The sequence below is a fragment of the Blautia sp. Marseille-P3087 genome (assembly GCF_900120195.1).
GTDB lineage: Bacteria > Bacillota > Clostridia > Lachnospirales > Lachnospiraceae > Blautia_A.
Window position 1 is genome coordinate 1,911,854 of the sequence record NZ_LT635539.1, and the last position, 115,343, is coordinate 2,027,196.

General features: G+C 42.2%; 97 protein-coding genes, 4 pseudogenes, 1 riboswitch and 1 other annotated feature (1 of these 103 cut by a window edge). Of the genes and pseudogenes, 21 read left to right on the forward strand and 80 right to left on the reverse strand.

All coding sequences use genetic code 11. From position 1 onward, the window contains the following. Positions 1–78: 78 nt before the first annotated feature. From BQ7344_RS09080 to BQ7344_RS09100, 5 genes are all read right to left on the reverse strand, one after another. Positions 79–405, reverse strand: a complete 327-nt coding sequence (locus tag BQ7344_RS09080; protein WP_159431367.1) for an LPXTG cell wall anchor domain-containing protein — start codon at positions 403–405, stop codon at positions 79–81. Positions 406–431: 26 nt separating this feature from the next. Continuing rightward, positions 432–1,805 (reverse strand): sodium-dependent transporter, encoded by a 1,374-nt coding sequence (locus tag BQ7344_RS09085; RefSeq protein WP_072522331.1) that lies wholly within the window; start codon positions 1,803–1,805, stop codon positions 432–434. 20 nt (positions 1,806–1,825) lie between these two features. Then, positions 1,826–2,950 (reverse strand): DUF362 domain-containing protein, encoded by a 1,125-nt coding sequence (locus BQ7344_RS09090; RefSeq protein ID WP_072522332.1) that lies wholly within the window; start codon positions 2,948–2,950, stop codon positions 1,826–1,828. Between the two features lie 75 nt (positions 2,951–3,025). Continuing rightward, on the reverse strand, positions 3,026–3,898 hold the full coding sequence (locus BQ7344_RS09095) for a DegV family protein (protein ID WP_072522333.1): 873 nt from the start codon (positions 3,896–3,898) through the stop codon (positions 3,026–3,028). 39 nt (positions 3,899–3,937) lie between these two features. Further along, positions 3,938–4,471 carry a TetR/AcrR family transcriptional regulator gene (locus BQ7344_RS09100; protein WP_072522334.1) on the reverse strand — a complete coding sequence of 178 codons (534 nt, stop codon included), beginning with the start codon at positions 4,469–4,471 and terminating at the stop codon, positions 3,938–3,940. Positions 4,472–4,685: 214 nt separating this feature from the next. On the opposite strand from BQ7344_RS09100, the gene BQ7344_RS09105 reads away from it, so the two are divergent. After that, positions 4,686–5,705, forward strand: coding sequence for a J domain-containing protein (locus BQ7344_RS09105; protein WP_072522335.1), 1,020 nt, complete (start codon positions 4,686–4,688; stop codon positions 5,703–5,705). Here the strand turns inward: BQ7344_RS09105 and BQ7344_RS09110 are convergent. The 6 genes from BQ7344_RS09110 to BQ7344_RS09135 form a co-directional block, all read right to left on the reverse strand. Continuing rightward, positions 5,702–6,538, reverse strand: coding sequence for a carbon-nitrogen hydrolase family protein (locus tag BQ7344_RS09110; RefSeq protein ID WP_072522336.1), 837 nt, complete (start codon positions 6,536–6,538; stop codon positions 5,702–5,704). The two genes, BQ7344_RS09105 and BQ7344_RS09110, sit on opposite strands and share 4 nt — an antisense overlap. A 32-nt stretch (positions 6,539–6,570) precedes the next feature. Then, positions 6,571–7,569, reverse strand: a complete 999-nt coding sequence (locus BQ7344_RS09115) for an asparaginase (RefSeq protein WP_072522337.1) — start codon at positions 7,567–7,569, stop codon at positions 6,571–6,573. 40 nt (positions 7,570–7,609) lie between these two features. After that, positions 7,610–7,981, reverse strand: a complete 372-nt coding sequence (locus tag BQ7344_RS09120; RefSeq protein ID WP_015541628.1) for a VOC family protein — start codon at positions 7,979–7,981, stop codon at positions 7,610–7,612. 284 nt (positions 7,982–8,265) lie between these two features. Next, a complete protein-coding gene (locus BQ7344_RS09125; protein ID WP_072522338.1) occupies positions 8,266–11,433 on the reverse strand; it encodes a right-handed parallel beta-helix repeat-containing protein in 3,168 nt (1,055 codons plus the stop codon). 127 nt (positions 11,434–11,560) lie between these two features. Beyond that, positions 11,561–11,887 (reverse strand): branched-chain amino acid transporter permease, encoded by a 327-nt coding sequence (locus BQ7344_RS09130; protein ID WP_083585588.1) that lies wholly within the window; start codon positions 11,885–11,887, stop codon positions 11,561–11,563. A 2-nt stretch (positions 11,888–11,889) separates the two neighbouring features. Then, positions 11,890–12,591 carry an AzlC family ABC transporter permease gene (locus BQ7344_RS09135; RefSeq protein WP_072522340.1) on the reverse strand — a complete coding sequence of 234 codons (702 nt, stop codon included), beginning with the start codon at positions 12,589–12,591 and terminating at the stop codon, positions 11,890–11,892. 101 nt (positions 12,592–12,692) lie between these two features. Here BQ7344_RS09135 and BQ7344_RS09140 point away from each other — a divergent pair, with 101 nt between their 5' ends. From BQ7344_RS09140 to BQ7344_RS09150, 3 genes are read left to right on the forward strand one after another with little or no spacing between them, the layout of a single operon-like run. Further along, the gene (locus BQ7344_RS09140; protein WP_072522341.1) at positions 12,693–13,010 is read left to right on the forward strand and encodes a PadR family transcriptional regulator; all 318 of its coding nucleotides are present in this window, start codon (positions 12,693–12,695) and stop codon (positions 13,008–13,010) included. A gap of 14 nt (positions 13,011–13,024) precedes the next feature. Further along, positions 13,025–13,624 carry a DUF1700 domain-containing protein gene (locus BQ7344_RS09145; protein ID WP_072523404.1) on the forward strand — a complete coding sequence of 200 codons (600 nt, stop codon included), beginning with the start codon at positions 13,025–13,027 and terminating at the stop codon, positions 13,622–13,624. Beyond that, positions 13,608–14,552, forward strand: a complete 945-nt coding sequence (locus tag BQ7344_RS09150) for a DUF4097 family beta strand repeat-containing protein (RefSeq protein ID WP_072522342.1) — start codon at positions 13,608–13,610, stop codon at positions 14,550–14,552. The genes BQ7344_RS09145 and BQ7344_RS09150 overlap by 17 nt, the downstream gene beginning before the upstream one ends. A gap of 82 nt (positions 14,553–14,634) precedes the next feature. On the opposite strand, the gene BQ7344_RS09155 is transcribed toward BQ7344_RS09150, so the two are convergent. Together BQ7344_RS09155 and BQ7344_RS09160 are read right to left on the reverse strand one after the other, a co-directional pair. After that, positions 14,635–14,982 (reverse strand): Hpt domain-containing protein, encoded by a 348-nt coding sequence (locus tag BQ7344_RS09155; protein ID WP_072522343.1) that lies wholly within the window; start codon positions 14,980–14,982, stop codon positions 14,635–14,637. Between the two features lie 35 nt (positions 14,983–15,017). Further along, a complete protein-coding gene (locus tag BQ7344_RS09160) occupies positions 15,018–17,153 on the reverse strand; it encodes a diguanylate cyclase (RefSeq protein ID WP_072522344.1) in 2,136 nt (711 codons plus the stop codon). Positions 17,154–17,530: 377 nt separating this feature from the next. On the opposite strand from BQ7344_RS09160, the gene BQ7344_RS09165 reads away from it, so the two are divergent. The 3 genes from BQ7344_RS09165 to BQ7344_RS09175 are packed head-to-tail and all read left to right on the forward strand — an operon-like array spanning position 17,531 to position 20,419. After that, the gene (locus BQ7344_RS09165; RefSeq protein ID WP_072522345.1) at positions 17,531–18,577 is read left to right on the forward strand and encodes a rhamnose ABC transporter substrate-binding protein; all 1,047 of its coding nucleotides are present in this window, start codon (positions 17,531–17,533) and stop codon (positions 18,575–18,577) included. Between the two features lie 33 nt (positions 18,578–18,610). Continuing rightward, positions 18,611–19,486: a polysaccharide deacetylase family protein gene (locus BQ7344_RS09170; RefSeq protein ID WP_072522346.1), complete on the forward strand. Its 876-nt coding sequence runs from the start codon at positions 18,611–18,613 to the stop codon at positions 19,484–19,486. 15 nt (positions 19,487–19,501) lie between these two features. Then, the gene (locus BQ7344_RS09175; protein WP_072522347.1) at positions 19,502–20,419 is read left to right on the forward strand and encodes an alpha/beta hydrolase fold domain-containing protein; all 918 of its coding nucleotides are present in this window, start codon (positions 19,502–19,504) and stop codon (positions 20,417–20,419) included. Here the strand turns inward: BQ7344_RS09175 and BQ7344_RS09180 are convergent. Continuing rightward, positions 20,406–21,422: a LacI family DNA-binding transcriptional regulator gene (locus BQ7344_RS09180; RefSeq protein ID WP_072522348.1), complete on the reverse strand. Its 1,017-nt coding sequence runs from the start codon at positions 21,420–21,422 to the stop codon at positions 20,406–20,408. The two genes, BQ7344_RS09175 and BQ7344_RS09180, sit on opposite strands and share 14 nt — an antisense overlap. A 231-nt stretch (positions 21,423–21,653) precedes the next feature. On the opposite strand from BQ7344_RS09180, the gene BQ7344_RS09185 reads away from it, so the two are divergent. Together BQ7344_RS09185 and BQ7344_RS09190 are read left to right on the forward strand one after the other, a co-directional pair. After that, entirely contained in the window at positions 21,654–22,040 is a 387-nt protein-coding gene (locus tag BQ7344_RS09185) for a DUF6483 family protein (protein WP_072522349.1), read from the forward strand. 17 nt (positions 22,041–22,057) lie between these two features. Next, the gene (locus BQ7344_RS09190; RefSeq protein ID WP_072522350.1) at positions 22,058–23,218 is read left to right on the forward strand and encodes a DUF4317 domain-containing protein; all 1,161 of its coding nucleotides are present in this window, start codon (positions 22,058–22,060) and stop codon (positions 23,216–23,218) included. A 61-nt stretch (positions 23,219–23,279) separates the two neighbouring features. Here BQ7344_RS09190 and BQ7344_RS09195 read toward each other — a convergent pair whose 3' ends face one another. The 12 genes from BQ7344_RS09195 to BQ7344_RS09250 all read right to left on the reverse strand — a co-directional run bounded on the left by BQ7344_RS09195 (position 23,280) and on the right by BQ7344_RS09250 (position 40,395). Next, the gene (locus BQ7344_RS09195; protein WP_072522351.1) at positions 23,280–24,809 is read right to left on the reverse strand and encodes an FKBP-type peptidyl-prolyl cis-trans isomerase; all 1,530 of its coding nucleotides are present in this window, start codon (positions 24,807–24,809) and stop codon (positions 23,280–23,282) included. A gap of 132 nt (positions 24,810–24,941) precedes the next feature. After that, the gene (mfd, locus tag BQ7344_RS09200; protein ID WP_072522352.1) at positions 24,942–28,268 is read right to left on the reverse strand and encodes a transcription-repair coupling factor; all 3,327 of its coding nucleotides are present in this window, start codon (positions 28,266–28,268) and stop codon (positions 24,942–24,944) included. Continuing rightward, entirely contained in the window at positions 28,265–28,843 is a 579-nt protein-coding gene (gene pth / locus BQ7344_RS09205; RefSeq protein WP_072522353.1) for an aminoacyl-tRNA hydrolase, read from the reverse strand. The genes mfd and pth overlap by 4 nt, the downstream gene beginning before the upstream one ends. A gap of 18 nt (positions 28,844–28,861) precedes the next feature. Further along, positions 28,862–29,815 carry a TIGR03943 family putative permease subunit gene (locus BQ7344_RS09210; RefSeq protein WP_072522354.1) on the reverse strand — a complete coding sequence of 318 codons (954 nt, stop codon included), beginning with the start codon at positions 29,813–29,815 and terminating at the stop codon, positions 28,862–28,864. A gap of 21 nt (positions 29,816–29,836) precedes the next feature. After that, a complete protein-coding gene (locus BQ7344_RS09215; protein ID WP_072522355.1) occupies positions 29,837–31,015 on the reverse strand; it encodes a CobW family GTP-binding protein in 1,179 nt (392 codons plus the stop codon). Positions 31,016–31,159: 144 nt separating this feature from the next. Next, entirely contained in the window at positions 31,160–31,393 is a 234-nt protein-coding gene (locus tag BQ7344_RS09220; RefSeq protein WP_072522356.1) for a polya polymerase, read from the reverse strand. Between the two features lie 155 nt (positions 31,394–31,548). Beyond that, positions 31,549–33,435, reverse strand: a complete 1,887-nt coding sequence (gene glgB, locus BQ7344_RS09225; RefSeq protein ID WP_072522357.1) for a 1,4-alpha-glucan branching protein GlgB — start codon at positions 33,433–33,435, stop codon at positions 31,549–31,551. 254 nt (positions 33,436–33,689) lie between these two features. Further along, positions 33,690–35,033, reverse strand: coding sequence for a polysaccharide deacetylase family protein (locus BQ7344_RS09230; protein ID WP_072522358.1), 1,344 nt, complete (start codon positions 35,031–35,033; stop codon positions 33,690–33,692). A gap of 83 nt (positions 35,034–35,116) precedes the next feature. After that, positions 35,117–36,217: an N-acetylglucosamine-6-phosphate deacetylase gene (gene nagA, locus BQ7344_RS09235; protein ID WP_072522359.1), complete on the reverse strand. Its 1,101-nt coding sequence runs from the start codon at positions 36,215–36,217 to the stop codon at positions 35,117–35,119. Next, positions 36,214–37,512 carry a trigger factor gene (tig, locus tag BQ7344_RS09240; protein ID WP_083585522.1) on the reverse strand — a complete coding sequence of 433 codons (1,299 nt, stop codon included), beginning with the start codon at positions 37,510–37,512 and terminating at the stop codon, positions 36,214–36,216. Before tig ends, nagA begins: the two co-directional genes overlap by 4 nt. A 27-nt stretch (positions 37,513–37,539) precedes the next feature. Beyond that, the gene (locus BQ7344_RS09245) at positions 37,540–38,880 is read right to left on the reverse strand and encodes a polysaccharide deacetylase family protein (protein ID WP_072522360.1); all 1,341 of its coding nucleotides are present in this window, start codon (positions 38,878–38,880) and stop codon (positions 37,540–37,542) included. A gap of 24 nt (positions 38,881–38,904) precedes the next feature. Beyond that, positions 38,905–40,395, reverse strand: coding sequence for a polysaccharide deacetylase family protein (locus BQ7344_RS09250; protein ID WP_072522361.1), 1,491 nt, complete (start codon positions 40,393–40,395; stop codon positions 38,905–38,907). Positions 40,396–40,652: 257 nt separating this feature from the next. Here BQ7344_RS09250 and BQ7344_RS09255 point away from each other — a divergent pair, with 257 nt between their 5' ends. Further along, positions 40,653–41,096, forward strand: coding sequence for a hypothetical protein (locus BQ7344_RS09255; RefSeq protein ID WP_015541590.1), 444 nt, complete (start codon positions 40,653–40,655; stop codon positions 41,094–41,096). Positions 41,097–41,173: 77 nt separating this feature from the next. Here BQ7344_RS09255 and BQ7344_RS09260 read toward each other — a convergent pair whose 3' ends face one another. From BQ7344_RS09260 to BQ7344_RS09300, 9 genes are all read right to left on the reverse strand, one after another. Then, on the reverse strand, positions 41,174–41,629 hold the full coding sequence (locus BQ7344_RS09260; RefSeq protein ID WP_072522362.1) for a YwiB family protein: 456 nt from the start codon (positions 41,627–41,629) through the stop codon (positions 41,174–41,176). A gap of 9 nt (positions 41,630–41,638) precedes the next feature. Beyond that, positions 41,639–42,457 (reverse strand): glutamate racemase, encoded by an 819-nt coding sequence (murI, locus tag BQ7344_RS09265; protein WP_072522363.1) that lies wholly within the window; start codon positions 42,455–42,457, stop codon positions 41,639–41,641. 68 nt (positions 42,458–42,525) lie between these two features. Beyond that, the gene (locus tag BQ7344_RS09270; RefSeq protein ID WP_072522364.1) at positions 42,526–42,801 is read right to left on the reverse strand and encodes a hypothetical protein; all 276 of its coding nucleotides are present in this window, start codon (positions 42,799–42,801) and stop codon (positions 42,526–42,528) included. Between the two features lie 68 nt (positions 42,802–42,869). Beyond that, entirely contained in the window at positions 42,870–44,543 is a 1,674-nt protein-coding gene (locus tag BQ7344_RS09275; protein WP_072522365.1) for a GerAB/ArcD/ProY family transporter, read from the reverse strand. Continuing rightward, positions 44,524–46,068: a spore germination protein gene (locus BQ7344_RS09280; protein ID WP_072522366.1), complete on the reverse strand. Its 1,545-nt coding sequence runs from the start codon at positions 46,066–46,068 to the stop codon at positions 44,524–44,526. Before BQ7344_RS09280 ends, BQ7344_RS09275 begins: the two co-directional genes overlap by 20 nt. A 106-nt stretch (positions 46,069–46,174) precedes the next feature. Beyond that, entirely contained in the window at positions 46,175–46,870 is a 696-nt protein-coding gene (locus BQ7344_RS09285; RefSeq protein WP_072522367.1) for a GntR family transcriptional regulator, read from the reverse strand. Between the two features lie 30 nt (positions 46,871–46,900). Continuing rightward, a complete protein-coding gene (ispE, locus tag BQ7344_RS09290) occupies positions 46,901–47,770 on the reverse strand; it encodes a 4-(cytidine 5'-diphospho)-2-C-methyl-D-erythritol kinase (protein ID WP_072522368.1) in 870 nt (289 codons plus the stop codon). Positions 47,771–47,866: 96 nt separating this feature from the next. Beyond that, on the reverse strand, positions 47,867–49,423 hold the full coding sequence (locus BQ7344_RS09295) for a DUF3794 and LysM peptidoglycan-binding domain-containing protein (RefSeq protein WP_072522369.1): 1,557 nt from the start codon (positions 49,421–49,423) through the stop codon (positions 47,867–47,869). A gap of 17 nt (positions 49,424–49,440) precedes the next feature. Further along, positions 49,441–49,845, reverse strand: a complete 405-nt coding sequence (locus BQ7344_RS09300; protein ID WP_072523406.1) for a protease complex subunit PrcB family protein — start codon at positions 49,843–49,845, stop codon at positions 49,441–49,443. A gap of 171 nt (positions 49,846–50,016) precedes the next feature. Here BQ7344_RS09300 and BQ7344_RS09305 point away from each other — a divergent pair, with 171 nt between their 5' ends. After that, complete coding sequence (locus tag BQ7344_RS09305; protein WP_072522370.1) at positions 50,017–50,757, forward strand: lysophospholipid acyltransferase family protein; 741 nt, start codon at positions 50,017–50,019, stop codon at positions 50,755–50,757. Here the strand turns inward: BQ7344_RS09305 and BQ7344_RS09310 are convergent. Both BQ7344_RS09310 and BQ7344_RS09315 read right to left on the reverse strand, forming a co-directional pair. Beyond that, positions 50,754–51,278 (reverse strand): spore maturation protein, encoded by a 525-nt coding sequence (locus tag BQ7344_RS09310; protein ID WP_072522371.1) that lies wholly within the window; start codon positions 51,276–51,278, stop codon positions 50,754–50,756. The genes BQ7344_RS09305 and BQ7344_RS09310 overlap by 4 nt on opposite strands. Positions 51,279–51,416: 138 nt before the next feature. After that, on the reverse strand, positions 51,417–52,652 hold the full coding sequence (locus tag BQ7344_RS09315; protein ID WP_072522372.1) for a galactokinase: 1,236 nt from the start codon (positions 52,650–52,652) through the stop codon (positions 51,417–51,419). A gap of 219 nt (positions 52,653–52,871) precedes the next feature. Here BQ7344_RS09315 and BQ7344_RS09320 point away from each other — a divergent pair, with 219 nt between their 5' ends. After that, complete coding sequence (locus tag BQ7344_RS09320; protein ID WP_072522373.1) at positions 52,872–53,756, forward strand: helix-turn-helix transcriptional regulator; 885 nt, start codon at positions 52,872–52,874, stop codon at positions 53,754–53,756. Positions 53,757–54,209: 453 nt separating this feature from the next. Next, positions 54,210–54,983, forward strand: a complete 774-nt coding sequence (locus BQ7344_RS09325) for an HD domain-containing protein (protein ID WP_072522374.1) — start codon at positions 54,210–54,212, stop codon at positions 54,981–54,983. Here BQ7344_RS09325 and BQ7344_RS09330 read toward each other — a convergent pair. The 3 genes from BQ7344_RS09330 to ileS all read right to left on the reverse strand — a co-directional run bounded on the left by BQ7344_RS09330 (position 54,955) and on the right by ileS (position 61,501). Then, positions 54,955–55,599, reverse strand: a complete 645-nt coding sequence (locus tag BQ7344_RS09330; protein WP_072522375.1) for a nucleoside recognition protein — start codon at positions 55,597–55,599, stop codon at positions 54,955–54,957. The genes BQ7344_RS09325 and BQ7344_RS09330 overlap by 29 nt on opposite strands. A 194-nt stretch (positions 55,600–55,793) precedes the next feature. Further along, positions 55,794–58,250 carry a glycogen/starch/alpha-glucan phosphorylase gene (locus tag BQ7344_RS09335; RefSeq protein WP_072522376.1) on the reverse strand — a complete coding sequence of 819 codons (2,457 nt, stop codon included), beginning with the start codon at positions 58,248–58,250 and terminating at the stop codon, positions 55,794–55,796. A 98-nt stretch (positions 58,251–58,348) separates the two neighbouring features. Beyond that, positions 58,349–61,501 (reverse strand): isoleucine--tRNA ligase, encoded by a 3,153-nt coding sequence (gene ileS / locus BQ7344_RS09340; RefSeq protein ID WP_072522377.1) that lies wholly within the window; start codon positions 61,499–61,501, stop codon positions 58,349–58,351. An 82-nt stretch (positions 61,502–61,583) separates the two neighbouring features. Continuing rightward, positions 61,584–61,818, reverse strand: a binding site (T-box leader). Between the two features lie 801 nt (positions 61,819–62,619). On the opposite strand from ileS, the gene BQ7344_RS09345 reads away from it, so the two are divergent. Then, a complete protein-coding gene (locus BQ7344_RS09345; RefSeq protein ID WP_072522378.1) occupies positions 62,620–63,858 on the forward strand; it encodes a D-alanyl-D-alanine carboxypeptidase family protein in 1,239 nt (412 codons plus the stop codon). Here the strand turns inward: BQ7344_RS09345 and BQ7344_RS09350 are convergent. The 4 genes from BQ7344_RS09350 to BQ7344_RS09365 form a co-directional block, all read right to left on the reverse strand. Further along, complete coding sequence (locus BQ7344_RS09350; RefSeq protein WP_072522379.1) at positions 63,841–64,800, reverse strand: 3'-5' exonuclease; 960 nt, start codon at positions 64,798–64,800, stop codon at positions 63,841–63,843. The genes BQ7344_RS09345 and BQ7344_RS09350 overlap by 18 nt on opposite strands. A gap of 198 nt (positions 64,801–64,998) precedes the next feature. Further along, the gene (locus BQ7344_RS09355; RefSeq protein WP_072522380.1) at positions 64,999–66,507 is read right to left on the reverse strand and encodes a S1C family serine protease; all 1,509 of its coding nucleotides are present in this window, start codon (positions 66,505–66,507) and stop codon (positions 64,999–65,001) included. A 141-nt stretch (positions 66,508–66,648) separates the two neighbouring features. Continuing rightward, positions 66,649–67,296, reverse strand: coding sequence for an L-rhamnose mutarotase (locus tag BQ7344_RS09360; protein ID WP_072522381.1), 648 nt, complete (start codon positions 67,294–67,296; stop codon positions 66,649–66,651). 95 nt (positions 67,297–67,391) lie between these two features. After that, positions 67,392–67,868 (reverse strand): DUF2284 domain-containing protein, encoded by a 477-nt coding sequence (locus BQ7344_RS09365; protein WP_072522382.1) that lies wholly within the window; start codon positions 67,866–67,868, stop codon positions 67,392–67,394. A 150-nt stretch (positions 67,869–68,018) separates the two neighbouring features. Between BQ7344_RS09365 and BQ7344_RS09370 the strand changes: the two genes are divergently transcribed. The 4 genes from BQ7344_RS09370 to BQ7344_RS09385 all read left to right on the forward strand — a co-directional run bounded on the left by BQ7344_RS09370 (position 68,019) and on the right by BQ7344_RS09385 (position 72,855). Further along, positions 68,019–68,687, forward strand: a complete 669-nt coding sequence (locus BQ7344_RS09370; protein WP_015541543.1) for a response regulator transcription factor — start codon at positions 68,019–68,021, stop codon at positions 68,685–68,687. Positions 68,688–68,733: 46 nt separating this feature from the next. Beyond that, entirely contained in the window at positions 68,734–69,762 is a 1,029-nt protein-coding gene (locus BQ7344_RS09375) for a sensor histidine kinase (protein WP_072522383.1), read from the forward strand. 308 nt (positions 69,763–70,070) lie between these two features. Continuing rightward, positions 70,071–70,838, forward strand: coding sequence for an ABC transporter ATP-binding protein (locus tag BQ7344_RS09380; RefSeq protein ID WP_072522384.1), 768 nt, complete (start codon positions 70,071–70,073; stop codon positions 70,836–70,838). Then, entirely contained in the window at positions 70,831–72,855 is a 2,025-nt protein-coding gene (locus BQ7344_RS09385) for an FtsX-like permease family protein (RefSeq protein ID WP_072522385.1), read from the forward strand. Before BQ7344_RS09380 ends, BQ7344_RS09385 begins: the two co-directional genes overlap by 8 nt. Positions 72,856–72,945: 90 nt before the next feature. Here BQ7344_RS09385 and BQ7344_RS09390 read toward each other — a convergent pair whose 3' ends face one another. Both BQ7344_RS09390 and BQ7344_RS09395 read right to left on the reverse strand, forming a co-directional pair. Continuing rightward, the gene (locus BQ7344_RS09390; protein ID WP_072522386.1) at positions 72,946–74,526 is read right to left on the reverse strand and encodes a glucose-6-phosphate isomerase; all 1,581 of its coding nucleotides are present in this window, start codon (positions 74,524–74,526) and stop codon (positions 72,946–72,948) included. 88 nt (positions 74,527–74,614) lie between these two features. Beyond that, entirely contained in the window at positions 74,615–75,148 is a 534-nt protein-coding gene (locus BQ7344_RS09395) for a GNAT family N-acetyltransferase (protein WP_072522387.1), read from the reverse strand. Between the two features lie 234 nt (positions 75,149–75,382). On the opposite strand from BQ7344_RS09395, the gene BQ7344_RS09400 reads away from it, so the two are divergent. Beyond that, positions 75,383–76,663: an O-acetylhomoserine aminocarboxypropyltransferase/cysteine synthase family protein gene (locus tag BQ7344_RS09400; RefSeq protein ID WP_072522388.1), complete on the forward strand. Its 1,281-nt coding sequence runs from the start codon at positions 75,383–75,385 to the stop codon at positions 76,661–76,663. 104 nt (positions 76,664–76,767) lie between these two features. Here BQ7344_RS09400 and BQ7344_RS09405 read toward each other — a convergent pair whose 3' ends face one another. The 23 genes and pseudogenes from BQ7344_RS09405 to BQ7344_RS09515 all read right to left on the reverse strand — a co-directional run bounded on the left by BQ7344_RS09405 (position 76,768) and on the right by BQ7344_RS09515 (position 104,218). Beyond that, on the reverse strand, positions 76,768–83,634 hold the full coding sequence (locus BQ7344_RS09405) for a leucine-rich repeat protein (protein WP_072522389.1): 6,867 nt from the start codon (positions 83,632–83,634) through the stop codon (positions 76,768–76,770). A 227-nt stretch (positions 83,635–83,861) separates the two neighbouring features. Continuing rightward, the gene (locus BQ7344_RS09410) at positions 83,862–84,323 is read right to left on the reverse strand and encodes a hypothetical protein (RefSeq protein ID WP_143143553.1); all 462 of its coding nucleotides are present in this window, start codon (positions 84,321–84,323) and stop codon (positions 83,862–83,864) included. 499 nt (positions 84,324–84,822) lie between these two features. Then, complete coding sequence (locus BQ7344_RS09415; protein ID WP_200793040.1) at positions 84,823–86,196, reverse strand: GGDEF domain-containing protein; 1,374 nt, start codon at positions 86,194–86,196, stop codon at positions 84,823–84,825. 1 nt (position 86,197) lies between these two features. Next, positions 86,198–86,722 (reverse strand): flavodoxin family protein, encoded by a 525-nt coding sequence (locus BQ7344_RS09420; RefSeq protein ID WP_072522391.1) that lies wholly within the window; start codon positions 86,720–86,722, stop codon positions 86,198–86,200. A 113-nt stretch (positions 86,723–86,835) separates the two neighbouring features. Next, on the reverse strand, positions 86,836–87,825 hold the full coding sequence (locus BQ7344_RS09425; protein WP_072522392.1) for a helix-turn-helix transcriptional regulator: 990 nt from the start codon (positions 87,823–87,825) through the stop codon (positions 86,836–86,838). Between the two features lie 73 nt (positions 87,826–87,898). Continuing rightward, the gene (locus BQ7344_RS09430) at positions 87,899–88,312 is read right to left on the reverse strand and encodes a hypothetical protein (RefSeq protein ID WP_072522393.1); all 414 of its coding nucleotides are present in this window, start codon (positions 88,310–88,312) and stop codon (positions 87,899–87,901) included. Positions 88,313–88,327: 15 nt separating this feature from the next. Next, a complete protein-coding gene (locus tag BQ7344_RS09435) occupies positions 88,328–89,854 on the reverse strand; it encodes a Y-family DNA polymerase (protein ID WP_072523408.1) in 1,527 nt (508 codons plus the stop codon). Between the two features lie 110 nt (positions 89,855–89,964). Next, positions 89,965–90,463, reverse strand: a pseudogene (locus tag BQ7344_RS16820) (DUF188 domain-containing protein). A gap of 10 nt (positions 90,464–90,473) precedes the next feature. Continuing rightward, positions 90,474–90,611 (reverse strand): annotated as a pseudogene (locus BQ7344_RS09445) (VOC family protein); the annotation flags it as partial. A 137-nt stretch (positions 90,612–90,748) separates the two neighbouring features. Further along, complete coding sequence (locus BQ7344_RS09450) at positions 90,749–90,892, reverse strand: hypothetical protein (RefSeq protein ID WP_182448569.1); 144 nt, start codon at positions 90,890–90,892, stop codon at positions 90,749–90,751. 323 nt (positions 90,893–91,215) lie between these two features. After that, positions 91,216–92,025: pseudogene (locus BQ7344_RS09455) on the reverse strand (transposase); the annotation flags it as partial. A 40-nt stretch (positions 92,026–92,065) separates the two neighbouring features. Beyond that, positions 92,066–93,418, reverse strand: a complete 1,353-nt coding sequence (locus BQ7344_RS09460) for an MATE family efflux transporter (protein WP_072522395.1) — start codon at positions 93,416–93,418, stop codon at positions 92,066–92,068. An 8-nt stretch (positions 93,419–93,426) separates the two neighbouring features. Then, positions 93,427–94,383 carry a substrate-binding domain-containing protein gene (locus BQ7344_RS09465; protein ID WP_072522396.1) on the reverse strand — a complete coding sequence of 319 codons (957 nt, stop codon included), beginning with the start codon at positions 94,381–94,383 and terminating at the stop codon, positions 93,427–93,429. 2 nt (positions 94,384–94,385) lie between these two features. After that, entirely contained in the window at positions 94,386–95,603 is a 1,218-nt protein-coding gene (locus tag BQ7344_RS09470) for a response regulator transcription factor (RefSeq protein WP_072522397.1), read from the reverse strand. Beyond that, complete coding sequence (locus BQ7344_RS09475) at positions 95,588–97,393, reverse strand: cache domain-containing sensor histidine kinase (RefSeq protein ID WP_072522398.1); 1,806 nt, start codon at positions 97,391–97,393, stop codon at positions 95,588–95,590. Before BQ7344_RS09475 ends, BQ7344_RS09470 begins: the two co-directional genes overlap by 16 nt. A gap of 145 nt (positions 97,394–97,538) precedes the next feature. Next, entirely contained in the window at positions 97,539–98,513 is a 975-nt protein-coding gene (locus BQ7344_RS09480; RefSeq protein WP_072522399.1) for a substrate-binding domain-containing protein, read from the reverse strand. A 92-nt stretch (positions 98,514–98,605) separates the two neighbouring features. Continuing rightward, the gene (locus tag BQ7344_RS09485; RefSeq protein ID WP_072522400.1) at positions 98,606–99,589 is read right to left on the reverse strand and encodes an ABC transporter permease; all 984 of its coding nucleotides are present in this window, start codon (positions 99,587–99,589) and stop codon (positions 98,606–98,608) included. A gap of 13 nt (positions 99,590–99,602) precedes the next feature. Then, positions 99,603–101,111, reverse strand: coding sequence for a sugar ABC transporter ATP-binding protein (locus BQ7344_RS09490; protein ID WP_072522401.1), 1,509 nt, complete (start codon positions 101,109–101,111; stop codon positions 99,603–99,605). Positions 101,112–101,309: 198 nt separating this feature from the next. Then, complete coding sequence (locus tag BQ7344_RS09495) at positions 101,310–101,756, reverse strand: ATP-binding cassette domain-containing protein (protein ID WP_072522402.1); 447 nt, start codon at positions 101,754–101,756, stop codon at positions 101,310–101,312. After that, positions 101,753–102,193, reverse strand: a complete 441-nt coding sequence (locus BQ7344_RS16525) for a helix-turn-helix domain-containing protein (protein WP_235816087.1) — start codon at positions 102,191–102,193, stop codon at positions 101,753–101,755. The genes BQ7344_RS09495 and BQ7344_RS16525 overlap by 4 nt, the downstream gene beginning before the upstream one ends. 137 nt (positions 102,194–102,330) lie before the next feature. After that, entirely contained in the window at positions 102,331–102,582 is a 252-nt protein-coding gene (locus tag BQ7344_RS09505) for a hypothetical protein (protein ID WP_072522404.1), read from the reverse strand. A 23-nt stretch (positions 102,583–102,605) separates the two neighbouring features. Next, positions 102,606–102,905, reverse strand: a complete 300-nt coding sequence (locus BQ7344_RS09510) for an HIRAN domain-containing protein (RefSeq protein ID WP_235816088.1) — start codon at positions 102,903–102,905, stop codon at positions 102,606–102,608. Between the two features lie 380 nt (positions 102,906–103,285). Then, positions 103,286–104,218 carry an AEC family transporter gene (locus tag BQ7344_RS09515; protein ID WP_072522406.1) on the reverse strand — a complete coding sequence of 311 codons (933 nt, stop codon included), beginning with the start codon at positions 104,216–104,218 and terminating at the stop codon, positions 103,286–103,288. Positions 104,219–104,519: 301 nt separating this feature from the next. Between BQ7344_RS09515 and BQ7344_RS09520 the strand changes: the two genes are divergently transcribed. Then, a complete protein-coding gene (locus tag BQ7344_RS09520) occupies positions 104,520–105,035 on the forward strand; it encodes a helix-turn-helix domain-containing protein (protein ID WP_072522407.1) in 516 nt (171 codons plus the stop codon). Between the two features lie 134 nt (positions 105,036–105,169). Here the strand turns inward: BQ7344_RS09520 and BQ7344_RS09525 are convergent, their stop codons facing one another. The 4 genes from BQ7344_RS09525 to BQ7344_RS09540 form a co-directional block, all read right to left on the reverse strand. Next, positions 105,170–105,787: a sugar O-acetyltransferase gene (locus BQ7344_RS09525; protein ID WP_072522408.1), complete on the reverse strand. Its 618-nt coding sequence runs from the start codon at positions 105,785–105,787 to the stop codon at positions 105,170–105,172. Between the two features lie 180 nt (positions 105,788–105,967). Further along, positions 105,968–106,654 carry an MBL fold metallo-hydrolase gene (locus BQ7344_RS09530; RefSeq protein ID WP_072522409.1) on the reverse strand — a complete coding sequence of 229 codons (687 nt, stop codon included), beginning with the start codon at positions 106,652–106,654 and terminating at the stop codon, positions 105,968–105,970. A gap of 9 nt (positions 106,655–106,663) precedes the next feature. After that, positions 106,664–107,140, reverse strand: a complete 477-nt coding sequence (locus BQ7344_RS09535) for a pyridoxamine 5'-phosphate oxidase family protein (protein WP_072522410.1) — start codon at positions 107,138–107,140, stop codon at positions 106,664–106,666. A 76-nt stretch (positions 107,141–107,216) separates the two neighbouring features. Then, a complete protein-coding gene (locus BQ7344_RS09540; RefSeq protein ID WP_072522411.1) occupies positions 107,217–107,396 on the reverse strand; it encodes a hypothetical protein in 180 nt (59 codons plus the stop codon). Between the two features lie 346 nt (positions 107,397–107,742). On the opposite strand from BQ7344_RS09540, the pseudogene BQ7344_RS16945 reads away from it, so the two are divergent. After that, positions 107,743–107,964 (forward strand): annotated as a pseudogene (locus tag BQ7344_RS16945) (IS1634 family transposase); the annotation flags it as partial. Positions 107,965–108,100: 136 nt separating this feature from the next. Here BQ7344_RS16945 and BQ7344_RS09550 read toward each other — a convergent pair. From BQ7344_RS09550 to BQ7344_RS09580, 7 genes are all read right to left on the reverse strand, one after another. After that, positions 108,101–109,441 carry an MATE family efflux transporter gene (locus BQ7344_RS09550; RefSeq protein ID WP_072522412.1) on the reverse strand — a complete coding sequence of 447 codons (1,341 nt, stop codon included), beginning with the start codon at positions 109,439–109,441 and terminating at the stop codon, positions 108,101–108,103. Between the two features lie 157 nt (positions 109,442–109,598). Then, the gene (locus BQ7344_RS09555; protein ID WP_072522413.1) at positions 109,599–112,805 is read right to left on the reverse strand and encodes a hybrid sensor histidine kinase/response regulator; all 3,207 of its coding nucleotides are present in this window, start codon (positions 112,803–112,805) and stop codon (positions 109,599–109,601) included. 233 nt (positions 112,806–113,038) lie between these two features. Then, a riboswitch (cyclic di-GMP riboswitch) is annotated at positions 113,039–113,129 on the reverse strand. A 285-nt stretch (positions 113,130–113,414) separates the two neighbouring features. After that, complete coding sequence (locus BQ7344_RS09560) at positions 113,415–113,852, reverse strand: hypothetical protein (protein ID WP_072522414.1); 438 nt, start codon at positions 113,850–113,852, stop codon at positions 113,415–113,417. Between the two features lie 165 nt (positions 113,853–114,017). Beyond that, positions 114,018–114,224, reverse strand: a complete 207-nt coding sequence (locus tag BQ7344_RS09565) for a DUF1653 domain-containing protein (RefSeq protein ID WP_083585524.1) — start codon at positions 114,222–114,224, stop codon at positions 114,018–114,020. 6 nt (positions 114,225–114,230) lie between these two features. Next, positions 114,231–114,686, reverse strand: a complete 456-nt coding sequence (locus tag BQ7344_RS09570; RefSeq protein ID WP_072522415.1) for a YaiI/YqxD family protein — start codon at positions 114,684–114,686, stop codon at positions 114,231–114,233. 10 nt (positions 114,687–114,696) lie between these two features. Beyond that, positions 114,697–115,065: a VOC family protein gene (locus tag BQ7344_RS09575; protein WP_072522416.1), complete on the reverse strand. Its 369-nt coding sequence runs from the start codon at positions 115,063–115,065 to the stop codon at positions 114,697–114,699. Between the two features lie 56 nt (positions 115,066–115,121). Beyond that, positions 115,122–115,343: the 3' portion of a peptide deformylase gene (locus tag BQ7344_RS09580; RefSeq protein WP_072522417.1), read on the reverse strand. The gene runs 189 nt beyond the window's last position; only the last 222 of its 411 coding nucleotides appear in the window; the start codon falls outside the window, past its right edge — the gene reads right to left on this strand; its stop codon occupies positions 115,122–115,124.

A 115,343-nucleotide genomic window follows, 5' to 3' on the forward strand; every position in this document is an offset into this window, starting at 1 on the left:
TTTTTTACATATTTACAGAAAAATCCGCCAGAATGGTTTCCCATCCTGACGGACTTTGTAGTTACTTATTGTTTCTTATTATTTTTTGCGACGTTTGAGGTAAATTCCTCCACCAATCACTACAATTGCAGCAATAAGAAGAATTACGAAAATTCCAATCGGTGTGTTATCACCTGTTTTTACTGCTTTTGTGGATGTTGCGTTAGATGAGGTTGTGGTTGTTTTATCTTTGTCCTTGTCTTTATCCTTATCTTTGTCTTCATCCTGTTCCTGATTGGTAATGGTTACTTCTGCGGAAGTATTGCTCTCATCAAATGTAACTTCCTCATTCTCCAGCGATACATCATAAAAGAACACCTTGTGTGAAAGAATAAACGAAAAATCTACGAAACTCTCTTTCAACAAGATGTTCTTCTATATTTATATCTGTTTTACATGGAAATCCATCCAAATGCGTTCGCCACGGAACTCAAAAGAATGATTGCCGCAAAGATCGGGCAGAGATACCGGATCATGAAGTTAAAAATTCTTTTTCTCTTGAATGTGCCTTCACCACGCAGAACTTCTTCCTCAATCTTCTTCACACCGATCACTCTGGAGATCAGAAGACAGGTCGCAAATGCCGCGATCGGCATCATCACAGAGTTGGTCAGGAAGTCAAAGAAATCAAGGAACTGCATTCCGATGATCTTTACACAGGCAAGCGGTCCGTATCCCAGAGAAGAAAGACTTCCGAGAACAAGCATGATCGCACCGACTACCAGTGTAGACTTCTGTCTGCACCATTTCAACTCATCCTGAAAGGTTGATACTGCACTTTCTGTCAGGGCAATCGAACTTGTCAGTGCCGCACAGAGTACCAGCACAAAGAATAAAATTCCGATCGGGGTTCCCAGTCCCATGCTTGCAAAGACTTTCGGAATCGTGATAAACATCAGGGACGGTCCTGCCTGCAACGTATCCGGATCTCCGCCTGAGAATGCAAATACTGCCGGAATAATCATCAGACCTGCCATAATTGCGATTGCTGTATCAAAGATTTCTACGTTTATTGTGGAACCTTCGATGGATACGTCTTTTTTCATATAGGAACCAAATGTTACCAGAATACCCATTGCGATTGAAAGTGAATAGAACATCTGTCCCATTGCTGCCACAACGGTCATCCATGAGAAATTCTCAATATTCGGTATCAGGAAATATTTTACACCTTTCAGTGCTCCCGGTCTTGTCACAGAATAAACTGCGATCAGAATGGACAGAAATACCAGAATCGGCATCATAAATTTCGAAACACGCTCAACACCGTTACGTACTCCTGCGTAAATGATTGCTACTGTGAATAATGCAAAAAGCAAAAAACAGATTTCCGTAGATACTCCGTTGGAAATAAATTCTGAGAAATATCCGTCTGTCGCAAGCTTCTGGCTGTTGCCCTTTATGTATTCAATCAGGTATTTGATTACCCAGCCGCCGATTACTGAGTAATACGGCACGATCAGAATCGGAATGATCGCGTTGATCCAGCCGCCGAATGACAGCCATTTAGATTTACCGAATTTGGCAAAAGCACCGACCGGACTTTTCTTCGTCATTCGTCCAAGCGCTGTCTCCGCCACGATCATTGAATAACCAAATGTCAGTGCCAGAATAATGTAGATCAGTAAAAAAATACCGCCTCCGTATTTTGCCGCCAGATACGGGAATCTCCAGATATTTCCCAGACCGACGGAAGCTCCGGCTGCGGATAGTACAAATCCAAGTTTGCCGGAAAACGTGCTTCTCTCATGATGATGTTTTTCCATAAATCAACCCTCTCCTGTGATTATTTGATTCTCTTTAATTCGTATTCTCTGGTTCCAAGTCCGACTTTTTCTGCCTGGTCAAGAGTTGCTTTCCATTCGATGTTTGGATTGGAATCTTTGAAATGGTCATGGTGACAATGCCATCCAGGCTCTGCCAGATGTTCTCCGAGCTGACTGTCTGCAATCGGTGTTGCTTTCAAGCAGGCATCTGCACATGCCTGATCCAGTGCAACCGGGTCAAAACTTGCAAACATTCCAATATCCGGAAGAATCGGTGCATCATTCTCTCCATGACAGTCGCAGTTCGGGCTGATATCCTGAACCAACGCAATATGGAAATGCGGACGGCCATGACAGACAGCCTGCGCATATTCTGCCATCTTACGGTCAAGAAGTTCGTTTGCACTGCTATTCGGATTGTATACAGCATCAAAACTGCAGGCTCCGATGCAACGGCCGCAGCCTTTGCATTTATCATAATCGATCACTGCTTTTTTGTTTACATATGTAATCGCATCACTGCCACATTCTTTTGCACAGCGACGGCAGCCACGACAGACTTCTTCGTTTATCGCCGGTTTTCCGCTTGCATGCTGCTGCATCTTTCCTGCACGGCTTCCGCAGCCCATACCGATGTTTTTCAGTGCACCGCCGAATCCGGTAGCCTCATGACCTTTGAAATGAGTCAGACTTATAAAAATGTCTGCATCCATGATCGCATGTCCGATAAATGCGGTCTTGCAGTATTCTCCATTTACAACAGGAACTTCTACTTCATCAGTTCCGCGAAGTCCGTCTCCGATGATAATCTGACAGCCTGTCGTAATTGTATTAAATCCATTCAGATTTGCACAGTCCAGATGTTCCAGTGCGTTTTTTCTGCTTCCCGGATACAGTGTATTGCAGTCTGTCAGAAACGGCATACCCCCCTGCTCTTTACACAGATCTGCTACTGCTTTGGCATAGTTCGGACGTAGGAATGCCAGATTTCCAAGCTCACCAAAATGCATTTTGATTGCTACAAATTTACCGTCCATATCAATATCTTTGATACCGGCTGCAATACAGAGTTTTTTCAGCTTATCAAGCTGGCTGGTTCCGACCGGGCAGCGGAAATCCGTAAAATAAACTGTAGGTTTTTCCATTTTAAACCCTCCTGAAATTTTCATATGTATATAAAAGATTATCTCTTTTATACTTCATAAAGTCAAGAGGCGCTTTTACACTGGCTTGCAGGTACATCCAATTCCCAGACCATCCGGACCGATATGACAGGACAGGCCGAAGGAAAGCTTATCACACATAACTTCCATTCCCGGAAAGCTTTCTCGGATCTGATTTACCCATTCTTCTGTCACTTCATCGTTACTGCTGGATGCCGCCATCAGGTATACTTCTCCTGCTGCATATTCTTTCGCAAAATTTGTCTCCAGTTCTTCCTTCATTGCATCGATCATGACTTTACGTGACTTTTTCAGTCCGCGGCATTTCTGGTAGGTATCAAGTTTTCCTGTACTGAAATGCATGACAGGTTTGATATTCAGGACATTTGCCGCCAGTGCGGTTACGGAACTGATTCTTCCGCCTTTTTTCAGGTATTCCAGTGTGCTGAGACCGATGTAGATGGTCATTTTTTCTCTGGTTTCCTCCAAAATCTTCTTGATCTCGGCTGCGCTGTATCCTTTTTCCACCATCTCTACTGCGTCAAGGACAGAACGGTGCATTGGTGTCGCCACACGGCCATTATCAACGACAAATACCTTTCCGGCAAATGCATCATCATTTGCCATTGCCGCTGCTGCCATACAGGAACCGCTCAATGCGCTGCTGAGAGGAATATAGACGATTTCCTCGTATTCTTTCAGCATTTCTTTCCACATATCGATAACTTCCGCCGGAGACGGCTGTGAAGTAGACACATCCACGCCCTTTCGAAGCATATCATAAAATTCATCCCGGGATAAATCTACTCCTTCACGATAAAGTTTCTCTCCGATATAAAAAGGCATCGGAAGAACTCTGATACCGAGTCGCTCTGCTTCTTCCGGCAAGATTCCGCTGTGACTGTCTGTCATGATTCCTGTTTTTTTCATATTGTTTCTGCTCCTTTGTATTTCCACTGTTCAAACTTCTTATAATGACTTGATGATCGGCATTACATAATCGATCATTTCTTCCGGTGTTTCTTTCATTTCATCCATGATCCAGCGTCTGGAAACACCATCCAGTACGCAGAGTTTTACAACCCATCCATATTTCTCTGCCATATTCGGGTCTGCGGACTCGACGGCTTTACGTTTTTCATGGATTTTTTCTCCGAGGCGTTTCGTAAAAAGATCCATATTCAGTCCGCGGATTGCCCACATTTCTTTATAATTCAATGATATCTGGTAGAAATAATTAAACAGATACTCCCGTATTTTACGCTCATCTGTCGTATCCAGCATCGGCAGAAATTCAATATTCAACTTCTCTGCAGTCGCATCTGCGATACTGTCCAATACCTCTGAAATGGATGCGAAATTTCTGTAAAAAGAAACCCTCGCCACTTTCGCTTCCTGCACAATATCTGTCACAGTGATATCCAGATAGGATTTCTGTGTCATGAGACGGAGCAAAGCCTGCTCTATCTCACTTTTTGCGGAATGATTTTCCTTTTTGTTCATGATTTGTCTTCTCCTGATCTTTTTAATGGATCATTTATGTGGTTATAAGTGTTATATTGTTTGTATTTTGATTCATATATGTTGCACTTTGTTTCATCAAAGAATTGTATTGTATCACCAAGTAAAGGGACTGTCAATAAATTGGCATTCCGATCTGGAACTCTCCTGTTCCTCATGCTATGATGTCTGTATTCGTAAATCACGGAGAAATTTTATGACCAGATCACAGGCCTGCCGGATTCTTGGAGTCAGTATTGACGCAGACATGCAGGAAATCAAGAAAAGCTACCGGCAATTGATGCACAAAGTCCATCCTGATATGGATGCTTTCCACAAAACTGAATACGATTACAGCGTACAGGAAATCAATGAAGCTTACACGTTTATGTGCAAATCCGGTAACGGACTAAATGGACTTACATCTCGCACTTCCTCGTCCGGCGATTCCGCCAGATCTGCTTCACGCGCTTCTGCATTCAATTCTTCTGCCAGATTTTCTTCTCATGCATTCTCTGATGCTTCGAAGAAAAAACGCTGGAATGCCCCGGTCAATACACACGCTTATGCCGAACGCAACATCTACCACTACGTAGAAGATTACGACTGCAGCATTATCGGAAGCTTTATTCTGGATACCGGCAAATTTATCTGGAAACCAGAAGAAGACTTTCCGCTATTCCTGAAAAGCATCTTTGAATGCAGCAAAAAAATCCTGGAGCAGACAGAACAGACCGGTGATGGCAGACCCAGTCTCTCTCGCCGCGGCGAAGTGCAGGCAGAACTCACTTATCTTCTGACCCAGCAGTTCATCGATGCCTCCGAAACATTAAAGCTTCTGATCAAACCATCTGTCGGAAAAGAGGCGGATATTTATCGTATTCCTGCCATGTTGGAGCTGTCTTTATCTGCTCCGAAACTTACCGCCGGATCCACCTTATATCCGGCATCTATCATCAGGCACCGCCTCTTCCTGAAATCCGTTGCCGGGCAAAATGTCGGTTATCTTTCTTTCCACGATGACCGTCTGTATTATATCGTTATCCCCCTTCTCGAACAACGACGGGCACAGGTCAAAATCTGTGTTTCCGAAAAGCAGGACAGCAAAAAAGCCAGAAATTCCAGTCGCTACAGACACCTGGATTTCTGGCTCAAGGTTCCCCATACCGCCACCGGAACCTTCCCGGAAAATATCTCATTGCAGATTAAAAACCTGCTGAATGATTATATGCATTAATCATTCAGCAGGTTTTTAATCTGATATACATCGTTCCTCCGTGCTTTCAGAAGTGGAAGCTGTTCGCGGATTTCATTCTCATAATCAAGATCGACTTCACCGATCAAAATCCCTTCTTTTTCATCGAGCATGTCCACGACTCTTCCCCATGGATCTGTAAATATGGAATGTCCCCATGAAATGTAGGAATCCGCCGGATTGCGTGCCGGTGCACATCCCAGCATATAAATCTGGTTGTCCAGTGCACGGGCGCGGAAAGAAAGCTCCCAGTGTGCCGGGCCGGTCGTCATATTGAAGGCTGCCGGTACGAAGATCATTCTTGCTCCGTCATTTACCATCATGCGTGCAAACTCCGGAAAACGGATGTCAAAACAGATCATCACACCCATCCTGCCAAATTCCGTATCAAATACCGTCCCACTGTTTCCCGCAGTAAGCGTATCGGATTCTTTAAAGCTCTGACCACCTTTTACATCAATATCAAACAGATGTGTCTTTCGGTGCTTACCAATCTGTATTCCATTCCGGTCAAAAATGTAACAGGTATTGTACACGTGGCCTTCGTCGTCTTTTTCCGGAACGGAGCCTGCTACCAGATAAATGTTGTATTCTTTCGCATATGCAGAAAGAGCTTTCCACACAGAACCGCCCTCTTCTTCTGCGTATTCTGGGAATTTTTCCGTCTGATAAGGACAGCAGAACATCTCGGGTAACACGACAAAGTCAACGTTCTGTGCTTTAATCTGTTCCAGATAATGTCTGACTGCCTTTATATTTTCCATCTTATCTTCTACTGTCGGCATCTGAATCGCCGCTGCACAAAATTTATTCATCCTACATATCCACTTTCAATACTTTACACACGCTATCCAATACATACCTCTCCGACAATGTCCATGGAAAAATATTCTTTCATCTCACGAAGATTGTCGGTCTGCCCAAGTACCCACATAAGCTTCGTCATGGCGGCCTCCGTAGTCATATCATATGCCTGAATCACGCCCTTTTCCAGCGCAACCCGTCCTGTTTCATATACGGACAGATTACTGCCCTCATAACGACACTGACTTCCGGCAAGCACCAGCATTCCTTTCTCAATAACTTCGCCGACCTTTCCTGTGAAATCATTTTTCAGGAAAGGCATTCCTCCCAGTCCGAATCCCTCAATATAGACAGCTTTATAACCTTTTTCATAGTACATATCCAGTATCTCCGGACTGATTCCCGGATAAAGCTTCAGCAGTGCAACCTTGTCTGAATACGCTGTCTGTGGTTTGAAGATTCCTTTTTTCTCTACAAGATTTTTCTCAAAAACGCGCAGTCCCAGTGAACTGATTTCTCCGACATATGGATAATTAATGCTTTCAAACGCATCAAAGCTCATTGTACGGACTTTGGACGCACGGCATCCGAGCATCACCTTACGGTTAAATGCAACAAAAACTCCCGGATATCCGCTGGCTGCCATATGGATTCCACACCGACAGTTTTCCAGCGCATCTGCAACCGGATTGGCGATAGAAAGCTGGCTTCCTGTCACAACTACCGGAATCGAAATATTCTGCAGCATAAAAGACAGCATCGCAGACGTATAGGCCAGCGTATCGGTACCATGAATCACCACAATCCCATAATAATCATAACTTCTTCTTGCGATGAGTGTTGCAAGTCTGGTCCAGTCTTCCGGTCCGATATTGGAACTGTCAAGTGAGCAGAAATCCTCTGTTTCCAGCTCCAGATTTTTGGAAACCATACGCAGTTCCTCCAGCATATCGCCACTGCTCATTCCCGGAACAAGCCCCTTGGAGCTCTTTACAGAAGAAAGCGTCCCTCCTGTATTTATAATCAGGATTCTCTTTGGCATACCTGAACCTCCATCATTTGTCATATTTTAACCAACTGTATTATTTCTCCGGCACGATTTCCAGCCAGTATCCGTCCGGATCTGTGATAAAGTAAATGCCCATTGCCGGATTTTCGAAGCAGATGCATCCCATTTCTTCATGTTTCTTATGAGCTGCTTCCATGTCATCTGTCGTAAATGCAAGATGGATCTCGTTATCACCGAGATCATAATGATCCTTTTCCCAGTCTCTCAGCCAGGTCAGTTCAAGTTCAAATCCGGTCTTGCCATCTCCAAGATATGCAAGAATGAAGCTTCCGTCTTCGGCTTCTTTGCGGCGCACTTCTTTAAGTCCAAGTGCTTCTTCATAAAATCTGATTGATTTATCCAAATCCATAACATTGTAGTTATAATGTGCAAACTGAAAACTCATATCATAATTCTCCTGTATAATACTTTTTATTTATCTTCTTTTAATAATGTTTCAAATCTCCTTATCTTTTCTCATTATAACAGATTTTGAATTATTTCTGAAACAAAATTATCCTAAGAATCACAGTTATCTGTCGACTGTTTTCGACAGCATCACAGAACTTTATGTACTATGCTTACATAAAAAATAGCCGTCCTAATCTCTGGTAAAGTTCAGGAACGGCTATCTCTATATTAGGCTAAAACTTTATATTTTTTCAATAACAATTTGGAGAAATATTTGTCCTATCTTACGGTTACTCTTACATTCTTACGTACACCATTCGGAGCGTAACAATAAATAATGCAGGTACCTTTGTTTCTCGCAGAAATTATTCCTCTGCTGTTTACAGTAGCAACTCTGGAATTGGAACTACTGAAGCGGACTGCTGCGATATGGTTCTGAATTTTTCCGGATGAATAAATAACCTTTGTTCTGAGTGCTGTTCTCTTTCCCCGATTCAGAACAACATTTGTTCTGTTCACCTGAAGATTTCTTGCATAAGCATGTTTCTTACCTGTCGTAGCAATGTGCATACTGTAGGTCTGCGCAATTGTCACTTTCTTTTTGTTTATATTTCTGTAAGCAACTACAGAATATCTATAGTAGGTTGCCTTTTTCAGACCAGTATGTGTCCAGCTGTTTACATTTCCTCTGACAGTTCTGAGCAGTCTGTATTTGCTGTTATTACCACATTCTGCACCATAAATCATATATCCGTCAGCGTCTTTGACTGTATTCCACCTTAATGTGACAGATTTTTCTTTACTGGTAACACCCAGGAACGGTGTTTTCTGTACCGGAAGAGCTGCTACCGCTGCTTTTTCTTTATGACCACAGGTTTTACATGTTCTTACTTTTTCTCCGGCAATTGCAATCTGTGCTGCTTTTGTAACTTTCCAGCCACTGTAATTATGCGCCGCTGTCTTTACCTTGCCATTACAGATACTGCAAACCTGCCAGTGATTCTTTTTGTCAGATTTCCAGGAATACTTGTGTGCAAATGCAGGAAGTTTGACGGAAGTTTCTGCGATTGACTTTGCATTGCTTCCTGCTCCGATGGCAGTTACGACTACTTTGTATTCTCCACCTTCTTTTGCTACATAAGTTGCTTCTGTCTGTCCATCCAGCACTTCATCATTTTTATACCACTGATAGGTATATGTCGTTGTATCAAGATCATGTGCTGCCTTTGCTGTCAGAGTAATTGCAGAAGACGGGCAGCCATTCTTCTTATCCTGTACTATGCTAACCACAGATTTCTTAAGTGTCCATACTTCATTCACAGATAACTGTTTCATAACTGGAGATGTTGGATCCCAGTCCTTGCCATTCATACGCCATCCGGTTTTTACATATCCTTTAATCTCTGCTGTCTCCGGAAAATCTGCCGGATCTATGCTTTCGCCTTCATTAACATATATTTCTTTAATATTCTGTTCTAATGGATTAAAAGATGTAAAAGTTATAATCTTTACTTTATAATGCTTCGTCCATATTAAAGTATCACCACTCTGTTTGATACCTCGATTGAAACTGTTACCCGTTGTAAAATCATTTTTATACTGTTTCGCCTGTTCCGCACTTCCATAGGTAACAGCTATATTTCCCGGAGTTCCATAATCTGGTGCCAAAAGAATCGGGACAACTGGTTGAAATGTATCGTCAGTTACAACAATTTTAGGACCATATTCAGATTCACCTCTGTCCATAATTGTAACCTCACCTCTAATTTCAGGCGAACCACTAAGATACAGATCTGCATATCCTGTATTTTCATCTGGCTCATCTTCTACTACAGGATATCCCATTAACATTATTGCATTTTCAGTAGCTTCAGCACCTGTCTGATTTCCTGTAATCTTACCACCGGAAATTATGATTTTTGTACTGTCCGGACTCTGCTGATAACAGTCTGCAAATATACCACCGCCACTGCTGTCTGCTGTATTTCCACAAATCTCGCCAGCTTCCATCTTAAGTTCACAGTTCACATTACTAAATACCTCGAAAAAAATTCCACCACCTCTGAAGCCAGCATCATTGTTTGATATCACAGCTTCATTTTTTAATGTAATATCTGAATCAAATGCAGCGATACCCGCACCACTTCCGTTTGTTGCTTTATTTTCCTCAATAGTCGTATTGCTGATTATAACAGGACTCCTATCGTACACAAAGATACCACCACCGGATATTTCTGCTGTATTTCCTTTTATAGTACCGGCTTCAATTGTAGCAGTACAGTTCTGAATCATATAGATTCCACCGCCCTGACCATACATATCCTTAATATTGTCATCGCATTTTGCAGTATTATTTATAATCTTACAATCACCATTTATTGTCAGTTTGCAATCATTCAGCAGGTAAATACCCCCACCGGCTCCACTAATATTATTTGAAATTGTTCCACCGGATAAGTTAACCTCTGACCCGTCGTATGCAGCAATAGCGCCGCCAAAATACGCTGCACATCCAGTAATCGTTCCACCGGTCATATTAATTACTGATTTACCTGTCGCATGAATTCCACACGTTGAATAGTACATTTTATCCTTTGTTCCGGTGATTGTTCCACCATTCATGTTCAACACAGATCCCTGCTCCAGATTTATCGCTGCCTCGCCTGCAAACGGTCCAATATCCGCGCCATCTTCAATATTCAAAGTTGCTCCCTTACGTACAGAAATCGGATATTGAACATATGAGCACAAGTTACCCTCTGGTGTTGTATTTTTAATCTTTATATTCCTTAATGTAACTTCTGCTGTATCTCTATAGAGATCTATCAAATATCTTAAGTTCGTCGTACCCGGACATATTGTCATGTTTTCCAGCGTAGCTGTCTCATTCGTACCATACTCCAATGGAGAAAGCAGATAAACGATTCCATCCTCCGCCAGCAGTTCTTTCGCCTTATCCAGTGTCTTTACTGCCTGTCCTGCCTCTGCACCGGTTCTGGTATCGTCACCTGCTGCCGGATCAAGGTAAACCGCTGCCAGTGTTCCCTGCTGTGTCATCCCATCATCAAAAACAGCAATTCCATCCTCGCCCGCACATTCTGCGATTCCAAAGTCTTCTACATCCATTTCTTCTGTAGCGATATCCAGTTCCTCTTCGTCCTGTGCATCGTCTACAATGTCAATCTGTTCTGAGTCACCATCTCCCACATCAAAAGCAACATCTTCTTCGCCTGATGCTTCTTCCGGGACTGCTTCTGCCTCTGAGGATTCTTCAATACCTGGTTCCGTCTCAGCCGGATTCTCAAAGTTTTCTGCATCATCACTGAATGCTATCTCATAATAATCCCCCCCCAGGTCCTCTGCCAGTGCCGGAACGCTGCCCATCGTCACGGTCATTGCAGCGCACAACATCAAAGAAACGGATTTTGCCAACCTTTTTTTCCTCATACATTTACCCTCACTTTCTTTTGTTGGATTATATTATACTGGAAAACTATGTGATTTCAGTTTAGCAAAATCCGTTTCTATATGCAACTATCCGAAAGGATAGTTATCCTTATTCTCTCATGCTTTTTCAGCGAAAAACAGTCTGTACAAGTATCATGTACAGCACCGTTCCCCCACCGATACTGAGAAGTGTGTTCTCTTTCCATTTATGGATCAATACGATAAATAAAATTGCAATTGCTTCCGGCAGCCCGTGAGTACTGCTCGCCGGCACATCCTTGAGACAGTAGATCACAAGAAGACCGATCGCCGCATAGGGAAGAACCGTCCCCAGATATTTGACAAACTCCGGTGGATTTTTTCCTTCCGGAAAGATAATAAACGGTATAAAGCGTGTTGCCATTGTTCCGAGAACAACTGCTGCGATCGTAATGATTGCCTGTGTTGTTGTCATTGTCATTTCGCCTCTGCCTCCATCGTTTTCTTGCTGATTTTGCGTTCCGCGGTAAAACAGATGATGATAAATGCCATCGCCGGAACAATGAAGTTACTGCTTCCGAAAACCAGAAGACAGATTACCGAACAGATCAGCCCCACCAGCGCCGGGCGGTGATCCTTCGTCTCTTCCCACTGATTCAGAAACATGACGACAAACAGTGCAGTCATGACAAATTCAATTCCGGTCATATCAAAATGGATCACATATCCAAGTAGTGCGCCTGCAGTAGCCGCAGCTACCCAGTATATCTGATTCAGCAGATTGACAAAAAACATAAACCAGCCACGATCCACATCATCCGGCAGCGTCACCGTGCAGTTAACAGTAAAAGATTCATCGCACATACCGAAGATCAGATAGAATTTCTTCCAACCAGTGTTCTTATATTTGTCCAGCATGGAAAGACCATAAAATAAATGTCTGGCATTAACCATCAGTGCCAGAAAGAATGCTGCGACCGGACTGAAGACCGACAGCAACAGATTCGATGTTACAAATTCCATAGAACCCGCAAAGATAAACATACTCATAAAAAACGGATACCATACGGAGAAACCTTTACTTTGCATCATAAATCCATAGGACATACCCAGAAAAAGAAATCCTATACCTATAGGAATCGTATATGGAAATGCGGCTTTGAATGCTTTTTTCTTCATTTGCAAAATTACTCCTTGACATTTCATATGTATATGTATATATTTTATATATAAAATTTTTATATATAATTATTTTATATATTATTTATGGAGGTGATCGGATGTATTATCCCGTCTCAGCATTACTTATCGAGTTTTTGATTCTGTCTGTGGTCGACACGCAGGACTCCTACGGATACGAAATCAGCCAGACCGTCAAAATCGTCGCCGACATCAAAGAATCAACACTCTATCCCATTTTGAAAAAGCTTGAGAAGAACGCTTATCTGACAACCTACTCTCAGGAATTTCAGGGACGTAAACGCAAGTATTATTCTATCACCGATTCCGGCAGACAACAACTGTTGTATCTGCACGAAGAATGGATTTCTTACAGAGATACCATTGACGGAATTATTGAAGGGAGGATTCGAAATTGACCCGAGAAAAATATATGGCAAAATTGAAAAAATATCTTCGCAAACTTCCCAAACAGGATTACGAAGATGCAATTGAATATTTTAATGAATATTTCAGTGATACAGATGAATCCGGCCAGCAGAAACTGATGGAAGAACTCGGTACTCCGAAACAGGCGGCCGCGGATCTTATGTACAATCTGCTTGACCGGAAAATTCAAGAGCAGGATGCTGCCGATGAAGACAGCAAGAAAAAGCAGGATAAAAAAGGAATCACTTTACTCGCTGTACTTGCGATCCTGTCCACACCTGTGACTGTCCCACTTTTTATTGCAATGCTTGCAGTCCTGCTGGCTGTTGCAATCTGCGTAGTCTGCGTGATCATCTCTGATTTCATCGCTGCCCTCAGTGTGTTACTGATTGGCGGAAAATTATTACTGCGTGGATTAGTTTCTTTCCCATATTCCCTCTCAGGAGCTTTAATGATAACAGGATGCGGCTTACTTGGAATCGGCTGTGCACTCCTTCTGTATATTCTCGGCATCTGTCTCTGCAAATGGATGGGTATGCTTCTGGTCAAACTGGCGCAGTGCCTGGCAAGAAAGAGAGGTAAAAATCATGAAAAAAACAAATAAACGTTTACTGGCTGCCGCTGGTATCTTCTGTGCTGTCGGAATCCTTTTCTTTGGTGTCGGTATCGCATCCGGCGGCAGAAACTACGTAAAAACTGCTGATCTTAATCGCATCAGCGGCACCGCAATGATGGATTCCAGTGACAGTCATGCCATCTTAAGTAAGACAAAAATCGATGCTTTTTCTTCTCTGAATATTGACCTTAAAAATATTGATCTGGACATTAAGGCATCGGATGACGACACTTTCTATATCTCTTATAATATTGAAACAAATGATGGAATGCTTCCGCTTTCTTATCAGGTGCAGAATAACGCATTGAATATTGTAGAGAAAAAAGGTCATGAGTCATATTCCTATATTCACATTGACATTAATTTTCTTCAGGAAATGCTCGGACAGAGTCATGTAATTGAAAACTCCAACAAGGTAACTGTTTATATCCCAAAGAAAACCGACTTGAGTGGTTTTTCCTGCAAAATGGGATATGGTGATATAAGTGTAGAATCTCTGAATGCCCAAAAAGCAGTAATTCAGAATGAAGACGGTGATATTAACATTTCAGACAGCAACTTCAAAAATCTTGAACTCAGTGCCGACCTTGGTGATCTGAAAATCAATGATACTATACTTACTGATGGTCAGATTGAGATGATGGATGGAGACGTAAAAGCAGAAAATATTTCTTTCAGTGGAGAAAATGAATTTACAAGTGACCTTGGTGATATTACACTCAGCATTCCCAAAAAAACTCTTTCCACACTTTCTATAGAGGCAGAAGCAAGTGAAATCAATATCCCGGAAGAACTCGGAAATGTCATGACTGATGAAGATGACAATCAGCTCGTCAGTTCTGAAAATAAGACACAGAATTCCCTGCAAATTAAAAACAAAGACGGCGATATCAAAATCACCGCGTATAAGAAATAATGTCTTCATATATTCAGGCATAAAAACTCCCTGTACTCTGTCTCATCACAGAATACAGGGAGTTATAATTTCCAAATTTCTCTCAGGCAACTTTACGAAGTGCCTCACAGGTTCTGTTATATTCTTTTTCTACTTCCACAAAAAGATCTTCATAGCCATCCATGCTTCCGGCACGGAGCAGTTCGGTCAGATCCTTACTTGACGGATACAGATTGTCAAATCCAAGATTCAGGCAGACACCTTTTAAGGTATGTGCCGCACGGAAAGCGGTCTCTACATCTTTTGAATCTAAAGCATCTTTCAGATTCTGAAAACTTGGATCATCCAGAAATTTCAGTGCAAATTTCTGTACAAGTTTCTCATTTACCAGTCTGCTCAACACAGCATCAAAATCTAATCCTAATTCATCATAGCATTCTCTGATTGTCATAATCCTTCTCCTACTCTAAATATTTTCTCCGCATTTCACTCAGAATCTGGGTTTTGCCCCCCCCTTGAAAAATCGACAAGTTCATCATTTTCAAAATTGGAATATTCTTTTTCCATGTTTTTTGATACTACATCCATAAAATCTTCTTTTACATTCTCAAACTCTTTGAGTTCTGCCTTCTTTTCCCGTTTCTTAAACGGATTATCTTCCGCTGTGCCGGTCTTCATCTTACGTTTGATTCGATCCTGAATATCAAGCAGACACTCCAGAAGAATCGGGTTAAAACATCCACATTCTCCATTCGTGATCATTTCTATCGCTTTTTCATGTGAATATGCTTTCTTATATACACGTTCACTGACAAGCGCATCATATACATCTGCCAGAGAAACTACCTGTGCAGAGATCGGGATCTCATCACCTTTCAGTCCATCCGGATAGCCCTTACCATCATATCGCTCATGATGCCATCTGCAGATCTGGTAAGCGACTTTCATCAGTTCTTCATCCTGATAACTTCCCATGTTTTCAAGAATTGATGCGCCAATAATCGTATGATTCTGCATGATCTTGAACTCTTCATCAGTCAGCCTGCCAGGCTTATTGAGGATCTTGTCATCAATACCGATCTTACCGATATCGTGCAATGCCGAAGCTGTCGTGATCAGAAGACGTTCTGACCAGCTGAGATCATATTTATCTGTATGCTGTACCAGACTTTCAAGAAGCATTCCTGTAAATATATTGATATTTAAAACATGACTGCCACTCTCTCCATTACGGAACTCAACTATCTGACTCAGAATACCGACCATCATACGGTTATTCTTTTCTTTCTCATATACCTGATTGGTGATCAGTGCGATCAGTCGTCTTTGTTTCGCATAAAGCTTGATTGTATTATATACTCTCCGGTGTACAACACCTGCATCAAATGGACGGTTGATATAATCTGAAACACCCATTTCATAAGCTCTTCGAACAGTCTCTGTCGAATCTTCACTGGAAATCATAATAACCGGGATATCTTCCAGATAATGGTGACGATTCATATAATTCAGGACACCAAATCCATCCATGCCCGGCATAACAATATCCAGAAGCACAAGTGAAATACCTGTTTCATACTTACGAAGCATATCAATACATGTGTCTCCGCTGTCAGCCTCTATAATATCGTATTCCTCATTTAAAATCTCCGACAGGATCTCCCGGTTCATCTCGGAATCATCCACGACCAGAATCCGGTATTTGTACGCTTTTGATCCGTTATTATTTACACTTTCCTGTTGCTCCTTCAGTTGTTCATCATGTTCGGTGACAACCATGTTTTTACAGGTTTTGGCCTGATACATAAACTGATCTGCCTTACGGATTGCCCTCTCAACCGTGCTTCCGCTGCCGGACAGTACGCCTCCGATACTTACCGATAAACGAAGCTGTGAATATCCCGGTACTTTGGAGGAATGGATCTTTCCCTGTATCTGATTCAGTTTGTCTGCAAATGCCTGTTCCGCGATATCCGGCATAACGAGCAAAAACTCATCGCCACCCATACGGATCAGCATATCTGTCCTTCGGATATTATCCTTAATAATGCCAACTACCGTTGTAAGCGCCAGGTCTCCTGCATCATGTCCAAATGTATCATTATAGATCTTGAAATCATCAAGATCGATCATTGCCACACCGGCGGACATATTAGAATTACGAATCCGTTCTTCATAATAACGTCTGTTGTAAATACCTGTCAGTGCATCAGTGTACAGCTCCCGGTTATAACCGGAAAGCTGCTTGATAAGTTCATTCCTTCCATCCTCATCCATGACTGCATCTGCATTCATCTGATTGATGAGTTCCATGACATAAGGTTTCCCGTCAATCTCTACATACTTCGAAATAACCTGATATATATTGGCATCCAGATATTCAAGTTTCAGCTGCTCATTTTTTTTACGAAAAGCTTCTCTGGAAGTACAGTTCTTACAGTTATTTCTCTTCTTCCAAAAAGAATAGCATTTACACGGAAATCCTTCTATATCTGTTTTATCCTTTATATTTCCTGTTTCAAGGGTTTCTTCATCGAGCAAACGTACCACGTCAAATACCTTACTCAATTCCTTTATCATCACTTCTGATTCCTGCCGTGTCATCGCAGTACCTTTGTTCATTATTCATATCCTTCCTGTAGCAGACATCTGTCTGCCTATTACAAACTTGCTTCCGTCCATTATGTAATAATATGTATTATAGCATTCTGTGATTTCCGCGTAAAGTTTTATCTTCACAGCAGTGACCGAAAAAGTACATTCTTTTATATATTACATATGCACAAAATATTGAAAGAGATTTTATTATTTTTATACAAATTTTCTTTTTTATTCAAATATACTTGCTTTTTTCTGTAAATAAGCGTATAAATGAATTAAGATGTTTTTGGGAATGTTCCCAATTAGTATTTTCTTTATTTCTAAACCACAATTATTAAAGAAAATATTTTTTTACCATATTTTGGGAATGTTCCCATTCAAAAGAAAGGAGAACTTTTATGAAGAAAAAATTACTCTCTATCCTCCTCACTGCTGCCATGGCAACAACAGTTGTAAGCGGCACTGCTCTCATTGTCAATGCGGACTCTGAGGGCGATCTTTCCGGAAAAACATTTGCGATCGTAATCCGAAATTCCGGAAACCCATATGCAGAAAAAGAAGCTGACGGTTTCAAACAGGTCATTGAAGCAGCCGGCGGCGAATGCATCATCAAATCACCTGAAAAAGCAACTGCTGATGCTCAGATTCCGCTGATTCAGTCCCTGATCTCTCAGGAAGTTGATGCTATCGCTATTGCAAGTAATGACGTAAACGCACTGACAGCATGCCTCCAGGATGCCATGGACGAAGGTATCAAAGTATTATCTCTTGATTCCAACGTTGTTCCGGAAGCACGTCAGACTTTTGTAAACCAGGCTGGTGTTACAGAAATCGGCCAGGCTCTCGCAGATGCAGTATATGATATTTCCGGTGGCTCCGGCGAATTTGCGATTCTTTCTGCAAGCAGCCAGTCAGCAAACCAGAATTCATGGATTGATGCTATGAAAGCTGTTATGGAAGATGACAAATACAAAGATCTGGATCTCGTTGAAGTTGCTTACGGCGATGACGAACCACAGAAATCTACAGACCAGACACAGGCTCTTCTGTCCAAATACCCTGATCTGAAAGTTATCTGCTCCCCGACTACTGTTGGTATCAACGCAGCAGCCAAAGTTATTCAGGACAGCGAATCTTCTGTTAAACTTACAGGCCTTGGACTTCCATCTGAGATGTCTGCATATATCGGCGATGATGACAGTTCACCGTGTCCGTATATGTTCCTCTGGAATCCGGAAGATGTAGGAAAACTTTCCGCATACACAGCTATCGCACTTGTTGACGGAACGATCACTGGTGCTGTTGGTGATACATTTGACGCAGGTGATATGGAAAACAGCCCATACACCATTCAGGAATGCTCCGACGGTGGTTCTGAAATCATCTTAGGACCTCCATACAGATTTGATCCTTCTAATATTGACGAATGGAAAGATGTTTATTAAAATCAGATTATACTCAAACAGGCGGCGGTAAATATGTTGAGATTAAGACAGGACATTCCGCTTTTTCCGGGCGGACGCAAAAAAGCATTTACATTAAGTTCAGATGATGGAGTCACACAGGACACACGTCTTACTGAGCTGATGCGCAAATATGGAATCAAGGGAACTTTTCATCTGAATTCCGGTCTGATGGGTGATCGTGACTGGCTGATACAGCCGGGTATCGATGTCAGCCATTACAAACTTCGAAGAGATGAAATAAAGGAAGTCTATGATGGATTTGAAATTGCAGTCCATACAATGACACATCCCGACCTGACTACCGTTCCTTCTTCCATGGCAGCCTGGGAAATATCCGAAAATAAGAGAGATCTGGAAGCTTTGACCGGACATCCCATTTCAGGTATGTCATATCCGTTCGGAACTTATAACGATTCCGTTTTGGAAACGGTGCGAATTTGTGGAATACTTTACTCCCGAACAGTCATTACTACTGATGATTTCCGTTTGCCTGAGAATTTTCTCACATGGCATCCGACGTGTCACTACTGTGCTGACAATCGTATGGAACTTGCAGAGAAATTTCTGGAGGACAACGCAGACGAAGAATATCTTTCACCTTCCCTCTTTTATGTGTGGGGACATGCTTACCAGTTGGACGCCTACCAGGACTGGGAGGGAATCGAAAACTTCTTCGCCAGACTCGGAAATAAAGAAGATATCTGGTATGCTTCAAACATAGAAATCTGTCAGTACATCCTTGCAGTCAGAAGTCTTGTATATTCTTCTACCGGAGATTACATTTTTAATCCGACCTGCACAGATGTATGGCTCATGATCGATGGCAGACCATATCAGATTCCTTCCGGAAAAACAGTTTCTATCCCTTGGAAACACACAAATGACTGATAAGGAGAATCTATTTTGAAAAAACAGTTTCATACTGAAGAAGTTATCAAAAGAGAGCAGGCCCGTATGCAAAAACGGGCCTGCCGTCCGCATTTATACGGAAAAAAAATAGCCGTTCCGACAAGAAACGGTTCCATGCATGCATTTGTTTATAACAGCAAAAATCTTCATCCGGGATATCTGATCATAGAAGTTCACGGTGGCGGGTTCATGTACAATACAGCTGCCGATGATGACGACTTCTGCCACTTTATTCACCAGACTCTCGGAATTCCTGTGATCTCATGCGACTACAGCCTTACACCGGAACATCCATTCCCGACAGGTCTTGAAGATGTCTATGACTGTGTGCTTCATGCCCTTTCTATGAAAGAGCTCAAAGCCCAGCCGGACAAAATCATCCTCTGGGGACACAGTGCCGGAGCTAACCTGGCTGCCGGAACCGTCTATATGGCAGGAGAAAAGCAGCAGTTCACACCCTGTATGCAGATTCTGGATTATCCGTACATGGATCCATATCGCAGTTCCACAGAGCGTAAACCAATCAAAAACTCTGTCTCCGGCAAGCTGATGGATACTTTTGCCCACTATTACACAGAGTCTTCGGAAGAACTTCGAAATGTACTTATCTCACCGATTCTTTTTCCTGCTGAGACATTTACAGATATGCCACGTACTTTCATTCTCCTGTGCGGTCGCGATAATCTGAATGAAGGAGGCAAAAAATACGGCCTTCTTCTCCGCAAAGCAAAAGTTCCCGTAACATTTTATTATGTACGGGAAGCTCTCCATGGTTTTATTGAAAATCATTTTAATTATGAATATATTCCGGTAATCACAAAAATACAGATCACACGCAGACAGCATGAACTTGCTGAAAAATCTGTGAAGCACATCTGCCGCTGGATTACCGAGCAGATCAAAGATCTGTAGTCGCCCGCAAAATAAGATTTCCCGGGAAGACTACTTTATCTTCGATTTCCCGACCATCCAGTTTTGCAATAATGATCTCTGCTGCCTTCTGTCCGATCAGCCGAATTGGCTGGCTGATCGTCGTCAGCGGCGGCTGGATCAGCGAACTGAGTGAAATATTATCAAATCCTATCACATTTACCTGTTCCGGTATACCAATTCCATCTTTTTGAAACTGCTGTACACATCCAATTGCCAGCGCATCGATTGCCGCGATCACTGCTTTCGGCGTTGCATCCAGTCCTTCATAGTACTTTGCGGCGTCCGCTCCAAGCGCGATATAATCCGGTTCTGTGCTTTGTTTTGCCCGATAAACATACTCTTCCCTGAAAGGGATCCCACAGTCCCTGAGTCCCTGCAGATAGCCCTCATAACGGTCTTCTATGACGCTGATATCTGTAGTATTACGAATATATCCGATCGTGGTACGGCCCTTTTCATAAAGAAAATGCACTGCCTCGCGATTGCTCTCAAATCCATCTGTATAAACGTAAGAAACCGGCTCGTCTTCCTGAAACAGATGGTTTGTATAAACGACCGGAAGCTTCTGCGAAAGTGAGCGCAGAAAGTTCAGCATTTCCTCACTGTTTGAATAGGTATTGTAAATAATACCATCAACGTTTCTCTTTAAGATTTCTTCTATATATTCAATCTCAGAGCGGCGGCTTCTCTCCGTGTTGCAGACAAACACCATATAACCGTACTTCAGTGCCATATCTTCTACGCCCCTGAAAAGCTCATTATAAAAGATATTCGTATATTCCGGCACGACCATCGCGATCGTCTTTGTCTTGCCTGTGCGAATACCCTGCGCCAGATAACTCGGCGTATATTTAAGCTCTCGAATTGCCCTTTCTACAGCCTCACGGGTTGCTTCCTTTACTCCGTTTTCTCCGTTTAATACCCTGGAAACCGTTGACTTGGAAACCCCGGCTGCTTTCGCCACATCAAAAATTGTACTCATAGATTTTTCCTTCTATTTAACATTTCTTCTTACCTCATTGTACTTAATCTGCTCACGCTCGTCAAACGAATTTGCACAATATCTGTACGAAATTTTTATGACTGTTCACAGCTATTTTCATCTGGAAGAAACTCCTTTTTTGTGGTACTCTAGGTAGGTACATTTACATCGTTACAATTATATGTTTACAATTTATTATTTGAAAATTTTGATGCAGAAGGGAGAATAAAAATGCTTCAGGATGATTATATACTGCGCCAGATCCGTGAAATGGTGCGCGCCGTCATGAAAATGTTATTTCAGGTAAGTGCTTCCGAACTGACTCCGGATGTCATTGAAGATAAAGAAGCAAGACAGACACTGGCAACTCTGACTTCCCTTGCCGATGAAGGCAATATCGATGAGGCTGAAAACAAATTATACGAAATGACCTGTGACGGCGACCGCCAGAATCTGGAGATCGGACTTCTTTTCTATTATGAGCTGAATGGAAAAGATGACGAATTTCTCGAGGCAAATGATTTCAGCCGCGAGGAGATCATGATGGGAATCCAGGATCTCGCAGATCGCTACAACTTAAGCGGGATCGCAGAAGCTTTCCGTACTGAAATTCTGTAAATCAGGAGCGATACATAATGAACAAAAAAGAAATATCCGAAATTAAGAAACAGTTTTCGCCAAACAACTGCGCGATCACACGTATCTGCGGCTGCTATGTTGACGGTGAAAAAAACAAAAAAACCGAACTGAAAGAAGCTTTTCTTTCTCTTTCTGAGGAAGAAATGTTCAAATACTTTGAAATATTCAAGAAAACTCTTTCCGGAACCATCGGCAAGAACCTGATCAACATGGAGTTTCCTCTTGACCAGGAAAAAGAGGGCGGCACACAGGAATTTCTTATGAAACTCCGCGGCAGCAAACTTCAGGACAATGCCATTCTGGAGGAATTTTATGATAAGATCATCGAAAACTATGACTACGGCGAGAACTATTATATTATTCTGATCCATGCCGTTTATGATATCCCGGGCAAATCCTCCGACGGCCAGGAAATGTTTGATGCTTCTGATGAGATCTACGATCATATCCTCTGCAGTATCTGTCCGGTCAACCTTTCCAAAGCGGGACTGTGCTACAATGCTGAAACCAACAACATCGAAGACCGTATCCGTGACTGGATCGTGGAAATGCCGGATCTGGGCTTCCTTTTCCCGGTATTCAATGACCGGAGCACAGATATCCACGGACTTCTGTATTACACAAAAAATGCCGAGCAGCTTCGCAGTACTTTCGTAGATGAAATGTTCGGATGCACGACTCCGCTCTCCGCAGGCGGTCAGAGAGATTCCTTTAATGCGCTCGTAGAAGAAACCCTCGGTGATGACTGTGCTTACGATACCGTTATGAACATCCACGAAAAGCTCAATGAATGGGTGGAATCACAGAAGGATTCTCCGGACCCCGCCGTTCTGACCAAGCCGGAGGTGAAACGTCTCTTCGAAGAATGCGGCGTAGAAGATGAAAAACTCGAAACATTTGACCAGACTTATGAGGCAATTGCAGGCGAAAACGCATCTCTCATGGCAAACAATATCACCAATACGCGTCGTACAGAGATCAGGACACCGGATGTCGTGATCCATGTCGACCCGGACCGTGCGATGCTGATCGAGACACAGGTCATCGACGGACGCAAATGCATTGTAATCCCGATGGAAGGTGACGTCGAGATCAATGGAATCCATGTTTTCGGTGGAAACGGCGGAAGTTCCGAAGATGATCCGGAAGAATTCTGATCGTATATCGTAAAAGGATGACAGGTTTTCCTGCCATCCTTTTTATATTTATCTTATTTGATTATTCGTAGATTCCGTTAACAGTAACATCAAATACTGCTTCTTTACCTGCAAGATCTGTTGCCTGATAATCATCCGGGAAAGTAACTTTTACTTCTACTTTATCTCCAGGATGTGCACCAATCAGCTGCTCTTCGAAGTTATCAATGTATGAACCGGAACCGATCACCAGATCTGTGCCGTTTCCGTCTGTACTTCCACCGTCAAATGCAACATCATCAATCTTTCCTACATAGTCAATGTTGACTGTGTCGCCATCTTTGACCTCAAGGGATGAATCCGTGTCATAGGAAGGTGCTTCTGTAACCTCCGGAGTAGCTGTAACATCTGCTTCTTCTGTTACCTCCGGTGTCTCAGTAGCGTCTGCTTCTTCTGTTACCTCTGATGTCTCAGTAGCGTCTGCTTCTTCTGTTACCTCTGGTGTTTCAGTTACTTCTGCTGTCTCATCTGTAGTGTCTTCTGCTGCTGTCTGAATTGTGAATTTATGATTGTCTGTGACTTTCAGTGTCTTCAGAACTTTCTTCTCAACTTTGATGTCAGCTTCATCCAGCCATTTGTCTGTAGTCTCTGTATACAGCTCATTTTCTCTGGTGGAGATAATGGATTCTTTCTTTGTAGCTGTCGCATCCTCGTCGTTTACTTTGTCAAGTTTGACTACGTAGTAAGCAGAATCTGCCTCAATAACATCCGGACCGACTTCGCCGTCTTTCAGTGTTCGGAGAACCTTCATTACCTCATCCGGATAATTACTGGAAGATGCTGTAGTCTCATCTTCGTCATCAGAATCCTCTTCTGACGCATCTTCATTTGTATCAAAAGAACCGCTCAGTACTGTATAAGAGTCATCTACGGATTTTGCGATCTCGCTGAAATCCCCGTCCGGATCTGCATTCAGTCCGTCAAGAATTTTCTGTGCATCTTCTTTTTTCTGTTTGATCTCATCATCGCTCAGGTCAGATGTACTGATACTTACATAGTTAAAAGAAGACTGCTGTGCTTCCTCATCAGAAACATTCTTGTCTACGTCTGCAATGATCGGATCATGCATTCTGCTCTTATATGTCTCAAGTTCCAGATATGTCTTCACCTGATCTTCTGTAACTGCCAGAGTTTTCAGGGTGTCTTCTGTATTTGCGCTCATAAAGGCTGCTGCCGCATCGGCGATTGCCTTCTCGTCATCTTCTGTGATCTCTACATCATAATCAGCTGCTTTTTCCTTAAGGATACACATCAGCTCAATATCTTTCAGTGCCTGCTCTACTGCCTGCTCGCCATAAGTCTTGCCTTTCTCTGCCTCTGTATCCCAGATAGAATAATCAGATCCGCCCATAAAGCTCTTGTACATGGCCTCTGCCTGCGCCTGACCCTCTCTGACAGAAAGGCTTAACATCCCAAGCGGAATCTCTGCACCATCTACAGTTGCAACTGTCTTTGTGCCATCTAATGCTTTTTCACCACAGCCTGTGAGCATTCCCGCTGCCATTACACCGGCAAGTGCTACAACTGCTGTTTTCTTTGTCATTGTTTTCATTTTATCCTCCATCACTGCATGAATTCATATAAATAAGAGTATAAACTTTTTTCCCCGACAGGGCAAGGAAAATCACAAAAACCAGCTATTTTCACTGATATTTCACAGTTTATACTCTTCATGCAGCTGGTTTTATTCTTCTACAAGCTGTTCAAGCTCTGTCAGCAGATCCGTAAGGGCTGTCAGCACATTTCCGCTTCCCTCCGGTGTAAATAAAATCTTCGGTTCCTGCTCGTTTTTGAACTGAAGACCGCGTCTGTATTTCTGCATCAATGCAGGGAATCCGACCGGATTCAGTTTTGCATTTTCATACAAAGTGATCTTCATATCTCTTCCGATCTGTTTGATTTCTGTCACATAACAGCGATGTGCAAGCGCTTTCAGCCGCGCAATGGAAAGCAGGTTCATTACTGCCTTTGGCATCTCGCCAAAACGGTCCAAAAGTTCTTCCAGCATATCGTCATAATCCTGCTGCGTCTCGATCCCGGCGATTCGTTTGTAAATATCCAGCTTCTGATATTCGTTGCTGATATAAGAATCCGGTATAAATGCATCCATGTTCAGATCGATCGTTGTCTCGAAATCCTCCATAGTATGAATACCTTTTGCCTCTTTGACCGCCTCGCTGAGCATCTTACAGTAAAGGTCATAACCGACCGCATTCATATGTCCATGCTGCTCTGCCCCTAGAAGATTTCCCGCTCCTCGAAGCTCCAGATCACGCATCGCAATCTTGAATCCACTTCCGAGATCCGTATATTCGCGAATCGCTGACAGACGCTTTTCTGCTGTTTCTTTCAGCATGGTATTTCTGCGGTACATCAGAAACGCATATGCCGTACGGTTTGAGCGTCCGATTCTTCCTCGCAGCTGATAAAGCTGTGAAAGTCCATATCTGTCTGAATCATGTATGATCATGGTGTTTACATTGGAAATATCCAGGCCTGTCTCAATGATCGTAGTCGAAACAAGCACATCGATATCTCCATTGATGAATGCAAACATGACAGCTTCAAGTTCACGCTCGCTCATCTGTCCGTGTGCAAAATCCACCCTCGCCTCCGGAAGAAGTTTCGCGATTCTGGCAGCCACATCTGCAATGTCATTGACACGGTTATAAACATAATATACCTGTCCGCCTCTTCGAAGCTCACGGTTAATCGCCTCACGGACGGTCTCTTCATCATACTCCATAACGTACGTCTGGATCGGCACACGATCCATCGGCGGCTCCTCCAGGACACTCATATCACGAATACCGATCATACTCATATGAAGGGTTCGCGGAATCGGTGTTGCCGTCAGTGTCAGTACATCGATGTCTTTTTTCAGCTGCTTGATTTTTTCTTTGTGGGCCACGCCGAAACGCTGCTCCTCATCAATGATCAGAAGTCCTAAATTTTTGTATTCTACATCCTTTGAAAGTACACGGTGCGTACCTACGACAATATCTACCTGCCCTTTTTTGAGATCTTCGATGGTTTTTTTCTGCTGTGCAGGTGTACGGAAACGACAGAGCAGGTCCACACGTACCGGAAACTCTTTCATTCGCTGAATAAAAGTATTATAAATCTGCTGTGCAAGAATCGTTGTAGGAACGAGATAGACTACCTGACGGCTCTCCTGCACCGCTTTAAATGCGGCACGAAGTGCAACCTCTGTCTTGCCGTAGCCGACATCCCCGCACACAAGACGATCCATGATTTTTGTGCTTTCCATGTCCCGCTTCGTATCTTCGATTGCGGAGAGCTGATCCTCTGTCTCCTCATACGGAAACATTTCTTCAAACTCCCGCTGCCAGACAGTGTCAGGGCCACAGACATAGCCTTCTTTTTCCTGACGTACCGCATAAAGTTCAACCAGCTCACGGGCAATGTTTCGGACTGCACCTTTGACCTTTGATTTGGTCTTTTTCCATTCCTGACCGCCGAGGCGATTCAGTTTCGGGGGCTTCGCAGTCTCCGCCCCGGAATATTTCTGCAGTGCATCAAGCTGTGTTGCAAGAATATAGAGGTTGCTTCCGTTTCGGTATTCAATCTTAATATAATCCTTCGCGACTTTGTCGACAGCAACCTTTTCGATACCACGATAAATACCGAGTCCATGCTTTTCATGGACAACAAAATCGCCGATCGACAATTCAGAAAAGTCCTGAATACGCTTTCCGTTATATTCTTTTTTCTTTTTGCGCTTCTTCTGCTCTTTACCGAAAATATCCGTCTCTGTGATCACTGCAAATTTGACCATCGGGTATTCAAACCCTTTTCTCGCATGGCCATAAGCAACCATGATCTCGCCAGGTTCCAGAATGCGATCCGAATCTTTCCCGTAAAAAGCGCTTAAACCTTCGTCCTGCAGATCTTTTGCGAGACGTTCGGCACGGGTTCTTGATCCGGAAAGAAGCACGATCCGGTAGCCCTCTTTTTTGTACTGTTTCAGATCCTTTACCAGAAGCTCAAAGCTGCTCTGGTATGAATTCATGGATTTTACGGTCAGATTAAACTGTCCTGTGATCTTCCATCCGGATTTACGCGGATCAAGAAGGGAAAGCCCGATACAGTTACATCTGTTGAGCTTTTTGCACAGTTCTTCCCAGGAGCACATCCAGTTACCGGAAAGTGTCGTCTCGCCTTTTTCCTGACGGTTCCGGCAGCTCTGCTGAAATTCTTCTTCGACTGCCTTCGCATTTTCTTCCAGATGATTTAATTCATCCAGAAAGAGCATCGAATCTCCGTCTTTGAAATAATCAATAAAAGTAACCCCGCCCTTTTCGATCGGCTGCTCTGCTGCCGGATAGATCATAATCTCATCCAGATTTTCCAGAGATCTCTGGCTCTGTGCGTCAAAGCTTCGGATGGAATCAATCTCATCTCCCCAGAGCTCGATTCGCCATGGATTTTCTTCGGTAAGAGAATAAATATCAATGATACCACCTCTTATTGAAAACTGTCCCGGCATCTCTACCTGTCCGACGCGCTCATATCCCATATGAACCAGTGCTGCTGTCAGTTTGTCCATATCAAGGCTGCTGTCATTACGGAAATGTATGAGCTGTTTTTCAATCTTTTCCAGCGGAAGCAGATAATCCATACAGCCATCAATACTGGTAACGACCGTAATCTCCTCCTGCCGTTCCAGAAGCGCACGGATAACCTGCATGCGCTGACGTATCAGAAGGTTTCCGTGAATATCTGCCTGAAAGAAGAGCAGATCCTTTGCCGGATAATAATAAACACGCTTATCATAAAAGCGGTAATCCTCGTAAAGATCTTTTGCTGTCTTTTCATCTGCCGCAATTACCAGATGAGATGGAAAAAGCCCGGAAAGCCCATACATAAGATGAGCTTTCTGGGACTCTATACAACCACTGACTTCCAGAATTCCATGATTCTTTTTTGCCTGTTTTTCAATTTCTTCGATCTCTGCAAGACTTTGCAGAGGCTGCAAAAATGTTTTCATACATTCCCCGTTTTCTTGTTATATTCATTCATGGCTGCGTCCACGCTGTCCGTCAGAATCAGTTCAACTGCTTTGCACGCTCTCTCCTGCGCTTCTTCGACAAGGACACGGTCATCCTTATCAAATCTTCCCAGCACATAATCAGCCAGATCCCAGCCCTTTGGCTTCGCACCAACGCCAACTTTGATACGCACAAAGTTCTGTGTTCCGAGCTGCTGTATAATGTGTTTGATTCCATTATGACCGCCCGCACTGCCTTTTTTGCGGATACGGAGCTGTCCCGGATCAAGATCGATATCATCATAAATGACGATCATCTCTGTCTCCGGATTGATCTTGAAGTAGTTTGCCATCTCCCGGATCGGTCCACCGCTTAAGTTCATATAAGAAAGCGGCTTCATCAGAATCACCGGCTGTCCGCCGATTCTTCCTTTTCCGTACATGGCATTAAATTTCACGCCAGCCTGCGGAACCTGATATTCTTCCACAAGCTTGTCTATTACATCAAATCCCATATTATGGCGTGTTGCTTCATACTGCCTTCCGGGATTTCCCAAACCTACGATCAGATACATTATTAATTCCTCACTGTGCTAATTAAAGTAAACCATCTCATCTGCCAGCGGTTCACAGGTCTCCACGTATTCTGCATCCAGAACAATCCCCTCTTCACCCTGGTATTCGTTGCGCTTCTCAATACCGACTTTTGCAGTAACTTCTACCCACTGTCCTGCTGTAAGCTTCGGTGCATAAGCACTCTTGCACACATAGCCGAGAAAAGTCGTATCGTCCGCACAACAGGTCATGGCTGTACGTCCCGGAACAAAGAATTTGCTTCCCATTCCGCGCGGTTTCATGACTCTTGCTTTGAATTTGACAGTTTTACCTTCATAGTTTTCGGGATGATCCATCGCATCTACAAACCAGATACCATAATCTTCCGGCAGTATCTCGATAACCGGTGCGTTCATATCGAATGGCATCTCATCCTGGAAGATATCACCAAGTTCGCCTTCTTCATCCTCAAAAATAACTTCAGCTCTCTGGTTGGCAACCTTGATTCCACGACGGTAAGTCGGAAGCGGATCTTCTTTCTTGCAACGGTTAAAGATGACCATATCTGTATTTTTTATCATATCCATAAAAATGGATTTCATGTTTGCCATATACATCTGGAAAGTGCTGCCATCGACACATGTGATCTGCTGCTCGACGCCCCAGCCTTCCGGAAGCTGCATCTTTTCAAAATTGCTTACCAGCCACATGCCATTATATTCTATGATGACACGCTCTGGCTGATGAAGAATATCCATTGCGACAAGACGGTCTGTTGTAAAATCTTCTTCGTTTTCGATGACTTCCACAACTGTATTGTTTGCTTTCAAAATTGCCGGATCATATTCTTCTTCACCTTCTTCACAGAGGATCAGAAGTGTCTTTCCGTCTGTGTGAAAATAGTCCTGCTGGATCGTGAAGCTTAAGAACGATGTTTTACCGCTCTCCAGAAAACCGGTCATTAAATAAATCGGTACTGTAATTTCATTCATGAACTATATTATCCTCCATCATTACAGGCCAAAAAGTTCAGCCAGTTTGTCCTCTTTCAGTTTGGATCCGATTACGCAGAGACGACCTGTGTATTCCGGTGCACCTTCACGGATCTCTGTTTCTTCCGGAACCATATCAAAGTAGATCCATGTTCCGTCTTCTGCCGGAAGCATACCTTTTGCACGAAGGATGATACCGTACTCGTCTGATGCTGAAAGAGCTTCAAGCATTTTCTCAAGATTTTCTCTTGTAAATTTCCTGATCGTCTCACGGCCCCAGCTTGTAAACACCTCATCTGCATGATGATGGTGATGGTCATGATGATCATGTCCACAGCCACATTCATGGTCATGATCGTGATGATGATGCTCATGCTCTTCGTGATCGTGGTCATGTCCACACCCGCATTCATGGTCATGGTCGTGATGATGCTCATGTTCTTCGTGATCGTGGTCATGTCCACATCCGCATTCATGGTCATGGTCGTGATGATGCTCATGTTCTTCATGATCATGATGGTGATGTTCGCCATGTTCATGTACATGTCCGCATTCCGGGCATACTTCCTCTTCTTCCATCAATTCCTGCGCAAGGGATACCGGATGTTCCATAACATCAAGAAGTTTCTTTCCGTCCAGTTTTTCAATCGGTGTAGTGATGATTGCAGCTTTTGCATTGATCTCACGGAGAAGTTCCAGCGCAGCCTGTGCTTTTGCTTCATCTACGATATCAGTACGGCTCATAATGATTGCTCCGGCATATTCTACCTGATTATTAAAGAACTCACCAAAGTTTCTCATATACATTTTGCATTTCTTTGCATCAACAACAGTTGTGTAGCTGTTCAGTACAAGCCCTGTCTCTTCTTCAACACCCTGTACAGCCTTGATAACATCAGATAATTTGCCGACACCGGATGGCTCGATCAAGATTCGGTCCGGATGATATTTGCTGATTACTTCTTTCAGAGATGCACCAAAATCACCAACCAGTGAGCAGCAGATACATCCTGAATTCATTTCGCGAATCTGAATTCCTGCTTCTTTCAGGAAACCACCATCAATACCGATTTCACCGAATTCATTTTCAATCAGTACGACCTGCTCGCCCTGAAATGCGTCTTTCAGAAGCTTTTTAATCAGTGTTGTTTTACCGGCTCCAAGAAATCCGGAAATAATGTCAATTTTAGTTTTTTCCATGGTTGTATTTCCTCTCTTTCTGCCCGAAGACAAAGTAACTCTTGTTTATTTGTTTTATACCACTAACTCATAACGTAATTTAACCAGGAGGCATTTATACCCCCTGGTTATAATGTCCACAGAGACTCTTATTATTCATTAAGATCAGCCGTTGATCATGAAGCTGAGAAGTTTGTCGATATCTTCTTTCTCATATGCAACGATCTCAAGTTCCGGAATTTCTCCGCCGGAGAAGATGTTTGCAAGAGATACGTACTGGGAAAGTTTGGATTTGAGGTTCAGTCTGTCTCCTTCACCTGTTACCAGTTCTACTTTGCCTTTACAGCTATCTACTACTTCAAAAAATTTGTCAATGTCTTTAATATTTGATACTTTCATTTTTGTTTCTCCTTTCAGAATTTTATTATTTAAATTATATATTTCTTAGCTATCTCATACCTTTCGGTCGCGTTCAGTATAACCTATCTTCACAGAAAAAGCAATGGCTTTTACATACAATTAACCATTGATTTCAACCCCACTTTTGTACAGGATTAATAAGTAAATACTGCAACTCCATATCCCGGAAGCGAATAACCGAAGGAATATTCTCTGTGATCGCATTCCTGTTCTTCTGCTTTAAAAATCTTTGGTTTGTCGAGGAGTCCGTTTTCATCCATGATCAGCTTGTACTGTTTTTTCTTCGGAACACCTACACGATAGTCTGGTCTGTCGACCGGTGTGTAATTTACCACAAACAGAAGATTATTTCGCTTCGTCGGTGATTTTCTTATCAGGCTGAAAATGCTTCTGTATGCATCATCCGCATTGATCCATTCAAAGCCTTCCGGATCATTGTCGGCTGCATACAGTGCCGGGTACTTCGTATACATATGAAGAAGTGTCTTCACAAAATTCTGAAGATCCTGATGCTTTTCTTCTTTGAGGAGATACCAGTCAAGTTCTCTCTCCTCACTCCATTCACGGAGCTGCCCGAACTCCTGTCCCATAAACAGAAGTTTCTTGCCCGGATGGAACAGCATAAACGCATATGCAGCTTTCAGATTACGGAACTTATCGTCCGGATATCCAGGCATTTTGTTAAGCATCGAACATTTCAGATGTACAACTTCATCATGAGAAATAACAAGTACATAATTTTCACTGTATGCATACGTCATGGAGAAGGTCATCTTGTTGTGATTGTCTTTACGGAAATACGGATCCAGCTTCATGTATTCAAGGAAATCGTTCATCCATCCCATATTCCACTTCAGCGAGAAACCGAGTCCACCGTCCTCTGCCTTACCGGTAACCAGCGGCCATGCCGTTGATTCCTCTGCAATCATGACAGTACCATGATTCCTGCCAAGCACAACTGTATTCAGATGTTTGAAAAATTCGATTGCTTCGAGATTTTTGTTGTCACCATATTTATTGGCAACCCATTCCCCATCTTTCTTGCCGTAATCCAGATACAGCATAGATGCAACCGCATCGACACGCAGACCGTCTACGTGGCATTCCTCTATCCAGAAAAGCGCATTGGCGATCAGGAAGTTTTTGACCTCCGGCCGGCCGTAGTTGTAAATCTTCGTTCCCCAATCCGGGTGCTCTCCCTGTCTCGGGTCTTCATGTTCATAAACAGCCGTTCCGTCAAAGTTTGCAAGTCCGTGTGCATCCTTCGGGAAATGTGCCGGAACCCAGTCAAGAATAACACCTATCTTGTTGCGATGAAGATAATCTATCATATATTTGAAATCTTCTGCTGTTCCGTAGCGGGAAGTCGGTGCATAATAACCGGTTACCTGATAGCCCCAGGAGCCATCAAACGGGTGCTCTGCAATTCCCATAAGTTCAACATGGGTATAGCCCATTTTCTTTACATAAGCAGCCAGCTCATGTGCCAGTTCGCGATAATTGTAAAATCCCGGATCATCCTCATCCTTTGCTTCATGTTTCTTCCATGAACCGGGATGAACTTCATAAATTGCCATCGGACTCTTTTTCTCATTAAATTCCGGACGGTGTTTCATCCAGGTAGTATCTTTCCATTTATAACTGGAAATATCTGCAATTCTGGATGCTGTTCCCGGACGAAGCTCCGCTTCATTGCCATATGGATCGGCTTTGTAAATTTCCTCACCGTGATAACCGATAATATAAAACTTATAAAGGTCACCGATTTTTGCCTCAGGTATAAAAGTCTCATAGACTCCGATTGGTCCTGTCTTCTGCATCGGGTTCTTCTGAATATCCCATTCATTAAATTCACCCACTACAGAAACAGATCTGGCATTCGGTGCCCACACTGCAAAATAGACACCTTTTTTGCGTCCCCGCATCGTAGGATGCGCTCCGAGCTTTTTATAAATGTCGTAATGGGTTCCCTGTCCGAACAGATACTGATCCAGCTCTGTAAACTGCAACTTCTCTCCCATTCAAACGTACCTCCCTTAATTGTTAATTTGCTACTTTCTGATTCTTCATCGGCATTATGCACATGATTAACGCCGATCTTTCGTATTTTTATAGACACATTATACCAATCCATATAGTTCCCGTCAATTAAAACAACAAGAAGTCTGTAAGAAAAAAATTACAGAAAACGTAAAAAAAGAGAACTTGTCCGGCAGGAATGTATCTGTACTTCCCTGCCATTCATGTCCTCTTTTGTAAGCTGCTTTATTCCGTATTACTCCTCCGAATAATCGCCTTCATCATAACTTCCGTCATCGGAACTTCCATCATCGTAGGAACCATCATCTGAAGATTCATCATCGGCAGAGCCATCGTCAGAACTTCCATCCGATGTATCTGTACTTCCGTCATTAGAAGTATCCGTACCATCTGTGCTTTCATCACCGGATGTATCTGTGGTATTTCCGCTGTATCCTGCAACGATTCCCTTCTGCAGGGAGCTATCCCAGAAATCAGAATAATTGGCACCCTGTAAGGTAACTCCCTTCGCTGCTGCCAGCTCGCTGACAGTCATCAGCTTATATCCTTTCTGCACAAGTTCCGGAATCATCTTGATTGCCGCCTGTACAGAAGGTTCATGAATATCATGCATCAGAATGATAGAACCATCTGTAAGGTCACCATTCATAACTGCATCATAGTCCTTGTTTACATCCAGATAACTCCAGTCCAGAGAATCCAGTGACCATGTAAAAAACGGTTTACCTACAGTAGAAATGATATCATCACTCCAGTTGCCATAAGGTGCACGTGCCACACTTGCTTTCTGTCCACAGGCTTTTTCCAGTGCTGCATCTGTATCCGAAAACTGTTTTGCCACAGAGTCCATACTCAGATCATAAAGATTCGGGTGATCCCAGGAATGGCTGCCGATCTCACAGCCGATATCCGCCATACGCTGTACTGTGGATTCCCAGCTTCCTACATTCTGTCCAAGCATAAAGAATGTCGCATGTGCATTGTTTTCTTCCAGACAGTCAAGAAGTTCATCAGTGTATTCTCCCGGACCATCATCAAAAGTAAATGCAATTCGTGTCTTATGCTGACTCGGATCATAAGTACCATCATCGTTGAAGTAATAATCATCAAATCCAACTTCCACCCATCCGGTCTTTATGTAACCGTTATCATCAAAGTAATATGTAGAACCATCGATTTCCTGCATACCGCCGGCGAAATATGTACCATCTGCATTCTGATACCATTTGCCGTTTTCATCGTCATGCCATCCGGTTGTAAGCTGTGCCGCTTTCGTCAGATCGCTCTGCCCTTTGACCGGCTGGCGTATCGCCGCGTTTGTTTCTGTACTCGTATCTCCTGTATCTGTACTGTCCGAACTGCTGTCAGTAGTTGTGCTGTCTGTCTCTGCCTGTACCTGCTGTGGTTTCTCTGTATTTCCGCCACCGGCTCTGTTAATAACCGGAAGAATGATTCCGCGGATTACAAAAATCAGTACCAAAATGATTGCAACGACATATGCACCCTTTTTCATCATCTGCCGTCGTCTTATCTGCTGTTGCTTTTTGCGCATTCGTTCGCGCAATACCCTCTTATCCATTGACTCCACCTGCTGTATTTTCTATATCTTTATCTTTTCTTATTATCATAACGCATTTAATTCTGAAATACAATGACAGGTATTTAAATAACTCTCTTTAATTCAAGATTTTCACTTACAAGCAGTAAGTCCGCCTGCTTTCCGATTCGAATAGAACCAACACGGTCAAATATTCCAATACTTCTGGCAGGATTTGCGGTTGCCGCCATAATCGCCTGTTCCAGTGGAATTCCAAATTCTACGGCTTTGCACATACATCCATAAAGATTCGTCGCAGAACCGGCAAGCGTGCCATCTTTCAGAACTGCTTTTCGATCCTTAACAGTTACTTCCTGTCCGCCAAGCTCATATGTACCATTTTCCATCCCTGTCGCACGCATAGAATCACTGATGAGGATCACACGCTCCGGTCCGAACAGCCGAAATGCTGCGCGGATTGCAGACGGATGAATGTGATATCCGTCGCAGATCAACTCAACCATGCACTCCGGATCATCCATTGCCGCACCGATCAGTCCCGGTGCTCTGTGCCCAAAAGGCTGCATCGCATTGTAAAGATGCGTAACATGATGCGCACCAAGCTTCATTGCTCTTGATGCGCAATCATAATCTGCTGCTGTATGTCCCAGTGAAATGCAGACCTCTTCGTGCATTTCCTTTATAAATTCTTCTGCACCTTCCATATTCGGAGCAAGTGTAACAAGACGCACCAGGCCATCGACATCCTGATTCAGTTCTCTTACAAATGCCGCATCCGGTGCTGCGATCCATTCCTCTACATGTGCACCCTTTTTGACAGGATCAAGAAACGGTCCCTCCATATTGATGCCGACAACTTTAGCTCCCTCTTCTGTCTGTGCGCCTTTGATTGAAGCAAAGATCTGGCGGAGCCGTTCTTTTGGAAATGTCATCGATGTCGGGCAGTAGGAAGTAATTCCGCAGCGTTTTTCGTACTGCAGGATCTTCTTAAGTCCTTCCGGATTTCCATCGGAAAAATCCTCCCCCGCTGCACCGTGACTGTGGATATCCACAAGTCCCGGCAGTACCAGCAGACCTTCTGCATCTATGACTTTTCCGTCATCCTGATATTCGGCTTTGTCTACCAGACGATGATCGTTGATATAAAGTGCCTGTTCCAGAAAACTTCCATCCTCCTGAAACACCTTTCCGCCTTTTATGATCATTCTTCAGCTACCTCGTCTGTAGCGTCCTCTGCGGCTGCATCTTCGGTATCCACATTATCTTCTGTATCATCGCCCGTATCAATATCCATGGATTCATCATATTCTTCCAGATCATAACCTTCGTCTACCGCATCCGCATCATCACCTGCTACTTCTGTGACATTTGCATTATCAACGATAAAACGCTCTACACGCAGAAGAGCCAGTGATTCATTGACTTCCTGTTCGCCGTATGTCTCGATCATTTCATCAATGCTTGCAAATCCATATTCCTCAATCAGATCATCTTTTAACTTCTGAGTTTCTTCATCATCAATGCTGAGTCCTTCTGCATCCATGATTCCCTGCACGATCAGATTCTGTTCTACTTTGGACTCTGCATACTGCTGGCATTCTGACTCATAATCTTCCTCTGACATTCCCTGAGATTTCAGGAAATCAGCCATCTCCATACCGGCATCTTTCACATATTTTTCATTGAGTTCCTGATAGGATTTCTTTGCTGCATCAACATCTTCTTTCGGATAATCTTTGATTTCGGAAGCTGCCTGTACTTCATTCCATGCATCACTGTAAAGCTCATAATCTGCGGTCTGCACAGCTGTGTCTTCAAGCTGTGTCTTAACTGCTGCGCGGTATTCATCAACAGTCTTATATTCTGTATTCTCAGCTACCCATTCATCAGTCAGTTCTGCCGGACGGGTAAATTTCTGAAGTGTAACTTTAAATACAACAGCTTTTCCTGCTACGGATTCTTCATAATAATCGTCAGGGAAAGTCAGATCCAGTTCTTTTGTTTCACCGGATTTCATTCCGACAATGCCATCCTCAAATCCGTCGATCATCTCACCGTCACCGACCACAAGCTCATAATCTTCTGCAGAACCACCGTCAAATTCTTTGCCGTCAATAGTTCCTGTAAAATTGATAGTTACAGTATCTCCATTTTCTACGGTGCCGTCTTTTACTTCAGTACCATTATCTTCCAGATTATAATTGATCTCTGCCTGCACATCATCGTCTGTAACTGGCTGTGAAGTACGGGTAAGTTCCAGTCCCTTATATTCACCTATTGTCACATATTTGGAAACATCTTTGACGGAAACCAGTCTGTTTTCCCCGGAAGAATCTGTTTCTTTTGTGTCTGTATCGGTGCTGTCTTTCTCTGAATCTTCACTGTCCTTTGTATCAGTTGTTTCTGTGGTCGTTTTTTCTGTATCAGATGATTTGCCGCATGCGGCTGCTGAAACCGCCATACACATAATTAACATTGCAACTACTGCTTTTTTCTTCATAATAAAGCTCCCTTCATTTTAACATCTTTACATTTGAGGTACCGGTGTCGGTCTGGAAGAATCCCATACATCAGCCACATCAAAGAGGTCACTGAGCATTTCCGGATTGTAATACATACGATATCCATCGAGATTTCTTCTTCCCTGACGGAAATACTGGTCTGTGATCTGTACAAAATACTGGCTGGAATCTACATTACAGAAATAATCATATCCTGCACTCTTGTAATACTGGAATTTCGGGTTATCTGAAGAATATCCCGACCAGTCACCGATATCGGCACCAAATGCAAAGATGATCATATCGGTATCTCCAAGGATCGGTGCAACATAAGATTTCCATTTCTGGTCATCCGTCTTAAGGTCTTCTGCGGAACGCTCCGTTGCATTCATATGTCCCCACGTGTGGCTTGCAAATTCCCATCCTTCTGCCTTCATGGCATCAGCAACTTTTGTCGCATCTGCCACATCCTGATCATAGTCAAAATCCGGATTGTCTTCCAGGAATTTCTTCTGATCATCCTGTAAGTTCTCACCGGTCTTGTAAGCAATATCGGTTCTGTATCCAAGCACTCCGTTGTATCCGGTCATAGCAAGGATTCCCTTGCGTCCATGATAAGAAAAATCCGGATGTTCTTTAATGAAAGTATCCAAAAGCGGTACAAGATCGTAATCACCGACTGATACACTTCCATCTGCTTCGACGTATTCGTTCTTTACCTCTCCATTCTCATCCAGCACCAGTTTCGATGCACAGCCATCACCATCCATGTAGTGATAATAGCTGACATCATCCTGTGAAAGAACAAATGGAATCTTGCCTTCCGGCACCATGATCTTGCCACGGCTCATCGTACCGTCATCATTCACTGTCGCCATATCATGTGGACTTACCAGAACATATCCCTTGTCATACATGATCTGAATAATTTTATTGAACTCACTGACTGTCGTCATTACCTGATTATAATTTCCTGATTTTGAATCACCGTCAAAAGCTCTGCCTGTATCATCAATCAGCGTATGAAAAAAAACATGTGTGATCTGCTCCAGTGGATATTCCACCAGTGTGGATTTGGCAACCTGACATTTTGCTGCAAGATCCATATAATCTTTATTTGTATCAAAATCATCCTGCTGTTTCAGAAGTTTGATTGCTTCATCATAATTGTACTGCTGGTACATCAGCGTTGCCTGATCCAGCACCGAACCCTCACTCTCTGAAGTATCATCTTTCTTATCTGAATCCTTTTTGGCTGCTGAAACAGTCTGCGTAAGTCTGTTTCCGATGTCTGTCGGGAAATAACCTCCGCCTGCCAGAACAGCGGCTGTCAGAACAGCTGTCAGTATCATTGCTCTTTTTTTCATCTCATTGTTCCCCTTTACTTATCATCAGCCCATTGGCGGCACCGGTGTCGGTCTGGCAGGATCAAACACACTCTTTGCATCAAAGAGATCCTCCAGAAGTTCCGGATTGTAATACATACGGTATCCGTCTAAATTTCTTCTCCCCTGACGGAAATACCGGTCTCGTATCTGTACAAAATATTTGCTCGAATCTACATTACAATAATAGTTATATCCCATACTCTTCAGATATTCAAACTTATCTCCGGAATAATCTTCTGCATCTGTAAGATCTGTTCCGAAAGCAAAAATAATAATATCTGTCCCACCGATCAGCGGATCCACGTTATCCTTAAATTTCTGCGTATCTGCCTGCAAAGTCTCCAGTGAGATCTGTCCGATATTCTGATGTCCCCATGTATGACTTGCAAATAACCATCCTTCTTCTTTCATGGCATCGGCAACCTTTTTGGCACCTTCCCGCTCTTTTTCAAGGCTGAAATCCGGGTGATTATCCAACCATTCTACTTTATTGTCATCCAGATCATCCGGTCTTGTCTCATAGCTCTGATCAGTACGGTAACCAAGGATGCCATTGTATCCGGTGAGTGCCACAATCCCCTTTGCTCCTCTGTAGGAAAAATCCGGATGCTTCTCAACGAAACGGTCGATCAGTGGAACCATGTCATAGTCACCAACTGAAATGCTTCCGTCGTCTTCTACATATTCATTACGAACCTTGCCTTCATCATCTACCACAAGTTTCGTTGCATATCCGTCTCCATCCATATAATGATAATAGCAGACATCATCCTGTGACAGTACAAACGGAATCTTGCCCGGCGGAAGAAGAATCTCTCCCGGTGTCATTGTACCGTCATCGTTCGCCTTAGCCATATCGTAAATACTGACCATGACATAGCCCTTTTCATACATGGTCTCCGTGATCTTGTTGAATTCATCGATCGTTGTCATGACCTGATTGTAATCCGCTTCTTTATAATCACCGTCAAAAGCTTTAGACGTATCTTTGATCAGTGTATGGTAAAAAACATGCGTCACTTCTTCCAGCGGCCATGAAGTACAGGAATCTCTGTCTGATTCGTATTCTTTTACCGCATTCTGCATATCGGTATTGCTCTCGTAGTCCGACTGTTTCTTAAGAAGATCGATCGCACTCTGATAATCATACTGCGCGGCCAGAAGCTTCGCCTGATCCATTGCACTTGGTCCCTGCTGCTCCGCCGGGACTTCCTGTGAATCTTCTTTCTTCTGTGTCTCTTTCGCAGAAGATGCTGACTGTGTACTGCTGTGACGGATAAAACCAGCAATACCATTCACGGCCCCTGCTACTACCACGAGTGTAATAATACCTGTCGCCCCAAGGATCATAAGCTTTTTCCTGCGTTCCCTCTTCTGGCGTCTCAGTCTGCGCTGACGGCGTCTCTCCCTCAGCTCACGGTCTATATCATCAGTCATATCCGTATATCCGCCCTCTCGGTCTGTATCCGTATTTTTGTTCTCTGTCTCTTTCATACTAACTCCCTGTATGGTTTATTCTGTAATTCCTAGTATACCCGTAAATCGGTGTATTTTATTACAGCCTGCTGATTTTTACATGTTCCACATATAAGAAATATGTTTCCATTATACCTGTTTGCCCGCTGTATTTCCATATCTTTTCCTGTTCTTCATGGAATTTTCCTGAATTTGTTTGCCTTTTGTAATAAATGATGTTAGAATATATTTCGCATGACATTAGTTTGTAAATTTACATATTGAGGAGGGTATTTATGAGTACACTTACCATCGTCCTTCTTGTAATCCTGATCATCCTGATCGGTGCTCTGATTGCTCTTTATTTCTTTGGAAAGAAAGCTCAGAAGAAACAAGAAGAACAGCAGGCTCAGATTGAAGCAGCAAAACAAACCGTATCTATGCTGATTATTGATAAGAAACGGCTTCCATTAAAAGAATCCGGTCTTCCGCAGATGGTGATCGATCAGGCTCCGAAGCTTATGCGTCGTTCCAAACTTCCGATTGTTAAAGCAAAAGTCGGACCGAAGATCTCCGTACTGATCGCAGACGAAAAAGTCTTTGATCTGATTCCGGTTAAGAAAGAAGTCAAAGCAGAAGTCAGCGGTTTATACATCGTTGGTGTAAAAGGAATCCGTGGTTCCCTTGAGACTCCGGCTCCTAAGAAAAAAGGCTTCTTCGCCAGATTACGTAATAAATAATTTCATACGGATCATAAAGCAAACACCCGAAGGTTCATCCCTCCGGGTGTTCGTTTTTGTAATTACATATCTGTTCTTCAATTTTCATAAAAAGAAAAATCTCCGAGATCTTTTGACTGTGCCTGAACCGTCAGGTAACAGTCTGCCACATGTTCTTCATTCATATCCAGTGCATAATCCACTTTCATTTGAATGCGGTCTTCATCCTCCATGATTTCAAGACCTGTTGCGGCAATTCCCATCTGAAGTGTTCCAAACGGTGTCGAATAAAGAGTCATATTTTTTTTGCCCTGTTCAAACACCATATGTACATTTACCTGCCCCTGCTTACGTACTTCCACACCCTGTGAGGACATTTTAATGTAATTGACTGTCGGCTGTGCCGTATCATCCATCATTTCTTCATAACGAAGATAGTGGCTTCCGTTTCGATAATAATACTGTCCGGGAACAACGATTTCAAGCGGTTCCTGCTCATCCTCCGTATCCATCATCTGAAGTCCCCGTACACGAATAAGTACATCTTTTTTCATTTGTTTCTCCTAATACTTCTCAATGTCGATTTTGCGTGTCATAGTTACATCATAAGGCAGAATGGAATTGGCAAATTCCTTGAATTCATCTGCAAGGTCACTGACATAAAAGCGGTATGGAAACTCTGCCTGCTGTTCTCCGCTACTCAGAAGATCCATTTTCGTCAGAAGGCTCTTTAATTCCAGTGCCGTCTCATATGCCGGATTGACCAGACGGACTTTCTCACCCATCACTTCCTGAATCGTTGAACGGATCAACGGATAATGCGTACATCCGAGAATCAGAGTGTCTACCTGCTCATCTTTCAGCTCCTGCAGGTAACGGGATGCAACCTCGACCGTAACCGGATCATGCAACCATCCTTCTTCTACCAGCGGTACAAAAAGCGGACATGCTTTACCGATCACCGTAATCTCCGGATCCAGCCGTTTCAGATAAGATTCATGAATGCCACTTCCCACCGTACCTACAGTACCGATCACACCAACTCTTTTATTGTTTGTCTCTTCTGCTGCCACACGGGCACCTGCCTCGATCACACCGATCACCGGTATATCAAGCTTATCCTGTACTGCTTCCAGTGCAAACGCACTTGCAGTATTACAGGCGATCACGATCGCCTTGACATTCTGTTCTCTCAGAAAATGCACGATCTGACTGGAATAGCGAATGACGGTATCTTTTGATTTGCTTCCATATGGAACCCTTGCAGTATCTCCAAAATATACGATTTTTTCTGAAGGAAGATTTCGCATGATCTCACGTGCTACGGTCAGCCCGCCCACACCGGAATCAAACACACCGACAGGCGCATTCTTATCTATCATATATGTATCTCCATTTCTTAAATAATGTAGTCCGGAAAGCCCTGCGACCATCCGGACTATTTATCATCTTACCACCTCTCAAGGGCTTTCGCAAGCCAGAAGGAAATCTTTGGCTTCTGATCTGTCTGTGAAAAGCAAAACTGTGGGTACAGGCTTCCCCACCATGCCATCACCCCGGGTGTATGCGACCCCGGAACACTGCCTCCAAGAAGCGCAAGCGCAAGCATCCCGGCAAGAATTGAAGCTTGTACCCTGTGTTTTCTGTTTCCGAGAATGTCTCTTATTCTTGCCGCCTCTGTTTTCCATATATCTATTTTTCCGTTCTGCCGCAGCCACTCTTTCATATCAAATGCCTCCTGTACATACATAATTTCTGATTACTCTGTCAGAAGTATTGACCATTTTCGGTATTTTATTCCAGAAACACTTCCAGTTCTCCGTCAACAAGCGTAATTTGCGGAAGAGAAAGCAATGCTCCATCCTGATACCACTGATGATACACCTGCCGCAATGTCACTCCTTCTTTTTGCTGTGCCGGAACCCGGTTTTCAAGAAGCCCTGTCAGATAATCCCCGATGGAAGCACCGCCACTGTCCCATTTCAACACAGCCTCCGGATCTTCAGTTCTGAAAAGATAAATATTCTCTCCCGCCAGCGGTTCCATTTTCAGGTAGTTCAAAAAAGCCTCCCACCTGCCGCTTTCCATCAGCTCATTTCCCATGATAATGACCTCGAGATGTCCGATATCAAGATATCGGTTCTGGCTTCTGTCATAAAGCTTCTGAATTACCTCAAAATCGTTTCCTTTCAATGTCAGTACAGAATGATCTGTATTTTCTTCCTCTTTTCCCTGACCGGTCGCCTCCGGCAGATCCGGCATTCCGTATGAAATGACGAAATCATCTCCTGAAACATCAATGCCAAACGCCAGCGGATACATTCGTTTTTCCGGCTCAATTCCCGCGCAGCCGACACAGGTCATTGCAAGTATCAGGAAAATACAGCCGGCCGCTGCTGCTTTTTTTATCTGTTTCTGTCTGCCGCGCAAGAACAGATACAGTAATATGACAAGAAGTCCCGGCACAAAAATTCGCGCCAGATATTTTTCAAACAGATCTGCGACTGTCATACCGTCTGCCTCAAAAATCGACACCACATATACTGCCACCGGAAGCCAGAATTTTCCTGTCCCGATATGCGCTGATGTCAGTATCCGTTCTCCATAATAAAAAACACTGCCGACTGCAAACAGCAGACTATACAATAGAAAGCCCATCCACAGCACGTCAAACCTCGCCAGAACATTCCCCGGCAGATCTGCCCCTGCCAGCAGAGAAAGAACCGGCCATGTTTCAGACTGCACTCTCCGCCATCCCAGCACAGCCGGAAGCAGCAACAGTACACAGATCATAACCCCGCTGACTGTCAGAATTCCCCATATCACAGTCTTTCCTGCGCTGCCCCTCTTTTCAACATCTTTCATCACAAACGGAAGCAGACTGATTCCCGAGAAAAAGCACAGATAACGGTATGCCGACCGGATACTTGTTTCTATAGAAAAAGATTCCTCCAGAAACAGTTCCGTGATATATTCTGTCTTTCCCTGTCCCGCACACAGTACCAGCAAAAGCAGGATAGCCCCAAGAAAAATCCCTCCTGTAACTTCTGCCATCCTGCCTCTTTTCTGCATTCCTTTTTCCATCCCATAGGCACAGACAAGTACTGCAAATAACAGCAGCCATTTCTCAGAGATACCAAAGATCAGCCACACAGGAATGATCCTGCCGATCAGGTTCAGAAGATACGCTCCCGCCATCACAAGATAGATAAGAAAAAATCCCCCGAAGATTACCGCCCCGGCTTTTCCGAAGGATCGGATCATATCTGCATATCCATAGGTGCTTCGCAGATAAAAGAAAGAATACAACAGAAGAAAAATTACTGCCAGAATAATTCCCATCACACCGGACAGCCCCAAAAGTCCACCTTTTCCATTCAGGCAGAGCAGAAAAGGAGCCAGAAATGTCAGCAGAATCTGACGGTATAACTGTCGGTGTGAAATTCTATTATTTTCTGCGTATTTCATTTTCCGCCTCCTTGCCTGCCGCTTTCGTCTGCGCTTTACGTTTCAGCCTCAGACTCTGGTCACTTTTTGCATATACCGGACGATACTGCCTTTTCTTAAACGGAATGCGCCAGATGCCGTCCCCTACCCGACTTACCGGATGTTTTCTGACAAAGGGAACAAGATACGGCACACCAAAACTCAAAAGTCCGGACAGATGTGAGATCATCAGGTACAATCCCAGTACGATACCATAGATTCCAAGATAACCACCCAGAAACAAAAATCCATATTTCATAAGCCGGAATGCCGATGCAAATTCCTCATCCGGAATCACCATGGAGCCTAATGCTGTCAGCGCTACGATCATCACGACAATGGGGCTTACAAGATTTGCACTCACTGCCGCATCTCCGATGATCAGACCTCCCACGATTCCGATTGCATTTCCAAGTGCGCCTGGTACACGTACCCCGGCTTCTCTGATCAATTCAAAAGCAAGCTCCAGCAGTATCAGTTCCGTCACACTTGTAAACGGCACCCCTTCCCGCGCCTCTGCAAAGGAAAGAAGCAGATTCGCCGGAAGGATCTGAGTATGAAAACGAATCACCGCCAGATAAAGTCCCGGCAGAAGCATTGCAGTCAGAAGTGCCAGATAGCGCAGAATCCTTAAGAAGGATGCCGCCTCGAAATGATGATACCAGTCCTCGCTGCTTTCCATAAATCCGCTGAATGAACCGGGCAAAATCAGCGCAGACGGAGAATTGTCACAGAGCAGCACAACCTTTCCGTTCAGAAGTTCCAGCGCTGCACGGTCCGGCCGCTCCGTAACCTGATACTGAGGAAATGGAGAATACCACGGTTCTTCCGTAAGCTGTTCAAGCATGCCGCTGTCAAGGACACCATCTATCTCATATTCTTCGATACGCTCCTTTATCTGCTCCAGAAGTTCCTCGTGCACCAGATCATTTATATACAGAATCTGCAGCACCGTATTGGAGCGCACACCCATCTGATATTCTTCTACTTTCATTCTGGTATCACGAAGTCTTTTTCGCACAAGCGCGGAATTTGTTTTTACAGAATCTGAAAATCCCTCTTTGGAACCACGGAGCACTTTTTCCGACTCAGCTTCCGATACCCCCATATTCGGATATCCCCTGCTCGAAATTTTCATTGCTCTGTCATAACCGTCAATGAAAAAAACTGCATTTCCGGAAAGAATTGCACCAAAAACTTCGTTCATATCATTCAATTTCTGTACATCGGCAATTCCGAGACTGTTATTCTGCATAAATTCCGGGATTTTTTCCGGTGGAACCTCCCAGAAATAATTGATCATCTTTCCAATGGCTGAATCATCCAGCATCATATTGGAAACTGCCACTTCTATATAGACCATCAGGCAGTCTGCTTTACGTTCTTCTCCGAGACGCATCGGGCGAATCAGAATGTCCGCACAGTTTTCACAGCGTTCTTGTATATAACGTTCATTCTCACGAATATCTGCCGAAATTTTTTTCACGTTTTCTTTTACATCTGTCATGGTTTCCTCCACCGATCAGCGGCCACTCCGCCGATACCTCCCTGATCTGCAAAAAAAGAGAGACACATCACATGCATCTCTCTTAGAATAACCATATTTTACTTTTTTATTTACGTATCTGGCGATTCTGTGTTTCCTCGCGGATCGAGCGGATGATCGCCTCTCTCTGATTCTCAATATGCTGATAAGAAATTTCCTGCGCTCTCTTTACATCACGGTTCTTGATTGCCGCATAAATCTCTTTATGCTCTTTGACCAGAAGATTTCTCGTCTCCTCATCTTTCAGATATTCCACACGGTATCTGTAGATCTGTTCACGCAGATTGTTCAGCACCTGATTCAGTCTGCGGTTATCGGAAGATTTGTAAATCACTTCATGAAAAGCCACGTCAGCTTCTGCAAGTTTTACGAGATTGCCTTCTGCCATCGTCGCCTCAAAATTCTTTGCCGCATTCCAGAGCTCTTCAAGCTGCTCTTCGGTCATCCGCGTGCACGCATTTTCAATAGAAAGATTTTCCAGTGCAATACGCACTTCCAGTACATCGTTCAGATCCTTCTCCGTGATATTGGCAACCTGTGCACCTCTCCGGGGAATCATCACGACAAGTCCTTCCAGTTCCAGCTTACGCATCGCCTCACGTACCGGAGTCCTGCTGACACCGAGGCGCTCTGCAAGCGCGATTTCCATCAGTCTTTCTCCCGGCTTGAGTTCGCCTTTCAAAATTGCCTTACGGAGTGTGTTAAATACAACATCCCGAAGCGGCAGATATTCGTTCATATCTACAGAAAAATCATTCATCATAGGTATCACCTTTCCTGCACACATCCTGATCTATGCACGATCTTTTCGGTTGTAAATCTGTGTTGCAAATACTGTTTTTGCCAGATGGCTCTGTTTCAGGACTTCTGCTGCCTCACGCATCTTCGCTCTGTCATCAAAAATTCCGAACACGGTCGGTCCGCTTCCGCTCATCATTGCTTTCAGTGCACCGTTTGCTTCCATGAGATCTTTGATCTCCTGAATTACCGGATACTGGCGGATGATTCCCGGCTCAAAGACATTTTCCATCTTAGATGTCAGGCTGTAAATATCCTGATTCTCAATATCCAGAAGCATTCCATCGATGTCCGGATGTTTCTGAATGCTGTTCAGATTCAGATTCTCATATGCCAGCTTCGTCGAAACATTGATTCCCGGTTTGCCGACAAGTACATAACAGCGCGGAAGTCCCGGAAGACTCGTAAGTTTCTCACCGATTCCTTCTGCAAGTGCAGTTCCTCTCATTACACAATAAGGAACATCCGCGCCCACCTGTACGGCACGCTTCATCAACTCTTCCTCGCTGAGTCCCAGACGGAACAGACGGTTCACTCCGACAAAAGCAGCTGCCGCATCCGAACTGCCACCCGCCATACCAGCTGCAACCGGAATGGATTTTGTCAGTTTCATGGAAAGACCTTCTCCTACCTCAAACTCATCCATAAGAAGTTTGGCTGCCTTATATACCAGATTCCTTTCATCAGAAGGAACATAAGGAAGATTTGTAGACAATATAATTCCCGGTTCTGATTTCTTACGGATATCCAAAAGATCATACATCTGGATCGTCTGCATGATCATCCGTACTTCGTGATATCCGTCCTCACGCTTGCGGAGTACATCGAGTCCGAGATTGATTTTTGCCATAGCTCGTAAACGCATAAACACACCTCTGTCCTTTGTATTTTTCGTTCTTTTTGTACTTTGTATACAATCTATGTATCTTATTTTATCTGATTTTTTTGTTAATTTCAAGTATCATTCTTCGACTTTTTTTACCAGAAGAAGCGGCGTTCCTGAGGAAATTTCTTCATTTTCCAACGCATTCATACTGCTGATTTCTTCCGTAGTCGTATAAAAGCGTTTTGCAATATCCCAGAGCGTATCTTCCGGCTGAACGATATACACGGTAATTCCAGGCATGCTGCGGATTTTTTCCTGATCAAGTGGATGTTCTTCCATCTTATCAAGAATAAATTCTTCACTGCACTGTATCACCAGCACATTGACACCGAGCATTGCACGGATCTCAAGCTCATTGCTGTCTGCCATGGTCGTTGACAACTGTTCCAGTTCGGTATGCAGATAATAGACACTGTCCTTTGAGATTCCCTTCGCCTCCACGGTATGACTGAATGGAATAACAGTTTCGGCAGAATAAAACGGCATATCATCATTACCTACAATATACAGGACTTTCAGCCGCAGAATCCCGTCCACCTGAATCCCGTCACTGACAATCTGGGTTTTGTCAACTTTGACTTCTCCCTGACTGTGGCAGATCTGCAGAATTTTCCCCTGTGTTTCACGAATCGTCACACGATCCGACAGACGGCATCGTGAGAAATTCCGGATCAGCAGGCTTTCCAGCATTTCCGTTCTGCCTTTTGGCTGATACTGACGAAACGGAGTGTACGCATCCATGATCACATCATGCTCTTCCTCCCGGTAAAGCTTCATATCCAGTTCCAGAACAATATCTGCCTGCAGTTTACGCTCTTCTCCGTCGGCATCCGGTTTGACTTCCAGAGACTGGCTGATCACTGACGCTTCCAGATTTGGAATCATCTCCGAAGTACAGCCGGTGCATTCCACTTCCCCGTTAAACGGAATCGTGTGTTCCAGCCACTGCAGAGAACTTCCTTCGTCCCCGCCCGTATAAAGAACAAAAATAAACAGTTCTCCTTTTGCCTTTACTTTTTGTTCTTCCGGCCGCAGATCCAGTCCACGCACTTCGATGGTATACCACAGAAGTTCCGCAATATCCGGTTTGTTTGAAACCAGCTCAATTTCTTCTTTCAGCCGCAGGGTATCTTTTTTATGTACTGCAAGACTGAGAAGACGCATCTGTTTTTTCTTAACAGAGATATTTTCATCATCCGCCACTACCGGCAGACGGATTCCCGTCAATTCATCCACCGAAGCATAAAACGTGATCACAGCACGGATGTTCAACTTCCGTGAATGAATGATATGAATGCTCAGATCTTCGATCTCCCACTTCAGACAAAGCTTATCTCCATTTACGATTCCGTCAAGGTTCAGAGTCTCCTCAACAGGCAGGCATGCTGAAAGGCTGTAAACTCTCCCGTCTTCCTCTCCCACATACAAAACATCCGCCTGCAGTTTCCCTTTGACAAAAGCATGCCCGTCATTCAGGCGCACTTCTTCTACCGTCACATCACCCTTATTCTGTATCATGCGTCCAATGTCCGGTTTCACATCCGGTACATTATAATCCATGTCCAGCGTTACCTGACTGGTTGCCCTGCTCTTTGTTCGAAGTACCTGAATATCCTCTTTCCTGAATTCCACTTTTATGTCCTCCAATCTCACCGAAACTGAACCGGGACATCCCGGTACTCTGTTTTCACAACGATATATGGATAAGAAGGTTCACCGCCCTGCACTTCCTCCGTAGGGCCGATCAGTTTTGTTTCAAAAAAAACAGCGTTCACAGATGCCGACAGATCTGTCACCTGAATGCTGTATCCTCCACTCATCTGCCTTCCGTATCCCTTTATCAGATAAAGGTCTTCGCCCTTCTGGTATGCCATCTGGAATTCTTTTTCCTTTTTTTCTTCAATCAGCTTTGCGGCTTGCTCAGGAATCTGTGAATGATCCACGACCGTATATTTAATCGAAGTTCTCTCACCCTCTTCAATCCGTACCAGTTTACATCCGCCAAGCATAAGTAAAAGCATCAAAAGCGACAGAAATGCGGCAGTTTTTTTCATAAACAGCTTTCCATTTCCCGGCATCTCATTTCTTCAGTATGTATTCTATGCAGGGGACAAAAGATTTATTGCAAGTATTTCCAAAATCACTTATACTTGTACCAGAGTCCCGTTTTTCGGGATGCTTTTATCTTAGTTTTTATTTCAATTTAACAGAAAGAGGACTTTATTATGATTCGTCTTATCATTGTTGCGATCACAGTCATCGGATTTCTGATTCTTTCCATTCCGATCCTGTTCATCGAATGGATCATCGGCAAATTTTCACCGCGCACGAAAGAAATCAGTTCTTTACGCCTCATACAGGGAGTATTCAAACTGATTTTGTGGGAAGCCGGCACGAAGGTGACGATCATCGGTGAAGAAAATGTTCCGAAAGATACACCTGTGCTTTACATCGGAAACCATCGAAGCTATTTTGACATTGTGCTCAGCTACAGCCGCTGCCCGATCCGCACCGGTTACATCGCCAAGAAAGAAATGGAGCGTTACCCGCTTCTTTCCAACTGGATGCGTTATCTTCACTGTCTGTTCCTTGACCGAAAAGATATCAAACAGGGACTGAAGACTATCCTGACCGCAATCGAAAAAGTAAAATCCGGCATCTCCATCTGTATCTTCCCGGAAGGTACTCGAAACGCAAATGCAGACGAGCTGGAGCTCCTTCCGTTCCATGAAGGAAGTTTCAAAATCGCCAGCAAATCCGGATGCGCGATCATTCCGATGGCTATGAACAACACCGCCGAAATCTTTGAGGCACATATGCCCAAAATCAAATCAACTCATGTCGTTTTGGAATACGGCAAACCAATCTACGTAAAAGAGCTTTCCAGAGAAGACCAGAAACATCTCGGTGTATACACACAGAATGTAATCCATGAGATGCTTGAGAAAAACAAAGAGCTTATTTAAAACAACCGCCCGATACACACAGCAGCCATCATTCCGGCAAGTGAGGCAAGCAATGCCCCCGGTAGTGTGTATCGGGTTTTTTGTATTCCGACAGAACCGAAATAGACACTCATACAGTAAAAAACACTTTCTGTCGCGCTCAACATCAACGCAGCCATCAGTCCGGTCGGGGAGTCTGTTCCGAATTGTTTGAAAATATCCAGAAGCAGACCTGTCGCAGCACTGGAAGAAAAAAGCCTCACCAGTCCCAGCGGAAAAAGTTCCGGTGCAATGCCAAGCGCCCCGGATGCCTTTGAAAGTATGCCTCCCAGAAATTCAAGAAAACCTGACGCACGCAGAACTCCAACCGCCGTCATCAGCCCGATCAGTGTCGGAACAAGTCTCCATACGATCTTTAAGCCTTCCTCTGTCCCTTCCACAAAATCATTATAAATATTTCTTTTTGCGATCAGTCCATATCCAAGTATGTACAAAATTAAAACAGGTATCATAAATACAGAAATGTAAGAAATAAATTTCATAGAAAAAGTTCCTCTTATCTGTAGTTATGATACCTTATGAAGGGTTCGTTATGATTTATGTATAATTTGTCATTTGTAGCTGAATATTTTTTCATCAAAGATAAACAACTGATGTCGTTTTTCTTTTTACGCTATTAATTATCCGATATGAGCAGCACCTACGGCACGGATATCCATCGGATATACATTTTCTCTACCGACAAATCTGGAAATGTATTCTACATAATTATCCTGCTCTTTTTCCGGAACGATAGCTGCAATAACACCGGCAAAACCACCGCCATGAACACGGCATACACCTGCACCGATTTTTTTCAGGAAAAGCTGTGTCAGTGCGAGAGTTCTTGTGATTTTCTGCTCATGGAAATCTTTCATTGTATAGCAGTTCTGCAGAAGTTCCCATGAGGAAGTACCGGATTCATTTACCAGTTCAAGGAATTTCTTATAATCTTCGTGGTGGATCGCATCTGCAGCTTCCTCTACACGGGTAGTTTCTCCAAAGAAATGAAGTGCACGGAGAACCGCTCTGTCATCTTCGATTTCATTGCAGCGTTCAAGAAGTGCATCTACATTTGTTTCGTGAAGAAGTTCTACACCGAGTACTTTGGCAACAGCTTTCATTTCACCCGGAATCTCAGAATATTCCTGGCTGAGATCGGCATGGCCTTTTCCTGTGTTTACGATGACCAGCTTATAACCGAATTTACCGAAAGAGAAATCAAGTTTGCTGTATTTCAGATTGTTTCTGTCTGCGAAATCAAACAGAACCGGACCACCTACTGCACATGCCATCTGATCCATCATTCCGGAAGCCTTGTCCCAGTATACATTCTCTGCATACTGACCGATCTTAGCATAATCGTTGTAGGACATTTTGCTGTCATTGAAGAAATAGTCAATGATCGTACAGATCAGCATTTCAAAAGATGCGGATGAGCTGACACCTGCGGCTGCAATAACATTTGTACTCACATAAGCATCAAAACCAGATACTTTGAATCCATTTTTCTGTGCGCCTTCCATCATACCGGCAACAAGTGCAACAGTTCCTTTTTTGTAGTTGCTTTTGCTGAGTTTGGTGAGGTCTACAACAATCTCATCTCTGTAGCCTTCACTTGTGATATGAATTACCTGTGTATCATTCGGGTATGCAGCTCCTATGGTATCAAGGTTGATACTTCCTGCAATTACTTTACCGCCATTGTGATCTGTATGGTTTCCGATAATTTCAGTTCTTCCGGCTGAAGTAAAGTATTCTGCTTTGTTTTGTTTGTAGATTTTCTCAAAATGATCTGCAAGATTTTTAAAACGGGCACCGCTTACTTCGGTCTCTCCGTAAATTTCCTGAAGTTTTGCTGTTTCCGGTAAATTCATGACTTTGCTCTCCTTTTACATTATATTTTCTGTGCTTTTTATACGTTCGTGTGATTTATAACTTTATTATACTGTTTTCCTCAAAAATTACCTTAATTAATCTGCGAAAAAACAGTAAAATATTGCGTTCTTCACAACTTTTTGTGTATAATAAAGGTAATTTTATGCGTTTAGTTTAATGCAGTATTTTTTAGTTAATACAGAGGAGATTGATTACCTATGCAGATCATCACCAACCAGTTTCAGAAGGAATTAAAAAAGCATGGCAGTGATTATTTTCCGTTTCTTGTCAGTTACCAGAGGCTTTCTGAATATGAATCCAATTCTTTTATGTGGCATTACCACCCAGAGATAGAAATTACCTTTGTAAAAAAAGGTTCCATGCATTACCGTGTGAATAACCGTTCATTTCATCTGAAAGAAGGCGATATTATCTTTTGTAATTCTAATGCCCTGCATACCGGTGAGATGGAAAATCAGAAGGACTGCTCATACATACCGATCACATTTGATCCCAAACTGATCTACGGTTTTTTCAGGAGTACCATCTGTACAAAATACGTCACACCTGTGATTCAGAATCTGTCTGCCTGTGCCATGCACATTGATTGTTCAGAAAGCTGGCATACAGTTTTTCGTGACCGGATGCTGGAAGTTATTGATCTTGACAAAAAAAGGCCGGACTTTTATGAACTGGATATTTCAATACGGATGCAGACTATGTGGCGCCTGCTTGTTGAGCATCTTCCTCACCATCCGATGACTGCCGCTTCTGATCTCACTGAATATGACCGGATTCGGAAGATCATTGCTTATGTGGAGCAAAATTATATGAATCATATTACACTTGCCGAAATTTCCGAGCATATACACCTCTGCGAAAGTGAATGCACCAGACTGTTTAAACGGCATATGAATACAACACTTTTTTCTTTTCTGCAGGATTATCGGATTGAACGAAGTCTTGAGTACTTAAGTTCAGAAGGGACGATCAGCGAGATTGCAGGAAAGGTCGGCTTTTCTGATTCAAACTACTATTCAAAAGTATTTGCCAAAGTGAAAGGATGCAGTCCGAGAGAATATCGGAAGAATTTAATGAAGTAATAAAAAACATAGTCTCACTGGCTTTAAATTTCATGGCAGATTTTGTCGAATCTTGTCAAACGATTTTTATTTTCGTATATTGTAAGTCATTTTTACATATGCTATAATGTCATCAGAAACTTATTATGTTATTCAAGTACCAAAAACGAAAACCCCTCGAGCCGGCACTCCGAGGGGTTTTCTATTCCGTTTTTTTATGGTGGCTTATTCCACAGGCTGGTCACCGACTATTTATTACCGTCCAGCCATTTGTTGATGCAATGACACACTACACCAGCCATGACAGTAAGTATAAAACTTATTATGTCATCCATAGTCACACCTCCTTTCCGTACCGGTGGGAGGCGGTAACAATCCCACTATAGCACATGATGTACTACAGTTATGTCGAACCTTGTCAGTCAATCTATATTTTCGTATACTATAGAAAAATGTAAAAAGGGATGACTTTCTATGAACTATACAGACGCAAAAAACGAATTTGAACACTATCTGGATGGCTATGACCGCAACAATGATAAGGTCCGCCTGAAGATCATACATACCTACGGGGTGGTGCACGATATGGAAGAAATCTGCCACCGCATGGCTTTGTCCCCCGAAGATACCGAGCTGGCAAAGATCATTGCCCTGCTCCATGACATCGGACGCTTCGAACAGCTGAAACGCTTTGACAGTTTTGAACCTGCTACCATGGATCATGCTGCTTACGGCGTACAGGTATTATTTGAAGAGGGCATGATCCGCCGTTTTGTCCCGGAAAATCAGTGGGATGACGTCATCCACACTGCAATTTCCCTGCACAGCAATTTTAAATTAGAAAATATCTCTAATCCGCGAACGCTTCTCCATGCCCGTCTGATCCGGGATGCGGACAAGCTGGACAACTGCCGCGTAAAATTGGAAGATGATCTGCCTGTATTTATGGGTATGTCAGGTGAGGACATCGGTGCACAGACAATTACACCGAAAGTTTATGACACGGTTCTGTCCAACCAGTGCATTTATTCCCCGGATCGTGTTACAAAAATGGACTACTGGGTTTCCTACGTAGCACATTTCTGCGATATTTATTTCCGCGCAAGCTTTGACATCATCAAAGAACATGATTATCTCAATAAAATTATAGACCGGATTCCATACAGCAATCCTGATACCAAAAATAAAATGGAAACGATTCGCTCCCACCTTGCAGAGTTTATCCATCATGCTCACGGATGTGAATAACCTTACAGAAGATCACAGCCACTGCTGTACTGACAGCGGTGGCAAGGATTGCCGGTCCTACGATTGCTGTCGGATCTGCACTCCCATATTTCGCCCGGTAAGCGATCATATTTACAGGAATCAGCTGCAGGGAAGAAACATTGATGATCAAAAACGTACACATTTCATTACTGGCAACTATACTGCTATTTCCGGCAGTATCTTTTTTCTTTCCGTTATCTTCTGCATTCCTCTCTGCTTTTTCTTTCTGCAGCTGCAATTCTTTCAGTTCCTTCATCGCGCACAGGCCCGAACTTGTGCTTGCCCACGACAGCCCCAGCACATTTGAAAGAAAATTAAGACATATGTAATGCGCTGCTTTTGATTCTGTGTCCAGTTTCGGAAACAAAAACCTTATCAGTGGTCTCATCTTGTCCGCCAGCCCCGCAACCAGCCCGGAAGCCTCCGCAATTTTCATCATTCCTGTCCACATCGCTGTGATCCCCGCCATAGAAATACACAGACTGACCGCTTCCCCCGAACATGACACAAAAGCCTTCGTAACTTCATCCACATTTCCGGCCAGCGCACCATACACAATCCCGATCAGAAGCATCCCACCCCATAGATACGCCATTTCTGTACCCCCAAACCATTCCCTCTCCCTTTATTTTATATATCTCTGCCTTCTCCATATTCATATTTTTTCTTAAAACCCAAAGTCCAGACTTCCATTTCGAAGTCTAACCTTCTCACATTTCTGCATTTTCTCCAAAATAAAAGACCAGACCCTTTTTTCAAAGAATCCAGTCTTTTATAAATTATAAGTTATTATTTGATATATACTTTATCCAGATGCCAGATATCTTCCACATACTCTTCGATCGTTCTGTCGGATGTGAACTTACCTGCGCACGCTGTATTCAGCATTGCCATACGAGCCCAGCCTTTTTCGTCTTTGTATGCTTCTTCCACTTTCTTCTGCGCTGCTGCATAGGAACGGAAGTCAGCAAGGATAAAGTACTGGTCTGCTCTTTCTCCACCGTTCTGGTTGAGAAGAGAATTATACAGATCACGGAACAGTTCTGTATCAGAAGAGAAGGTTCCGTTAACAAGCTCTGTCAGTACCTGACGGATCTCGTCATCTGTGTTGTAGATAACTCTCGGATCATATCCACCATTGTTTTCATAGTTGATAACTTCGTCTGCGCTCAGACCGAAAATAAATGCATTTTCTTTACCTACTTCATCCACGATCTCAACGTTTGCACCATCCATGGTTCCAAGAGTCGGTGCACCATTCAGCATGAACTTCATGTTACCTGTACCGGAAGCCTCTTTACTTGCAGTAGAAATCTGCTCGGAAACATCTGCTGCTGCAAAGATCATCTCAGCGTTGGATACACGATAGTTCTCGATAAATACAACTTTCAGCTTGCCTTCGATAGAAGCATCATTGTTGACAACATCTGCTACAGAGTTGATCAGTTTAATGATTTTCTTAGCACGTGCATAACCTGCAGATGCTTTTGCTCCGAAGATAAATGTTCTTGGGTAGAAATCCATTTCCGGATGTTTCTTGATCTGGTCATACAGATAAATCACATGAAGGATGTTCAGAAGCTGACGTTTATACTCATGAAGTCTCTTAACCTGAACGTCAAAGATAGAACGTGGATTTACTTCTACTCCATTGTGCTCAAGGATATATTTTGCCAGACGAACTTTATTCTGGTATTTGATGTTCATGAATTCCTGCTGTGCTTTTTCATCATCCACATAAACTTTCAGTTTGCTGATCTGAGAAAGATCTGTGATCCATTCCGGTCCGATGTGATCGGTTACCCAGTCTGCAAGAAGCTGGTTTCCATGAAGCAGGAAACGTCTCTGTGTGATACCGTTTGTTTTGTTGTTGAATTTCTCCGGCATCATTTCATAGAAATCTTTCAGTTCCTGTTTCTTAAGGATTTCTGTATGAAGTTTTGCAACACCGTTTACAGAGTATCCTGCAACGATTGCAAGATGTGCCATTTTGACCTGTCCGTCATAGAGAATCGCCATCTTCTTGATCTTGTCATAGTTTCCAGGATATTTTTCCTGAATCTCAAGAATGAAACGACGGTTGATCTCTTCGATGATCTGGTATACACGAGGAAGCAGTCTGGAGAACAGCTCAACCGGCCATTTTTCAAGTGCTTCTGCCATAATAGTATGGTTTGTGTAAGCAACTGCTTTAGTTGTAACAGACCATGCATCATCCCATCCGAGTCCTTCTTCATCCATAAGGATACGCATAAGTTCTGCAACAGCTACAGTCGGATGAGTATCGTTCATCTGGAAAGTAACTTTTTCGTGCAGTTTCATGATATCTTTGTGGTTCTTTTTGTATTTTGCGATAGCAGCCTGAAGACTTGCAGATACGAAGAAATACTGCTGTTTCAGACGCAGCTCTTTACCTGCCATGTGGTTGTCGTTCGGATAAAGCACCTCAACGATATTGCGGGCAAGGTTTTCCTGCTCAACTGCTTTTTTGTAATCACCTTTATCGAAGGAATCAAGCTCGAAATCTACGATTGGCTCTGCATCCCAGATTCTTAATGTGTTGACGATTTTGTTGTTATATCCAACGATCGGCATATCAAACGGAACAGCTTTTACTGCCTGATATCCCTTGTGGACAAATTTGTTTGATCCTGTTGCCGGATCATATTCAACGTCAACATATCCGCCGAAATGAACTTCTTTTGCATATTCCGGGCGACGAAGTTCGAACGGATAGCCATTTTTCAGCCAGTTATCCGGTACTTCTACCTGATAGCCATCTTTGATCTGCTGTTTGAACATACCGTAACGATAACGGATACCGCATCCATATGCACTGTAATTCAGAGTTGCAAGAGAATCAAGGAAGCATGCTGCAAGACGTCCCAGACCACCGTTACCAAGTGCCGGGTCCGGCTCCTGATCTTCGATCACGTTGAGATCAAGACCAAGTTCATCCAGAGCTTCTTTTACTTCTTTGTATGCAGTCAGGTTGATCAGGTTGTTTCCAAGAGCACGTCCCATCAGAAATTCCATGGACATGTAATAAACCGTTTTCGGATCCTGCTCTTTGTATGCATTCTGTGTTTCCAGCCAGTTATCAATGATAACGTCTTTTACGGTGTAACATACAGCCTGGAAAATCTGTTCCTGTGTAGCTTCTTCGAGTTTTTTACGATACAGAAATTTGACATTTTCCTTTACGCTCTCTTTGAAAGCTTCTTTTTTAAACTGCTTGTCGATCATCGCGTTTCCTCCTTATTGTGCAGCTTAAGCTGCGCTTTTTGTTCCCCAAATTTTACGAATCATGCCCGGTAAATTACCGGGCATGTATTGTTTACAAATTACATTTTTGCAACACCAAGAACAACTGGCTCTTTGTTGATGTTCCATTCTTTTACATAGCCATCGGTTGTGCCCAGAGTCATATCCTCTGCCAGTACTTCAGACATGATTTCCTCTTTGTGGTTCTTCATGAGCTCAAGAATCTTATCATTATCTTTTGCATAGATATGGATCTTATCCATAACTTCAAATCCAGCTTCTTTTCTCATGGTCTGTACCTTGCTGACAATCTCGCGGACAAAGCCCTCTTCGATCAGCTCAGGTGTCAGATTTGTATCAAGAACTACGGAAATATCACCGTCTGCTTCTGTTACATAACCTTCTGTCTGTGCAGTCTCGATCAATAAGTCTTCCTCAGAAAGTTCTGCCTTGTTTCCATCAATATCCAGTGTCAGAAGACCTGTGGTTCTCAGCTCATTCATAGCTTCTGTTCCATTGATCTCTGAAAGTGCCTTACGGATACCATTCAGAAGTTTACCGTATTTTGGTCCTACTGTACGGAGCTGCGGCTTGAAGCTGTAAGAAATAAAGGATTCTACATCGCTGGCGAATTTTACTTCTTTAACATTCAGCTCATCTGCAATGATGTCTGTATAGAACTCACCCATTTCTTTGTCCGCTTTTACGTACATTGTACCGATCGGCTGACGGTTCTTGATATTTGCAGTATTTCTTGCTGCACGTCCAAGAACAACTATCTTGAGGAGTTCTTCCATGTCATCTTCCAGTTCTTTGTCGATCCACTCTTCTTTTACTTCCGGGAAGTCGCAGAGATGGATACTTTCGATTGCCTCTTTATCGATGCTTCTTACAAGGTTCTGGTAGATTTCTTCTGTCATAAACGGAATCATCGGAGCTGCTGCTTTGGAAATTGTTACCAGTGCAGTATAAAGTGTCATGTAAGCATTGATCTTATCCTGCTCCATGCCTTTTGCCCAGAAACGTTCACGGCTTCTTCTTACATACCAGTTACTCATCTCATCTACAAATTCCTGCAGAGCTCTTGCACTTTCCGGAATCTTGTAGTTTGCAAGGCAGTCATCGACAGTCTTCACTACGGAGTTGAGCTTGCTTAAAAGCCATTTATCCATAACCGGAAGATTGTCATAATCTAAAGTATATTTTGTTGCGTCAAAATTGTCAATGTTTGCGTACAGTACAAAGAATGCATAAGTATTCCACAGAGTACCCATGAACTTACGCTGTCCTTCCTGAACAGCCTTGCCATGGAAACGGTTCGGCAGCCACGGAGCACTGTTGATATAGAAATACCAGCGGATTGCATCTGCACCGTATTTCTCAAGTGCATCAAACGGATCGACGGCATTTCCCTTGGATTTACTCATCTTCTGACCATTCTCATCCTGTACGTGTCCGAGAACGATAACGTTCTTGTATGGAGCCTGATTAAACAGGATCGTAGACTCGGCAAGCAGAGAATAGAACCATCCTCTTGTCTGGTCAACAGCTTCGGAAATGAAATCTGCCGGGAACTGTTTTTCAAAGAGTTCTTTGTTTTCAAATGGATAATGATGCTGTGCAAAAGGCATTGCTCCTGAATCAAACCAGCAGTCAATTACCTCCGGTACACGGTGCATGGTTCCACCACATTCCGGGCATTTCAGTGTGATCTCATCGATATATGGACGGTGAAGCTCTACTGTTTTGGCTTTTTCGTCACCGCTCATCTCGAAGAGTTCCTGGCGGCTTCCGATAGAATGCATATGTCCGCATTCACACTGCCAGATGTTCAGTGGTGTTCCCCAGTAACGGTTTCTGGAAATACCCCAGTCCTGAACGTTTTCCAGCCAGTCGCCGAAACGTCCCTTACCGATGCTCTCCGGAATCCAGTTGATGGTGTTATTGTTGCGGATCAGGTCATCTTTGACTGCAGTCATCTTAATGAACCAGGATTCACGTGCATAGTAGATCAGTGGTGTATCACATCTCCAGCAATGCGGATAGTCATGCTCAAATTTCGGTGCATCAAAGAGTTTTCCTTCTTTGTCAAGATCCTGAAGTACAAGCGGATCAGCTTTCTTTACAAAGATTCCTGCATATGGAGTCTCTGCTGTCATATCACCTTTACCGTCTACAAACTGTACAAACGGAAGATCATAGTTACGTCCGATACGGCTGTCGTCTTCACCGAATGCCGGTGCGATATGAACGATACCGGTACCATCACTCATAGTTACATAGTTATCTGCTGTAACGAAGTGAGCTTTCTTTTTCTGTTTTGCTGCTGCCTCTCCTGCACATGCAAAAAGCGGCTCATATTCTTTGTATTCCAGATCTTTACCAATATATTTCTCAAGTACTTCGTATGCCGGTGTTTCTTCGGACCCAAGTTTGCCGAGAACTTTATCAAGTAAAGCTTCTGCCATGTAATAAGTATAACCGTCTGCTGCTTTTACTTTGCAGTAAGTCTCATCCGGATTTACGCAAAGTGCAACATTGGACGGAAGTGTCCATGGTGTTGTTGTCCATGCAAGGAAGTATGCATCTTCACCGACAACTTTGAAACGAACGATTGCTGAACGTTCTTTGACTGTTTTGTAGCCCTGAGAAACTTCCTGCGCGGAAAGTGGTGTACCACAACGCGGACAGTAAGGAACGATTTTAAATCCTTTGTACAGGAGTTTCTTGTTCCAGATTTCTTTCAGTGCCCACCACTCTGACTCGATATAGTCATCATGATAGGTAACGTATGGATTTTCCATATCAGCCCAGAAACCAACGGTTGAAGAAAAGTCTTCCCACATTCCTTTGTATTTCCAGACACTTTCTTTACACTGCTGAATGAATGGCTCCATACCATATTCCTCGATCTGCTCTTTGCCATCCAGACCAAGTTTCTTCTCTACTTCCAGCTCAACCGGAAGTCCGTGGGTATCCCATCCTGCTTTACGAGGTACCATGTAGCCTTTCATTGTACGGTATCTCGGAATCATATCTTTGATAACACGGGTCAGTACATGACCGATGTGTGGTTTGCCGTTTGCGGTCGGCGGTCCGTCATAGAACATATAAGTAGGATCATCTTTACGGTCTTCCATACTTTTTTCGAAAATATGGTTTTCTTTCCAGAATTTTTCTACTTGTTTTTCGCGGTCTACAAAATTCAGGTTCGTATCTACCTTCTGGTACACAACAAATTCCTCCTTTTATTGTAAGAAAATAATCAAAACGGACAAGTCCATTTCCCAGTAAAATAAAAAAACTTCCGTCCTGTAAAAGGACGAAAGCAATTTCCACATTCGCACCACCTGTTACATTGTACGGGCCGGTAGTAATAAACGCCAATACATGTTCCCTTTAACGGCGGAAAACCGTCTCTCCTTACTGAGAATTTCAGGAAAGAAACTCCGGAGTGATCTTCGATAAAAATTACTGGCGCCGGGCTTCCACCTGTCCCCGGCTCTCTGATGTGTTCATTTTTATTTACTGTCTCCATCATGGTTTTTACTTATTTATACGTGCTGTTTTATTATACGGTGTTAATTTTCGATATGTCAAGGTCTTTTTGCGATATTTACGGGGTTTTATCAGGGTTTTGCGGTGATTTTACATGGATTTGACCCTTGTATGAGAAAAACGATTACAGTATAATTGGAAAGAATGATATACTATAAGAAATACTTTGAGAAAACTGCATTCTTTATCAGAGCACATCAACTCAGATGCAGGCTTTGTCGCCTGTAAGTACTAAGACCTATTCTTCCTGTTAAAACCACTCATAAAAAGCCCAAACTCGCTTCGCTCAAACAGTGTGCTTTTTATTCGTAACACAGTCAGAATATGCCTAAGAACTTACAAGGCTCCTGCAGAGCGCTTCTGATTCGATGTGCTCTATAAAAAATCCCAGTTCTTCTCCCCTCCCGGACCGCGGGGCGGCGAACGCTACAAACGGACCGACAGCCTCCCCGCCCCGCTAGCCAGGACTTTAATATTAACAATATGGTGCAGAGAGTCGCAGATATGCTTGAGCTGGCTATCAGACATGTTTGAAATATCCGGTTCTGTATCGCTTGAGAGAATTTGTAGAAGTACCCAAGGTACAAATCTTTGCGTTGTATGAAAAAAGGCACTGTCTGAGCGTAGCGAGTTTGACTTTTTTTCATACGCTCTTAGCAAAGGCATGTACCTCTGGTACTTCTGAATTCTCGAACCTGATACAGAATCCGGATATTTCATGGCATGTAAAGATAGCTCCCTCAACACTATCTTTTCCTCTGCTCCAACATTTTAATATCAGAAAGGTACACATATGAATATAAAAAGAATACTCCGGCGTCTTCTGACCGCTACTCTCTGTTCTGCCGTATTTATCGTGCAGGAAGTCCCGGTCTTCGCCACAGACAGCTACGGTGCGCCTCTGGTCACAGCCACACCGACGCCCAACCCGCACACCGCCTATTACACTCAACCCGCCGATACAGATTCCATCGAAGGCTGGGTAAAAGCGCCTCAGATCGAAGGAGAATCTGCAATCCTTGTCGACATGCTCTCCGGTACCGTCCTTTACTCCAAAAACGCTGATAAAGCACAGTATCCGGCAAGCATCACAAAGATCATGACCGGTCTCCTCGGCTGTGAAAATCTGGATCCGTCTGCAAAATTTACCATGACTGAATCCGCTGCCCGCAGTATTACCGAATCCAACAGTTCCAGCATCTACGCAGATACCGGCGAAGAATTTACAATTGAGCAGGCACTGATGGCGGTCATGCTCCAGTCCGCCAATGAAATGACACTGGCAATCGCAGAACTCACTTCCGGCTCCACCAAAAAATTTGTCGAACAGATGAATCTGAAAGCCCGTCAGCTCGGCTGCACCAACACACATTTTAACAACCCAAACGGTCTGCCGGATGAGACACATTACACCACAGCTTCCGACATGGCAAAGATTGCCCGTGCCGCATGGTTCAACTTCACCTTCCGCAAATTTGTAACAACCGGATACTACGAAATCCCACCGACAAACAAATTCGCAGAAACACGTTATCTCCTGAATCATCACAAAATGATGAGCGGACAGACTTATGCGTATGATGGGGTCCTCGGCGGCAAAACAGGCTACACAGAAGCTGCCGGCAATACCCTTGTCACCTATGCAAAAAATGATAACACCTACCTCGTAGCTGTTGTCATGCAGTCTGTAAATGGTGCCTATTCCGACACAAAAGCATTACTGGATTACGGATTCAACAATTTTTCCAGATCAAAACTAACCGACCTGAGAAAAGAAATTTCCCGATCCTGTCTGCCTGCGGAAAAATATATCCTCAAAGATTACAAAAACTTTACTTTGTTCCGTATGCGGCGGAACGGCTACGTCTCACTGCCAAAAGGTACCGACGTAAACCAGCTTTCAAAATCGTATTCCATGACAAAAAATCTGGCAGGTCTTCCCCTTCTGACCATCACATACAGTTATAACGGCCATGAGGTTGGAACTGCCAGATATTACCAGACACGGCTCCTCTCAGACGAACTTCTCTGACTGCCGTTTAGTCTGTCTTTTCTTGCGGAGGGAATCCCGTTTTTCACGGATTTCTTCCGCTTTTTCTTCATCAATTCTCTTTAATGTCTTGATCGCATAAAATGCATCTTCATCTGTATGGCGGATTCGCACTTTTCCTTTGATATAGCCATGTTTCTGACAAAAAGATACACTTTCATATGCCCTTGAATTATTCATAAACCAGCGGATCTTACGCTTCGCCGGCATATGGCAGACCGGACATTTTGTGCTTGCCACTTCCCGATCCTTTATAACTTTCTCTTTCTCAGCAAATTCACGTGATACATACTCATCATAATTCGGATATGATAAATAGATTTCTTCTTTTCTGGTCTTCGGATTCTGGTATACATCAATTGATGGATTTGCAAGCACCGCCGGCATATCCAGACGCTTAAATATCTCACCGGTATATTTCGCATCTGTCAGTGCCCGGTGGAACTCCTGCGCTTTCGGAAGATGCATCTTGTCGATTGCATACTCCAGACTCCGCCTGCATGGATCTTCATTATAACAGATACCATAAATTTTCTGTGCATCGTAATATGTGACCGGACCTTTGATTTTCGAAAGCATCCCATAGTACTTCATATTACGCTGCAGTTCCATCACATCCTGATTGCCCCACGTACAAAATACCCATTCCTCTCCGCACCAGTCCAGAAACTCATCTGCTGCCTGCGGAAAAGACACACCATCTGCAAGATCCTTATAATCCACATGGATTACTTCGTGTATGCTGTCATGAATCCAGTTATATACCTGAGGTTTCACAAGTCTCTGAAAAACATCCACCACTTCTCTCTGCTCATTCATCTTGACCGCACCGATCTCAATGATCTCAAAAGGCAGACGACTGTTGGAATATTTTTTGCCGCCGGGACTCTGATTCCACTCAAGATCAAAAACAATATAGTTCATACAGTAGTTCCTTCTTTTTATTTGCAATACAATTCAACTCATTTTTTCTCTGTTGTCTAGTATAACAGACAGATTCGTTTCTTTCAACAAAACAGCACACACCTGCGGACAGAAAAAGACCGATACCATTTCCCGGTACCGGTCTTTTCTGCTTATAAAATTTATTTTACGGAGATCTGAAATCCCGCAATCAACTGATTAATTGAGAAATCCAAAGAACTGTTCATATGTAGCTCCGTCTGGTTCCTGATTCTCAAAATCCTCAAGAAGACTGTCTGTACTCTGGTCTTCATCATCGCCCTGATCCTGGCTGTCCTGTGAATCAGATTCATCTTTTGAATCATCCTTTGAATCTTTGTCGGAATCTGTATCTTTATTTTCGCCAAGTGTTACGGTTACAGTTTTTTCTTTATATTCCCCGCCATCCGCAACTTCAAGAGTTACTTCAACTTCTTCACCTGGCTCATAATACTCAAGGCGGCTTACCAGTTCATCAGTACTGCGGATTCTCTTGCCATCGAATTTTGTTATGATGGATTTTTCTTTGATACCTGCATCCTCAGCTGCGCCACCTTCTGTTACTTCAGAAACAAGCACACCTTCCGGTATTCCGTAATACTGAGAAGCCTCATCACTTACTGTCATACCTGTGATTCCAAGTACACCGTGATTGTCAACTTTGTCTCGTGGAGTCTCATTCATCAGGTCTTCAAGAGTATCTGTAACATCGGAGATTGCAATTGCATAACCCATACCTTCAACTTCTGTAGAAGCAAGTTTTGCTGAGTTAATACCGACAACTTCACCATCCATGTTCAGAAGTGCACCACCACTGTTACCAGGGTTAATTGCCGCATCTGTCTGAATCAGGTTTGTTGCATCAGAATCTTCATCCTCTTCTACGCCCTCTTCATTGAGTTTACGGTTCTTTGCACTGACAATACCGGTTGTTACAGACTGTCCGTAACCAAGTGCGTTACCGATTGCAACGACCTGCTCACCAACTTTCAGATCATCAGAGCTTCCGATCGTAGCTACTGCAATCTGATCCATCGTATCATCAGAAATATCTGAAAGAGCTACAGAAACAACTGCAAGGTCTTTGTCCTCATCATAACCATTTACGGTTGCTTCATAAGTCTCACCATCAATACATGTAACAGATACGGTATCTGCTCCACTTACAACATGATAATTGGTTGCGATCAGAAGGTTGTCATCGTTCTTTCCTACGATGATACCGGATCCACTTCCCTCAACTTCCTGCTGAGTAGTGAATCCCTGGCTGCCGCCAAATCCGTAAGCGCCAAGGTAACTCTGTACATCCTGAACAGATTTTGTTGTGATTGCTACAACGGATTTCATTCCTTCTGCAACGATATCAGAAACATCAAGGCTTCCTTTTGTCTTTGATTCGGAATCATCTTTGCTTTCTTTATCATCTGATTTCTTATCAGCACTCTTCTTCTTTGATTTTGTCTGAAGAAGTGTGGTATTGTCTTTATTGGATGCAGCTTCTACTGTACTGCTGTTCCATCCGGTAATTGTATTGATTCCTTCAAAGGAGCCTGCTGCAAGACCACCGGCAAGTACTGCACAAAGAGCAATGCCTGCTGCCTTTTTCACTTTTTTTCTCATTCTTTCTTTTGGATCGTTATCATTATTCATATTGTTGTTCATCATTGCGTTGTTATTTTTATCGCTCATCAAAATCCCCTCCTTAGGATCATTACGTTTCACTTTATAAAATCTTCCAGTGAATCGCTATCTCTGTTTCTTTTTTCCTTTTATGTCTAAGAGTATAAAGAGGATTTGTGTTTACTTTGTGGGAAAATTGTGATGAAATTGTTAATTATGCCATGCAAGACGTTTTACATCTGCGTGAACATCACCTGTCATCCAGTCTACATCGTTTGTGATCCAGTCCATGATACCAAGCTGGCGCATTTCCCATTCAACTGTCTGCTCTCTTGCTTCAACAGTTTCTTCTACTTCCATGGTTGTATCGATCTCATCATATCCGAAGATATATCCACCGGCACTCCAGATACTGAAGTTGCTGTCCGGACCCGGATCTACGGTGTCGCCTCTCTGTGCGATCAGTCCGTCATGGCGTCTCTTGTATTCTTCCTCGCATCCTGTTTTAAGCTTTGTCATAAACATTCTGTGACGGATCAGTTCTTTATTTTCTCTTACAATACCAAAGTTGTGGTACATCAGACGCATATCTTTGCCCGGTGTGGAAATCCAGTCAAAAGTATCTTCAATCTTTGCAGTGACAGCATCTTTTGCTGCATTTTCTTCCTCACTTAACGCTGCACCATCTTCATTTTCATAGTAGCCGAAGATTAAATCTTCTGCATTCCAGATACTGAAATTCTTTACTTTATTGCGGTCAAGAAAAGTGGTCAGCTCCGGCCAGATCTCACCCAGTTTTTTGCGGTAGTCGTTCATTCTGCCGGCTTTTACTTTCATTGCAAATGCATGTCTTTCCATAATAAAAAGCCTCCTGTATTTAAATTTTGTCGTACAACTTTGTCGTTTTTATTTTAAGTCCATTCCCGCCAAAAATCAATGATGTAATATCACATTCATTCATGAAACAAAATCTGTGAAAAATACCTCACCATTCCGTCATCGGTCCAGCACAGCATCCCTGCTGCATCTGCCATTTTCTGTGCATCTACGCAGTATGCCGACATACAGGAGTTGTGTTTGTACGGTCCGGCGCTCATGATCAGGACATCCGTTTTGCCATCTGCTTTCATTTTTTCTGCAAGTTCTTCAGTCATTTTGTTCTGCAGAAGCTTGTCTTTCTTGTACTGTACCGGATCATGTGTATCTTCCTGCATGGTCTGCAGCACCAGAGTTTTTTCATACTGCAATGCACGCTGTTTCATCTCTTCCACGGTCCCGCTCTCCGGCGGACAGGCCGGATTTACATTGTAACAACCGCATAAATTTTCTTCACAGAACATCCGGTATTCCGGTACAAAAACAAGCTGCGTGGTATCCATGACGGCAGCTCCCGAAAATCCCAGAAAGATTGCCTCCTTCACCAGATCCATATCAAAATCTCCCTTCTGTCTTCATCATGTAATTCTTATCTCAGACGTCAAATAATTCCTTTATCCTTATAATGCCACAAACTGAATTTTGTTGCAATCTTTCAAGGACATGTTATGATAAGCATAAAACTGTTACAGAAAGGAGCACCCATGTACCGTATTTTTATCATCGAAGACGATGAGATCATCGCAAACCTTCTGAAAAAGAATCTCTGTTCCTGGGGATATGATGTCTCCTGCGCACAAGATTTTTCCAATATTATACAGGAATTTGCCCGTCTCGATCCGCAGCTCGTCCTGCTGGATCTGAAGCTGCCATTTTACAATGGTTTTCACTGGTGTGAGGAAATCCGCCGAATCTCTCAGGTACCGATCATCTTTATTTCCTCCGCTGCCGATAACATGAATATGGTCATGGCAATGAGCCGCGGCGCCGATGATTTTATTGCAAAACCATTTGACATGGATGTCCTGACTGCCAAAATACAGGCCATTCTCCGCCGCACCTATTCCTTCGGGACTCCCGGAAATGTACTGGAATACAAAGGTGCTCTCCTCAATCCGCCCCGCTGTACCCTGACCTGGAACGGCCACGATATCGCCCTTACCAAAAATGAGCTCCGCATTCTGGAGATTCTTCTCGAGCACGCCGGCAAAACAGTTTCCAGAGATGCGCTCATGACAAGACTCTGGGAAAGTGACAGCTTCGTTGACGACAACACATTGACCGTAAATATTACCCGCCTGCGCAGGAAACTGGAAGGTGAAGGCCTGAAAGATTTTATCATCACCAAAAAGGGGCTTGGCTACATGGTATAATACAAGAAGCACTGTAAGGTAATTTCTTATATGGAGCAATCACTTTATGAAACTCTTTCTCGACTACCTGAACAAAATAAAATTCCATATCCTGCTGATGATTTTTTCGACAATATTTACAGGGATCATTTTTTTCCTGTATCAGCTGTCGCCTGAACCGGTCCTGTACGTTGCACTCCTCTGGCTTCTGGCAGGACTTACCGCATGTATGACTGGCTTCAGTAACTACAGGAAAAAGCTGCAGCAGCTTACACTTGTAGCCACAGCACCGGATATCAATCTGTCCCGTATGGATACACCATCTGATCAGATTGAATCTCTTCAGCAGGATATCATGCATCGTCTGAATCAGATGCGTATGAATGTAGAAACCGCCGGCCAGAAATCTCTGGAAGAAATGACCGATTACTATACCATGTGGGCACATCAGATCAAAACTCCTATCTTTGCCCTGCGTCTGCTCCTTCAGGAAAATCCCTCCACAAATAAAGAAGCTCTCGCCGAACTTTTCAAGATTGAGCAGTATGTCGAAATGGTTCTCGGTTATCTTCGTACAGAAGACATGTCTTCTGATCTGACACTTTCCTGCTGTTCTCTCGACTCGGTCATCCGCGATCAGATCCATAAATACGCCGGAATTTTTGTTTCCCGGAAGCTTTCCCTCACTTATGAAGGAATCTCTGAAAATGTCCTGACCGATGAAAAATGGCTCGAATTTGTGATCGGGCAGATTTTGTCAAACGCACTCAAATATACCCGTACCGGCGGTATCCATATTTATTTGAAAGATGCTCCTGCCGGGGACGATGTTTCAAACATAACTCCGGCAACTCCCGTTACACTCGTAATCGAAGACACCGGCATCGGCATTCGTGCTGAAGACCTGCCTCGCATATTCGAAAAAGGCTACACCGGAGTCAACGGACGGGAAAGCAATCGTGCGACCGGAATCGGTCTGTACCTCTGCAACAAGATCATGAATCGCCTTGGCCATCGCATTTATGCAGTTTCCGAAGAAGGAAAAGGCACGAAAGTTTTTCTGGAATTTTCTCAGAATAACCTGACAATGTACTGATCTGATGCTGACTATGGGATAAAATTCATCGTAACTGTTCAGTACCCTCACAGTTACGAGTCAAAATGCATTCCAAATCACCTTCGGTGATGGCATTTTGCCTTATATGTCTCGGGATTTTGGCAAAAACATGCCAAAACACCTCGCGGGATACTACCTTCTGAATAGTTACACTTCATCAAATAACTTTTTTGAAATCACCTTACAGAAATGTAAGGTTTTTTCGTATATTGTAACCTGCTTCGATGGCAGAAGCCGGGAAAAATTTCTATACTGGTCTCATCAATCAAAAGAAAGGAGCCCCGGTTATGGCTTTACTTGAAGTAACAAATATCAAAAAAATATACAGCACCCGCTTTGGCGGAAACAAAGTGCAGGCACTTTCCAATGTCACTTTTTCTGTAGAAGAAGGTGAGTTCGTCGCGATCATGGGCGAATCCGGTTCCGGAAAAACCACACTGCTCAACATCCTTGCATCTCTCGACCGTCCGACATCAGGAGAAGTTCTTCTCGAAGGAAAAAACATCGTCCACCTTACAGAAAAAGAAATCTCCGCTTTCCGAAGAAAAAATCTCGGTTTTGTTTTTCAGGATTTTAATCTTCTGGACACTTTTTCCTTACGCGACAACATTTATCTCCCACTCGTACTTGCCGGAGAAGATTACCGCGAAATGGAGCAGAAGATCCGACCGATTGCAAAAACACTTGGAATTACAGAGCTTCTGGACAAATTTCCATATGAAGTTTCCGGCGGCCAAAAACAACGTGCAGCTGTTGCAAGAGCACTGATCACAAACCCGAAACTGGTTCTTGCTGATGAACCGACCGGCGCACTCGACTCCCGTGCTGCATCTGCACTTCTTTCCATGTTTGGCGAGATCAACGAGGAGGGACAGACCATTCTGATGGTCACACACAGTGCACAGGCAGCAAGTCACGCATCCAGAGTACTTTTTATTAAAGACGGAGAAGTTTTTCATCAGATCTACAAAGGCAGTAAATCCCGTCAGGAAATGTATCAGATGATTGCCGACACACTTACTATACTGACGACGGGCGGTGAATATCATGCGTAAAGGAATTTTTTCAAAACTGGCCATCCAGAATATCCGCAACAATAAAAGTACCTACATTCCTTACATGATCACCTGCATCTTCTGCATCGCCATGATCTATATGGTGGAATTCCTTCGTGACTGCCCGACACTTGATCAGGCCGCCCGCCATGCTGCCGAAGTCCGCATGATACTTTCCACCGGAGAAATCATTGTTATTATCTTCTGTGTGATCTTTTTGATCTACAGCAACAGTTTCCTGATGAAACGAAGACAGAAAGAAATCGGACTTTACAATGTTCTCGGTCTGGAAAAAACACATATCGGCATTGTTATGCTGCTGGAAACAATTATCACAACCGTGATCTCCCTCACAGCCGGAATCGCAGCCGGAATTCTTGGCAGCAAACTTGCGCTCCTTCTTCTGCTTCGACTGCTTCATATTCCCGCTGTACTTGGATTTTATGTCTCATTAAAGGGAATTGTTATCTGTATGGTGATGTTCGGCGGAATTTTTTTACTAATTCTGTTCTTAAATCTTGCCAAAATCCGCCTGAACCGTCCCGTCGAACTACTTCACGGCAACAATACCGGTGAAAAAGAACCTAAAGCAAAATGGATTATGGCTCTGATCGGCTTTGTCTGCCTTGGCATCGGTTATTACCTTGCCATCACAACAGAGTCTCCAATCAGTGCAATTTCCATTTTTCTTCTTGCGGTAATTCTTGTTATGGCAGGAACTTATCTGCTCTTTACTGCAGGCAGTATTGTGATTCTGAAATTTCTTCGCCGCAGAAAAAAATTTTACTACAAAACCAGCAATTTTATCAGCATCTCCGGCATGCTTTACCGTATGAAACAGAATGCGGTCGGTCTGGCAAGCATCTGTATTTTAAGTACCGGCGTTCTGTTGATGATCTCCATGACGGTCTCCATTTACTTTGGCATGAATGATATTATGGTAAACCGTTATCCATACGATACGGATCTTTCCATTACCGGTGTCAGCGAAGAAGAATGTCAGACTGCCATAGATGCTTTTGAAAAAGCAATTTCCGATAATGCTGTTCCTGTAGATAAAAAAGCAGAAGAAATCTATCTCACGATCATCAGTCATTTCGATCACGGGCAGATTCAGATTGCAGAACAAAATACATTACGCGATTCTGCTTCCGTACTGACGCTCTCCCTTGTACGTCAGTCAGAATATGAAAAACTGACCGGAACAGATCCTGCATTACAGGATGGTAAGATTCTTGCGTGGGCTTCCAACATTTCTGAAAAATCAGATTCTCTCACTGTCAATGATTCCGTCTTTTCTGTAAAAAAATGGCTGACGGATTCTCCTCTGACCTGTGGACAGGATATTGTCTATGGTAATGCTGTATTTGTCGTTACTGATTCTGATTTTGAAAAATTTGACGAGATGCGTACAGAAATGTATAAAGATACCTCCGCATCTCCTGCCGGACAGGATCTGACTGTTCATCTCGGTCTGGACATCACCGGTTCTGATTCAACCAAAATCGCCTATGGTACACCGGTGCTGGATGCAATAAAGACTCTGAAAGATAATGGACAACTGTCTGATAACTCCTGGATCACTTCCGGAATACGTGCGCAGGAATACGATTCCTACTATGCAGACAACGGTTCTCTTCTATTCATTGGAATATTCCTCGGTTCTCTTTTCCTCATGGGAACTGCCATGATCATCTACTACAAACAGATTTCAGAAGGATACGAAGACCAGAACCGATTTGAAATCATGCAGAAAGTAGGATTGAGTCACCGGGAAGTCAGAAGTTCAATCCGCCGCCAGATCCTGATGGTATTTTTCCTTCCTCTTCTCATGGCAATGCTTCATATTTCGATGGCATTTCCACTGATCCGCCGGATGCTCCTGCTCTTCGGCATGACAAACACAAAACTGTTCATCGGCTGTACTGCCGGAACAGTACTGATCTTTGCTCTGGTATACGGTCTGATCTACATCATGACTGCAAAATCTTATTATCATATCGTGGAACGAAAATAGAATTTAATAAACTAAACAAGGCCCCTCACCTGCAGAGTCTCATCTGCAAGTGAAAGGCCTGTATTATTTCATAATTGATCTAATTCAAAATCAGATGTTCAGAAGGTCGCTGAATACTTTCAGTGCGCCGTCTGTTTCGTGTGCAAGAACACGTTTTGCAAGGACTTTACCAAGCTGTACACCTTCCTGATCGAAGCTGTTTAAGTTCCACAGGAATCCCTGGAACATAACCTTGTTTTCGAAGTGAGCAAGAAGTGCACCAAGGCTTGCCGGATTTACCTGCTCGCCGATGATAATGCTGGACGGACGTCCGCCTTCGAAGTTCTTGTTATTGTTATCATCTGCTTTACCGCATGCAAAAGCCACGATCTGAGCTGCAACGTTTGCGCAGAGTTTCTGCTGGCTTGTGCTTCCCTGGATCACAACATCTGTATTCATCTGATTGTTCTTAAATCCGATGAACTGAAGCGGTACGATATCTGTTCCCTGATGAAGGAGCTGATAGAAGGAATGCTGACCGTTTGTTCCCGGTTCACCGAAGATTACCGGTCCTGTCACATAATCTACAGGCTCACCAAAACGGTTAACGGATTTTCCGTTGGATTCCATATCAAGCTGCTGTAAATGTGCCGGGAAACGGCTCAGAGCCTGTGAATACGGAAGTACTGCTGTGCTCGGATATCCGAGGATATTTCTCTCGTATACACCGATCAGTGCATCCAGCATAGCCGGGTTCTGCATTACATCCTCATTCTTTGCAAGTCTGTCTTCTTCTGCTGCACCTTCCAGGAACTGTGCAAATACTTCCGGTCCGAATGCCAGAGATAATACAGCACCACCAACAGCAGATGTAGAAGAATAACGTCCACCGATATAATCATCCATAAAGAATGCAGCAAGATAATCATCGCTCTTTGCAAGAGGAGATGTCTCACTTGTAACAGCGATCATATGCTTGGATGCATCCAGACCGGCTTTCTTGAGGGCGTCTTTTACAAAAGATTCGTTTGTCAGTGTTTCAAGAGTTGTACCTGATTTTGATACCAGTACGAAAATGGAATGTGCAACATCGATGGAATTCAGAACTGCTGCTGCGTCGTCCGGATCTACGTTGCTGATGAATTTGGCTTCCATTTTGAATTTGTCGTTTTTCTTTGCCCAGTTTTCAAGTGCAAGATACATTGCACGAGGACCAAGGTCACTTCCGCCGATACCGATCTGAACAACAGTTGTGAATTTCTCTCCTGCTGCGTTTGTGATCTCACCTGCATGTACTTTGTTTGCAAAATCAGCAATCTTCTGCTGCTGTTCCACATAAAAAGCACGTTTGTCAACACCATCAGCTACAACGTTATCCCCAAGCTGTCCACGTGTCAACTGATGAAGAACAAGACGTTTTTCACCTGTATTGATTACTTCGCCATTATAGAGTGCTGCATATTTCTCGGTAAGCTGAGCTTCTTTTGCCAGTTTCTTAAGAGCTTCCAGTACATCATCATCTACCTGTTTTGCAGCGTAGTTATATGCAAGACCTGCAGCCATCGATACACTGTAATTCTTCACACGTTCTGCTCCGTTCTCGCCGGTCATCACTTCTGCAAGGTTTACTTTTTTTACATTGGAAAGCTCTTTGTATGATTCAAGAGTATCCAGATTGTTCCAGGTAATCATAATCAGATTCCTCCTTAAAATTAAATATTCCCGTTGTGTCAGGATTCATTCTCAATCTCTTTGATTATAATATCAAATGGGGGTAAATTCAACCCCGCAGTTCCACACTCATCTCATGCCATGCCTCACCGCCCCAGACAGAATCGCCAATACCATGATCTTTGAAGCCAAATTTCTGATACATTTCTACTTTATCCGGCAGGCACGTCAGGATCAGTTTCTCTCTGCCATTTACTTTTTCGCGTTCTTTATAGCAGCGCACCAGTTCTCTCGCCAGCCCCTGATGTTGATATTTCGGAAGTACATCCAGTCCCAGAAGCATAATATTCTTACCCTTCGGATCATGCATTTCTGCATCTGTAAAAAAGTCATCCGTCAGATGTTCTCTGTCTGTGGCCAGTCCGTTCAGAAATCCTGCAATCTTTCCTGTAGCACGATCTTCTGCTACAAGAAAAAGCTCCGGTGCTTTTTTTACACGTTCTTCCATATGCTCATAAGAACATGCTTCATTCGGAGGAAAACAGATTTTCTCAATCTCTGAAGTCTGTGCAATTTCCTCCTGGCGAATATTTCTAAAAATATATTTTTCAGTTAATCTACTTGTGTCGTTTTTCTCTGTCATGACCTGTATCTCCATTTTATTTATCCTGAATTATAATTTCTTGTACAATATTACCATTTTTACGTATCATATGCCACCAACAATTAAACACACACCCGTATTCTCTCAGTCGCAGTTCACTCTTATATAGTTTTTTCAGTAGTCATACCGATTAAGTATGTATTTTTTCTTTACATGCAATATAAAAGGGTATAACATGGAAGTAAACTAATATTATATAAAGGCGGGTAAATTATGGACTATTCAATTAATACAAAATGCGTACAGGCCGGTTATACTCCGGGTAATGGGGAACCAAGACAGATTCCGATCTATCAGTCAACCACTTACAAATATGATACAAGTGAAGATATGGGCAAACTGTTTGATCTTGAGGCATCCGGCTATTTTTATTCCAGACTTCAGAATCCGACAAATGACTATGTCGCTGCCAAAATCACCGCCCTGGAAGGCGGTACTGCCGGAATGCTGACTTCTTCCGGACAGGCAGCAAACTTCTTCGCCATTTTCAATATCTGCGAAGCAGGCAGCCACATCGTTTCTTCCTCTTCTATTTACGGTGGTACATATAACCTTCTTGATGTCACCATGAAAAAAATGGGCGTCGATGTCACTTTTGTTGATCCGGACTGCACCGAAGAGGAATTAAATGCTGCTTTCAAAGACAACACAAAAGCCGTTTTTGGTGAATCTATCGCCAACCCGGCACTGACTGTCCTTGATATCGAAAAATTTGCAAAAGCTGCACACGCACATGGCGTGCCGCTTATTGTGGACAACACCTTCCCAACACCGGTTAATTTACGTCCAATCGAATGGGGTGCTGACATTGTTACTCATTCCACAACCAAATATATGGACGGTCACGGTGCTGCACTCGGTGGTGCGATCATTGATGCCGGAAAGTTTGACTGGATGGCTCATGCAGATAAATTCCCGGGACTCTGCACACCGGATGATTCCTATCACGGAATTACCTATGCAGAAAAATTCGGCAAAGAGGGTGCTTTTATCACCAAATGTACTTCTCAGCTTATGAGAGATCTCGGATGTGCGCAGTCTCCACAGAGTGCTTTTATCCTTAACCTCGGTCTGGAATCTCTTCATGTGCGTATGCCACGCCACGTAGAAAACGGACAGGCCATTGCTGAATTCCTTGAAAAACATGACAAAGTGGAATTCGTTAACTACCCGACACTTTCATCCAACAAGTACTATGAAATTGCTAAGAAATATATGCCAAACGGCGGCTGCGGTGTCGTGTCCTTTGAATTAAAGGGCGGACGTGCTGCTGCAGAAAAATTCATGAAAAATCTGAAACTTGCTGCCATCGAGACACATGTAGCAGACGCAAGAACATGCTGCCTGAACCCGGCAACTTCCACCCACAGACAGATGAATGACGAACAGCTCGCTGCTGCCGGAATCCCGGCCGGACTGATCCGTATCTCCTGTGGTCTTGAAGACAAAAATGATTTAATTGCAGATATCGCTCAGGCACTGGATGCAATCTGATACATATTCATTATATTTATAAACTATAAAAAGGATGGAATGACACCATATTATATCATTCCATCCTTTTTATTATGTCTGCTTCTATTTCATAGCAGATATATTTATTTGTTTATTCTGATATTTTTTGCTGCGCTCCATTCAGAGTAATAATTTACTTTGGAAATTGTTTTGTAGGAACGTACTTTTACTGAATAAGTTGCCCTCCTTTTCAGAGAACTCAGTACAGTTCTCAATGTTTTGTAAGATTTGATCGTTACTGTTTTTTGTGTATTGCCGGTTTTGTAGTTCACCTGATATCCAGTTGCTTTTGCATTCTGGCTCCATGCCACAGTTGCCCTTCCTGCTGCGCTGTTTGTTACCGATGAAATACGGTTTTGAGTAAGGCAGTAATATGATTTTCCAGTGTATGCGCCCTTTACGCTTCCTCTGTATCCACAAACTGCATAACTGTATTTTCCACCATTTACAGTAGCTGAAGTATCGGTATAATTAAGCGTCGTTCCACTGGTAATCGTCTTGATTGCCTTATATGCCCCACTTCCGTATGCTCTGTAGATAATATATCCCTGTGCTCCATTGATTTTGGTCCAGGTCAGTCGCATGCCTTTTGCAGCATTTGCAATTGACTTAACATTTCCCGTTGAAAGTCTTATCAGTGATTTTCCATTTTTGTCATAATCACTGGCAAACTTTCCATCTGCTTTGATACATCTCACTGTATATGCATAGGTTGTTCCACTTGCTGCACTGCGATCCGTATAGTTTGTTGACCCTGTATCCGCAATACGTGTCCAGCTCTCTGTTCCTTTTTTCCTGAATACACGATATTTTGCTGCACCATCCACGCGTTTCCATGTAATGTTTATACCACTGGCTGCATTAGATATCGTAGAAATCGCCGGTGTATTCAAATAACTGACAGTAAGTCCCTTCTCATCATAACTTCCCTCTGCCAGATCAATGTATGCACTGACCGTATAGGTGTATGTCATTCCTGGTTTTGCTGTTTTATCCTCAAAAGATAAACTTTCTGTCGTTCCAACCTTACTCCAGCTTCCGTTTGAAACCTTTCTGTATACATAATATCCCTCAGCATTTTCCACTTCATTCCAGGTTAGAACAGTTGAGAAATTGTTATATTCAACAGCCCGAAGCACCGGCTGCTTCGGTTTTTCGATGATTCGGAATGACGCCTTTTTGGCATTTGTATATTGACCAATACCGATAACCGAAACGCTTGCCTCTCCGACACGGTCATTATCCTGATATTCCAGACGATAATCATTTCCCTCTGTCAGTGTTTTGCCCGCCATGGATACCGAAACTTCAGGCTTCACCTCGTTTCCATCAAAGACATATACAGATGAAGAAAAACGAATTTCACATTCTTCTGAATTTATGTTCTTAAGTATCTTGTGTTCTCTCTTTATTTCCAGTTTACAAAGAGTACATTTCTGTACATCATCATATTGAATGTCACCATTTTCCAATGTCTCTCTGCTTTCCACAACATGGCTGATAATATGATTATCTTCCACCCAGACTGCCACTGTGCTGCTGGCTGGTTCATGATTATCATCACCGGAAACCGACACATTAATCAGTGCAAGGCCGGCTTTTTTACCGGTGATATGAGAATCTTGGATTTCAACAAGCTCTTCATCCTCTGTTGTAAGGAGAACCTGACCAATTCCATTCTCCACCAATACCTCTGCTTCTATATTGACATGAATTCTTTCAACTGTGCATACAGCAGAAACGGACTGTTTTTTCTTTGAAATAGTAAACGTCTTTTCCGCTTCTCCTGTGATACAGACATCACCTTCTTTAGCAGTTATTGTTACTGTTGCTGCTCCTGCGTTTGTGTTATTCACATAAGAAACTGTATAATTATCTTTGCTTACAACTCCATTATCATTCTTCACAATGACTTCCGGTGTCTTTTCCTTACCATTGTATACCGTCTGCTGATAAGCGAGTGTAATCGAGCAATCTTTAAGTTCTGTCTGTCCCAAAGCCGGAATTTCTTCGGTATATGTTTCATTACAATCCAGACATTTAAATTCCTTTTTTCCTGATTTTAAATAAGTCGGTTCTGTAACTGTACCTTCATCCCATTTGTGTGGTGTCAGATCCGTTTCATCCCCGCTGAAACTGTTATTACAGCGTGCACAGGTATACGTTGTAAATCCCTTCTTCGTGCAGCTGGACGGCGTCACTGTTTTCTTATAATTATGCTGCAACGGTTCCCTGTAATCATCTGTCACCACATAATCACATTTCGTACAACTGTATGTTGTATATCCCTTTTCTGTGCAGGTCGGAGCCGTTACAACAGACACGTAATCGTGCCCGGTTGCCTCTTTAAAATCTTCAGTTTTTGTTTTACCGCATTTCTTACAGGTGTAGTTCTTGTGTCCTCTTTCCGTACAGGTTGGCTCTGTTATCTGGATATCGTAATCATGACCTGTTGCTTCACGATAATGATCTGTATACTCATCTCCACACCTGGAGCAGGTATAAGTTGTGTATCCTGCTTTTTCGCACTGTGGCGGGACTGTTGACGTTACTTCATAAGCATGACCGTTTACCAGATCCAGGGCTTTTTTCTCAACAAATGTCTTTCCACAAAGTTCGCAGACAGAAGTTACACTTCCCTGTTTACAACATGTAGACAATACAGTATCTGTGATTTTTAATACATGATCTTCATTTACCGAGATCTGAATCTTTGTCTCTGCTGCCTCGTGGTTATCGTCACCTGCTGCTGATATTTTCAAATAAGCAGTTCCCTTTTTCTTTCCGCGAATCATCTTTTCTTCAGTAACTACTGCAATCTCCTCGTTTTCCGATACAATACTTACTTCGCCCAATCCATTTACAGTAATCGGTTCTTCTGTATTTACATGAACAGATTCTGATTCTGTCTCAGCTGTGATATTCTGTTTTGCTTTTGCAATAGTAAACGGTATTGTCGTTTCTCCTGTGATACTGACATTTCCCGGTTTTGCATTCACAATAACTTCTGCATTTCCAGCATTTATATTTTTTGCATATGTAACGCTATATTCCGTTTTACCTACTGTTCCGTTGTGATTTTTTACGACTACTTCCGGAGTCTTTTCCTTACCGTTATAAACGGTTTTGCGATAGGAAAGTGTGATCGTACAATCACTGAGATCCGTCTGAACTAATGCCGGAATATCTTCGGTATATGTTTCTTCACAGTTCAGGCATTTGAACGCCTTGAGTCCCTTCTCCAGATAGGTCGGTTGTTTAGTGATCGTTCCTTTATCCCATTTGTGCGGTGCCAGATCTGTCTCATCCCCCGTATAACTGTTTCCACAGGTTACACAGGTGTATGTAGTAAATCCCTTCTCTGTGCAGGTAGAATCTGTAGTTACAGCTTCATAACTGTGTCCCAGCGCACTGCGGTAATCTGAAACAATTACATTGTCACAGTTTTCATTTTTACATGTATAAGTTGTATATCCTCTTTCGGTACAGGTCGGAGGTGTTACAACAGATTCATAATCATGACCGGTCGCCTCACGGTAGTTTGAATTATAAGTAAGACCGCAGGTACTACAGGTATTTCTGGTATATCCTTCGTCAATACAGGTAGGTTTAATCACTTCTTTCGTATACTTATGGCCCAGCGCTCCTACAAAATTATCTCTGTAGGAATAGCCGCAGTTTTTACACTGATGTCGTGTATAGCCCTGCATCTGACAGGTTGCCGGTACAACGATATCCTCATAAGCGTGATCTGTACTTGGTTTATAACCTTCACGTTTTGTATTTCCACAGAGTGCACATGTATAAAGTGTATAACCTTCTCTTGAACAATTTGGTTCGATTACTTTACCTTCACCATACTGATGGGCATTCGGATCTATATCCAGTTCTGTTTTAAATTCTTCCTTGCAGACACTGCAGACCTGAATATCATATCCTTTTTCAATACAGGTTGCATCTTTGTGTTCTTTCGATGTCAGCTTATGTCCGGTTGCCGGAATCACATCTGTAAAAGTCTTTCCACAGTTATCACAGGTAAAGGATTTCTCTCCGTCTATGGTGCAGGTCGCTTTGGTGATTACAGTGTAGTCCTTGGACATGTGAATTGGGTTTTGAGTAGTGTTTGACAGTCTATTGAAACATCCCTGCGCTTCAGATGAAGTCCAAGTGTTGTTACATGCATAATAAGTAATAGTTCTGGTATGGTACTCACCCATATCAAACATAGAACTAAAATCTCCAAAGTCTCCCAGAAATGTTATATCAACAAGATTTAAGTTTGCCAGTGCCCGATCGCCTATACTTATCACTCCGGCAGGAATTTGAATATTTTTAATTCCACATCCAACAAAAGCATCCGCCTTAATAGTTGTTAACTTACTTCCTTCTTCAAATTCAACTTCTTTTATATTAGTGCACCCTTCAAATATCATACCTCCAATAGACTTTACATTTTTCGGAATACAGATTTTCTCTAAGCTCTTACAATTTTGAAATGCTCCTGCTTCTATACTTGTCACACTTGTTGGAATCTCAATCTTCTCTAAATTTTCGCATCCATAAAACATAGAGCTCGAAATTTTATCTATCTGTATGTCTTCTGCAAATATACACTGTTTCAAACCACTACAGTGCGCAAACGCAAAATCTCCAATATTTTCAACGCTGGATGGAATTCCTACCTTGGAAATTTTTCTACAATTTTGAAATGCTTCTCTTCCTATACTTTTTAAATAATTGGGCAGCTTGTCATTTGTCAATTCAAGATTTACACAATTCGAAAAAGCCTCCTGATCAATATACTCTACATTCTCATGGAAAGTCACTGTTTTAATATTGTGCCCATGAACAAACGCATATTTCCTGATACGGGTAATATTCTCCGGAATTACCAGATTTTCCAGAGCTTCGCCGCCAATATAGTAATCAATGCCCTTTATATCACCAAACGTAGCTAAGCTGAACGACGGCCATTCTTCCATATTCAGCCACTGTGACAGATCCTCAATATATAATGCCCGTAGGTTTGTACACCCCCCAAAAGTAGTTTCTGCACATTTATTCAAATTTTTCGGAATATTAATGCTTTTCAAGGATGTACAAGACTCGAATGCCGCCCAGCCTATTGTGGTTATACTTTCGGGTAAACTGATTTCCTCTAATGCACTACAATATCCAAATACCCCACCGTCTATATTTGTTAGATTTTCAGATAACTTTACACGTTTTAATGCCGTACAATACTCAAACGCATCATAACTTATACTTATAACACTGTCCTCAATCTCTGCCCATTTCAGTTTCGTTAATCCATAAAAAGAATAGGGCATAATAGTCGAGATTCCTTTTTTGACACGTAACCCTTCAATGATTCCTTCATGCTCTCCCCACGGTGCTGTTGTTATTTGATGCCCATCCAGTGCTGCTTTATAGGAATAATCCCTTCCTTTACCACTGCCTGTTCCTATAGACAGTTCCAGTACATGATCCGGTGTGATTCCCCAGAAAATATTGCCATCATCACCGCATACAATATACGGTGCCGGTATTACTTCTTCTACCGCTTCACCACATTTCTGGCAGGTTCGCACCAGAGTTCCCGTCTGATCTCTCTCTGCCGGTTTTGTGATTACACCCGCATCCCACTCATGTGTAGTTCCATATGCTTTTGTGACTGCAAATCCCCATTCATCTGTACTGTAGTCTGTCGTCAGTCTCAATGTCACGGAGCTTCCCGGTACGATCACGGTCTTTCCTGCAAGCTGATCATTGATAAACTTTTGATACAGTTCTCCGTCTTCTTTATAAATATAGAAGAAGTCATCATAGTTTGTTTCAAACTTTGTTTTTTCATCAAAGGTCAGGATGATTTCTTCTGCACCTTCCATGGATACTGTCCAGTCTGTCGATGTCTCTGTATTGTACGGATGATCGGACTGCAGAGTTTCTGCATCGATACAATGAATACAATCGTTATATTCCCGATCTTTATTTCCGCATTCAGAACAGGTCACATCATAATATGCCATATTTTCCGGTGTAGGATAATTGTTTCCATCTGTCTGGATCATAATCTCACCACTGTCCCGTACATAAATATGATCTACCTTTGCAGTCACTCCATTTACTTTACAGCACGCAACCCATTGTGTGTTGGCATATGCTGCCCTGTACTCATCCGTCCATGTCGGATCATTGTCCTGATAATAAACACTGGTATATACTTTCGATGTCCCGGTAAATGCGGGAATTGCTGTCGGTGCATTTCCGGAATAATAAAGGTTTACCCCCGCATTTGAACAGTTTTTAAATGCATCTGCACTGACTGTCCGCAAACTGTCCGCACTGATGAAAACTTTCGTAAGTTTTGTCCCATCTGCAAAAGCTCCGCTTCCGATTCCGGTAATACCGCTCTGAATCGTTACTGTGACAACCTGTGTCATATCCCACGGATAGTTGTCCTGACCATCATCTTTCTCAATTGCCCCTGAACCGCTGAACTGCAGATTTCCATTATCAGAAAGTGACCAGCTTACACCTGTGGCAAGCGTACCACTGGCCGTGGTTGTTCCAACGTCCTGAACTGCCACTTCATTTTCTGAAAAAATATCCTCTGCTTCTTCTGCAAACTCTATTTCCTCATTTTCATCCTGCAAAGATACATCTTCTGGATTCTCCTCCGTAATATCAACTTCATCTGAATCCCCGTCTGTAAATGCAACGTCAGCATTATTCTCTGCTACTGATGTTTCATTCACACCTATGTTTGCATTGTCATCTGCAGATGCATTTTCTTCGGCAGTTTCACTCTGAACAGCCACTTCATCTTCACTGTCAAATGTATCTGCATATGTCGTGTAATCACCTGTTATATCAGCGTCTGCGTATACAACAGCACTGTTTAAAACCATCATACCAGCCAAAAACATGGATATTATTCGTTTTTTCATAGACTTCTCCCTATAATGTGTATAATGTTTCTATAGTATCACAGAATAAGGAAATATCTAATTACCTGCCTGCATAGAAATCGGTTTCTACTTTTTATACAAATTACAGTGTTGCTTTTTATGCACTTTTTCCTATTAGGCAAACTATCATCCCGTATAGTTTTTCCTGCAAAATAAAAAGGAACTCCATGCTTTTCAGCACAAAGTTCCCTTGAATCATCATTTAATTATTTTGTAAGTACATATGCACCCAGCACAACCGGAACAGCCATCAGAACCGCAATTACTGAACTCTGAATAAGAAATGCAGCCACACAGGTAAAGATTGAGAATACGATTATTTTCATCCATGCATCTGCTTTCAGTTTTCTTTTTTTGATCAATATGCAGGATATAATCAGTACTGCAAGAAAAATAAGCAATACTATAAATAACACTGCCGCCAATATTAAAACCGTTATTTCAGCCATTCCACTGAATACGGTTCCCAAAATACGTGGAACGATCAAATATCCACTTATGTAGTCATCGCTTCCGCCGGTCATTGCAGTTATATTGACCCCTGTCATAGTGGCATCTCCTGCTATCTTGCAAAATAATATCGCCCCGATTTCCACGCAGGAGAGAAGCACCATATATATCCCGATCAGTATTGTTGAGAATGATGTAGCTTTTGATACTTTTTCCATATATTCTTCCCCATTTGAAATGCCCTAAGATGATGGATTATGTTTCGTTTTCCCTCTGTCATATGTACTCGATGTACATTGCAATTTCAATAATATGATCAGAGCCAACGCCATTCTCCAGTAAGTATCTCTTTGAATCTCCATCGTTACTCTTCCCGTTTTTGTGCGGCTTCACTTCTTTTAGTAATGGAATTCTATCATAAAACAAGATACGTTTCAATATTCATTCCTAACCTTCAGCAACTTTCTAATCATAACAAATATTCTCCACAACTATATCCTTTATGCTCTTCTCTTTATGCTCTTCTCTTTTTTCCATTCTATTACAAGCTCACCATTAAGCATTAATTTTTTGATATTTTTTCTTTTCCCCCACTGTAAAACAGCCTCCGAGAATTTCCTTATGTAGAGGGGCATACATACAGAGCAATCATGTAACCGTCGGCAAGCTCTATCAAAAAGAAATCGAGCGGATTTCTCCACTCGATTTCTCTGATTTTTAGCGTCTTCTTCTGTCCATTCCGCATCTAGCGTAATATTGCTTCTTACTCTCATACATTCTTTCATCCGAAGCTTTTGAAATATCCAATATGCTGTTCCACTTGCGCTCCGAACTGAAGACATATCCGTACGAAACCGCCATCGACTCGACAAATTCTCCATGCCAGCTTGCCACTCTCTGCTCAAATGCTCTCAGAAGGTTTTCAAACTGCGGTATATCTTTTGTAATGATGACAACGAACTCGTCACCGCCCACTCTGTATACCTTGCCATGTTCACTGAAGCTGTTTTTCATACAGTCTGCAGCCGCCCGTATAAGCTCATCTCCTGCTACATGTCCAAAAGAATCATTTGCTCTCTTGAGCCCGTTAAGATCCATGGAAACATATACCCATTCCTTACTAAGATTGAGCTTGTTTATGTCCTCCTCATATGCACGTCTGTTATAACATCTGGTGAGTTCGTCCGTATTCGATGTATACCGGAATTTTTCTTTTTCATATTTCTCTTTCATGACTTTCGACAACATATACACCATACAGCACGAAGCCAGAATCAAGTATATTCCAACTATAAGAATAGCCAAAAGGTTTCCCTGATGATAATAAGAATCCTCTACCATTACAGCAACAATATATGCCCCCTCCTGCTTCTCCACGCACCGATAATGCCGCATATCAATACTGTCAATTTTCAGGCCTATTTTACTGCTGTCTGTAGCTCCAGCTACAATCTTTGTATCCGAATCTGCAACCAGTATCTCCATATCTTTATACACCGGCATATTCGCAACTACATTAGAAACCTCATTCTGCTTGGCCTCGTTAAGAAGGCGTTTCGGCTCAATGCCGACCTGGATCATTTTGTTTCCCGCTTCATTCCAGGTGATTGCATACATCATTTCTTTAGCCTCGGAGGTATTCGGCGTAACGTCCTGGCACATGGTAAGCTTCTTATCCTTAAGCATTGGTTTAAAATATGCCATCTGCTCTCCGGAATCAAAGCTATAACCAAAATATTTTGGCACAGAACCGCTGTAAATATAACCTTTTGTGTCAAACAAATGTATCTCATCCACAGATATCAACGCCGCAATCTTCTGTAACTCGTCGACATCATATTCTACCTCTGGTTTTGCATCGATAATATAAGAAACCGCCTTAGCTCTTACTATATAATCGTCTTTCAGCGATTTGATAAGTGCTTCTTCACTCTCATCATTTTTATCGAGTACGGTGATAACACGATCCAGAAGTACCTTTGACGTCCGGTCCGCGTTTCTGTCATTAACATACTTTAGAATAAATCCTTCCAACAATAACGCCGCAGCGATTATCGTGATGGCAAGAATTATAAGTTTTCTCTTTTTCATATCATAAGTTTTTTCCGATATCCTCCAGTTCTTTCAATGAATTTTCATCTTTCGCAAGATCTGTTTTTTCACTGGCATAATATGATTTCTGAAAAAGCATATCCCATGACAGATAATCAGCCATGCAGTCGAACTGTTTGTTGATCAGCTCATACTGTATGCTGTCAACCGGTGAACCTCCAACAGCAATCACACCGACTTTCTTGTTTTTCAACTGCAGTCCACGGCAATAGCATTTGTCGATCACAAGCTTCAGCTGCGCCGACATCCCCCACCAATATACAGGTGTTGTAAAGAGAATCATATCAGCTGCTGCAATCTTATCAATTGTTGGATTTGTATCATCATTATCTACACATCCCTTATGGCATTGACAGGCACCACAACCCTTGCACGGAGCTATCTGCAGTTTATCCGGCTCGATTACTTCAATTTCATTCTTCTCAGAAGCACCTTTTATAAATGCATTGATTGCTGTTAATGTATTTCCTTTTCTGGCGCTTCCATTAATAATTATAATTTTCATATACGTCCTCCCGTTTTTTACAATTTTATATGCTATGATGATTATATCATTCCTATAATGAATTGTATCATAAAAACGAAATTTCCGATTATTCCTTTTTTTCACGGAATTTGTCAGTCCATATAGTTCTGAATCGCATTTTGCAGGTACTCTTTATACTGCTGCCGTACATCTTCCGGTCCGACAATCCGCATCCCGGATCCGATGCCGGTAATCCAGCCAAAGAACTGTGAGCTTACCGCCACTGGCACTCTGGCTCTGAAATGATCTTCTCCATGAGGACACATCCGTACATCATGACCAAAGCGATCGATCACAACACCGGCCAATTCATTTCTGCATTCCAGAGTAACTTCCGCATCAACACCGCCATACATACCAAACGTTTTCTTAGCAAATGCAGCCAGATCAAAATTTTTGAAGGACTCTTCTCCTTTACGATCAGCCTCCAGAATCTCAGCATCGCGCATTTTATCTACGCGATAATGCTTGATGATTCCGGCTGCTGCATCATAAGCAACCAAATAGTAGTTTTCATCATCCCATGTCAATGCCCACGGACTGACAACATAGAAAGCGCCATTCTTTTTAAATTTCAGCTCCTTCTTAACTGTCCATTCCGCATAATGGAATTTGATCTGTTTATTCTCGTAAATAGCCGTGTGAATATAATCTACGTTATAATACACCGTTTCATTCTCTGTCTTCGGCCGGTTTACGATGAAGACATATCTGGAAAGCATTTCGGCATCTGTCTTACAGCAGAGCTTCTCCAGTTTCTGTATCAATTCCTTGGATTTCTTTTCTGTGATAAATTTAGAAGACTGAACTGCATCCACCAGGAGCTTCAACTCCGGCAGTTCAAAATCCCTGGCACCAATATAATAGCCCGGACACTTGCCTTTCTTCTGCTGAATATCCAGTCCGAATTTTTCAAGGATTTCCATCTCTGTATAAATTGTTCTTCGGTCCGTACTGATCCCATATTCCTGATCCAGAATCGTGCATAACTCCGATGCATTTAACATATGTTCATCATCGGTACGTTCCAGCAGAATTTCCATCAGATATAACGTACGGAGCTTCTGATCAAAAGAAGCCATCGTGGTTACCTCCACTTTCTGTCTCAACTTTTTCCAGTGAAACATTCTATATTCTTTGTATCTGTTTTTACATTTACCACTCTTCACATTTAATATCACTTATCTGTTCAATTGGAATGACTGTTTGATCTGTCATAATTATGGTATGCTCATATTCGTCTATCTTTTTTACAATACCAGAATACGTAACATAGGATCCGCCGGTTTTTTTTGCATCGGGAACAAAATAAGTTATCAATACATTCTGTTCTATACCGATATTATTTCTGATTATATTGATTTTTTCGTTCAGCTGAGCAATCACTTCCTCACTCAGTTCCAATCTTTCATCGGTTAATCTTGCTGTTTCTTTTATCGCAGCATCATGTCCGGTCAAGGCTGCAAAAGGAGCAAACTGCGCTGCCCGATCCCGAAGTGGCATTTGCGGATGATTCTTAGCGACCGGATGTGGTAAATTGATGATATCATCATAAGAATTATTTTTCATCCTCTTCCAACTCCTTTACGCCTTATGTCCGCCAATCTGTTCATTTCTGTCCCTGGCGGTTGCACCTTCCTGAAGATTCATCCCCTTCAGCACAGCGTTTTTTCCAAATTTCTTTTTAATACTGAGCATTGCTTCCTGCATACGTTTTTCACGATCCAGAGCCACTTCTTCCTCTTCCTGCTTTTTCCTTTGCGCCTCATAATCCGTAAAAAGATCCAGCTGCTCATATGCTTCTTCTTTCTTTAGTGAACCTTCATCCACAAGCCTGTTCGCTGTAATATTGATTCTTCGGATAAGCAAATTTCTGTCAACGATCCTGTCATATAACTCTATTACTGCATCCGTTATCATTTTGGTTGAGGAAGTCTGCCGTTTCAGATTGGTAGTTCCATGTGCGTGTTTCGGAATTCTTCTTCCATAACGGTCGATAGTAATCTCTCCATGGTATTTCTTTCTCCGATCAGGATTGTTCAGATTCTCAATATCATAACCAACTGTCAACACGATCTGATCCGTTACAAGCTTCTTATCCACCAAATCCAAAACCATCTGGTCCATCATCTCTTTGACGACTAATTTTGCTTTTTCAAAATCATAAGGGCAATGAAGTACCTGCCCGGAACAAACACTGTTCGTTTCCGGCTTATAAGCCTTGACCATTTCCATGGTACAGGGCTCATATCCCCAGGCATGATCGATCAGCAGCTCTGCATTAACGCCAAACAGCTTATATAACAGATCTTCGTTGTATAATTCATTCTCTTTTCCGATGGAGCATCTTGCAATATCGCCCATTGTATAAAGCCCGTATTCTTCCAGCTTCTTTGCATATCCCTTTCCGACTCTCCAGAAATCAGTAAGAGGTCTGTGGCTCCAGAGTTTCCTTCGGTATGACATTTCATCCAGTTCTGCAATTCGAACACCATCTTTATCTGCTTTAATATGCTTCGCCACGATATCCATCGCAATCTTACACAGATACATATTTGTTCCGATTCCTGCAGTTGCCGTTATACCTGTCGTTTTCAGCACATCCTGTATCATGGTCATTGCAAGTTCTCTTGCTGTCATATTATAAGTATGCAGATAATTCGTTACATCCATAAATACTTCGTCAATCGAATACGGAAAAATATCTTCCGGCGCAATATATTTCAGATAAATGCTGTAAATTCTGGTGCTGTATTCCAGATAGAGAGCCATCCGGGGTGGAGCAACAATATAATCAATCTCCAGTGCAGGATTGCTATTTAATTCTGTACTGTCATCAGAGGCTCCGATAAATGTTCTGTTCGGCGCTTTCCATCTGCGGGTGCTGTTGGCTTCTTTTACTTTTTGAACAACCTCAAATAAACGAGCTCTTCCTGGTATCCCATAACACTTTAATGCTGGAGATACCGCAAGACAGATGGTTTTTTCTGTTCTGCTTTTATCCGCAACCACAAGATTGGTCGTCAAAGGATCCCTATTTCGTTCTTTACATTCCACAGACGCATAGAATGACTTAAGATCGATTGCAATATAGGTTCTTTTCTTTTCCATCATTCTACACCTCCCGATTCTCCTGTGTTCTGTTTCTAATTTTTATTTATCCTGACCGGAAATCTTTCTCATCATAACAATCCGCTCAAGGATTTCCTGCCTGAATTTTTCTACATCGTTCGTCCGCTTGCGCACACCAGCTGCTGCAGCATGTCCACCTCCGCCAAACGTCTGCAGAAGTTTCTTGGTCCTCTTAAGTGATTCTTTCCGGATGCCCTTCGTGCTTTCTTATTCAGATGCCGTTCCATAAGCATCTGGTCAATATTCTCATTGGTATACCATTTCCCAGACTGATGAATCGCATAAGGTCTACGCTCCGCTTCGGTCGGCTCAAAGCCAAGGTCCACTGGACCTTGTGAGCCCCTTTCCAAGTGCCATTGCCGCAACTCCATAATCCTGTTATACAACAATATCGCCTTTATGGCAAATGCTGATCAGTTTATAATCCACGGCATCTGCTCCGGCTCCAACTACGATTACTTCACTGTAATCAGATGATAACACATGATTGGTATCACACAACAACGTTACAGGAAGATTGTGCTCTTTTGCAACTTTTTCAACAATACCAACTACCGGACAGGCATCTGCATCAGCAAAAATCTGCATATCTTCTCCTTTAATTAGACATAAATGGCGTACGAACCTCAATGAGATTACCGCTCGGATCATATAGTCTTACAAGCTTCTGTCCACCTGCAAGTTCTGTTAGTTCAGTGGCATATCGGATGAAATACTTACCTGATTCATATTTTGCAAGCAATCCATCTATATCATCTACCACAATCAGTACGTTTTTTAACATGTCAGACACCTCGCAATCTGCTTTGGTTATATGATTTTTCCAGACATTCCCGGCTGAATATCTGTATTTATTTCATCCAATATATTTGTTCAGTCATGTGAGATCCACCAATCCAACACTATATCCATCTTATGCCAGGCTTCACCGCCCCACACAGAATCGCCGATCTCATGATTCTTAAAACCAAATTTCTTATACATCTCAACCTTATCCGGAAGGCAGGTCAGAATCAACTTCTTTCTTCCCTTTGTAGCTGATCCTTCGCAGAATACTGATGCAAACGAGCGCAATAACACATATCTTGAAAGATTTGCAAATGATGATATGGCATTTTCCGGATACCGCGTGTATGAAAAACGTGGACATAAAGTTGGCAAAGACCTTTATGAAGCTAAAAACACCACAAGAGCTCTATCCGTCGAACTTAAAATGGTCGCCAGATCGGCGACCATTTCAGACTGTAGACAAACTTGGTGTTGGGTGTTATGCCCAGCACCATTTTTCTTTTAAAACTTCTTTTCTTTTTATTTTCTTCAAAATCAACAAAAATCTGGCTGTGTTCCAACCTCGTTTTTCCAGGATCTTTGCTTTCTGTGCATTTTGAAAGATATTGACATTCAGCACAATGCTCACCGCAGCTTTTATACTCTTTATATCCATTTCTGTTTGTTGTACTATATGTCAATATATGTGCTCCCGGACATATATAACAATTATAGTATTCATCATATGCGAAGTCGTGTTTTCCGAAAAAGCCTTCTTTGGTCTTAGGACGGGTATACGGAAAAAGTGGTTGAATTCCATCTTCCAACAGCCGATGGGCGATTGCCGGAGTTTTATATCCTGCATCTGCAACTACCATCTACGGATTCAGTTTAGATATCTTATCGTATAATGCTTTAAAAGTACGACTGTCATGCTCATTACCAGGATGTACTGTATATCCAAGGATCCAGCCATGTTTATCACAGGCAGTTTCTACTGCATATGCAAAAACGTGTTTATGTTCACCCTTTCGAAACCATCCACTTTCCGGATCGCTGATGCTACATTTTTGTGTTTTCACATCTTCAGGAAGTTCTTCAGATATAGAATCCTTATCATTTCCGGTTCCACCGGATGCAGGTGGCTGGTTATCATCTTTTTTCTTTAATGGCTTTTTTCCATGTGCCAGACGATCTTTTTCAATCTCTTTATTTAATTCCTCTTCATACCAGAGAGCCTGTTCGTATGCAACCCGCTTACGCATTTTTTTACTGTTTGCACAGGCTTTTACATGTGTTGCATCCACGAAGATCTGTTCTGTATTTACAAGTTTATATTTCATACAATCTTCCAGAATCTTTGAAAAGATCTGCTCAAAAAGGCAGTTCCAGGAGACCTATTTAAAGAGATTGAATTTTTAATTACATCTGTGGTGTTTTCTCAAATCCATATACCCATTTTCCTCGCAGGAACATAAACAGAAAGATTACGGAGCTGATACTCCAGGTCAATGGGTATGCCCAAAAGATCACACGGATATCCGGGATGATACGAACTGCAACGGTGATATAGCTTACACGGAACAAGCACCAGTCACAGAGCATAACGATCATCGGAACAGATGCGTGGCCGGAACCACGGAGTACTGCTGCAATACAATGAGAAAACGCCAGCAGACAATAAAATAATGCAATTGTTCTTGACTGCATCACGCCATAATGTACAACATCGGGATCTCTGTTAAATGCTGCGATCAGCACCGGTGCGGCAGCATATATGATCACGCCGATCAATTCTGCAATAATGATCGAACAGAGAACCCCAAATCTTGCTCCCTTTTTCGCCCGGTCATACTGTTTTGCGCCAAGATTCTGACTGACAAATGTTGTCAGTGCCATCGTAAAACAAGTAACCGGCAAAAAGGCGAATCCCTCAATCTTAGAATAAGATCCACATCCTGCCATCGCCATTTTTCCAAATGCATTAATATTTGACTGTACAAAAACATTCGCGATCGCGATGACTGAATTCTGAAAGCCAGACGGCACACCATTCTGAATAATCTGCTTCAACATAATGCTGTCAAAACGAATTTCCCGCAGTTCCAGGCGATATTCTTCTTCCACACGCATCAGATGAACCATACAGAGAATCGCACTGACAAACTGGGAAATAGCAGTTGCGAGCGCTGCTGAACCAACTCCCATGCCAAGACCTGCGATAAAGAAAATATCCAGAACAACATTGACACAGGATGAAATGATCAGATAGATCACTGGATGACGTCCATCACCAACCGACTGCAGAACTCCAACAAAAATGTTGTACATGACAACACCCATAGAACCTGCAAAGTATGTACGAAAATATATAATGGATTCCAGGAGGACATCCGCAGGAGTCCCCATCAGCACCAAGATCTTTGGCGCCAGAAACATTCCCAAAACAGTCAGGACCGCACCGGCCGCAAGACCAAATGCAACGGTTGTATGGATTGCCTTTTGCAGGCTGTCTCTTTTTTTGGCACCGTAATATCTGGCAATAACTACACCCGCACCCATGGCAATACCGTTAATAAAACCTACCATCAAAAAGATCAGATTTCCAGATGAACTGACCGCCGCCAGTGCATTGCTTCCTAAAAAATTTCCCACGATCAGAGAATCCGCAGTATTGTACAACTGCTGAAACAGGTTCCCCAGAAACAATGGAATGGCAAAAAAAATGATCTTTTTAGAGATACTTCCCTCTGTCATTCTCAAACTCTTTTTCATGTCTACAATTACTCTTTCCTTTCCGCTCCTCCCTGAAGAATCAATTCCGGCTGGATAATAATATTTTTCTCAATCTTATTTCCCTCAAGAAGTTTTCTTGCAATTTCATAAGAAAGTCCACCAAAGTCCGGTGTCTGTATCGTTGCATCCAGTACACCTTTGTCTACCAGACTCAGCCCTGCACTTTCTCCTTCAAACCCATCCACACCTATCAGATGCACCTTGCCCTCAATCCTGTACTGCTGACAGGCCTGATATGCACCATATGCCATATCATCATTAAAAGCGAAAACTATATCAGCAGAATCATACGAGATCAGATAGTCTTTCATCCTGAGCTCTGCCCGATCCCGGAGCCAGTCGCCACAGTAATAAGTGATATCTTCTTCCGGTATTGTACCCTGAACAGAATCCTGAAAACCCTTTAGTCTCTGTTTGGATACCGGGGATTCTTCAACCCCCTGAAAGACCACGATCTTTTTATTCTTTTCATAAAGATTATTCAGAATATATTCTCCTGCAAGCCTGCCAATCTTCTGATCATCTGATTTGATAAGACATGTATAATCCTCTGTCCCTGCACCAACACCTGTCAGAATGACCGGTATCTTCTGAAAAGCCTCCGAAAGAACAGAAGAAAGGCTGTCACTTCCATCAGGAGAGACAATCAGAATATCTATCCCGTACTCCATCAACGTCTCAATATCCTGAATCTGTTTTTCCGAATTTCCAGCTGCATCTCGAAAAATTACATTTATTTTTTTATCCTGGGATACTTTTTCTGTAAATACGTCAACAAAATTATTTAGCCACGGTTCTATTACATTTGGAAGACTAACACCGATCAGATACTGATAACTATCTGTAGATATCTCTTCTTTTTTGCTATACTGTGTACTGATCGTAAGTAAGACTGTTGCTGCCACAACCAGTATCACTGTCCATACTTTCCATATTTTCTTCATAGTTATAATCCGTTTCTGTCAATCTGCAGCATATTTTTACGGAATTCTGAGGGCGACATACCCTGACAGTTTTTAAATGCAGCAGAAAAATAGTGCTGGTTGCTGTACCCTACCTTTTCTGCAATCTGATTAATCGACAATTCCCGATCTTCCATAAGCCGCATTGCCTGACTGATACGAAGCCTTGTAAGAAAATCTTTAAAAGATATCCCCAATTCCTGTTTCATAATCCTGCTAATATAAGAAGAATTACAGCCAATTGCATGTGACACCTGTCTGAGATCCAGATTTCTGTCCTGATAATTGGCATAAATATATTTTCTTGCGTCCTGGACAATTGGTCTGCATTCCTGCATTTTCTGCACTTCCCGGCGCATCTCACGGCTAATATCAGGCAATGTTTCAAAAGTACATTCTCTTGCCGTAATAAAACACTTTCCACCCATTTTTTCTTCTGTCTGCAGCTGAAGATCTGCACTGAACTCCTGAAAATTTTCCGGCAGCTTTTCCATAACAATCGCTACATCCTCATACTTACTGGAAAACACACTTACCGTATGATATGGCTCCATAAGTTCTCTGATAATCTTTTCAAGAGTGATCTTATATATTTCCTCAGTCACCGTACCTTTATCAATTTTCTTGTCATAACTGGACTGAACTGACACAAGTATGAGAATCATATTATCCGGAAAATCCATATCAAGAAATCTTGCCTGTTCTTCCCATTCGAATCTAGATAATTTTCCTTCCATCCATTCATTGAAAAACACATCTCTCAGATAATCCTGATTCTGAATCATCTGTTGTTTCACAAGTTCCATGAATTTTTCAGATTTTCGCTTCTGCTTTATCTCTTCAGTCACCTTCACGACCGCAGCTTGAAGTTCTTCCTCTGCGATAGGTTTCAAAAGATATTCGGAAACCCCAAGCTTAATTGCCTGTTTTGCATAGGAAAACTCATTAAATCCGGAGATTACGATTACCGGACAGTTTTTATCCAGCTTTCTCAATTCCTCCAGAAACTGTATACCACTCAACTTAGGCATACAGATATCCATCAGAATAAAATCCGGTTGAAACTGCTCAATTTTTTCTAATGCTTCCATTCCATTCCGTGCTTCTGCACAGACTGTGATCGGAAGTTTCATTTCCTCCAATACACTTTTTAATCCCTGACGAATTTTCGGTTCGTCATCAGCAATCAAAACTTTCCACATACTTCTTTCTGCAGCCGTTTGAGCCTTACAACAGCCACGGTACCTCCTCCCGTTCTCTTTTCATAATGAAGTCCGTATTCGTCACCGTAAGCGATCTTTATGCGGTCATTTACATTCAACGTTCCATAGGCTTTTACTTCTTCTCCACGTTCTTTCAGTTTCAGCCAGGAATTCAATTGATCTATTCTTTCCTGACTCATGCCAGCACCATCATCTTCTACCTTAAGTATGATCGAATCCTCTGACTCTGAAAAAGCACGGATCCATATAGTTCCTCTGTCCTGATCAGATTCCTTTATCCCATGATAAAGAGCATTTTCCACAAGCGGCTGAAGACAGATTTTTAATACCATATAATTTCCTAGTCCTTCTTCAATCTCTGTTTTATATTCAAACAGATCCTCATACCGTACTTTCTGGATGTCCAGATAATTCTTTACCATTAAAACTTCCTGTTCCAATGTAATAAATTCTTTTCCCTGACTCAGACTGATACGGAAAAATCCTGACAAAGCAAGCACCAGATCAACAATATCCAGCGCATGGTACTGCTTTGCCATCCACTGTATCGTATCAAGTGTATTATAAAGAAAGTGCGGCTTAATCTGCTCATGAAGAATCTTAAGCTCTGCTTCTCTTTTATTTTTCTGTTCTTTGTATACAACGCCAAGAAGTTCATTAATTTTTTCTACCATTGCATTAAAAGAATCTCCCAGCTGCCCTATTTCACCTTTATAATGATTTACAAAACGAACCGTCATATCTCCGGTCTGCGCTTTTTTCATAAGTTTTGAAAGCGTCGAAATAGGCCTTGTAATGGATGCCGAAAAAATAACCGTTGCTCCTGCCGCAAAGATCATTATTATAACTGCAATCCATTTCGAAACTGTCCTTGCTCTGGAAATGCCTTCGATAGTTTTCCCCCAGTCAAATACTCCAACTGCAGTCAGGTCTGTATATTTTGAATGACTATATATGACATTGTAATCTTTTCCCTTTATGCGACATCTGACACGTCCACTCTCTCCGTCCGTGACCCAGTTTGGATTCATCCGGTATACAACTTCATTTTGGGGTGCATAGAGCACATGCCCCTGACTATCCTGTATATAACCAAATCCAGTCTGTCCCATTGTAATATCTTCAACAAGATTCTGAATACTCTTCAAATCCAAATCTATAAGGATCACACCAATCCCCGCAGACGTCTGTCTGTCACAAATTAATTTAACTGTGCTGACATAATTGTCTGTACTGTAGTTTTTCCAGGCTTTTAAATTTCGTCCCAGACTGGTAGGACTTAAAACCAGTTCTCCATTTGCCAGAACCGCATCCTGATACCATTTTTCTTCCGTAAGCGGAAGCTTTTTGACTCGGTATGAATCATTAGAAAGATACTGGCCTTTCTCACTGACAACAACAATATTCAAATATTCACTGTATATTCTGGAATAATCCAGAAGAAGGTCTCGCACCTGTCTTTCCAATTCTACACGGCTTGCCTGCTGATTTTCAGCATCTACTTTTAAATACTCTTGTACTTCCGGATAATTTCCCAAAGCCTCAACATTATCCTCTACGGATTTAAAAATCAGATCAAGCGATTTCAACACCTGATTCTGGATTTCCATTGTGTTTGCATAGGATCTTTCTGCAATAGATTCCTCATATATATAGTTTCCAGCAGCTGTAAGGACCAATGTAACTAACAAAAGCAGGCCACAGTTCAGTATGATCATTTTGAACAGCATATTTTCCGGATGCAGAATTCTTTTCAGTTTACTGAACATATTATCCTCCTTTTATCTGTCTATTCTCCCATGATATAGTAAGTATCTCTTCATGTCAAACAGAAAGAAAAAACAGGAACAGCCTAAGCCATTCCCGTTTCTTCGCATCGTACTATATTTCATTTTTATAATTTTTCAAATCTGATTATTCTGCAGATCCGCCGTATTTTGCAAGGAGTTCTTCTGCATTATCCGGGACAACGATTTCAGAAGTAAGAGTCAGAGTTTTATCAAGCTCTTTACCTTCAACAAGCAGCTGATAAGCACTTTCGATTGCTTCTGTACCACCTGTAGGATAAACCTGAGTCATGCTGAGTCTTCCGTCCATAACGCTTCGGATTCCACCATCAGGTGTAGGAAGTCCATCAAATCCAACGAAAAGGATGTCTCCTTCTTTTCCTGCATTCTTAGCAGCAATATATGCACCTTCTGCCATCGGGTCATTTAACGCCAGGAAAAGATCAATCTCATCATTTGTCTGAAGCATTTCTTCTGCAACTGTGATTGCTTTTTCACGAAGCCAGTCTGCATTGTTTACAGCTACGATTTCAATCTTGTCATTTTTCTTGATTCCTTCACGGAAACCGTTATCTCTGTCGATTCCACCAGAAGTTCCTTCAAGACCTTTGATCTCACAAACTTTACCACCGTCAGGAAGAAGTGTATCTGCAACATATTCTCCTGCGATACGTCCCATATCTACGTTGTCTGCACCGATAAACTGAGTATACTTGTCTCCGTCAATCTTTCTATCAAGAAGAATAACCGGGATTCCTGCATCATAAGCTGCACTGACTGCATTAGTAAGTGGTGTAGCTTCGTTAGGAGATGTAATGATGAGGTCTACACCCATCTGTACAAAGTTTTCAATATCTGCAATCTGTTTGGAGTTATCCTGAGCAGCATCTGCAAAAATAACCTCAAATTCCGGATGTTTTTCTGCTGCCATTGCAATCTGATCATTCATAGCTACACGCCATGGTTCACCAAGATTACACTGTGACATTCCGATCACATATTTGTCCTTTTTCTCTGCTGCACTGACTGTAACTGTGCCTGCTGCCAGAACAGAAACACCCATAGCTGCTGTTAAGAGGATACTGATCGCTTTTTTATTCATACTTACCTTCTTTCTCCGGCATCGCTTTTATTTATTATTTTATTCCCCGGTCCTGCTGCCGGACAGAACCTGAGAATTATTTTCTTTTATTATCAATCACTCACTTTATCTGCCTGCATAAATACTGCAATAATGATGAGAAATCCTTTAACCATCAGCTGAAGATTTGAATTGACGCCTTTAAGACCAAGAACATTATCCAGCATACCAAGGATAAGTGCTCCAATCAGTGTACCAAAAACAGTTCCTTTGCCGCCTGCAAGACTTGTTCCTCCAATGGCACAGGCTGCAACTGCGTTAAGTTCATAGCCCTGACCTTCGTTCGGTCCACCCTGGCTGATCTGAGCTGCGTGAATCATAGCAGCAACAGATGAAAGCATTGCGCAGATCATAAATGCATAGATCTTAATTCTGTCTACTTTGATACCTGAAAGATATGCAGCATTCTTATTTCCACCAATCGCATATACCTGTCTTCCAAATCTTGTTTTACTCAGAATGATCTGAAAAACAATCAGAAGAACAATAAAGATGATTGCCGGTACAGGTACGATTCCCCAGAGACGCATCTGAAGTACTTCAAATGCCGGTGGAGCCATTCCTTCACCTTTACCATATGCAAGCGGGATCCCGATTCCGTTTGCCCAGAATCTTGCAAGTCCTCTCGCGATATTCATAGATGCAAGGGTAACGATAAAAGCCTGAAGTCTCAGCTTTGTGATACATAATCCATTAAACAGTCCAAACAGTGCTCCGATTCCAAGACTTACAAGAATAGCCGGTACAAATCCCAGACCACTCTTTACCATCAGATATGCACATCCTGTTGAGATAAGACCTACAACAGAACCTACAGAAAGATCAATATCGCCAAGGATCAGAATAATCGTCATACCAATTGCAATGATTCCATTTTCTGATACGGCTCTCAGCACGTTCATCAGGTTTCTTATGTCCAGAAAGTTATTTCTGCCATCCTTAATGCAGATTGTAGATGCGACCACAAAGATAATAACCAGTGCAATTACACTCTGCATCTGCTTGATCATAGCTTTCATTTTCTTTTTGTTATCCATCTGTCCACCCTCCTTATTTTGTTGCACTCTGAAGAAGTTTTTCCTGTGTAGCTTCTTCCTGGAGATATTCACCCGTCAGTTCTCCCTCACAGAAAGTAACGATTCTGTCTGAAATACCGATTACTTCCGGAAGCTCTGAGGATACTACAATAATCGCCATCCCCTGTTTCGCAAGATTGTTGATCAACTGGTATATTTCTGCTTTTGCACCTACGTCAATTCCTCGAGTAGGTTCATCCAGAAGAAGAATTTTCGGTTCCGTCATCAACCATCTTCCAAGTACAACCTTCTGCTGATTTCCTCCGGAAAGCGCACTGGCGAGAGTCTTCGTTCCAGGAGCTTTTATTCTGAGAGTTTCCATCTGTTTGTTCCATTCTTTTTTCTCTTCCCCGGATTTCATAAAAAATGTCGGACTGAATTTTTTCAGAAGAGGAAGAGACATATTCTCTCCAATGGATCTCTGCAAAACAAGACCCGTTCCCTTTCTGTCTTCAGTTGCAAAAGAAATGCCCGCTTTGATCGCATCTGCAGGATTTTTTATAATTACTTCTTTACCATCGATAAAAATCTTTGCTGTGGTATCTTTGTAATGCACACCTGCCAGACATTCGAAAAGTTCAGACCTTCCTGCACCTGCAAGTCCTGCGATTCCAAGAACTTCACCATGTCTTACATACAGGGAAATATTCTTGAGTGATCTTCGGAAACTTCCTTCTGGTGGAGTGTATGTGAGGTTTTCTACTTTAAGAGCAATCTCGCCTTTTTCAGTAGGATCTTTAGGATACTGCTCGCTCATATCACGTCCGACCATCATCTTTATGATCTCATCTTTTGAGGTCTCAGAGGCCTTTACGGTACCTATATACGTTCCATCACGCATTACAGTAAGTCTGTCTGCGATCTGGAAAATTTCTTCCATTCGATGTGTGATGTATATAATTCCCTTTCCCTCTGAACGAAGCTTTCGAATAATTGTAAACAGCTTTTCGGCTTCTTTTTCACTAATAGCAGAAGTCGGTTCGTCCATGATAATAATTTCAGAATTCAAAGATATCGCCTTTGCGATCTCAACAAGCTGCTGCTCTCCGATTCTTAAATCTTTTAATTTTGTTGCCGGATCAACATGTACATCCAACATCTCCAGATATTTACGAGCCTCTGTAGCCATAGTCTTAAAGTCAACCGATCCACCCTTTTTCTTCATCCATCTGCCGAGAAAAATGTTTTCTGCCACGCTCAATTCCGGAACAATCTGGAGTTCCTGATGAATTTTAGAAATTCCTAGTTTTTTGGCTGCGATCGGTCCCGGGACCGTTACTTTTTCACCTTTCAGATAAATTTCACCTTTTGTAGGCTGAAGGGAGCCACTGAGAATGTTCATCAGTGTAGATTTTCCTGCTCCGTTTTCTCCCATCAGAGCAAGTACTTCACCTGCATAAAGGTCCAGAGAAACTTCTTTTAATGCCTGCACACTTCCGAAAGTTTTGCTTATGGCCTTCATATTCAGTAATACTTTTTCCATAGTTCCTCCTTTTCTTCCTTCATTCATGATGTGTCTATTATACACAAAAAATCGCCGATTGTATTTCTAATAATCGGCGATTTTTTTATAGTTTTTTTACTTTTGTATATTGATATTGTGATTATTGTATATTTTTTCTCTCTTTAAACGGTACTCTACGCAAAATATTGATAACTGTTCTGTTCTCCGATGCTCTCTTCAATGCCTGCAACACCTGGTGTTCCGTCTCGGCATCCAGGTTTGTAGTAATCTCATCCAGAAGCAGAATCTCCGATTCTGCCACGACTGCTCTTCCGTGATCGACTCATCGTATAAAGTAATCTGATCTCTAATCGTTCCCGGCACCATGTGATAAGACTGCTCCACGTAGCCAAACCATTTTCGTCTTTCTTTTTCGGTCAGCTGCCCGGCAGGGATTCCACCGACCAGTACTTCTCCCTCCTGCGGTTCATATAGTCCAAGCAGAAGTTTAAAAAGCGTACTCTTTCCCGCTCCTGTGTCAAAGACTTCCGTCGTAAATTTTCGCATTCCCTCTACGCACTCATCCACATCGAGGATTGCTTTGGTCGTGATATCGCCCTCGCCTTCTTCTCGAAGGCTTGGTCTGCTCTTTCCTACCAGATTTCCATACAGAATCCTTTTCATTCTGCGATTGACATTATTTGCAAAACGATGTACATAAAAACGCTTGATGTATGTCTTACCAACATCGCAACATTAAAAACGTTGTATCTTTCTATTTCTCCATCATCACTAAATACCGGAAGAGCAAATCTTGAATCATATGAATACCAACCATATTTAGCATCTTTACTATGCTTCTCCTTACGATTATCTTCATAAACCTCGTTCGTTGCTATTTTAAGCAATTCCGGTAATCCCTGTGCAGCATTCGCTTTTGCTTTCGCATTTGCTCCTTTTAAAATCCGAGTGTAATTTGAGTGCATATACTCATCAGGAAGATCCGATCCAATATAAATCATCCTATTGCAATCTTCTATCTGATAGAATTCTCCTGCTTCCCAATCTTGAATGGTACGATACGGAATACCATAGTAGTCACTAAATTCACGTCTGTTCATTCCCATTTTTTCTCTTATTTGTTTTTACTTCTTTTCCTCTACTCATGATTAAACTCTCCTATAAAATAACGCATTGTCTTCGCTCCATAAGCTCCATTTTCATTTCTATATTTGACTTCATTCGTTGAATCCTCCTCTTAAAAATCAAACTCATCCGGATCCAATCCTGCATCCTCCAACACTTCTCTTCTTTCATCCGGATCCATAAATTCCAACTCATCATAATCGAGTCCGGCATCACCGAAAACGTCTGCTTCATCTTCGTTAAAATCAGAACTGCTGTGATCTTCCTTCAACATATCGTCCATGAACTGAAACTGTACAGCACGTTCCAAGCTATCCAATTTCCCGTCTCTGTTAAAATCAAACATCTTATCAAAGCCAAACATAACTTTTCCTCCCTCGGATTTCTTTATTTTTCAATTTCTGTTTCAGATTTCTTAACCTTCTTTTGATTATCCAGAAGACTCTTCTTGCTGATGCTGCAGATTGTTCCGTGATCTGTGACAAGCGCCACTTTTGCTTTTGCCTTCTTTCCGATTTTGTCATAGATTCTTCCGGCACTCATGGAATCTCCGAGCACTGTATAGGAACTGTTTGCTACATATCCAATTTTTCCCAGACCTTCGTAAGTTACTTTAATTGCTTCCTTGTCATATTCATTGCCCTTCTTCCTCTTAATCTTCCATAAACTCGAAATATTCCTGTTCACTGGCAAATAAAATGTATTTGCCTTCTACATATCCCATATATCCGTTGCTTGTGTTATAACCTTTCATCTGCCAGTCCTCCTTGGATTTTTTTGATGTTATCATTTTATAGCAAATGACTGTACAAAAATCCCGACAACCAAGAACAAAGCGGACAAGTCCGCTTCAAACTCCCTGAATCCCTCAATCTTTGATGGACTTGTTACGCTTTGCGCGCCAGATGCAGTCTGCTTCAGCAGACATGTTCCTCATGCATCTGGTCGCGTCCTCGCGGAGCGTTTTTATGTAATAGGAACATTACGGAGTAATTTCCTATTACATAAAAAAAGACACCAACCGAGGTCAGTGTCTCTTCTGTCATTTCTTCAATCTTTCTATTCTCTCACACAAACATCTCATACATTCCCACCATCACTGGCATGGTCACAATTGACAGCAGTGTCGTAAGTACATACAATGAGCTCGCATATGCCGCATCTTTATCATATAGTTGCGCCATGGATGTCACAGTTGCGCAGGCAGGTGTTATGGATGCAATATACACAGTCAGGAGAATCTGTTTGGAATCATTCACTCCCGCAAATGTATTAATCATTTTCATTAAAATCAATATAAATATTGGATAAATAATCAATCTCAATACTGTCGAAACATAGTTCCTTTTTTTAGTAAATACAGTCTTAAGAGGTACATCCGCAATAACCATTCCGGCAAGCAGCATACCGATCGGACCAATCATATTATTCATCATATCCAGGACATCCTGCATGCCTGAAGGCAACTGGATTCTGCAGATAAACAATATCACTCCTACTATGATTGAAATAATATTTACGTTCAGAAATACTTTTTTCCACTCTAATCTATCTTCTTCGCAAAGCATATTTTTGCAGTGTGTCCAGATCAGAATCAGCTGTACCGCAATATAAGCACTGGAGTAAATAACGTACTCCTGTCCAAGCAAATCCTGTACCAGCGGAATTACCAGTATCCCGGCATTTGAATAAATAACAGTTGCACGCTCAATCGTATCCAGCTGTAATGCTTGTTTTAATATTGTGGTAAGTATCAGAAATAAAACATGTACCAGAACTGCTGCTGCACATGCCAGGAACAATCCTTTTTTTACATCTGCTGTATAGTCCACCTGAAATGCGTCGATAATCACGCATGGAATAACCAGATAAACCATGACTACAGATATGCTTTTACTCTCCGACGACTTCATAAGTCCAGCTTTTACAACCGCATATCCCATAAGCATGATCGCAAAAAGCTTTGCAATCTCTTCCATTAGTAATAAACTGATCTGCATATTTTGTCCCTTCTTTTCTGATGTCTACTGTCAGTAATTATAGCACACCGTCTACATTATGCTTAATTAAATTTTTTTATCTCCGAATTTTCTTTTTCAATAGATTCATTGATTTCCTGTTTGTTCATAATGCCCTTTCTGTAACCTCTCTTTCACTCTTTTTGACTTCATGTTCATTATTGAGCTTGTTGTTAATAGATAATTCAAGTATAATAAACTCTATACGAGAAATACACGTCTTGCATGAGGACTTAAATATTGATAATCCTCATGTTTAGCCATATACAGGGAGGAAATTCTCATGGGTAAGCAATCCACCAGGGAAAACAAAACAATTTACCAGCTTTGCCGAGAAGCGGCAGGACTTACAAGAGCAGAGGCCAGTGAAAAAATGGATGCTGTCTCTGATTCAAAAATTGAAAAATTTGAATATGAAACACAAAAACCTACGCCTTATGATATCCTCCAGATGGCAGATGCCTATAAAAGACCAGAGCTTTGCAATTATTATTGCTCTCACAAATGCGAAATCGGCTATCGTTATGTTCCTGAAGTAGAAGTGACCGATCTGTCAAATATCATTTTGGAGACAATTGCCAGTTTAAATGAAATCAATCCTCTTACCGGTCGTCTGATCCAGATTGCCCGTGACGGTAAGATCAGCGATGATGAAATAAAAGATTTTGCTTATATCAGTAAAAAACTTGATGAGATTTCTTTAGCTATAGACTCTTTGAATCTTTGGGTAGATAAGACAGCCGGAGAACAGGGGCTTAATCTTGAACTCTTAAATGCCGAAAAAGAAAAATTAAAATAATCCATAACGCCAAGAAAGGCAATGAACCATTTCTGACTCATTGCCCGAGACTTTTTCTCACAGTCTCGCGTTATTAATTGTGATTATTTTATTTTCTTTACTAAAATGAACCTCTTGTCATCTCTGCAAATTTTTCAATTCTTTTCAATTCCATCTGGCATATGATCTTTCTCAGTTATTTTTCGAATGACCCGGCATGGATTTCCAACTGCCAAACTATACGGCGGAATATCTTTTGTTACAACACTCCCTGCACCAATTACACACCCTTCTCCTATGGTGACACCACCGCAAACAACCACATTGGATGCCAGCCAGCAATTATCTTTTATAGTTATTGGTTTCGCATATTCAAGATTATAAAGGCTGCCATCTTCTCTCATCCTGATATTGCGTTCTTCAGGTAATAATGGATGCATAGGAGTTGCCAATGTAACATTTGGACCAATCATCACATTATCGCCTATATGTATTTCACAGACATCTAAACATGTAAAATTAAAATTAGCAGAACTGAATTTTCCAAAGAACGTATTACATCCGTAGTCAAAATAAACAGGCGCCTGTAAATAGGGAAGTTCCTCTGTTGCTGGCAATAATTCCCTCAATATCTGTGCTTGTTCTTCTTGGTCATCTTCATCTGTCGAATTGTATTTTCTTGCTAATTTACGTGCATTCACGCGTAATTGCTCCAATTCTTTATCCGTTGGATCGTACAACTCTCCACTTAGCATTTTTTCTCTTTCAGTCATTTCCGATAGCCTCCCAATTCCGATTAGCGTATCAAATCATTTTCTTCATTCTATCACAGCCTCTATTATTCCACCATCAATCTTTCAAACCAGGTATCCATAGCAAGAATGAACTGACCTACATCTCCTTGACAAACTTGTTTGGAGAGGCTACGATACGCCCTGTGATCGCACTAAACTTCATAATTCTTCTCCTTTTGCACATTCTGTGTTTTTAATACGTGATTTATATTGCGGATATTCCGTAATAAACCGCTTAATTACATTGGCATCATTCCAGTAATGCATTGGAAAAATGACATTGCAATCTACATTTTTAAGGAAATACAGGATCCCGTCGGCATAGTGATTTCCCTGTCTCGGATCTAAGGGGACAAATGCAGCATCAAAATGCATACCCTTGATTTTCCTGATCTCCGCACGATATGCTGAAGTAAGTCTCTGGTTATCAGCGTTTGGCTCACCATCCCAATACCAGTCATTTAAGTCACCGGCATGATAAATGGTGCCTTCCTTTGTTTTGACAATAAATGCTACACCACTATCGTTAGATAGCAATGTATCGACTTGGGTGCCATTATCCAGATTATAAGTCTGATCATGATAAACATATGTGATCTTCATATCTGGCAAATGTTTTCTTTTGCGTATATCTTTCGCCAAAATTGCCTGATATGTCATGCTCATATCATCAAGGATCTCAAAAATCACAGGATTAAAATGATCCTTATGAAAATGACTGCAAAAAACAATTACTTCTTTTTTCTTGTCAAGAAGTGGTAATTCACCCTTATAATAGTCAAAAATATAGTAGCAATCTTTAGTTTCAATTAAAAATCCACTGTGGTTAATGTAAGTAATTTTCATCATATTCTGTTAAGCTTTCGATCTTGATTTGGCTGTGAACTCTGAGATAAAAACTTTGATGACCTCTACTGTCGATGCCATCTCTTCATTGATATTGAATTCACGACCCGTCTGATTTTTCATAAAGAGCGAAAGGCCTCGTATTTTCTCCTGCACATCCTCTGTTAATTCTGCACGGCCACGCCCAATCACAGATGCAAATGTTGCTCCGTATTTGCAAGCTACATCTCCGCCGGATATAAGTTCAACATCACTTTCTACCTCGATGCACACATTTGGATTACTTCTGATCAGATCCAGCTTATGCCCTTCTTTTGCGCAGTGCATGTAGAAAATCAAGATACCCTCTGTATATTCGTATCCGTAGTGAAGTGGAACGATGTAGGGATAATCAGCATCAAACAAAGCAAGATGCAGGACTTTCGCTTTTTCAATAATCTGCAGAATTTCAATAATATTTGTTACTTCTCGATCTTTTCTTCTCATAGATAAATACCTAAAGAATCGTACTAGATTCCTCCTTTTTTTAATTTCAAAATTATACGATCTGGAAGTTGTATCATCATTTATCTTTATCTTTTTTTGAAAAAATAAGACTGCCAGATGTTCCAAAAGATATACCCAGACATATTCCAATTCCAATTCCAGCCATGCTATTTAATACGTTTATAAAAACAGCGCTCCAAAGTATTGCTGCGCTTATTCCAATAGTGACTCCTATAATTATCTTTTTGCTGTTCATCAGCTTTATCCTCCAAATTCAGATTTCACGACATCGTTTCTAATACAGATTTTACCGTACTTTTTAATCTCAGTCCATCCTTTATCACTAGGCGATAGGAAAACTCTTCTGTCTCTGCTCCGCTGGCAAATATTTCATAGCAATACTTCGTAAGCACTTCCTCTTGTTCCGGAGACAGTGTTTGCAAAAGATTCATGTTAAGAAAAGCAGAGCAAGATTACGCAACTCTCTTAATTTAAATATATGTATTTAATAATGAAAAATTTCAAACATTTTCTAATTCACTTTTCCTCATATAACTCCAATTTCCATTTTCATAAATTCCGAGTTATCAAGTTAATCCACATTGAGAAACCGCTCCTTGAAAGGGACTTATACCACAGAACAATTACTTCACACTTTAAAAGACATAAAATTTACGGATATAGAAGAACATGGCTTCATGCCGGTATATGAACGTCAGGAAATCACTGATGATCTCCATGAAACCTGCGGATTCAAAACAGACTATCAATTCATAACAAAACGGAAAATGAAAGGAATTCAGAAAAAAAGTAAGCGGAGATAAAACATTACTATATTTCGTGTATGCAGATAAAAGTGCCACACCCCCTTGTATTTACAGGGATTGTGGCACTTTTTTAACTAATCAACTGTCAAAGAAGAGATTATATAGAGAAACGGCTGTTTTGTCAAATTATATATCAAATTGAATCCACCTTATCAATCGGCCATAATTTTCTGAGTGCCGCATAAGAAATCAAAAAGTTTGCGAGCCATCCAGCCGGTACAGCAAGCCAGACAAATGCAATACCAAAACGAGGGGCACAGATTAAGGCAACTGACAATCTTATTGCAAGATTTACCATATTTGCAATAAGAAATGGCCTCATGATTCCAAGCCCACGAAGGACTCCATCTGTTGCCATCTTGATACCCATGAAAATGAAAAAGTAGCCTAGCCATCTCATATAATCCCCTGATACCTGATAAGCTAAAGCAGTTCCGTCTTTTCCTAAGAATAACGAAGAAATTTGCGTATGCAATGTCTCAATAACTATAAAAGCAAGAACTGCAAAACATAAATCTAACACCAGTGCAGCATGATATCCTTTTTTGATACGTTCGATTTTCTTTGCACCAAGATTTTGGGAAACATACGGTGAAACTGCATTTCCAATAGATACAAATATCAGTGAAAATACATTCTCTACTCTCATCGTTGCCGAATAACCCGCTAGTGCCTGTGTACCAAATGGATTTACAACCGCCTGTACAATCATCATCCCAATTGACACTGTAGACTGCTGAAGAACCGAAGGTACAGCAATTCGAAGCATTGAACGTAACTCCTGCCCGTCAAACCAGCTAAAGTGACTTTTATATCGGCGCATCCGCCTAAAGAAAATCAAAAGTGACAATACTGCAGAAATTCCTTGTGCAATAAGAGTCGCAAGGGCTGCACCAAACACGCCAAGACCAAGTCCAGCCACCATCCAAAGGTCCATAAATATATTTAAAACCGAAGAAAATATTAAAAGACCTAACGGAATCTTTGATTCGCCGATTGAAGTGAACATCGTTGAAAGGATATTGTACATAAACAGAAACGGAAATCCCACAAAATACACTCGAAGGTACAGTACCGCTTCATCCAATATATCAGCAGGTGTCTGTAATAAACTCATCATTGGATGGGAAAAGCAAAATCCAAACAGACCCAGAAGTATACTTAAAATCAGAAAACTAATTAATGATGTCGACACAATCGTTTTCATTTTGCTATAATCCCGGGCACCAAAATAACGGCTTACAAGAACCCCTGCACCTACACCTGCACCCAATGCTACACAAATGAATACATTCGTAAGTGCGGCGCAGGCACCAACTGCAGCAAGTGCAGATGAGCCAACAAACTGACCAACAATAATAGAATCAGCCATATTATATACTTGTTGAAAAAAACTGCCCAGAATCATAGGCATTGCAAAAACAGTCAGCGCTTTAAGAGGCGCATCTGTAATTAAATATTCATCTTTTGACATTGTCTTATTCTCTTTCTATAGAGATTGATTTTATATCCAGAAGTTGTCTTTCTGCCATGGACTGCGGTTGCTTCGGAAATATATATATTTAGTTTCTGTCATAACAAAACCCTCTCTATGTTTCCTAGCTGCTTTTCCCATGCATCCAGGAAGGCAATTACAGGCAGTTTTCCAGAATATCATTCAGCTTATTCATATCCAGCGGTTTCGCGATATGTCCATTCATGCCTGTATTTTTGGCCAACTGTACATCTTCTGCAAAAGCATTGGCAGTCATGGCAACAATAGGCAGTTTTCCCTTTTCACCCGGAAGACTCCTGATTGCCGCTGTTGCCTCATAACCATTCATAACAGGCATTTGGATATCCATAAAAATAAGATCATACGAACCTTTCGGAGAAGCTTCCACTTTCTCAACTGCAATTTTCCCATTTTCTGCCGTTTCCACTTTTGCACCTGTCATCTGCAAAATTTCACCAGCAATTTCTCTGTTCAACTCATTATCCTCAACCAGCAGAATCCTTTTTCCCGTGTAGTCTGATTCTGACAGCTTCTCCAGATAATTTCTTGCTGTTTTTTCTTTTCTTCCTGAAGTAAACTGCCGTAGTGTTGCCGTCAGCCGGGAACGGAACAGCGGTTTTGCAATAAAAGCATCTACACCTGCAGCCTTTGCTTCTTCTTCAATTTCGCTGAATTCATAGGATGTCAATACAATGATGGTGATCTCTTTTCCTATCCGTTTCCGGATCTGTCTGGCAGTCTCTATACCATCCATATCCGGCATCTTCCAGTCTAAAATAACAGCAAAGTAATCATCTTTCAACTCATGCCGTGCATAACAGCGCTCAACCGCTTCCCTGCCAGAGAGAACCCATTCACCCATAATACCGATTTCCTTCAGTGTGGCAACTGTACTTTCACAGCATGTCTTATCATCATCCACTACCAGAACCGGCAGATTCATCAGATTTTTGTCCTGTTCTTTTTCTTTTTCCTGAAGCTCCAGATAAATTGTTACTGTGATTTTAGTTCCCTTGTGCAAGGTACTGTCCACTTTAATAGTGCCATTCATCAGGTTCACAATATTTCTGCTGATTGCCATTCCCAGACCAGTTCCCTGGACTCTGGTTGTCCGGTGGTCATCCGCACGGCTGAACGGATCAAACATGATTTTCTGGAATTCCGGTGACATACCGATCCCATTATCCTCAATCGTAAATTCATAGCATCCAAGTTCTGAAAATCCATTTGGCTTTTCCTCTATGGAAAAAATAATATTCCCACCATCCGGTGTATACTTGATCGCATTACTCATCAGATTCACAAATACCTGCTGAATCCTCAGGCTGTCACCACAGACAGCCTCATGTTCAATATGATTGATGTGTATATCAAAATTATGTTTATGTTCATCAAGCACCGGTTTCGTAAGTGTAATAAGATTATCTACCAGATCTGACAGATTGAAATCTTCCTGTGCCAGCGTCATTTTTCCGCTCTCGATACGTGCCATATCCAGCACTTCATTGATCAGTCCCAGCAGATGACGGCTTGATTCTGTAATCTTGCTGAGACATTCAATAACTCTGTCCTGACTCTCAATATTTGCTCCTGCGATTGCCGTCAGACCCACAATGGCATTCATTGGTGTCCGGATATCATGGGACATATTGGAAAGGAATTCTGTTTTCGCACGATTTGCATTTTCTGCGGACCGGTAAGCCTCTTTCAGTGCCTGACGGGATTCAATCTCTGCTTTCTTCTCCTGTGTCACATCCATGGATGCCAGCAATACCTTTTCCAGCTTTCCATTCTTCCATTCCAAGGGAATATAAGAAGCGATTTTATAAGTCTTTTCATCCAGGCTGCAATACTCAAACTTATAAATATCATTTTCACTTTTCAGTTTTTTCCGAATATTATCCGGGGCTATCAGGATATCTATAGCTTCCAATGGTTCCAGTGTCTTATATTTTTCAAGAACCTGCATCTGAAAATCATGATAAAATCCCAGAGGTTTATATATCATCTGTCCATTCAGATTGTAGAATTCATATCTGTCATTTTCCAGATCACAGACAACAAAGCGGTCAACCAGACGCACAATACTCTGAATCAGCTGCTCCATGGAAGCATTATCCGCTGCCATCTGCAGATGCCGTGCGCTCTCTACCTTTGCCTCTGTGATATCACGCAGAAAGATCATGGCATATTCTGAATCCTCTATTTCGCCACGTATGACCACATTGCGGACCCATCGTTCTTCTCCATTCAGAGTGATACGGCACTCTAAAGCCAATTCGCTTTCCAGACCCTTCAGCCTTTCTGCAATATAACCACGGTCGTAAAAAGAGGATACCGCCTTCTTATCTGTCTCCACAACATAGGAATCCACAAAATGCCGGATCAATTCATCCCACGTATGACTCTGTTCAAAGACGGTCATCAGGGACGGTTCAACCTTAAAGGTATCAAAAGTATTCGCTTCCAGATTCACATAATACTCGCACAGATCTGCTTTCGTAAAAGCCCGGTGGAAAGCAGCAGATTTTTGTGCCTGCATGGTTTCTTTTTTCTCCGCATCAATGTTAATAAAAATCCCGGCAATCCTGCTGGCAGAACCATCCAGACGGCGTATTACTTCTGCCGATGCCCGAAACCACTGGTATTGATTATCCTTCATTCTCATACGATACTCTACCTGGTATTTTATCTGGTTCGTCTTATCCTTAATTGCCGCCTGAAGCTGCACCATTACTCTTTCTTTATCCTGTGGATGCAGAAGATCTGACCAGGATTCCAGTTTATTCGGAAAGTCCAGAGTGTCATGATAGCCAAGCATTTTTCGGAATTCATGATTCCAGTTTGCATTCACAATCTCACTGTTTTCGTCACAGTCAAAATACCAGAAGCCGGAACAGATAGCCTCATTGAGCAGTGCCAAATTTACATGATCCCAGTTGACCTGTACGGACATAACCCAGATCTGTCTGCCCGCCTCATCTGTCGCATCCTCTTTACAAAGCCGTACATTATTCACTGTACCGTCTGCTGCAAGGATCTGTGCTTCCCCTGTTCCGTGAAGCTGCAAAAAACGGTCCCGCTCCAGTATATCTTCCTCGTCATAAAAGAAGTTTCTCAATGAGCCTTTTGTCTGTTCCATGAAAGTATCGAATGTATATCCTGTACTATGCAACAGCAGATTATCCACAGACAAAATAGACAGGTTTTGGTCATAAGATCCTGTCATTATACCTACCCCGCCATTATTTTCCAGTGTTTTCTGTACGGCCTGTGACATGGCCTGTGTCTGTCCCGTTACAGTCTCACCTAAGGAATATATTTTGTCTTCATAATTTTTCATTTTATAAAAGTCCTCTCTCCGTCTTATGCCTTCTTCATCCTGCTTTTATCTGTATACAGAAAACCTGTCCCTGCTAGTTTTGTTACCCATTTTTGCATACAAAAAGGACACTTGCCAAAATCTGCCAGTGTCCCTACTATATTTTTTTAAAATCACACATCTATATAGTATAAAAGGTATCGGAATCTCTTCTGTTCACACATCTTTTCCATATATTATGATGATATGGAAACAGTGGCAACCGGCTGACATGGCCAAGCTTTCTGACTTTAGTCCCTTCTGGCTTTGCGACCCTGCCTTTCAACAGGTTTGCCTTTAAAATAATCTCTTTTTTTTTTAAAAAACATACCATGTGGTTTTCCTCACGTCAATAATTTTTTTAAAAATCTACACATATTTTACTCCTATTTTTGCGGATATTCGATCTGTGCCAGGCACAGCTGTACCCCCGCCGCCTTTGCTTCCTCTGCCAGGTTTCCAGATCAGCAAAGAATTTTGGAAGCTTTCTTTGATTTATGCTTTGGTACCGTTGCTTTAAATGCCGGATTCTTCTCCATCAGATCCCACTTCACAGCCTGATTAAAACAACTCTTCAGCAACTTATGTACATCACAGATTACACTGGTAGATACGAACTCGCTTCTGACATTTCCGTTCAAGTCTGGAACGGATGCCCTTAAAGAAATCACTTACTGACGCATCACTATAGATCTTCATACCAGCACTATGTGAAGTAGCTTCATCCATGTGCAACGCCCAGTCGATGATATGCACATGTGAACCAAACCGCTCTTCAAACTCTTTTTTCAACTCTTCGAAAATTTCCACAAGTATTTCTGCCGAGGCATGTTTATCCAAAGTTCCGAGCTGATAGAGAGTTTCTTCCGGACAAGTCTTTTTGTTATATCGAACATTGAGTCCAGTACGGATCATGGAACCATAATCAAACTGGAAGTCTGTCATGATATCCGGATTGAAAGTCTCATATAAAATCTGCAGTCTTGCCAGAACGTCAATAACAACTATAGGAAAGAGGTGGTAGTACATGGGAATAATTAAATATTTTAGAAAAAAATACTGGAAAAATGCAATTTTCAGAGGTGGGCAGCGCATACCATTTAGCTACGATGGCTTGACAGATATACCCTATAAAGCCTATGCACTGTTTACGTAAAAAGAATTAGAAACAATTTACAACGATAGAAATGAATTTTATAAGAAGCTAATGCAGATATCGTATAGTCTGGCACATGTTTTATAAGGCGGATACAATGCCTGATAAATCACCAGCTTCTTACCATTTTCTGTATGCTGCGCAAAAGCCAGTATCCGGTACAAGTACTCCGCTGTTTCCAGATTTACATTTTCCCGTTTAAAATGCTGGACTACATCACCAATATGAAATCTACATTCTTCCATTTCGAACTAGTTCTCCTTATCCATTGCCATATGTATCATTCTCTCGAAGGATTCTCTGAAATGCTCATCATCCTCCGATGTTCGTTTTCTTGGTCCTTTTAAATGATTCTTTCCGGATGCCCTTCGTGCCTTCTTATTCAGATGCCGTTCCATAAGCATCTGATCAATATTCTCATTCGTATACCATTTCCCGGATTGATGAATCGCATATGCATTTTTTCCAAGTGCCATTGCCGCCACACCGTAGTCCTGTGATACAACAATATCGCCTTTATGACAAATACTGATCAGTTTATAATCCACTGCATCTGCACCGACTCCAACTACAACCACCTCACTGTAGTCAGAAGACAACACATGATTTGTATCACACAATAACGTTACCGGAACATTGTGCTCTTTTGCAACTTTTTCAACAATACCAACTACCGGACAGGCATCTGCATCAACAAAAATCTGCATATTTTCTCCTTTAATTGCAACTAAATGGCGTACGAACCTCAATAAGATTACCGCTGGGATCATAGAGTCTTACAAGCATCTGCCCACCTGCAAGTTCTGTCAGTTCTGTGGCATATCGAACGAAATACTTACCTGATTCATATTTCGCAAGCAATCCATCTATATCAAAGTCCTCGAAATACAGTTCCATCATGTTATTGAATGGCGTAGAAGTTTCATTCAATGTTTTCCCCCATACATCGGCATCCTGCAAAACAAGTCCCTCAGATAAGATCACATTACCTTCATTCTGAAGAATCACTTGCAGTCCAAATAAGTCCTTATAAAACTCTATGGATTTTTCTATATCATCTACCACGATCAGTACGTTTTTCAGCATATCCGTCACCTCACAATCCACTTTGAGTCAAGCGAATATTCGCAATCCGCATGCAGTTAAATAATCTTTCCAGACAAATGATCAATTTCATGCTGGCAAATCTGTGCTGTCCATCCTGACAATTTCTGGCGCTGTTTTTTCCAGTTGAAGTCATAATATTCTACTTCTATTTCCTGGTATCTGGTCGTCTTACGAACACCGTCAAGGGACAGACAACCTTCTTCTGTCTCATACATGTCATGCTTTGAAACAATCACCGGATTGAACATCACTACATC

What these genes read in the sequence shown, in the direction of transcription:
- BQ7344_RS09085 (WP_072522331.1), bottom strand. Translation starts at nt 1,805, where the DNA reads ATGGAAAAACATCATCATGAGAGAAGCACGTTTTCCGGCAAACTTGGA.
- BQ7344_RS09090 (WP_072522332.1), bottom strand. Translation starts at nt 2,950, where the DNA reads ATGGAAAAACCTACAGTTTATTTTACGGATTTCCGCTGCCCGGTCGGA.
- BQ7344_RS09095 (WP_072522333.1), bottom strand. Translation starts at nt 3,898, where the DNA reads ATGAAAAAAACAGGAATCATGACAGACAGTCACAGCGGAATCTTGCCG.
- BQ7344_RS09100 (WP_072522334.1), bottom strand. Translation starts at nt 4,471, where the DNA reads ATGAACAAAAAGGAAAATCATTCCGCAAAAAGTGAGATAGAGCAGGCT.
- BQ7344_RS09105 (WP_072522335.1), top strand. Translation starts at nt 4,686, where the DNA reads ATGACCAGATCACAGGCCTGCCGGATTCTTGGAGTCAGTATTGACGCA.
- BQ7344_RS09110 (WP_072522336.1), bottom strand. Translation starts at nt 6,538, where the DNA reads ATGAATAAATTTTGTGCAGCGGCGATTCAGATGCCGACAGTAGAAGAT.
- BQ7344_RS09115 (WP_072522337.1), bottom strand. Translation starts at nt 7,569, where the DNA reads ATGCCAAAGAGAATCCTGATTATAAATACAGGAGGGACGCTTTCTTCT.
- BQ7344_RS09120 (WP_015541628.1), bottom strand. Translation starts at nt 7,981, where the DNA reads ATGAGTTTTCAGTTTGCACATTATAACTACAATGTTATGGATTTGGAT.
- BQ7344_RS09125 (WP_072522338.1), bottom strand. Translation starts at nt 11,433, where the DNA reads ATGAGGAAAAAAAGGTTGGCAAAATCCGTTTCTTTGATGTTGTGCGCT.
- BQ7344_RS09130 (WP_083585588.1), bottom strand. Translation starts at nt 11,887, where the DNA reads ATGACAACAACACAGGCAATCATTACGATCGCAGCAGTTGTTCTCGGA.
- BQ7344_RS09135 (WP_072522340.1), bottom strand. Translation starts at nt 12,591, where the DNA reads ATGAAGAAAAAAGCATTCAAAGCCGCATTTCCATATACGATTCCTATA.
- BQ7344_RS09140 (WP_072522341.1), top strand. Translation starts at nt 12,693, where the DNA reads ATGTATTATCCCGTCTCAGCATTACTTATCGAGTTTTTGATTCTGTCT.
- BQ7344_RS09145 (WP_072523404.1), top strand. Translation starts at nt 13,025, where the DNA reads ATGGCAAAATTGAAAAAATATCTTCGCAAACTTCCCAAACAGGATTAC.
- BQ7344_RS09150 (WP_072522342.1), top strand. Translation starts at nt 13,608, where the DNA reads ATGAAAAAAACAAATAAACGTTTACTGGCTGCCGCTGGTATCTTCTGT.
- BQ7344_RS09155 (WP_072522343.1), bottom strand. Translation starts at nt 14,982, where the DNA reads ATGACAATCAGAGAATGCTATGATGAATTAGGATTAGATTTTGATGCT.
- BQ7344_RS09160 (WP_072522344.1), bottom strand. Translation starts at nt 17,153, where the DNA reads ATGAACAAAGGTACTGCGATGACACGGCAGGAATCAGAAGTGATGATA.
- BQ7344_RS09165 (WP_072522345.1), top strand. Translation starts at nt 17,531, where the DNA reads ATGAAGAAAAAATTACTCTCTATCCTCCTCACTGCTGCCATGGCAACA.
- BQ7344_RS09170 (WP_072522346.1), top strand. Translation starts at nt 18,611, where the DNA reads ATGTTGAGATTAAGACAGGACATTCCGCTTTTTCCGGGCGGACGCAAA.
- BQ7344_RS09180 (WP_072522348.1), bottom strand. Translation starts at nt 21,422, where the DNA reads ATGAGTACAATTTTTGATGTGGCGAAAGCAGCCGGGGTTTCCAAGTCA.
- BQ7344_RS09185 (WP_072522349.1), top strand. Translation starts at nt 21,654, where the DNA reads ATGCTTCAGGATGATTATATACTGCGCCAGATCCGTGAAATGGTGCGC.
- BQ7344_RS09190 (WP_072522350.1), top strand. Translation starts at nt 22,058, where the DNA reads ATGAACAAAAAAGAAATATCCGAAATTAAGAAACAGTTTTCGCCAAAC.
- BQ7344_RS09195 (WP_072522351.1), bottom strand. Translation starts at nt 24,809, where the DNA reads ATGAAAACAATGACAAAGAAAACAGCAGTTGTAGCACTTGCCGGTGTA.
- mfd (WP_072522352.1), bottom strand. Translation starts at nt 28,268, where the DNA reads ATGAAAACATTTTTGCAGCCTCTGCAAAGTCTTGCAGAGATCGAAGAA.
- pth (WP_072522353.1), bottom strand. Translation starts at nt 28,843, where the DNA reads ATGTATCTGATCGTAGGTTTGGGAAATCCCGGAAGGCAGTATGAAGCA.
- BQ7344_RS09210 (WP_072522354.1), bottom strand. Translation starts at nt 29,815, where the DNA reads ATGAATGAAATTACAGTACCGATTTATTTAATGACCGGTTTTCTGGAG.
- BQ7344_RS09215 (WP_072522355.1), bottom strand. Translation starts at nt 31,015, where the DNA reads ATGGAAAAAACTAAAATTGACATTATTTCCGGATTTCTTGGAGCCGGT.
- BQ7344_RS09220 (WP_072522356.1), bottom strand. Translation starts at nt 31,393, where the DNA reads ATGAAAGTATCAAATATTAAAGACATTGACAAATTTTTTGAAGTAGTA.
- glgB (WP_072522357.1), bottom strand. Translation starts at nt 33,435, where the DNA reads ATGGGAGAGAAGTTGCAGTTTACAGAGCTGGATCAGTATCTGTTCGGA.
- BQ7344_RS09230 (WP_072522358.1), bottom strand. Translation starts at nt 35,033, where the DNA reads ATGGATAAGAGGGTATTGCGCGAACGAATGCGCAAAAAGCAACAGCAG.
- nagA (WP_072522359.1), bottom strand. Translation starts at nt 36,217, where the DNA reads ATGATCATAAAAGGCGGAAAGGTGTTTCAGGAGGATGGAAGTTTTCTG.
- tig (WP_083585522.1), bottom strand. Translation starts at nt 37,512, where the DNA reads ATGAAGAAAAAAGCAGTAGTTGCAATGTTAATTATGTGTATGGCGGTT.
- BQ7344_RS09245 (WP_072522360.1), bottom strand. Translation starts at nt 38,880, where the DNA reads ATGAAAAAAAGAGCAATGATACTGACAGCTGTTCTGACAGCCGCTGTT.
- BQ7344_RS09250 (WP_072522361.1), bottom strand. Translation starts at nt 40,395, where the DNA reads ATGAAAGAGACAGAGAACAAAAATACGGATACAGACCGAGAGGGCGGA.
- BQ7344_RS09255 (WP_015541590.1), top strand. Translation starts at nt 40,653, where the DNA reads ATGAGTACACTTACCATCGTCCTTCTTGTAATCCTGATCATCCTGATC.
- BQ7344_RS09260 (WP_072522362.1), bottom strand. Translation starts at nt 41,629, where the DNA reads ATGAAAAAAGATGTACTTATTCGTGTACGGGGACTTCAGATGATGGAT.
- murI (WP_072522363.1), bottom strand. Translation starts at nt 42,457, where the DNA reads ATGATAGATAAGAATGCGCCTGTCGGTGTGTTTGATTCCGGTGTGGGC.
- BQ7344_RS09270 (WP_072522364.1), bottom strand. Translation starts at nt 42,801, where the DNA reads ATGAAAGAGTGGCTGCGGCAGAACGGAAAAATAGATATATGGAAAACA.
- BQ7344_RS09275 (WP_072522365.1), bottom strand. Translation starts at nt 44,543, where the DNA reads ATGAAATACGCAGAAAATAATAGAATTTCACACCGACAGTTATACCGT.
- BQ7344_RS09280 (WP_072522366.1), bottom strand. Translation starts at nt 46,068, where the DNA reads ATGACAGATGTAAAAGAAAACGTGAAAAAAATTTCGGCAGATATTCGT.
- BQ7344_RS09285 (WP_072522367.1), bottom strand. Translation starts at nt 46,870, where the DNA reads ATGATGAATGATTTTTCTGTAGATATGAACGAATATCTGCCGCTTCGG.
- ispE (WP_072522368.1), bottom strand. Translation starts at nt 47,770, where the DNA reads ATGCGTTTACGAGCTATGGCAAAAATCAATCTCGGACTCGATGTACTC.
- BQ7344_RS09300 (WP_072523406.1), bottom strand. Translation starts at nt 49,845, where the DNA reads ATGAAAAAAACTGCCGCATTTCTGTCGCTTTTGATGCTTTTACTTATG.
- BQ7344_RS09305 (WP_072522370.1), top strand. Translation starts at nt 50,017, where the DNA reads ATGATTCGTCTTATCATTGTTGCGATCACAGTCATCGGATTTCTGATT.
- BQ7344_RS09310 (WP_072522371.1), bottom strand. Translation starts at nt 51,278, where the DNA reads ATGAAATTTATTTCTTACATTTCTGTATTTATGATACCTGTTTTAATT.
- BQ7344_RS09315 (WP_072522372.1), bottom strand. Translation starts at nt 52,652, where the DNA reads ATGAATTTACCGGAAACAGCAAAACTTCAGGAAATTTACGGAGAGACC.
- BQ7344_RS09320 (WP_072522373.1), top strand. Translation starts at nt 52,872, where the DNA reads ATGCAGATCATCACCAACCAGTTTCAGAAGGAATTAAAAAAGCATGGC.
- BQ7344_RS09325 (WP_072522374.1), top strand. Translation starts at nt 54,210, where the DNA reads ATGAACTATACAGACGCAAAAAACGAATTTGAACACTATCTGGATGGC.
- BQ7344_RS09330 (WP_072522375.1), bottom strand. Translation starts at nt 55,599, where the DNA reads ATGGCGTATCTATGGGGTGGGATGCTTCTGATCGGGATTGTGTATGGT.
- BQ7344_RS09335 (WP_072522376.1), bottom strand. Translation starts at nt 58,250, where the DNA reads ATGATCGACAAGCAGTTTAAAAAAGAAGCTTTCAAAGAGAGCGTAAAG.
- BQ7344_RS09345 (WP_072522378.1), top strand. Translation starts at nt 62,620, where the DNA reads ATGAATATAAAAAGAATACTCCGGCGTCTTCTGACCGCTACTCTCTGT.
- BQ7344_RS09350 (WP_072522379.1), bottom strand. Translation starts at nt 64,800, where the DNA reads ATGAACTATATTGTTTTTGATCTTGAGTGGAATCAGAGTCCCGGCGGC.
- BQ7344_RS09355 (WP_072522380.1), bottom strand. Translation starts at nt 66,507, where the DNA reads ATGAGCGATAAAAATAACAACGCAATGATGAACAACAATATGAATAAT.
- BQ7344_RS09360 (WP_072522381.1), bottom strand. Translation starts at nt 67,296, where the DNA reads ATGGAAAGACATGCATTTGCAATGAAAGTAAAAGCCGGCAGAATGAAC.
- BQ7344_RS09365 (WP_072522382.1), bottom strand. Translation starts at nt 67,868, where the DNA reads ATGGATCTGGTGAAGGAGGCAATCTTTCTGGGATTTTCGGGAGCTGCC.
- BQ7344_RS09370 (WP_015541543.1), top strand. Translation starts at nt 68,019, where the DNA reads ATGTACCGTATTTTTATCATCGAAGACGATGAGATCATCGCAAACCTT.
- BQ7344_RS09375 (WP_072522383.1), top strand. Translation starts at nt 68,734, where the DNA reads ATGAAACTCTTTCTCGACTACCTGAACAAAATAAAATTCCATATCCTG.
- BQ7344_RS09380 (WP_072522384.1), top strand. Translation starts at nt 70,071, where the DNA reads ATGGCTTTACTTGAAGTAACAAATATCAAAAAAATATACAGCACCCGC.
- BQ7344_RS09385 (WP_072522385.1), top strand. Translation starts at nt 70,831, where the DNA reads ATGCGTAAAGGAATTTTTTCAAAACTGGCCATCCAGAATATCCGCAAC.
- BQ7344_RS09390 (WP_072522386.1), bottom strand. Translation starts at nt 74,526, where the DNA reads ATGATTACCTGGAACAATCTGGATACTCTTGAATCATACAAAGAGCTT.
- BQ7344_RS09395 (WP_072522387.1), bottom strand. Translation starts at nt 75,148, where the DNA reads ATGACAGAGAAAAACGACACAAGTAGATTAACTGAAAAATATATTTTT.
- BQ7344_RS09400 (WP_072522388.1), top strand. Translation starts at nt 75,383, where the DNA reads ATGGACTATTCAATTAATACAAAATGCGTACAGGCCGGTTATACTCCG.
- BQ7344_RS09405 (WP_072522389.1), bottom strand. Translation starts at nt 83,634, where the DNA reads ATGAAAAAACGAATAATATCCATGTTTTTGGCTGGTATGATGGTTTTA.
- BQ7344_RS09410 (WP_143143553.1), bottom strand. Translation starts at nt 84,323, where the DNA reads ATGGAAAAAGTATCAAAAGCTACATCATTCTCAACAATACTGATCGGG.
- BQ7344_RS09415 (WP_200793040.1), bottom strand. Translation starts at nt 86,196, where the DNA reads ATGAAAAAGAGAAAACTTATAATTCTTGCCATCACGATAATCGCTGCG.
- BQ7344_RS09420 (WP_072522391.1), bottom strand. Translation starts at nt 86,722, where the DNA reads ATGAAAATTATAATTATTAATGGAAGCGCCAGAAAAGGAAATACATTA.
- BQ7344_RS09425 (WP_072522392.1), bottom strand. Translation starts at nt 87,825, where the DNA reads ATGGCTTCTTTTGATCAGAAGCTCCGTACGTTATATCTGATGGAAATT.
- BQ7344_RS09430 (WP_072522393.1), bottom strand. Translation starts at nt 88,312, where the DNA reads ATGAAAAATAATTCTTATGATGATATCATCAATTTACCACATCCGGTC.
- BQ7344_RS09435 (WP_072523408.1), bottom strand. Translation starts at nt 89,854, where the DNA reads ATGGAAAAGAAAAGAACCTATATTGCAATCGATCTTAAGTCATTCTAT.
- BQ7344_RS09460 (WP_072522395.1), bottom strand. Translation starts at nt 93,418, where the DNA reads ATGAAAAAGAGTTTGAGAATGACAGAGGGAAGTATCTCTAAAAAGATC.
- BQ7344_RS09465 (WP_072522396.1), bottom strand. Translation starts at nt 94,383, where the DNA reads ATGAAGAAAATATGGAAAGTATGGACAGTGATACTGGTTGTGGCAGCA.
- BQ7344_RS09470 (WP_072522397.1), bottom strand. Translation starts at nt 95,603, where the DNA reads ATGTGGAAAGTTTTGATTGCTGATGACGAACCGAAAATTCGTCAGGGA.
- BQ7344_RS09475 (WP_072522398.1), bottom strand. Translation starts at nt 97,393, where the DNA reads ATGTTCAGTAAACTGAAAAGAATTCTGCATCCGGAAAATATGCTGTTC.
- BQ7344_RS09480 (WP_072522399.1), bottom strand. Translation starts at nt 98,513, where the DNA reads ATGAATAAAAAAGCGATCAGTATCCTCTTAACAGCAGCTATGGGTGTT.
- BQ7344_RS09485 (WP_072522400.1), bottom strand. Translation starts at nt 99,589, where the DNA reads ATGGATAACAAAAAGAAAATGAAAGCTATGATCAAGCAGATGCAGAGT.
- BQ7344_RS09490 (WP_072522401.1), bottom strand. Translation starts at nt 101,111, where the DNA reads ATGGAAAAAGTATTACTGAATATGAAGGCCATAAGCAAAACTTTCGGA.
- BQ7344_RS09495 (WP_072522402.1), bottom strand. Translation starts at nt 101,756, where the DNA reads ATGAAAAGGATTCTGTATGGAAATCTGGTAGGAAAGAGCAGACCAAGC.
- BQ7344_RS16525 (WP_235816087.1), bottom strand. Translation starts at nt 102,193, where the DNA reads ATGAACAGACGTGAATTTAGTGACTACTATGGTATTCCGTATCGTACC.
- BQ7344_RS09505 (WP_072522404.1), bottom strand. Translation starts at nt 102,582, where the DNA reads ATGTTTGGCTTTGATAAGATGTTTGATTTTAACAGAGACGGGAAATTG.
- BQ7344_RS09515 (WP_072522406.1), bottom strand. Translation starts at nt 104,218, where the DNA reads ATGCAGATCAGTTTATTACTAATGGAAGAGATTGCAAAGCTTTTTGCG.
- BQ7344_RS09520 (WP_072522407.1), top strand. Translation starts at nt 104,520, where the DNA reads ATGGGTAAGCAATCCACCAGGGAAAACAAAACAATTTACCAGCTTTGC.
- BQ7344_RS09525 (WP_072522408.1), bottom strand. Translation starts at nt 105,787, where the DNA reads ATGACTGAAAGAGAAAAAATGCTAAGTGGAGAGTTGTACGATCCAACG.
- BQ7344_RS09530 (WP_072522409.1), bottom strand. Translation starts at nt 106,654, where the DNA reads ATGAAAATTACTTACATTAACCACAGTGGATTTTTAATTGAAACTAAA.
- BQ7344_RS09535 (WP_072522410.1), bottom strand. Translation starts at nt 107,140, where the DNA reads ATGAGAAGAAAAGATCGAGAAGTAACAAATATTATTGAAATTCTGCAG.
- BQ7344_RS09540 (WP_072522411.1), bottom strand. Translation starts at nt 107,396, where the DNA reads ATGAACAGCAAAAAGATAATTATAGGAGTCACTATTGGAATAAGCGCA.
- BQ7344_RS09550 (WP_072522412.1), bottom strand. Translation starts at nt 109,441, where the DNA reads ATGTCAAAAGATGAATATTTAATTACAGATGCGCCTCTTAAAGCGCTG.
- BQ7344_RS09555 (WP_072522413.1), bottom strand. Translation starts at nt 112,805, where the DNA reads ATGAAAAATTATGAAGACAAAATATATTCCTTAGGTGAGACTGTAACG.
- BQ7344_RS09560 (WP_072522414.1), bottom strand. Translation starts at nt 113,852, where the DNA reads ATGTACTACCACCTCTTTCCTATAGTTGTTATTGACGTTCTGGCAAGA.
- BQ7344_RS09565 (WP_083585524.1), bottom strand. Translation starts at nt 114,224, where the DNA reads ATGGAAGAATGTAGATTTCATATTGGTGATGTAGTCCAGCATTTTAAA.
- BQ7344_RS09570 (WP_072522415.1), bottom strand. Translation starts at nt 114,686, where the DNA reads ATGCAGATTTTTGTTGATGCAGATGCCTGTCCGGTAGTTGGTATTGTT.
- BQ7344_RS09575 (WP_072522416.1), bottom strand. Translation starts at nt 115,065, where the DNA reads ATGCTGAAAAACGTACTGATCGTGGTAGATGATATAGAAAAATCCATA.